The 114,476-nt window shown below is 71.3% G+C and carries 102 protein-coding genes, 2 tRNA genes and 2 riboswitches (2 of these 106 running past the window's edge); of the genes, 58 read left to right on the forward strand and 46 right to left on the reverse strand.

The genetic code is table 11. The features are described from left to right. Together SJY14_RS05700 and SJY14_RS05705 are read left to right on the forward strand one after the other, a co-directional pair. Positions 1–1,242, forward strand: the 3' portion of a protein-coding gene (locus SJY14_RS05700; protein WP_396600042.1) for a molybdopterin-dependent oxidoreductase. 117 nt of this gene lie to the left of the window's left edge; 1,242 of the gene's 1,359 nt are visible here — the last part of the coding sequence; its start codon lies beyond the left edge, outside the window; its stop codon occupies positions 1,240–1,242. Further along, complete coding sequence (locus SJY14_RS05705) at positions 1,239–1,745, forward strand: hypothetical protein (RefSeq protein ID WP_396600043.1); 507 nt, start codon at positions 1,239–1,241, stop codon at positions 1,743–1,745. Before SJY14_RS05700 ends, SJY14_RS05705 begins: the two co-directional genes overlap by 4 nt. Here SJY14_RS05705 and SJY14_RS05710 read toward each other — a convergent pair. The 5 genes from SJY14_RS05710 to SJY14_RS05730 form a co-directional block, all read right to left on the reverse strand. Beyond that, positions 1,694–2,398, reverse strand: coding sequence for a class I SAM-dependent methyltransferase (locus SJY14_RS05710; protein ID WP_396600044.1), 705 nt, complete (start codon positions 2,396–2,398; stop codon positions 1,694–1,696). The genes SJY14_RS05705 and SJY14_RS05710 overlap by 52 nt on opposite strands. Further along, a complete protein-coding gene (locus SJY14_RS05715; RefSeq protein ID WP_396600045.1) occupies positions 2,395–3,078 on the reverse strand; it encodes a DUF2064 domain-containing protein in 684 nt (227 codons plus the stop codon). Before SJY14_RS05715 ends, SJY14_RS05710 begins: the two co-directional genes overlap by 4 nt. Continuing rightward, positions 3,075–3,743: a glycosyltransferase family 2 protein gene (locus SJY14_RS05720; protein ID WP_071257006.1), complete on the reverse strand. Its 669-nt coding sequence runs from the start codon at positions 3,741–3,743 to the stop codon at positions 3,075–3,077. The genes SJY14_RS05715 and SJY14_RS05720 overlap by 4 nt, the downstream gene beginning before the upstream one ends. Before the next feature lie 84 nt (positions 3,744–3,827). Next, entirely contained in the window at positions 3,828–4,883 is a 1,056-nt protein-coding gene (locus SJY14_RS05725; RefSeq protein ID WP_396600250.1) for an NAD-dependent epimerase/dehydratase family protein, read from the reverse strand. Between the two features lie 56 nt (positions 4,884–4,939). Further along, the gene (locus SJY14_RS05730) at positions 4,940–5,854 is read right to left on the reverse strand and encodes an MTAP family purine nucleoside phosphorylase (RefSeq protein ID WP_396600046.1); all 915 of its coding nucleotides are present in this window, start codon (positions 5,852–5,854) and stop codon (positions 4,940–4,942) included. A gap of 38 nt (positions 5,855–5,892) precedes the next feature. Between SJY14_RS05730 and glp the strand changes: the two genes are divergently transcribed. Genes glp through SJY14_RS05755 form a run of 5 tightly spaced genes read left to right on the forward strand, consistent with a single transcriptional unit; the run spans position 5,893 to position 10,700 of the window. Next, positions 5,893–7,170, forward strand: coding sequence for a gephyrin-like molybdotransferase Glp (gene glp, locus SJY14_RS05735; protein WP_396600047.1), 1,278 nt, complete (start codon positions 5,893–5,895; stop codon positions 7,168–7,170). Further along, positions 7,167–7,730 carry a cyclic pyranopterin monophosphate synthase MoaC gene (gene moaC / locus SJY14_RS05740; RefSeq protein ID WP_083396484.1) on the forward strand — a complete coding sequence of 188 codons (564 nt, stop codon included), beginning with the start codon at positions 7,167–7,169 and terminating at the stop codon, positions 7,728–7,730. Before glp ends, moaC begins: the two co-directional genes overlap by 4 nt. Next, positions 7,727–8,302, forward strand: a complete 576-nt coding sequence (locus SJY14_RS05745) for a molybdenum cofactor biosynthesis protein B (RefSeq protein WP_083396485.1) — start codon at positions 7,727–7,729, stop codon at positions 8,300–8,302. The genes moaC and SJY14_RS05745 overlap by 4 nt, the downstream gene beginning before the upstream one ends. Continuing rightward, positions 8,299–8,829, forward strand: coding sequence for a molybdenum cofactor biosynthesis protein MoaE (locus SJY14_RS05750; RefSeq protein WP_083396486.1), 531 nt, complete (start codon positions 8,299–8,301; stop codon positions 8,827–8,829). The genes SJY14_RS05745 and SJY14_RS05750 overlap by 4 nt, the downstream gene beginning before the upstream one ends. A 56-nt stretch (positions 8,830–8,885) precedes the next feature. Then, entirely contained in the window at positions 8,886–10,700 is a 1,815-nt protein-coding gene (locus SJY14_RS05755) for an ABC-F family ATP-binding cassette domain-containing protein (protein WP_071257008.1), read from the forward strand. A gap of 26 nt (positions 10,701–10,726) precedes the next feature. Here SJY14_RS05755 and SJY14_RS05760 read toward each other — a convergent pair whose 3' ends face one another. Beyond that, positions 10,727–11,221, reverse strand: coding sequence for a MarR family winged helix-turn-helix transcriptional regulator (locus SJY14_RS05760; RefSeq protein WP_055974208.1), 495 nt, complete (start codon positions 11,219–11,221; stop codon positions 10,727–10,729). 127 nt (positions 11,222–11,348) lie between these two features. Here SJY14_RS05760 and SJY14_RS05765 point away from each other — a divergent pair. The 4 genes from SJY14_RS05765 to SJY14_RS05780 all read left to right on the forward strand — a co-directional run bounded on the left by SJY14_RS05765 (position 11,349) and on the right by SJY14_RS05780 (position 14,577). After that, a tRNA-Gln gene (locus tag SJY14_RS05765) sits at positions 11,349–11,420 on the forward strand. Between the two features lie 94 nt (positions 11,421–11,514). Further along, a complete protein-coding gene (locus tag SJY14_RS05770) occupies positions 11,515–12,003 on the forward strand; it encodes a DUF4126 family protein (RefSeq protein WP_071257009.1) in 489 nt (162 codons plus the stop codon). 121 nt (positions 12,004–12,124) lie between these two features. Beyond that, entirely contained in the window at positions 12,125–13,558 is a 1,434-nt protein-coding gene (glmU, locus tag SJY14_RS05775) for a bifunctional UDP-N-acetylglucosamine diphosphorylase/glucosamine-1-phosphate N-acetyltransferase GlmU (protein ID WP_071257010.1), read from the forward strand. A gap of 41 nt (positions 13,559–13,599) precedes the next feature. Then, on the forward strand, positions 13,600–14,577 hold the full coding sequence (locus SJY14_RS05780) for a ribose-phosphate diphosphokinase (protein WP_055974200.1): 978 nt from the start codon (positions 13,600–13,602) through the stop codon (positions 14,575–14,577). Between the two features lie 1,082 nt (positions 14,578–15,659). Here SJY14_RS05780 and gndA read toward each other — a convergent pair. Further along, a complete protein-coding gene (gene gndA / locus SJY14_RS05785) occupies positions 15,660–17,063 on the reverse strand; it encodes an NADP-dependent phosphogluconate dehydrogenase (RefSeq protein ID WP_071257047.1) in 1,404 nt (467 codons plus the stop codon). Between the two features lie 201 nt (positions 17,064–17,264). Here gndA and SJY14_RS05790 point away from each other — a divergent pair, with 201 nt between their 5' ends. The 13 genes from SJY14_RS05790 to SJY14_RS05850 all read left to right on the forward strand — a co-directional run bounded on the left by SJY14_RS05790 (position 17,265) and on the right by SJY14_RS05850 (position 31,985). Then, positions 17,265–17,807, forward strand: a complete 543-nt coding sequence (locus SJY14_RS05790; RefSeq protein WP_255364304.1) for a gluconokinase — start codon at positions 17,265–17,267, stop codon at positions 17,805–17,807. Between the two features lie 298 nt (positions 17,808–18,105). Beyond that, entirely contained in the window at positions 18,106–18,741 is a 636-nt protein-coding gene (locus SJY14_RS05795) for a 50S ribosomal protein L25/general stress protein Ctc (RefSeq protein ID WP_071257011.1), read from the forward strand. A gap of 60 nt (positions 18,742–18,801) precedes the next feature. Further along, on the forward strand, positions 18,802–19,392 hold the full coding sequence (gene pth / locus SJY14_RS05800) for an aminoacyl-tRNA hydrolase (RefSeq protein ID WP_043597796.1): 591 nt from the start codon (positions 18,802–18,804) through the stop codon (positions 19,390–19,392). Positions 19,393–19,489: 97 nt separating this feature from the next. Further along, entirely contained in the window at positions 19,490–23,101 is a 3,612-nt protein-coding gene (gene mfd / locus SJY14_RS05805; protein WP_071257049.1) for a transcription-repair coupling factor, read from the forward strand. A 2-nt stretch (positions 23,102–23,103) separates the two neighbouring features. Continuing rightward, positions 23,104–24,015, forward strand: a complete 912-nt coding sequence (locus tag SJY14_RS05810; protein WP_071257012.1) for a MazG nucleotide pyrophosphohydrolase domain-containing protein — start codon at positions 23,104–23,106, stop codon at positions 24,013–24,015. A gap of 307 nt (positions 24,016–24,322) precedes the next feature. Then, positions 24,323–24,904, forward strand: coding sequence for a TetR/AcrR family transcriptional regulator (locus SJY14_RS05815; RefSeq protein WP_396600048.1), 582 nt, complete (start codon positions 24,323–24,325; stop codon positions 24,902–24,904). Between the two features lie 253 nt (positions 24,905–25,157). Then, entirely contained in the window at positions 25,158–26,399 is a 1,242-nt protein-coding gene (gene hisS / locus SJY14_RS05820) for a histidine--tRNA ligase (RefSeq protein WP_071257014.1), read from the forward strand. 102 nt (positions 26,400–26,501) lie between these two features. Continuing rightward, the gene (gene eno / locus SJY14_RS05825; protein ID WP_055974185.1) at positions 26,502–27,782 is read left to right on the forward strand and encodes a phosphopyruvate hydratase; all 1,281 of its coding nucleotides are present in this window, start codon (positions 26,502–26,504) and stop codon (positions 27,780–27,782) included. Between the two features lie 85 nt (positions 27,783–27,867). Then, on the forward strand, positions 27,868–28,425 hold the full coding sequence (locus SJY14_RS05830; protein WP_071257015.1) for a septum formation initiator family protein: 558 nt from the start codon (positions 27,868–27,870) through the stop codon (positions 28,423–28,425). Then, complete coding sequence (locus tag SJY14_RS05835) at positions 28,422–28,979, forward strand: DUF501 domain-containing protein (protein WP_071257017.1); 558 nt, start codon at positions 28,422–28,424, stop codon at positions 28,977–28,979. The genes SJY14_RS05830 and SJY14_RS05835 overlap by 4 nt, the downstream gene beginning before the upstream one ends. A gap of 5 nt (positions 28,980–28,984) precedes the next feature. Continuing rightward, a complete protein-coding gene (locus SJY14_RS05840; protein ID WP_071257018.1) occupies positions 28,985–30,232 on the forward strand; it encodes a S8 family serine peptidase in 1,248 nt (415 codons plus the stop codon). A 39-nt stretch (positions 30,233–30,271) separates the two neighbouring features. Continuing rightward, positions 30,272–31,834, forward strand: a complete 1,563-nt coding sequence (locus SJY14_RS05845; protein WP_396600049.1) for an NAD(P)/FAD-dependent oxidoreductase — start codon at positions 30,272–30,274, stop codon at positions 31,832–31,834. A 77-nt stretch (positions 31,835–31,911) separates the two neighbouring features. Then, positions 31,912–31,985 (forward strand) — tRNA-Leu (locus SJY14_RS05850). Positions 31,986–32,587: 602 nt separating this feature from the next. On the opposite strand, the gene SJY14_RS05855 is transcribed toward SJY14_RS05850, so the two are convergent. Then, complete coding sequence (locus SJY14_RS05855; RefSeq protein WP_396600050.1) at positions 32,588–34,720, reverse strand: hypothetical protein; 2,133 nt, start codon at positions 34,718–34,720, stop codon at positions 32,588–32,590. A gap of 312 nt (positions 34,721–35,032) precedes the next feature. Here SJY14_RS05855 and SJY14_RS05860 point away from each other — a divergent pair, with 312 nt between their 5' ends. Together SJY14_RS05860 and SJY14_RS05865 are read left to right on the forward strand one after the other, a co-directional pair. Beyond that, entirely contained in the window at positions 35,033–35,614 is a 582-nt protein-coding gene (locus tag SJY14_RS05860) for a LemA family protein (RefSeq protein WP_071257020.1), read from the forward strand. Positions 35,615–35,639: 25 nt separating this feature from the next. Continuing rightward, positions 35,640–36,545 carry a M48 family metalloprotease gene (locus SJY14_RS05865; protein ID WP_396600051.1) on the forward strand — a complete coding sequence of 302 codons (906 nt, stop codon included), beginning with the start codon at positions 35,640–35,642 and terminating at the stop codon, positions 36,543–36,545. On the opposite strand, the gene SJY14_RS05870 is transcribed toward SJY14_RS05865, so the two are convergent. Next, on the reverse strand, positions 36,542–37,798 hold the full coding sequence (locus SJY14_RS05870) for a winged helix-turn-helix domain-containing protein (RefSeq protein WP_071257022.1): 1,257 nt from the start codon (positions 37,796–37,798) through the stop codon (positions 36,542–36,544). The two genes, SJY14_RS05865 and SJY14_RS05870, sit on opposite strands and share 4 nt — an antisense overlap. A 130-nt stretch (positions 37,799–37,928) precedes the next feature. On the opposite strand from SJY14_RS05870, the gene SJY14_RS05875 reads away from it, so the two are divergent. After that, a complete protein-coding gene (locus SJY14_RS05875; protein ID WP_396600052.1) occupies positions 37,929–39,104 on the forward strand; it encodes an AI-2E family transporter in 1,176 nt (391 codons plus the stop codon). Next, positions 39,097–40,335, forward strand: a complete 1,239-nt coding sequence (gene ilvA / locus SJY14_RS05880) for a threonine ammonia-lyase (protein WP_396600053.1) — start codon at positions 39,097–39,099, stop codon at positions 40,333–40,335. Before SJY14_RS05875 ends, ilvA begins: the two co-directional genes overlap by 8 nt. Positions 40,336–40,637: 302 nt before the next feature. Here the strand turns inward: ilvA and greA are convergent, their stop codons facing one another. Together greA and SJY14_RS05890 are read right to left on the reverse strand one after the other, a co-directional pair. Next, positions 40,638–41,129: a transcription elongation factor GreA gene (gene greA / locus SJY14_RS05885; protein ID WP_056048805.1), complete on the reverse strand. Its 492-nt coding sequence runs from the start codon at positions 41,127–41,129 to the stop codon at positions 40,638–40,640. A gap of 142 nt (positions 41,130–41,271) precedes the next feature. Further along, positions 41,272–41,694 (reverse strand): DUF4307 domain-containing protein, encoded by a 423-nt coding sequence (locus SJY14_RS05890; RefSeq protein ID WP_396600054.1) that lies wholly within the window; start codon positions 41,692–41,694, stop codon positions 41,272–41,274. A gap of 92 nt (positions 41,695–41,786) precedes the next feature. Between SJY14_RS05890 and mca the strand changes: the two genes are divergently transcribed. Both mca and SJY14_RS05900 read left to right on the forward strand, forming a co-directional pair. Continuing rightward, positions 41,787–42,677, forward strand: coding sequence for a mycothiol conjugate amidase Mca (mca, locus tag SJY14_RS05895; RefSeq protein WP_200925277.1), 891 nt, complete (start codon positions 41,787–41,789; stop codon positions 42,675–42,677). Next, positions 42,674–43,042, forward strand: coding sequence for a hypothetical protein (locus SJY14_RS05900; RefSeq protein ID WP_396600055.1), 369 nt, complete (start codon positions 42,674–42,676; stop codon positions 43,040–43,042). Before mca ends, SJY14_RS05900 begins: the two co-directional genes overlap by 4 nt. Positions 43,043–43,100: 58 nt before the next feature. Here the strand turns inward: SJY14_RS05900 and SJY14_RS05905 are convergent, their stop codons facing one another. After that, on the reverse strand, positions 43,101–43,859 hold the full coding sequence (locus tag SJY14_RS05905; RefSeq protein WP_396600056.1) for a hemolysin III family protein: 759 nt from the start codon (positions 43,857–43,859) through the stop codon (positions 43,101–43,103). Positions 43,860–43,943: 84 nt separating this feature from the next. Here SJY14_RS05905 and SJY14_RS05910 point away from each other — a divergent pair, with 84 nt between their 5' ends. The 3 genes from SJY14_RS05910 (at position 43,944) to SJY14_RS05920 (ending at position 47,986) form a co-directional block, all read left to right on the forward strand. Next, positions 43,944–44,732 (forward strand): isoprenyl transferase, encoded by a 789-nt coding sequence (locus SJY14_RS05910; protein ID WP_396600057.1) that lies wholly within the window; start codon positions 43,944–43,946, stop codon positions 44,730–44,732. Positions 44,733–45,199: 467 nt separating this feature from the next. Beyond that, a complete protein-coding gene (locus tag SJY14_RS05915) occupies positions 45,200–46,327 on the forward strand; it encodes an aminotransferase class V-fold PLP-dependent enzyme (protein ID WP_396600058.1) in 1,128 nt (375 codons plus the stop codon). Positions 46,328–46,642: 315 nt separating this feature from the next. Beyond that, a complete protein-coding gene (locus tag SJY14_RS05920) occupies positions 46,643–47,986 on the forward strand; it encodes a PhoH family protein (RefSeq protein ID WP_396600251.1) in 1,344 nt (447 codons plus the stop codon). A 994-nt stretch (positions 47,987–48,980) separates the two neighbouring features. On the opposite strand, the gene SJY14_RS05925 is transcribed toward SJY14_RS05920, so the two are convergent. Further along, on the reverse strand, positions 48,981–49,508 hold the full coding sequence (locus tag SJY14_RS05925; protein ID WP_396600059.1) for a hypothetical protein: 528 nt from the start codon (positions 49,506–49,508) through the stop codon (positions 48,981–48,983). 383 nt (positions 49,509–49,891) lie between these two features. Between SJY14_RS05925 and SJY14_RS05930 the strand changes: the two genes are divergently transcribed. Continuing rightward, on the forward strand, positions 49,892–50,494 hold the full coding sequence (locus tag SJY14_RS05930) for a prepilin peptidase (RefSeq protein ID WP_396600060.1): 603 nt from the start codon (positions 49,892–49,894) through the stop codon (positions 50,492–50,494). Positions 50,495–50,875: 381 nt separating this feature from the next. On the opposite strand, the gene SJY14_RS05935 is transcribed toward SJY14_RS05930, so the two are convergent. The 5 genes from SJY14_RS05935 to xseA all read right to left on the reverse strand — a co-directional run bounded on the left by SJY14_RS05935 (position 50,876) and on the right by xseA (position 55,301). Next, positions 50,876–52,276, reverse strand: a complete 1,401-nt coding sequence (locus tag SJY14_RS05935; RefSeq protein WP_255364296.1) for a class II fumarate hydratase — start codon at positions 52,274–52,276, stop codon at positions 50,876–50,878. Positions 52,277–52,361: 85 nt separating this feature from the next. Beyond that, positions 52,362–52,952, reverse strand: coding sequence for a carbonic anhydrase (locus SJY14_RS05940; protein ID WP_071256910.1), 591 nt, complete (start codon positions 52,950–52,952; stop codon positions 52,362–52,364). A 139-nt stretch (positions 52,953–53,091) separates the two neighbouring features. Beyond that, positions 53,092–53,775, reverse strand: a complete 684-nt coding sequence (locus SJY14_RS05945; protein ID WP_396600061.1) for a DUF4245 domain-containing protein — start codon at positions 53,773–53,775, stop codon at positions 53,092–53,094. After that, a complete protein-coding gene (locus tag SJY14_RS05950; RefSeq protein WP_043597840.1) occupies positions 53,772–54,002 on the reverse strand; it encodes an exodeoxyribonuclease VII small subunit in 231 nt (76 codons plus the stop codon). Before SJY14_RS05950 ends, SJY14_RS05945 begins: the two co-directional genes overlap by 4 nt. Positions 54,003–54,011: 9 nt before the next feature. Beyond that, on the reverse strand, positions 54,012–55,301 hold the full coding sequence (gene xseA / locus SJY14_RS05955; protein ID WP_396600062.1) for an exodeoxyribonuclease VII large subunit: 1,290 nt from the start codon (positions 55,299–55,301) through the stop codon (positions 54,012–54,014). Positions 55,302–55,418: 117 nt separating this feature from the next. On the opposite strand from xseA, the gene SJY14_RS05960 reads away from it, so the two are divergent. Together SJY14_RS05960 and SJY14_RS05965 are read left to right on the forward strand one after the other, a co-directional pair. Further along, positions 55,419–56,492 (forward strand): 4-hydroxy-3-methylbut-2-enyl diphosphate reductase, encoded by a 1,074-nt coding sequence (locus SJY14_RS05960; RefSeq protein WP_082454523.1) that lies wholly within the window; start codon positions 55,419–55,421, stop codon positions 56,490–56,492. After that, a complete protein-coding gene (locus SJY14_RS05965; protein ID WP_071256812.1) occupies positions 56,489–57,070 on the forward strand; it encodes a DUF6264 family protein in 582 nt (193 codons plus the stop codon). The genes SJY14_RS05960 and SJY14_RS05965 overlap by 4 nt, the downstream gene beginning before the upstream one ends. A gap of 76 nt (positions 57,071–57,146) precedes the next feature. Here SJY14_RS05965 and fbaA read toward each other — a convergent pair whose 3' ends face one another. Continuing rightward, entirely contained in the window at positions 57,147–58,175 is a 1,029-nt protein-coding gene (fbaA, locus tag SJY14_RS05970) for a class II fructose-bisphosphate aldolase (protein ID WP_071256811.1), read from the reverse strand. 170 nt (positions 58,176–58,345) lie between these two features. Further along, complete coding sequence (locus SJY14_RS05975) at positions 58,346–61,675, reverse strand: SdrD B-like domain-containing protein (RefSeq protein WP_396600063.1); 3,330 nt, start codon at positions 61,673–61,675, stop codon at positions 58,346–58,348. 121 nt (positions 61,676–61,796) lie between these two features. Here SJY14_RS05975 and glpX point away from each other — a divergent pair, with 121 nt between their 5' ends. After that, positions 61,797–62,795: a class II fructose-bisphosphatase gene (gene glpX, locus SJY14_RS05980; RefSeq protein ID WP_043597850.1), complete on the forward strand. Its 999-nt coding sequence runs from the start codon at positions 61,797–61,799 to the stop codon at positions 62,793–62,795. 63 nt (positions 62,796–62,858) lie between these two features. Here glpX and SJY14_RS05985 read toward each other — a convergent pair whose 3' ends face one another. Together SJY14_RS05985 and SJY14_RS05990 are read right to left on the reverse strand one after the other, a co-directional pair. After that, positions 62,859–64,127 carry a DNA recombination protein RmuC gene (locus SJY14_RS05985; RefSeq protein ID WP_396600064.1) on the reverse strand — a complete coding sequence of 423 codons (1,269 nt, stop codon included), beginning with the start codon at positions 64,125–64,127 and terminating at the stop codon, positions 62,859–62,861. A 105-nt stretch (positions 64,128–64,232) separates the two neighbouring features. After that, entirely contained in the window at positions 64,233–64,862 is a 630-nt protein-coding gene (locus SJY14_RS05990; protein ID WP_071256805.1) for an exonuclease domain-containing protein, read from the reverse strand. A gap of 119 nt (positions 64,863–64,981) precedes the next feature. On the opposite strand from SJY14_RS05990, the gene ychF reads away from it, so the two are divergent. Then, positions 64,982–66,055, forward strand: coding sequence for a redox-regulated ATPase YchF (ychF, locus tag SJY14_RS05995; RefSeq protein WP_396600065.1), 1,074 nt, complete (start codon positions 64,982–64,984; stop codon positions 66,053–66,055). A gap of 42 nt (positions 66,056–66,097) precedes the next feature. After that, the gene (locus SJY14_RS06000) at positions 66,098–67,285 is read left to right on the forward strand and encodes a N(5)-(carboxyethyl)ornithine synthase (protein ID WP_396600066.1); all 1,188 of its coding nucleotides are present in this window, start codon (positions 66,098–66,100) and stop codon (positions 67,283–67,285) included. A 31-nt stretch (positions 67,286–67,316) separates the two neighbouring features. Here SJY14_RS06000 and SJY14_RS06005 read toward each other — a convergent pair whose 3' ends face one another. Then, complete coding sequence (locus SJY14_RS06005; RefSeq protein ID WP_396600067.1) at positions 67,317–67,865, reverse strand: TetR/AcrR family transcriptional regulator; 549 nt, start codon at positions 67,863–67,865, stop codon at positions 67,317–67,319. Between the two features lie 53 nt (positions 67,866–67,918). Between SJY14_RS06005 and SJY14_RS06010 the strand changes: the two genes are divergently transcribed. Next, entirely contained in the window at positions 67,919–68,632 is a 714-nt protein-coding gene (locus tag SJY14_RS06010) for an MBL fold metallo-hydrolase (RefSeq protein WP_396600068.1), read from the forward strand. 15 nt (positions 68,633–68,647) lie between these two features. On the opposite strand, the gene SJY14_RS06015 is transcribed toward SJY14_RS06010, so the two are convergent. From SJY14_RS06015 to SJY14_RS06040, 6 genes are read right to left on the reverse strand one after another with little or no spacing between them, the layout of a single operon-like run. Beyond that, positions 68,648–70,960, reverse strand: coding sequence for an FdhF/YdeP family oxidoreductase (locus SJY14_RS06015; RefSeq protein WP_396600069.1), 2,313 nt, complete (start codon positions 70,958–70,960; stop codon positions 68,648–68,650). After that, positions 70,957–71,934, reverse strand: a complete 978-nt coding sequence (gene fdhD, locus SJY14_RS06020; protein WP_396600070.1) for a formate dehydrogenase accessory sulfurtransferase FdhD — start codon at positions 71,932–71,934, stop codon at positions 70,957–70,959. The genes SJY14_RS06015 and fdhD overlap by 4 nt, the downstream gene beginning before the upstream one ends. Before the next feature lie 53 nt (positions 71,935–71,987). Next, the gene (locus tag SJY14_RS06025) at positions 71,988–73,160 is read right to left on the reverse strand and encodes a molybdopterin molybdotransferase MoeA (protein WP_396600071.1); all 1,173 of its coding nucleotides are present in this window, start codon (positions 73,158–73,160) and stop codon (positions 71,988–71,990) included. Beyond that, on the reverse strand, positions 73,157–73,414 hold the full coding sequence (locus SJY14_RS06030; RefSeq protein ID WP_043596044.1) for a DUF6457 domain-containing protein: 258 nt from the start codon (positions 73,412–73,414) through the stop codon (positions 73,157–73,159). The genes SJY14_RS06025 and SJY14_RS06030 overlap by 4 nt, the downstream gene beginning before the upstream one ends. A gap of 9 nt (positions 73,415–73,423) precedes the next feature. After that, the gene (locus SJY14_RS06035) at positions 73,424–74,041 is read right to left on the reverse strand and encodes a molybdenum cofactor guanylyltransferase (protein ID WP_071256906.1); all 618 of its coding nucleotides are present in this window, start codon (positions 74,039–74,041) and stop codon (positions 73,424–73,426) included. 2 nt (positions 74,042–74,043) lie between these two features. Beyond that, complete coding sequence (locus SJY14_RS06040) at positions 74,044–74,418, reverse strand: DUF4180 domain-containing protein (RefSeq protein ID WP_396600072.1); 375 nt, start codon at positions 74,416–74,418, stop codon at positions 74,044–74,046. A gap of 175 nt (positions 74,419–74,593) precedes the next feature. On the opposite strand from SJY14_RS06040, the gene SJY14_RS06045 reads away from it, so the two are divergent. Next, complete coding sequence (locus SJY14_RS06045; RefSeq protein WP_143048704.1) at positions 74,594–75,325, forward strand: hypothetical protein; 732 nt, start codon at positions 74,594–74,596, stop codon at positions 75,323–75,325. Positions 75,326–75,396: 71 nt separating this feature from the next. Here SJY14_RS06045 and SJY14_RS06050 read toward each other — a convergent pair whose 3' ends face one another. Further along, positions 75,397–76,503, reverse strand: a complete 1,107-nt coding sequence (locus SJY14_RS06050) for a bifunctional methionine sulfoxide reductase B/A protein (protein ID WP_396600073.1) — start codon at positions 76,501–76,503, stop codon at positions 75,397–75,399. On the opposite strand from SJY14_RS06050, the gene SJY14_RS06055 reads away from it, so the two are divergent. After that, the gene (locus SJY14_RS06055; protein ID WP_396600074.1) at positions 76,502–78,118 is read left to right on the forward strand and encodes an ABC-F family ATP-binding cassette domain-containing protein; all 1,617 of its coding nucleotides are present in this window, start codon (positions 76,502–76,504) and stop codon (positions 78,116–78,118) included. The two genes, SJY14_RS06050 and SJY14_RS06055, sit on opposite strands and share 2 nt — an antisense overlap. A gap of 70 nt (positions 78,119–78,188) precedes the next feature. Here SJY14_RS06055 and SJY14_RS06060 read toward each other — a convergent pair whose 3' ends face one another. The 3 genes from SJY14_RS06060 to SJY14_RS06070 all read right to left on the reverse strand — a co-directional run bounded on the left by SJY14_RS06060 (position 78,189) and on the right by SJY14_RS06070 (position 83,025). Then, positions 78,189–79,115 carry a glycerophosphodiester phosphodiesterase family protein gene (locus tag SJY14_RS06060; protein WP_071256794.1) on the reverse strand — a complete coding sequence of 309 codons (927 nt, stop codon included), beginning with the start codon at positions 79,113–79,115 and terminating at the stop codon, positions 78,189–78,191. A 71-nt stretch (positions 79,116–79,186) separates the two neighbouring features. Beyond that, positions 79,187–80,848 carry an arabinogalactan endo-beta-1,4-galactanase gene (locus tag SJY14_RS06065; protein WP_396600075.1) on the reverse strand — a complete coding sequence of 554 codons (1,662 nt, stop codon included), beginning with the start codon at positions 80,846–80,848 and terminating at the stop codon, positions 79,187–79,189. Positions 80,849–80,985: 137 nt separating this feature from the next. Continuing rightward, positions 80,986–83,025: a beta-galactosidase gene (locus tag SJY14_RS06070; protein ID WP_396600076.1), complete on the reverse strand. Its 2,040-nt coding sequence runs from the start codon at positions 83,023–83,025 to the stop codon at positions 80,986–80,988. Positions 83,026–83,219: 194 nt separating this feature from the next. Between SJY14_RS06070 and SJY14_RS06075 the strand changes: the two genes are divergently transcribed. The 5 genes from SJY14_RS06075 to SJY14_RS06095 all read left to right on the forward strand — a co-directional run bounded on the left by SJY14_RS06075 (position 83,220) and on the right by SJY14_RS06095 (position 88,420). Next, positions 83,220–84,527 (forward strand): ABC transporter substrate-binding protein, encoded by a 1,308-nt coding sequence (locus tag SJY14_RS06075; RefSeq protein ID WP_396600077.1) that lies wholly within the window; start codon positions 83,220–83,222, stop codon positions 84,525–84,527. Between the two features lie 89 nt (positions 84,528–84,616). Beyond that, a complete protein-coding gene (locus SJY14_RS06080; protein WP_396600078.1) occupies positions 84,617–85,627 on the forward strand; it encodes a carbohydrate ABC transporter permease in 1,011 nt (336 codons plus the stop codon). A 2-nt stretch (positions 85,628–85,629) separates the two neighbouring features. Next, entirely contained in the window at positions 85,630–86,586 is a 957-nt protein-coding gene (locus SJY14_RS06085; protein ID WP_396600079.1) for a carbohydrate ABC transporter permease, read from the forward strand. A 41-nt stretch (positions 86,587–86,627) separates the two neighbouring features. Beyond that, positions 86,628–87,641 carry a LacI family DNA-binding transcriptional regulator gene (locus SJY14_RS06090; RefSeq protein ID WP_055977293.1) on the forward strand — a complete coding sequence of 338 codons (1,014 nt, stop codon included), beginning with the start codon at positions 86,628–86,630 and terminating at the stop codon, positions 87,639–87,641. An 83-nt stretch (positions 87,642–87,724) separates the two neighbouring features. Continuing rightward, a complete protein-coding gene (locus SJY14_RS06095) occupies positions 87,725–88,420 on the forward strand; it encodes an SDR family NAD(P)-dependent oxidoreductase (RefSeq protein WP_396600080.1) in 696 nt (231 codons plus the stop codon). Between the two features lie 21 nt (positions 88,421–88,441). Here SJY14_RS06095 and SJY14_RS06100 read toward each other — a convergent pair whose 3' ends face one another. The 7 genes from SJY14_RS06100 to SJY14_RS06130 all read right to left on the reverse strand — a co-directional run bounded on the left by SJY14_RS06100 (position 88,442) and on the right by SJY14_RS06130 (position 94,652). Continuing rightward, positions 88,442–88,933 (reverse strand): MarR family winged helix-turn-helix transcriptional regulator, encoded by a 492-nt coding sequence (locus SJY14_RS06100; protein ID WP_396600081.1) that lies wholly within the window; start codon positions 88,931–88,933, stop codon positions 88,442–88,444. 97 nt (positions 88,934–89,030) lie between these two features. Beyond that, entirely contained in the window at positions 89,031–90,614 is a 1,584-nt protein-coding gene (locus SJY14_RS06105) for a hypothetical protein (protein ID WP_396600082.1), read from the reverse strand. Positions 90,615–90,658: 44 nt separating this feature from the next. Beyond that, entirely contained in the window at positions 90,659–91,543 is an 885-nt protein-coding gene (locus tag SJY14_RS06110) for an ABC transporter permease (RefSeq protein WP_396600083.1), read from the reverse strand. Continuing rightward, a complete protein-coding gene (locus tag SJY14_RS06115; RefSeq protein ID WP_396600252.1) occupies positions 91,530–92,471 on the reverse strand; it encodes an ABC transporter ATP-binding protein in 942 nt (313 codons plus the stop codon). Before SJY14_RS06115 ends, SJY14_RS06110 begins: the two co-directional genes overlap by 14 nt. 91 nt (positions 92,472–92,562) lie before the next feature. Continuing rightward, a complete protein-coding gene (locus SJY14_RS06120) occupies positions 92,563–93,654 on the reverse strand; it encodes an outer membrane lipoprotein carrier protein LolA (RefSeq protein ID WP_396600084.1) in 1,092 nt (363 codons plus the stop codon). Positions 93,655–93,777: 123 nt separating this feature from the next. Beyond that, positions 93,778–94,089 carry an antibiotic biosynthesis monooxygenase gene (locus SJY14_RS06125; protein ID WP_054147586.1) on the reverse strand — a complete coding sequence of 104 codons (312 nt, stop codon included), beginning with the start codon at positions 94,087–94,089 and terminating at the stop codon, positions 93,778–93,780. 80 nt (positions 94,090–94,169) lie between these two features. Beyond that, positions 94,170–94,652, reverse strand: coding sequence for an FBP domain-containing protein (locus SJY14_RS06130; protein ID WP_055974070.1), 483 nt, complete (start codon positions 94,650–94,652; stop codon positions 94,170–94,172). A 62-nt stretch (positions 94,653–94,714) separates the two neighbouring features. Here SJY14_RS06130 and SJY14_RS06135 point away from each other — a divergent pair, with 62 nt between their 5' ends. Further along, positions 94,715–95,548, forward strand: coding sequence for a putative protein N(5)-glutamine methyltransferase (locus SJY14_RS06135; RefSeq protein ID WP_396600253.1), 834 nt, complete (start codon positions 94,715–94,717; stop codon positions 95,546–95,548). 13 nt (positions 95,549–95,561) lie between these two features. Here SJY14_RS06135 and SJY14_RS06140 read toward each other — a convergent pair whose 3' ends face one another. Further along, complete coding sequence (locus SJY14_RS06140) at positions 95,562–96,044, reverse strand: hypothetical protein (RefSeq protein WP_396600085.1); 483 nt, start codon at positions 96,042–96,044, stop codon at positions 95,562–95,564. Positions 96,045–96,162: 118 nt separating this feature from the next. Here SJY14_RS06140 and SJY14_RS06145 point away from each other — a divergent pair, with 118 nt between their 5' ends. The 4 genes from SJY14_RS06145 (at position 96,163) to gcvP (ending at position 101,700) form a co-directional block, all read left to right on the forward strand. After that, positions 96,163–96,615 (forward strand): SseB family protein, encoded by a 453-nt coding sequence (locus SJY14_RS06145; protein ID WP_054144917.1) that lies wholly within the window; start codon positions 96,163–96,165, stop codon positions 96,613–96,615. Between the two features lie 146 nt (positions 96,616–96,761). Next, a riboswitch (glycine riboswitch) is annotated at positions 96,762–96,865 on the forward strand. 1 nt (position 96,866) lies between these two features. Continuing rightward, a riboswitch (glycine riboswitch) is annotated at positions 96,867–96,978 on the forward strand. 262 nt (positions 96,979–97,240) lie between these two features. Beyond that, positions 97,241–98,371: a glycine cleavage system aminomethyltransferase GcvT gene (gene gcvT, locus SJY14_RS06150; protein ID WP_396600254.1), complete on the forward strand. Its 1,131-nt coding sequence runs from the start codon at positions 97,241–97,243 to the stop codon at positions 98,369–98,371. A gap of 27 nt (positions 98,372–98,398) precedes the next feature. After that, positions 98,399–98,776 (forward strand): glycine cleavage system protein GcvH, encoded by a 378-nt coding sequence (gene gcvH, locus SJY14_RS06155; RefSeq protein WP_396600086.1) that lies wholly within the window; start codon positions 98,399–98,401, stop codon positions 98,774–98,776. A gap of 104 nt (positions 98,777–98,880) precedes the next feature. Then, complete coding sequence (gcvP, locus tag SJY14_RS06160) at positions 98,881–101,700, forward strand: aminomethyl-transferring glycine dehydrogenase (protein WP_396600255.1); 2,820 nt, start codon at positions 98,881–98,883, stop codon at positions 101,698–101,700. A 267-nt stretch (positions 101,701–101,967) separates the two neighbouring features. Here the strand turns inward: gcvP and SJY14_RS06165 are convergent, their stop codons facing one another. Further along, positions 101,968–102,795 carry a CPBP family intramembrane glutamic endopeptidase gene (locus SJY14_RS06165; RefSeq protein WP_396600087.1) on the reverse strand — a complete coding sequence of 276 codons (828 nt, stop codon included), beginning with the start codon at positions 102,793–102,795 and terminating at the stop codon, positions 101,968–101,970. A gap of 287 nt (positions 102,796–103,082) precedes the next feature. Here SJY14_RS06165 and SJY14_RS06170 point away from each other — a divergent pair, with 287 nt between their 5' ends. From SJY14_RS06170 to SJY14_RS06185, 4 genes are all read left to right on the forward strand, one after another. After that, on the forward strand, positions 103,083–104,705 hold the full coding sequence (locus SJY14_RS06170; protein ID WP_071256781.1) for an ABC transporter substrate-binding protein: 1,623 nt from the start codon (positions 103,083–103,085) through the stop codon (positions 104,703–104,705). A gap of 149 nt (positions 104,706–104,854) precedes the next feature. Next, complete coding sequence (locus SJY14_RS06175; protein ID WP_043595472.1) at positions 104,855–105,784, forward strand: ABC transporter permease; 930 nt, start codon at positions 104,855–104,857, stop codon at positions 105,782–105,784. Then, the gene (locus tag SJY14_RS06180) at positions 105,774–106,727 is read left to right on the forward strand and encodes an ABC transporter permease (protein ID WP_043595470.1); all 954 of its coding nucleotides are present in this window, start codon (positions 105,774–105,776) and stop codon (positions 106,725–106,727) included. The genes SJY14_RS06175 and SJY14_RS06180 overlap by 11 nt, the downstream gene beginning before the upstream one ends. Continuing rightward, positions 106,724–108,481: an ABC transporter ATP-binding protein gene (locus SJY14_RS06185; RefSeq protein WP_055974057.1), complete on the forward strand. Its 1,758-nt coding sequence runs from the start codon at positions 106,724–106,726 to the stop codon at positions 108,479–108,481. The genes SJY14_RS06180 and SJY14_RS06185 overlap by 4 nt, the downstream gene beginning before the upstream one ends. Before the next feature lie 69 nt (positions 108,482–108,550). Here SJY14_RS06185 and SJY14_RS06190 read toward each other — a convergent pair whose 3' ends face one another. Beyond that, positions 108,551–108,778, reverse strand: coding sequence for a hypothetical protein (locus SJY14_RS06190; RefSeq protein ID WP_143048703.1), 228 nt, complete (start codon positions 108,776–108,778; stop codon positions 108,551–108,553). A gap of 211 nt (positions 108,779–108,989) precedes the next feature. Here SJY14_RS06190 and typA point away from each other — a divergent pair, with 211 nt between their 5' ends. Then, positions 108,990–110,900: a translational GTPase TypA gene (typA, locus tag SJY14_RS06195; RefSeq protein ID WP_055974054.1), complete on the forward strand. Its 1,911-nt coding sequence runs from the start codon at positions 108,990–108,992 to the stop codon at positions 110,898–110,900. 121 nt (positions 110,901–111,021) lie between these two features. Then, positions 111,022–111,537, forward strand: a complete 516-nt coding sequence (locus SJY14_RS06200; protein WP_396600088.1) for a hypothetical protein — start codon at positions 111,022–111,024, stop codon at positions 111,535–111,537. A gap of 54 nt (positions 111,538–111,591) precedes the next feature. On the opposite strand, the gene efeB is transcribed toward SJY14_RS06200, so the two are convergent. The 3 genes in view from efeB to efeU are tightly spaced (each overlapping or abutting the next) and all read right to left on the reverse strand, a layout consistent with a single transcriptional unit that may run on beyond the window. Continuing rightward, a complete protein-coding gene (gene efeB, locus SJY14_RS06205; RefSeq protein WP_396600256.1) occupies positions 111,592–112,881 on the reverse strand; it encodes an iron uptake transporter deferrochelatase/peroxidase subunit in 1,290 nt (429 codons plus the stop codon). Then, positions 112,878–114,074, reverse strand: coding sequence for an iron uptake system protein EfeO (efeO, locus tag SJY14_RS06210; RefSeq protein ID WP_396600089.1), 1,197 nt, complete (start codon positions 114,072–114,074; stop codon positions 112,878–112,880). The genes efeB and efeO overlap by 4 nt, the downstream gene beginning before the upstream one ends. After that, positions 114,071–114,476 carry the 3' end of an iron uptake transporter permease EfeU gene (efeU, locus tag SJY14_RS06215; protein WP_396600090.1) on the reverse strand. Its footprint extends 494 nt past the window's final position, so the window shows 406 of its 900 coding nt (coding positions 495–900); its start codon lies off the right edge, out of view; its stop codon occupies positions 114,071–114,073. The genes efeO and efeU overlap by 4 nt, the downstream gene beginning before the upstream one ends.

Genomic DNA, 114,476 nt, shown 5'->3' on the forward strand with positions numbered 1-114,476 from the left:
GGCCTCTACAGCCACTTCCTGCAGGAGCCCCTCGACGGGATGCGATTCCCGACGAGTCCCGTCTGGCTCTACCAGGTCAGCCAGGGCGTGCACATCACCGCCGGCATCGCCTGCATCCCGCTGCTGCTGGCGAAGCTGCACTCGGTGTTCCCGCAGCTCTTCCAGCACCCGCCGATCAAGCACCCGGTCGACGTGCTCGAGCGCGCCTCCATCGCCCTGTTCGTCGCGGCGACGATCCTGCAGCTCGTCACCGGCCTGCTCAACACGTACCAGTACTACCCGTGGCCGTTCCCGTTCAAGCAGGTGCACTTCGCCCTGTCGTTCGTCATCATCGGCTCGCTCGCGATCCACATCGCGGTGAAGCTGCCGCTGATCACCCGCTACTGGCGGGCGCGCGACAGCTACGACGACGACGGACGCTTCGTCGAGCCGTCGGCCGAGCTGGACGAGGCCCGCGCCGCGTTCGTGGCCGAGAGCGAGGCGACCGCCGAGCTCGCCCGCTTCCGTGCCGTGCGCGACGCCGACGCGACGCGACGCGACCGTGATCCGCACGCCGCGCCTCCTGCTCCCGCCCGGGGGCTGACCGGCCGGTTGACGCGCTGGATCGACACCGCGCACGAGGTCGACCGCGAACCGGGGCGGGCGCGCGTGTCGCGCCGCGGCTTCTTCACCGCCGCCGGCGTCGCCACCGGGGGAGTCGTCGCGCTCACGGCCGGGCAGTCCTTCGCCCCGTTCTCGCCGCTCAACGCCTTCGCGCCGCGGCAGCGCGGCCTCGGCCCGAACGACCTGCCGATCAACCGGACGGCCGCCGCGGCCCAGGTGCTCGAGACGGCCATGGACCCCGACTGGCGGCTCGACGTCGTGGTCGGCGGCGTCGCGACCTCGTTCACGCTCGACACGCTGCGCGGGTTCGACGGGGCGGACGAACGCCTGCCGATCGCCTGTGTCGAGGGGTGGAGCCAGACCGGCGCCTGGCGCGGGGTCCGCCTCGTCGACCTGCTGGCCGCCGCCGGAGCCCCGACCGACCACGGCCTGCGGCTCACCAGCCTCGAGAAGAAGGGGGGCTACCGCGTGACCGAGATGGGCCCCGAGTACGCCTCCGACCCGCGCACCCTCGTCGCCCTCGAGCTGAACGGCGAGCCGCTCAGCATCGACCACGGCTACCCGGCACGCATGATCGCCCCGGGACGTCCCGGCGTGCTGCAGACCAAGTGGCTCAGCTCGATCGAGGTGCTCTCGTGACCGCGCGCGTCCCCTCGGCCGCATCGAGCGCAGGAGGCGCGGGCACGTCGCGCACCGTCCGCGTCGTGCGCGGGGTGCTGATCGCCCTCGGCGTCGCCCTGATCGGCCTCGGCGGCTGGGTGCTCACCGACACCGTCAACCCGAACCGGTACGGCGGCCTGCTGCTCTGGCTCGCCGGCTCCGTCGTCGTGCACGACGCCGTGCTCGCCCCCGTGGTGGCCGTCGTCTCGCTGGTCGTGCGAGGGACCGGTCGTCGAGTCCGACCCGCGGTCCTCTGGATCGTGCAGGGCGCGGTCGTCGTCGGGGCGATCTTCTCGCTGATCGTGGTGCCCGAGATCGTCGCGAAGGCGAAGGGGCCGAAGAACGACACCGTGCTGCCGTTCGACTACGGTCTGCGCCTGACCGTGCTCTGGCTCGTGATAGCGGCCCTGACCGCCGGACTGGTGGCGCTCTACCTGGCGCGCAGGCGGCAGAAGGTGCGTCCGTCGACCGACCAGGTCTGAGCGATCCGCAGGCCGGACCGCTTCGCGTGGCGGTGCAGGGCCTCGCGGCCGACCTCGGCCCAGGGGAAGGTCGCGCTGGCGTGACCCTGGTCGTCGACCACGTGGGCCTCGTAGCTGTCGTCGAGCGACGCCTCGGGGGCGGTCTCGACGACGATTGAACCGGTGGTGGTGAGGATCTCGGCGCAGCGGGTCAGCAGTGCCGTCGGGTCGCCGCCGATGCCGACGTTGCCGTCGAGCAGCAGGGCGAGGTTCCACTGGCCCTCGCGGGGCAGCGGGTCGAAGACCGAACCACCGGCCACGGGCAGGCCGGCCTCGCGGGCCATCGCGACGGCCGTGGGCGAGACGTCCAGGCCGAGCACGGTCAGGCCGCGCTCGACGGCGGCACGCACCATGCGGGCGGGCCCGCAGCCGATGTCGAGCACCGGGCCGGTCTCGTCGTCGAGGGTCGTGAGGTCGGCGGCGTCGGCGTCGGCGCTCCAGCGCGCGACGTCGAACGCTTCGTCGGCGTCCCCGTCGGCCGGGGGCGACGCCGGGCGTCCGGCACCGCCGGTCGCGCGGACGAGTTGCAGGAGTCCCTCGTGACGCAGGGCGCGCGCGTACGGCTCCGCGCCTCCTGATCCGAAGGTGGCGGGTCGGTCGGGGGCGATGGTCACGAGGTGACCCCTTCTGTGGCGGGATCGGTCGTGCGGGCGACGCCGTTCGTGGTGGTGGGGGCAGTGGCCTCGGCGTGCCGCAGGGCGGCGGCGAACCTGCTGTCGGGTGCGGTGGCCGCGACGAGTCGGGCGTCGTCGATGGTGTCGACGTCGACGAGTTCGGGCAGCATGCGCACGGTCAGTCCGGCGTCGGCGAGTCGGCGGAGCTGGTGGGCACCCGTGTCGTCCCGCGACATCGGCACGCCGCGCAGCAGGTCGCCGGTCGGCCGGGCGAGGCCCAGGGCCCAGAAGCCGCCGTCGTTCGCCGGGCCGAACCAGGCGTCGACGTCGTCGGTCCACGCCTCGAAGACGGGAGCGAGGGCCTCGACCGTCACCTGGGGGGTGTCCATGCCGATCAGCACGGTCTTCCCGTCGACCTCGTCGAAGAGGGCGCCGAGGCGTGCGTCGAGGTCGCCACCGATCTGAGGGATCACATCGAAGTCTTCGGAGCCGACGGGCATGCGGTTGCCGTCGAAGAGCAACACGCGCCGCGTGGCCGGCAGTCGACGGGCCACGTCGAGGGTGTCCTGGATGGCGGCGGCGGCCACGTCGGCGGCCTGCTCGAGGCTGAGCGGGGGGTGCAGGCGCGTCTTGACCTTGCCCGGGATCGTCTCTTTCGCGATCACCACGAGGGTCGTCATCGGCCGACCTCCCGCAGCAGTCGGGACATGTCCTTGATCGCGACGGACGTGCCGCGGATGGTGCCGGTCACCTTGCTGCGGCCGACCCGGGGCGAGTACGGCGCGTCCTGTTCGACGATCCGCCAGCCGGCCTCGCTGGCGCGCAGCACCATCTCGAGCGGGTAGCCGCTGCGGCGGTCCTTCAGGTCGAGGTCGAGCAGTGCCCGGCGCCGGGCGACGCGCATCGGGCCGAGGTCGTGCAGGGCGACGCCGCTGGCCCTCCGCATCAGGTGCGAGAGGGCGAGGTTGGCGAGGCGGGCGTGCACCGGCCAGGCAGCCCGGGTGGTCGGGCGTCGACGGCCCAGGACGAGATCGGCCTCACCGGCCATCACGGGGGCGGCGAGGGCGACGAGGTCGGCGGGGTCCATCGAGGCGTCGGCGTCGCAGAACGCGACGTAGTCGGCCGTGGCGGCCTCGAGACCGGCGTGGGCGGCGCTGCCGAAGCCGCGCCGCGCCTCCTGCACCACCGTCGCGCCGTGCTCCGCGGCGACGCGGGCGGAGTCGTCGGTGGAGCCGTTGTCGACGACGATCGCGTGCCAGCCCTCGGGCAGGCGGCCGAGCACCCACGGCAACGCGCCTTCTTCGTCGAGACAGGGAAGCACGACGTCGACTCGGGGGCTGCTCATCCTCTCGACTGTACGGACGCGCTCCCATGAAGGTCATGGGAGCGGGCGGTGCGGGCCCCGAACGGGGGGAGTGGCCCTGCCCGCCTAGCGGACGACCGCGGCGCGCAGGGGGGCCGTGGCGAACTCGTGCATGCCCTGCTCGAAGGTCACGCTCGGTCGCCAGCCCAACTCGCCCTGCAACCGGGCCGACGACGCGGTGACGTGCCGCACGTCTCCTGCGCGGTACTCGCCGGTGACGACGGGCATCGGTCCGCCGGCCTCGCGAGCCAGGGCCTCGGCCATCTCGCCGATCGTGTGCACCGTGCCGCTGCCGACGTTGAACGCGCGGAACGTGTCGGCCGGTCGATCGGCGGTCCACTCGAGGGCCGCGAGGTTGGCGGAGGCGATGTCACGGACGTGGACGAAGTCGCGACGCTGGGCGCCGTCCTCGAACACGCGCGGTGCCTCGCCGCGTTGGAGCGCCGAGCGGAAGAGCGAGGCCACGCCGGCGTAGGGCGTGTTCTGCGGCATGCCCGGACCGTAGACGTTGTGGTATCGCAGGGCGGCGGCCCGACCGCCGGTGCTGCGCGCCCACGAGGTCGACAGGTGTTCTTGGGTGAGCTTCGTGATGGCGTAGACGTTGCGGGGGTCGAGCGGGGCCTCTTCGCTGATCAGCTGGGGCTCGAGCAGCTCGCCCGCCTCGTCACGCGGGTCGAAGACGCCGGCGTCGAGGTCGGCGATCCGGCGGGGTGCGGGGCGCTCGGTCGCGCCGGACGAGGTGCGGTAGCTGCCCTCGCCGTAGACGACCATCGACGAGGCGACGACGAGGCGGTCGACGCCGGCGCGGTCCATCGCCGCGAGCACGACGGCCGTGCCGAGCTCGTTCGACGAGACGTAGTCGGGGGCGTCCTGGAAGTCCACGCCGAGCCCGACCTTGGCCGCCTGGTGGCAGACCGCGTCGACGCCCGCGAGTGCCCGGTCGACGGTCTCGGCGTCACGCACGTCACCGTGCACGAAGTCGACGCGCGGATCGAGCGTCGGCTCGCCGCCGTGTACGTCTGGCCGAAGCGAGTCGAGCACGCGCACCCGCCAGCCGCGGTCGAGCGCGAGGTCGACGATCGCCGATCCGATGAAGCCGGCCCCGCCGGTGACGAGCAGCAGGCCCGCACCGTCGGTGGACGCAGCGGACGCGGCGGACGAGGAGGCGCGGGTGGCGTTCACAGCGCGGCCTTCCGACCCGAGACGGGCCGTGAGAGCACCTCGGCCACCGCGTCGGGTGGCATCAGCTCACGCGGGGAGTAGTCGTCGGGCATCGCGGCGACGATCGACTCGATGGCCGCGACGATGCGCGGCTGGGCGGCCGCCAGTCGTTCGAAGACGAGCGAGGCGCTCACGGCGTCGGCGTCGGGCGCGTCGCCCTCGGCCGGGGCCAGGCCGGCGTCGCTGTCGGTCACGTACGAGATGTTGACGGCTCCCATGCCGAGTTCGAGGGTGAGCGGGATCTCGGGGTACATCGTCATGTTGACCGTGTGCGCCCCCGCGGCCCGGAACCACAGCGACTCGGCCCGGGTCGAGAACCGCGGCCCCTGGATCACCACGCAGGTGCCGGTCGCGGCGAACGGCTCGCCCTGTGCCTCGAGGGCCTCGATCGCGGCGGCCCGCAGCACGGGGTCGAACGGGTCGGCGGCGATCAGGTGCTGCACGTGGCCCTCGACGTCGAAGAACGTGTCGCGTCGTCCCCAGGTGCGGTCGATGAACTGGTCGGTGACGACCATGGTGCCCGGGGCGACGTCGGGGCTGACCCCGCCGACCGCCGACGACGACACGACGGCCTTCGCCCCGAGCGACGCGAGCGCCCACACGTTCGCCCGGTAGTCGATCAGGTGCGGCGCGACCGCGTGGCCCGCGCCGTGCCGGGTGAGGAACGCCACGCGCCTGCCACCCAGCTCGCCGATCGTCACCTCGCTCGAGGTCGGGCCGTAGGGCGTCTCGACGACGTGCCGGGTCGCCTCGCCCTCGGCGAAGAGCGAGTACAGCCCCGATCCGCCGATGACGGCGACGTCGACGCGCGGCGGCCCCGAGGAGGCGCGGGTGGGCTGGGGGACGTCGGTCTCGGTCGCGGGGTCGGTCACCCCCGATACGCTACTGACCATCGCCCGAGAGGAACCGCGTGCGCACCATCGAGACCCACCTCGCCGAGGTCACGGCAGTCGTCGAGGCCGCCGTGCGGGCCCGGCCGGTCGACGCGCTCGTGGTCAGCCCCGAGGCGCTCGCCGCCCGCTCCGACCGATACCGCGACCGCGTGCTCGCCGCCGACGTCGTCGCCCCGATCGACCTGCCGCCTTTCGCCAACTCGCAGATGGACGGCTACGCCGTCTCGACCGCCGGGCTCGACCCGGCCGGTCCCACGACCCTGCAGGTCGCGGCGCGCATCCCCGCCGGGCGGGCCGCTCCCGACCTCGGCGCCGGCACCGCCGCCCCGATCATGACCGGTGCCGCCGTCCCCGCCGGCGCCGACGCGATCGTGCCCATCGAGAAGGTCTCGCCCGACGCGTTCCCTCCCGTCGGGGTCGACGCCGTCGTCGAGGTCCCGGCGGGTGTCACCGCCGGGGCCTTCGTCCGCGCCGCGGGCAGCGACGTCGCCGCGGGCTCCGTGCTCTTCGCGGCCGGGACGCGACTGACACCCGCCCGGTGGGGCGTGCTCGCCGCCTCCGGGATCGACGCGGTCGAGGTACGGAGCCGCCCGCGCCTCCTGCTGGTCTCGACCGGCGAAGAGCTCGCCGCACCCGGTGCCCCCCTCGGGCCCGGCCAGATCCACGACGCGAACGGCGTCGCCCTGGCCGCGGCGCTCGCCGAGGTCGGCGTGATCGTCACGACCGCCCGGGTGACCGACGACGCGGCGGCCCTCGTCGCCGTCGTCGCCCGCCACGCCGCCGAGGTCGACCTCGTGCTGACGAGCGGTGGGGTCAGCGCGGGGGCTTACGAGGTCGTCCGTGACGCGTTCGAGGAGTCGGGCGTCACCTTCGGCTCGGTCGCGATGCAGCCCGGCGGTCCGCAGGGCTGGGGCACCGTCCGCGTGCACGACCGCGAGCTGCCCGTCGTCTGCTTCCCCGGCAACCCCGTCAGCTCGCTCGTGTCGTTCGAGGCCTTCCTGCGCCCCGCCCTGCACGGCGTCACGGGCGTCGGACTGCCCCGACGGCGGTGGACCGTGCCCATGGCGCACCCCGTGGACTCTCCGGTCGGCAAGCACCAGCTGCGTCGCGGACGGGTCGACGTCGACGGCCGCGCCCACCTCGTCGGCGGGCCCAGCTCGCATCTGCTCGCCGCCCACGCCGAGGCCACCGTGCTCGTCTCGATCCCCGTCGGGGTCGACCGCGTCGACGAGGGCGACCGGGTCGAGGTCTGGGCGCTCGACGATCCCGCCCCCCACGAGAAGGCCGACCGATGACCGAGACCCCGCCGGCCGACGTGTCGCAGACCGACGTGTCGCAGACCGACGTGCCGCAGACCGACACCGCGCTGTCCGACACCGCGCTGTCCGACACCCCGCTCTCGCACGTCCGCGACGACGGCACCGCGCACATGGTCGACGTAACCGGCAAAGCCGAGACGAAGCGCATCGCGACCGCCCAGGCCGTGCTGACCACCCGGCCCGACGTGATCGCGCGACTGGTCGACGGCTCGCTGCCGAAGGGCGAGGCCCTCGGCACCGCCCGCATCGCCGGCATCCTGGCCGCCAAGCAGACGCCGACCCTCATCCCGCTCTGTCACCCCCTGCCGCTCGGCGCGATCACCGTCGACTTCGAGACCACCGAGGCGCAGGTCACCGTGATCGCACGCGTCTCGACCCGGGGCGTCACCGGGGTCGAGATGGAGGCCCTGACCGCCGCGTCGGTCGCGGCCCTGACGCTGTTCGACATGATCAAGGCGGTCGACGCGCTCGCCGTCATCGGCGAGATCAAGGTGCTCGACAAGCAGGGCGGCAAGTCGGGGGACTGGTCGCGATGAGCAACACCTTGGACGAGCCGGGCGACGTGCCTACGGCAGACGTAGCCACGGCCGACGGGACCGTTCGGCGTCGGGCGGTCGTCGTCGTCGCCTCCACCCGCGCGGCCGCCGGCACGGCCGACGACACGACCGGCCCCGTCATCCGCGACTGGTTCGTGGCGCGCGGCTGGCTGGTCGAGGGCCCCGTCGTCGTGGCCGACGGCGAACCGGTCGGGGCGGTGCTCGAGGCCGCCCTCGAGTGGGGCGTCGACGCCGTCGTCACCACCGGTGGCACGGGCGTCTCGCCGACCGACGCGACCCCCGAGATGACCCTGCCCCTGCTTGACCGCGAGCTGCCCGGCATCGCCGAAGCGCTCAGGAGGCGCGGCGCGGTCTCGACGCCGCTGGCCGTCCTCTCCCGTGGGCTCGCGGGCGTGGCCGGCGGCACCTTCGTCGTCAACCTGCCCGGTTCGCGCGGCGGGGTGCGCGACGGGCTCGCCGTGCTCGACGACGTCCTCGACCACGTGGTCGACCAGCTGCACGGGGTCGACCACGCCCAGAACCGCCATCCCAGTCCCGAGGGGGCCGCATGACCGCCGACGATCCGACCCTCCTGCCCGGCGGGGAGCCCGCCCGGGAGGCCGGTGCGGCCACGGGCTCCGGCGCGCCGATCGCACCCGCCGCAGCATCCGCCTCCGAGCGCGTGCTGCTCGCCCGCGTCGTCGACGTGACCGTGTCGGTGGCCGAGTGCTCCGCGCTCGTGACGAGCCGCGCCTCCGGGGCGGTCGTGACCTTCGAGGGGGTCGTCCGCGACCACGACGAGGGGCGCGGCGTCGAGGCCCTGCACTACGAGGCGCACCCGACCGCGACCGAGGTCATCCGCGAGGTCGCGCTGGCCGTGGCCGAGGCGCACCCCGAGGTCGCGATCGCGGTCGAGCACCGGTACGGCGACCTCGTCGTGGGCGACGTCGCCCTGGCCTGCGCCGTGGCGTCGGCCCACCGCGCCGAGGCGTTCGCGGCCTGCGCCGCCCTCGTCGACGAGGTCAAGGCCCGCACCCCGATCTGGAAGCGTCAGGAGTTCACCGACGGCTCGGACGAGTGGGTGGCGTCGCTGGGCTGACACCGGCGGCGCACCAACGAGTCGGCCGCCCGGCCCGGGCCGTCTACGCTTCTGTGGTGGCTCATCTACTCGGCGCAGAAAACCTCCGTCTCGAATTCCCGACCAAGGTCGTCCTCGACGGGGTGACCCTCGGCATCGACGAGGGCTCCCGCATCGGTGTCGTCGGCCGCAACGGCGACGGAAAGTCGACGCTCATGTCGGTGCTCGCCGGCCGGCTCGAACCGGACGACGGCCGCGTGACGACCCGCCGCGGCCTGACGATCGGCATGCTCGACCAGCGGGACGTGCTGCCCGAGGGCGCCACGGTCGGCAGCCTGATCGTCGGCGACCGCGACGAGCACGAATGGGCCGGCGACGCGCGCATCCGCGACGTCATCTCGGGGCTCGCCACCGACATCCCGTGGGAGGCGCGGGTCGAGGACCTCTCCGGCGGCCAGCGTCGCCGCGTGGCCCTCGCCACCCTGCTGGTCGGCGACTGGGACGTACTGTTCCTCGACGAGCCCACCAACCACCTCGACGTCGAGGGCGTCGCCTGGCTGGCGCAGCACCTCTCGCGCCGCTGGTCCCCGAACTCGGGTGCGCTCGTCGTCGTGACCCACGACCGGTGGTTCCTCGACGAGGTCTCGACCGACACGTGGGAGGTCCACGACGGCATCGTCGAACCCTTCGAGGGCGGCTACGCGGCCTACGTGCTGCAGCGTGTCGAGCGCGACCGCATGGCGTCGGCCTCCGAGTCCAAGCGCCAGAACCTGATGCGCAAAGAGCTCGCCTGGCTGCGTCGCGGCGCCCCGGCGCGGTCGACCAAGCCCAAGTTCCGCATCGACGCGGCCAACGAGCTGATCGCCGACGAGCCGCCCGTCCGCGACGCGGTCCAGCTGTCGCAGATGGCGACCGCGCGACTCGGCAAGGACGTCGTCGACCTGGTCGAGGTCGGTGTCTCGTTCGGCGACAAGCGCGTCCTGCAGGACGTCGAGTGGCGCATCGCTCCCGGCGAGCGCACCGGCGTGCTCGGCGTGAACGGCGCCGGCAAGTCGACGCTGCTCAAGGTCGTCACCGGGGCCATCACGCCCACCGAGGGGCGCGTCAAGCAGGGCAAGACGGTCAAGTTCGCGATCCTCGACCAGCAGCTCGCCGACCTGCACGAGGTCGCGCACGAGCGGGTCAACGACGTCATCGGGCGACAGCGCACCTCGTACGTCACCGGCGGCAAAGAGATGACGCCCGGGCAGCTGCTCGAGCGCCTCGGCTTCACCAGCGCCCAACTGCAGACGCCGATCAAGGACCTGTCCGGTGGCCAGAAGCGCCGCCTGCAGTTCCTGCTCATCCTGCTGAACGAGCCGAACGTGCTGATCCTCGACGAGCCCACCAACGACCTCGACACCGACATGCTCGCCGCGATGGAGGACCTGCTCGACGGCTGGCCCGGCACCCTGCTCGTCGTCTCGCACGACCGGTACCTGCTCGAGCGCGTCACCGACCAGCAGTACGCCGTGCTCGAGGGTCGCTTCCGGCACCTTCCCGGCGGCGTCGACCAGTACCTCCAGCTGCGTCGCGAGGCGACCCAGAACCAAGGAGGCGCGACCGACCGCCCGACGGCCGTCCAGGGGGCCTCGGCGTCGGTCGCGGCCTCGGCCGCCGCGTCGGGCCTGTCCGGCGCCGAGAAGCGCAACGCCGAGAAAGAGTTGGGCTCGATCGACCGCAAGCTGGCCAAGGCGTCGGGCGAGCGCGAGGCCCTGCTCGCGCAGTTCGCGTCGTTCGACCAGTCCGACTTCGACGGCCTGGCCGCGTTGCAGGCCAAGCTGACGGCGCTCGACCACAAGACGGGCGAGCTCGAGGTGCGCTGGCTCGAACTGAGCGAGCTGCTGGCGTAGGGCTTAGGGCGCGGGGCAGAAGCCGTTCAGCCGCCGAGCGTCAGGCTCAGCGTGCGCAACAGCTCGGTCAGCCGTCGACGGTCGTCGTCGCTGAGATCGCTGAGCAGGGCGTCCTCGGCCGTGACGAGTCGTTCGATAGCGGCGTCGACGGCGCGGCGCCCCTCGGTCGTCATCGTGACCAGGATGCCCCGGCCGTCGTTCGGGTCGGTGCGGCGTTCGACCAGGCCCCGCGCCACCAGCCGGTCGATGCGGTTGGTCATCGCGCCGCTCGAGACGAGGGTCTGCTGCAGCAGCGTCTTGGGGCTCAGCTGGTAGGGATCGCCGGCACGGCGCAGGGCCGAGAGCACGTCGAACTCCCACGACTCGAGGTCGCTGGCGTGGAAGGCCTCGCGTCGCGCCCGGTCGAGGTGCTTCGACAGACGACCCACGCGCGAGAGCACGTGGAGCGGCGCGAAGTCAAGGTCGGGTCGCTCGTGGCGCCACGCCTCGACGATCCGGTCGACCTCGTCCTGCTCGGGCATCCGCCCATCATGCCCGAGGCCGTCCTCGGACGCGGGAGGCGCGGGTGCGGCCCGGCGGGCACGTCACCCCTCGCGGTCACCTCGGTCGAGTCGCGGTCTGGCAGAATGGTCCGGCGCGCACGCGCGGTCCGCCATGGTGTAACGGCAGCACGACAGCCTTTGGAGCTGTTAGGTCTAGGTTCGAATCCTGGTGGCGGAGCCCCGAGCGTCGCAGGTCGCGGTCGGCTCGTCGGTCCCGTCCCGCTCCCGATCGTGGGCGCCCCGGCGTCCACCTGACGACGAGGACTCCCGTCATGTCGAAGACCAGCTCCGTGCCGCCCCTCCTCCGTGCCGCCCTGCTCGGCGTCCTCAGCGGGTCGCGCTCGGCGACGCCTCTCGCCGTCCTCGCCCTCAACCACGACGTCCAGGAGGCGCGGGGCCGGTGGCAGCGCTGGCGCCTGTTCCGCTCGCCCATCGGTCGCGGTGCCCTGGTGGCCGCCGGCGTCGGTGAACTGGTCGGTGACAAGCTCCCGGCCACGCCGAGTCGGGTCGGTGCCGGGCCGCTGTTCGGACGGGCGGTCTCCGGCGCCGTCGCGGGCATCGCGATGGCCGGCACCGGCCGCCCAGGCACCCCTGTGGCGGCAGCCCTCGCCGGGGCGTCCGGAGCCCTCGTCGGCAGCTGGCTCTTCTACCGGGCCCGGAAGGCCGTCGTCGAGAAGACCGGCGTGCCCGACGTCGTCGTCGCCCTCGTCGAGGACGCCGTCGCGATCTCGGGCTCGGTCGCCGTCGTCCGGTCGCGCTGACTCCTCCCCACCCCGTCGCGTCGACGGCCGCGTCCCCACGCCGGGCGGGTGACCCGCGGCCGCGTCGCCTCCCGTGGGAGGATCGGCGGTGATCACGCGCCACCCCTCACCAAGGAGCACCATGCCCGAACGCCAGCTCGCCGTCGTCGTCCTCGCCGCAGGGCAGGGCACGCGCATGAAGTCCTCGACCCCGAAGGTCCTGCACCGCCTGGCGGGGTTGCCGTTGATCCAGCACGTGCTCGAGAGTGCCGGCGCCCTCCAGCCCGACCACCTCGTCGCCGTGGTGCGGCACGAGCGCGACCTCGTCGTCGCGAGCGTGCTCGACACCGCCCCGCACGCCCTCGTGGTCGATCAAGACGACGTGCCCGGCACCGGTCGTGCCGTCGAACAAGCGGTGGAGGCGCTGCCCGCCGAGTTCACCGGCGACGTCGTGGTCGTCAGCGCCGACGTGCCCTTCCTCGACCACGCGACGCTCACGGCCCTGCTCGACCAGCACCGTGCCGCGTCCGCCTCGGCGACGCTGCTGAGCGCCGTGCTGCCCGACGCCACCGGCTACGGGCGGGTCGTCCGTCGCGACTCGGGCGACGTCGACCGCATCGTCGAGCACAAGGACGCCACCGTCGACGAGCGTGCCGTGCGCGAGATCAACTCGGGCACCTACGTCTTCACGGTCGACGCCCTGCGCACCCACCTGCCCCGCATCGGGTCGGCCAACGCGCAGAACGAGAAGTACGTCACCGACATGGTCGGCCTGCTCACCGGTGCCGGCGAGGTCGTCGCCGCCCGGGCGATCGACGAGACGTGGCGCCTCGAGGGCATCAACGACCGCGTGCAGCTCGCCGCCGCGGCCCGTCGCCTGAACGACCGCATCGTCGAGCACTGGCAGCGCGAGGGCGTCTCGATCGTCGACCCGCAGACCACCTGGATCGACCGCGACGTCTCCCTCAGCCCCGACGTCGAGCTGCTGCCCGGCACCCAGCTCCGCGGCGCGACGTACATCGCCCCGGGCGCGGTCGTCGGCCCCGACACGACCCTCGTCGACACCGAGGTGGGCGAGGGGGCGACGGTCAAGCGCACCGACGCGACCCTCGCGGTCATCGGTGCCCGCGCCTCCGTGGGTCCGTTCGCGTACCTGCGGCCCAACACCCTGCTGTCGGCCGACGGCAAGATCGGCACGTTCGTCGAGACCAAGAACGTGCAGATCGGCGCCGGGTCGAAGGTGCCGCACCTCAGCTACGTGGGCGACACCGAGGTGGGCGAGGGCTCGAACATCGGCGCCGGCACCATCACGGCCAACTACGACGGGGTGAACAAGCACCGCACCGAGGTCGGGTCGCACGTCCGCACCGGGTCGCACAACGTCTTCGTCGCCCCCGTTAGGATTGGCGACGGAGCGTACACAGGCGCCGGAACGATCGTCCGCAAAGACGTGCCGGCCGGTGCCCTGGCCTTGAGCATCGCTCCACAGCGCAATGCGAGCGGATGGGTCGAGGCGAACCGCCCCGGCTCGGCGGCTGCCGAGGCCGCCGCTCGTGCCGAACGAACGACCGACTGAACCCGGTCGGGTTGGCCCCTCGGGGCCGGAGAGCGAGTGACGTGTCCGGAATCAAGATCACCGGCGAGAACCGACTCGTTCTGATCTCGGGGCGTGCGCACCCCGAACTGGCCAACCAGATCGCCGCCGAGCTCGGCAGCGAGCTGATCCCGACCGACGCCCGCACCTTCGCCAACGGCGAGCTCTACGCCCGCTTCGACGAGAGCGTCCGCGGCTCGGACGCCTTCGTCATCCAGTCGCACTCGGCCCCGATCAACGAGTGGCTGATGGAACAGCTGATCATGGTCGACGCGCTGAAGCGGGCCTCGGCCAAGCGCATCACCGTCGTGGCACCGTTCTACCCGTACGCCCGGCAAGACAAGAAGGGCCGTGGTCGCGAGCCGATCTCGGCCCGGCTCGTCGCCGACCTCTTCAAGGCGGCCGGCGCGCACCGCATCATGAGCGTCGACCTGCACGCCCCGCAGATCCAGGGCTTCTTCGACGGCCCGGTCGACCACCTCTTCGCCATGCCCGTGCTGCTCGAGCACTTCCGCGCCAAGCTCGACAACACCACCCTGACCGTGGTCTCGCCCGACATGGGGCGCGTCCGCGTCGCCGACATCTGGAGCGAGAAGCTCGACGCCCCCCTCGCCATCATCCACAAGCGTCGTGACCCGCTGGTGCCGAACCAGGTCACCGTCCACGAGATCGTGGGCGACGTCTCGGGTCGTGTGTGCCTGCTTGTCGACGACCTGATCGACACCGGTCGCACCATCGTCAAGGCCGCCGAGGCGCTCAAGGCCGCCGGCGCGATCGGCGTCGTGGTCGCCGCGACCCACGCGGTCTTCAGCGACCCCGCCCCCGAGATCCTCAACAGCGAGTTCATCGATTCGGTCGTCGTCACCGACACCCTGCCGCTCACCGAGCACCAGAAGTTCGACAAGCTCGAGATCCTCCCCATCGCCCCGCTGATCGCGCGGGCCATCCACGAGGTCTTCGACAACGGCTCGGTCACCTCGATGTTCGACGGCGCCGCCTAGCCCCACCCCGCTGACGCTGGGCCGGTCGCCCCGCCGTCCGGCGCCGCCGCCCAGCCCTACCCCGCTGACGCTCGGCCGGCCGCCTCGCCGTCCGCCGCTCAGCCCCACCCCGCTGACGCTCGCCGGTCGCCTCGCCGCCGCCGCTCAGCCCCATCCCGCCCGTCGCTGTTCCGGCCGCCCCGCCGTCCGGTGCTGCCGCCTAGCCCCATCCTGCCCGCACTGTTCCGGCCGCCCCGATGTCCGGCGGCGCCGATTGACCGCGCCCGCTTCCGGCCGCTCCGCCCTGCCCGGTCTCCCACCCCAGTCACCCCCGCTCAGCCCGGCCCGGCCCGCTCGTCTGCGGTCGGCAACTCCGGAGTTCGGCTGCGCCGCGCCTCCTGCAGGCCGTTCCGGTGGTCGTTCGCCTGCGTTGTCGACGTGGGCGGGGTGGTGTGGGGGCTGCGTGGCGCGCCCGGTCTGTCCTATCGCAGTGGCGGCCCGGCTCGGCTCGGCTTGCGATGCCGCTTCGTCGTGATCGGCAACTCCGGAGTTCGGCTGCGCCGCGCCTCCTGCGGGTCGTTCCGGTGGTCGTTCGCCTGAGTTGCCGACCCGGGGGTGGGGTGGCGTGGAGCCGCGCGGTGCGCGAGCCGGGCCGGCCCATCGCAGTGGTGGCTCGGGTCGGCTCGGCTTGCGATGCCGCTTCGTCGTGGTCGGCAACTCCGGAGCTCGGCTGCGCCGCGCCTCCTGGGGGCCGTTCCGGTGGTCGTTCTCCTGAGTTGCCGACGCGGGCGGAGTGGTGTGGGGTCCTGCTGCGCGCGACGCGGAACGTCCCGTCGCCATGGCGGCCCGGCTCGGCTTGTGCTGCCGCTTCGTCGTGGTCGGCAACTCCGGAGTTCGGCTGCGCTGCGCCTCCTGCGGGCCGTTCCGGTGGTCGTTCTCCTGAGTTGTCGACGTGGGCGGGGTGGCGTGGGGGAGCCCCGAGGCCCGCTGCGGCGGGACGACGAGCGGGCGTGCCCGTCGACGCCGGCCGCCGCAGCGGCACCGCATCGACGGGCACGCCCGTCAGAACGCAGGAGGCGCGGTGAGCGCCCCCGGGGCATCCGTCAGTGGGTCGACGGCTCCGTCTCGATCTCGGACCGGTCGCCAGACCAGAGGGTGTGGAACGTGCCCTCTTCGTCGACGCGCTGGTAGGTGTGTGCCCCGAAGAAGTCGCGCTGCCCCTGGATGAGCGAGGCGGGCAGGCGTTCCGACGCGAGCGAGTCGTAGTACGACAGGGCCGACGCGAACCCGGGCACGGGGATGCCCGAGAGGGCGGCCTTGGCGACGATGCGGCGCCAGGCGTCCTCGCCGTCGCGGACGGCCGCGGCAAAATAGTCGTCCTCGAGCAGGGTCGCGATCGACGCGTCCTTCTCGTAGGCATCGACGATGCGGTTGAGGAACTGTGCGCGGATGATGCAGCCACCGCGCCAGATCTTGGCGATGGCGCCCTTGTCGATGTCCCAGTCGTACTCGTCGGCACCGGCGATGATCGCGTCGAAGCCCTGGGCATAGGCGACGATCTTCGAGGCGTAGAGCGCCTTCTGCACGTCGTCCTCGAAGCCGTCGCCGGCTTCCTGGATCGTGGGCCGTCCCTGCAGGGTCTTCTGCACGGCCGAGCGCTGGGCGGGTTTCGACGACACGGCCCGGGCGAAGACGGCCTCGGCGATTCCGCCGACCGGCACGCCCAACCCGACGCTGTTCTGCACGGTCCAGACGCCCGTGCCCTTCGAGCCGGCCTGGTCGACGATGGAGTCGACGAGCGGGCCGTCCGTCTTGGCGTCGGTCTGGCGGAGCACCTCGGCGGTGATCTCGATCAGGTACGACTCGAGTTCGCCCTTGTTCCACTCCTCGAAGACCGAGGCGATGGCGGCGGGCTCGTGGCCGCCGACCCGGCGCAGCAGGTCGTACGACTCGGCGATGAGCTGCATGTCGGCGTACTCGATGCCGTTGTGGATCATCTTGACGAAGTGGCCCGCGCCGTCGGCTCCGACGTGCGTGACGCAGGGTTCGCCCTCGGCCACGGCCGCGATCGACGCCAGGATCGGGCCGAGCGTCTCGTAGGCCTCCTTCGAGCCGCCGGGCATGATCGACGGACCCTTCAGGGCGCCTTCCTCGCCACCCGAGATGCCGGCGCCCACGAAGTTGAGTCCGCGCTCCTTGAGGGTGGCCTCCCGTCGGCGGGTGTCCTGGAAATTCGCGTTGCCGCCGTCGACGATGATGTCGCCCTCGTCGAACACGTCGGCGAGCTGGTCGATGACGGCGTCGGTGCCGCGACCGGCCTGCACCATGATGATCGCGGTGCGCGGCTTCTGCAGTGAGGCCGCGAAGTCCTCGATCGACTTCGAGGGGATGAACCCCGCGTCGCCGTGCTCGTCCATCAGGGTGTCGGTGCGCTCGGGGGAGCGGTTGTAGACGGCGACCGTGTTGCCCTCGCGGCTGGCGAGGTTGCGCGCCAGGTTCGAGCCCATGACGGCCAGGCCGACGACTCCGATGTTCGCCTGGGCGGTGGACTGCGATGCTGCTCCGTGTTCGGTCACGGTGCCTCCTTCTCGGTCGGTGGTGCCCGCAGACTATGCCTCGACGCCGAGCGTCCGACAGGCACCGTCCGTACCCCTCGGCGGCGGCTCACCTAGGGTTGACGCAACCGTTTCCCCGATCGAAGGCCGTCCGTGACCGACCACCCCCACCCCGCTCCCTTCCCGCCCGTCGTCGTGATGGGGGTCTCCGGATCGGGCAAGTCGACGGTGGGCGAGTTGCTGGCCGAGACCCTCGGCATCCCGTTCGTCGACGCCGACGACCTGCACCCCGAGGCCAACCGCCGCAAGATGGCCGAGGGGCACCCGCTCGACGACGACGACCGGTGGCCGTGGCTCCACATCGTCGCCGACCGCATCGCCGCGGCGGGCGACGACTCGGTGGTCGTGGCCTGCTCGTCGTTGAAGAAGGCGTACCGCGACGTCCTGCGCGAAGGCGACCCGCGCCTCCTGTTCGTCCACCTGACCGGCGTGCGCGACCTCGTCGCCCGTCGCCAGCGCGAGCGCAAGGGGCACTTCATGCCGCCCGGGCTGATGGAGTCGCAGTTCGCGACCCTCGAGCCGTTGGCCGACGACGAGGCCGGTTTCGAGGTCGACGTGCGTCCCGGCCCCGACGACGTCGTGGCGGCCGTCGTGGCCCACCTCGAGGCCGTGCGACGCGGCGAGCTTGAGCACTGACCGTGCGCCCTGGCGGGCGGACGAGGGCGCCCTCGCGGGCGGACGAACCGAGGAGGCGCGGGTTGGCGACACGCCCGGCCGACGTGTAGCCTAGGTAGCTGAACCTCGGCGAGGGGTGCTCCGGCACCCGTGATCGACGCGGTAGGCAGGCGCTCGGTGCTCAGGCACCACTCGTGCAGCGGTGATCGTCCCTCGGGCGGCGCCCCTCGGGTTGCGGGTCCTTCCTCACGCGATGCGCGTTCGAGTTGACACCGACCACACACCCCCGGGCCGTTCGCGGCCCCTGCAAGGAGACGACATGTCCGACCAGAACACCCTCAGCGCCCTCGTGCGCACCAGCTTCGGCAAGGGCGCGGCTCGCAAGATCCGTGCGAACGACCAGATCCCCGCGGTCATCTACGGCCACGGCACCGACCCTCAGCACGTCACGCTGCCCGGTCACGAGACCATGCTGATCACGCGTCGCGCCAACGCCGTCATCACGCTCGACATCGAGGGCACGAACCAGCTCGCCCTCGTCAAGGACATCCAGCGCGACCCGGTCAAGCAGACCATCGAGCACATCGACCTCATCGTCGTCCGCCAGGGCGAGAAGGTCACCGTCCAGGTCCCCGTGCACGTCGAGGGCGAGTCGGCTCCCGGCACGATCCACGTCGTCGAGCTCAACGTCGTCGAGCTCGAGGTCGAGGCCACCCACATCCCGCAGAACGTGGTCGTCTCGATCGAGGGCCTCGAAGAAGGCGCCCAGGTCTCGGCTGCCGACCTCGTGCTGCCCAAGGGCGCGACCCTGGTCAGCGAGCCCGAGACCCTCGTGCTCGCCGTCTCGGTGCCCCAGCTCGACCTGACGACCGACGCGGTCTCCGACGAGGACGGCGAGGCCGCCGAGGCCGAGGGCGACGTCGACTCCATCGAGGACGAAGAGCGCTCCGAGTAACACGGCACACCCCGAACACCCTGCCGGCGCAGACCCACTGAGAGAACGACGACCACGACGATGGCACTCGACGACCAGTGGCTCGTGGTCGGGCTCGGCAACCCCGGGCCCGGCTACGCCGGCAACAGGCACAACGTCGGGCAGATGGTGCTGGCCGAACTGGCCGACCGTCTGTCCGCCGGCTTCAAGAACCATCGCACGAACGCGACGGTCGCCGAGGGGCGCACCGCCCCCGGCGGCCCTCGCTTCGTGCTGGCCAAGCCCGCGACCTACATGAACGTCTCGGGCGGGCCTACGCAGGCCCTCCTGCGGTACTACGACCTCGACGTGTCGCGGCTGATCGTCGTCCACGACGAACTCGACATCGACTTCGACGTCGTCCGGCTGAAGCACGGTGGTGGCCACGGCGGCCACAACGGCATCCGCGACATTATCGCCGCCACCGGCTCGAACGAGTTCACCCGGGTGCGGGTCGGCATCGGCCGTCCCCCCGGCCGGCAACCCGCCGCCGACTTCGTCCTCAAGGACTTCTCGTCCACCGAGCGCAAAGAGCTGCCGTTCCTGATCGGTGACGCGGCCGACGCCGTCGAGATGATCGCGACCGACGGGCTCACGGCAGCCCAGCTGAAGTTCCACACCGCGAAGAGCTGACCGGCTCGCCGGATGCCGCCCGCCTCGGGCCCTGTCCCGGTGTCGCCGTCAGCGAACCCCGGCCGCGGTGTCGGTGGTGCCGCGTAACATCGTGCGGGTGATACTCGCGGGCTTGATCCAGGCGCTCTCGCGCGCCTCCACGTTCTCCGCGGCCCTCGACCGGGCCGCTCGCAGCACCGACTTCTCGGTCGTCGACGGCCTCCGCGTCCCGTTGCTCGCGGGCTTGCTCGACCGTCGCGAGGGTCCGCAGGCGATGCTGGTCGTCACCGCCACGGGCCGCGAGTCCGAGGCGGTCCGGGGGTCGCTCGACAGTTACCTGCCCGAGGCCGAGATCATCGAGTTCCCCGCGTGGGAGACCCTGCCGCACGAACGCCTCAGCCCCAGCGCCGAGACGGTCGGCAAGCGCATCCACGCCCTGCGACGCCTCGCCATCTGGCAGCGCGAGGCGGCCGAGGCGCCCGGCTCCGTGCGGCCGATCGTCGTCGTCGCCGGTGTGCGCGCGGCTCTCCAGCCGCTCAGCGACAACCTCGTCGAGCTCGACCCCGTGCGGCTCACCGTCGGAGAACGCGGGCACGACCTCTCGGGCATCGCCGTCCATCTCGTCGACCTGGCGTACGCCCGGGTCGACATGGTCACCCGCCGGGGCGAGTTCGCCGTCCGTGGCGGCATCCTCGACGTCTTCCCGCCCACGGCCGAGCACCCCGTCCGCGTCGACTTCTTCGGCGACGAGGTCGACCAGATCCGTCGCTTCTCGGTGGCCGACCAGCGCAGCCTCGACGGCGAGGTCTCGTCGGTCGAGCTGCCTCCGAGCCGCGAGATGCTGCTGACCGAGCCCGTCCGTCAACGCGCCCGCGAGATGCAGCACGAGTTCCCGAGCCTCTCCCAGATGCTCGCCAAGATCGCCGAGGGCATCCCGGTCGAGGGCATGGAGAGCCTGGCGCCCGCGCTCGTGCACCGGCTGGTGCCGGTGACGCACTACCTTCCGGCCGGCGCCTCCATCGTCGTCCTCTCGCCCGAGCGGGTGGTGTCGCGCGCGCAGAGTCTGGCCGACACCAACCGCGAGTTCCTGTCGGCCGCCTGGAACGCCGCGACCGCCGGTGCCGAGGCGCCGATCGACCTCGACTCGGGCGACTTCCTCAGCCTCCGCGACCTGCGGGAGGCGGCCGGCGACAGGTCGTGGTTCACGATGAGCGGCTTCGACTCGGGCGAGGTCCTGTCCGACGACGAGGCCGTCGCGTCGGCCGGTGACTACGTGCGGGTCGACGCCGCCGTCGTGCCGAGCTTCAGCGGCCACGCCGAGGGAGCCCTCGAGCACGTCGTCGAGCGCGTGCGTGACGGCTGGTCCGTCGTCGTCACGGCCCGCGGCACAGGCCTCGTCGAGCGTGCTCGCGACGTGCTCGCCGAGCGCGAGGTCGCCGCGCGCCTCGAAGAGAACCTGCCCGACACCCTCGAACCCGGTGTCGTCCACCTCGTGGCCGGTGGCGTCGAGGCCGGATTCGAGCTCTTCGAGTCCAAGATCGCCGTCCTCGGCGAGTCCGACTTCTACGGCCGTTCGGCGAACTACGACTCGCGTCAGGTGAAGAAGCTCGCGACCCGACGCAAGAACGTCGTCGACCCCCTGCAGCTCAAGCCGGGCGACGTCGTCGTGCACTCGACCCACGGCATCGGCAAGTTCCTCGAGCTCACCAGTCGCGAGGTGTCGAGCGGCGGGAAGAACGCGGTCAAGCACTCCCGCGAGTACCTCGTGCTCGAGTACGCACCCTCGAAGCGCGGTTATCCCGGCGACAAGCTGTACGTCCCGACCGACCAGCTCGACCTGCTCAGCCGCTACGTGGGGGGTGAGGCCCCGTCGCTCAGCAAGATGGGTGGCGGCGACTGGGCGGCCGCCAAGGGCAAGGCGCGCAAGGCCGTCCGCGACATCGCCGTCGAGCTCGTCAAGTTGTACTCGGCCCGCATGGCGAGCAAGGGCCACGCGTTCCCGCCCGACACCCCCTGGCAGCGCGAGCTCGAAGAGGCCTTCCCGTTCGCCGAGACCCCCGACCAGCTGACGACCATCGACGAGATCAAGGCCGACATGGAGCGCCCGATCCCGATGGACCGCCTGCTCTCGGGCGACGTCGGCTACGGCAAGACCGAGGTCGCCGTCCGCGCGGCGTTCAAGGCCATCCAAGACGGCAAGCAGGTCGTGATGCTCGTGCCGACGACCCTGCTCGTGAAGCAGCACTTCGACACGTTCAGCGACCGATTCGCCGGATTCCCCGTGCACCTCCGCAGCCTCAGCCGGTTCCAGACGGCCAAAGAGTCGAAAGAGACGATCGCCGGGCTCGGCGACGGCACGGTCGACATGGTCATCGGCACGCACCGGCTGCTCAGCGAGAGCATCTCGTACAAGGACGTGGGCCTCGTCATCATCGACGAAGAGCAACGTTTCGGCGTCGAGCACAAGGACGCCCTCAAGAAGCTCAAGACGAACGTCGACATCCTGGCCATGTCGGCGACCCCGATTCCGCGGTCGCTCGAGATGGCCGTGACGGGCATCCGCGAGATGTCGACCCTGGCCACCCCGCCCGAGGACCGCCACCCGATCCTGACCTTCGTCGGCCCCGAGAGCGACCGACAGAAAGCCGCGGCGATCCGGCGCGAGCTGCTCCGCGAGGGGCAGGTGTTCTACGTGCACAACCGCGTGTCGAGCATCAACCGCATCGCGGCCCAGATCGCCGAGCTGGTGCCCGAGGCCCGCGTCGCCGTCGCCCACGGTCAGATGGCCGAGTCGACGCTCGAGCAGGTCATGGTCGACTTCTGGGAGCGCAAGTTCGACGTCCTCGTCTCGACCACCATCATCGAGACCGGCCTCGACATCGCCAACGCCAACACGTTGATCATCGACCGGGCCGACAAGTACGGGCTCAGCCAGTTGCACCAGCTGCGCGGTCGGGTGGGTCGAGGCCGAGAGCGCGGCTACGCGTACTTCCTCTACGACGCCGACAAGCCGCTCAGCGAGACCGCCCAAGACCGGCTCGAGACGATCGCCGCCAACAACGAGCTCGGCGCGGGCATGCAGGTCGCCCTGAAAGACCTCGAGATCCGCGGGGCCGGCAACCTGCTCGGCGGCGAGCAGTCCGGGCACATCGCCGGTGTCGGCTTCGACCTGTACCTGCGCATGATCGGTGAGGCCGTCAGCTCGTTCCGCGGTGACGTCGCCGAGGGGCAGACCGAGCTGCGGCTCGAACTGCCGGTCGACGCCCACGTGCCCGAAGAGTACGTCGAGAGCGAGCGACTGCGCCTCGAGGCCTACCAGAAGCTCTCGACGGCCAGCTCGCCCACCTCGACCGACGACCAGATCGACTCGGTGCTCGACGAACTCACCGACCGCTACGGCGAGCCCCCGGCACCCGTGCTCGCCCTGATCGAGGTCTCGCGCCTGCGCCGCGCGGCCCAGAAGGCAGGCCTCAGCGAGGTGGTCGTCATGGGCAGCAACCTGCGTGTCGCCGGCATCGATCTGCCCGACAGCATGCAGGTCCGGCTGCAGCGCATGTACCCGGGTGCGCGGTGGTTCGCGCAGGCGAACGCCGTCAGCGTGCCCCTGCCGCGCGCTCACGGGCAGGCGCCGAGCGACGACGAGCTGATCGTCTGGGTCGAGCAGCTCCTGTCGGCGATCTACTCCGCCCCGGTCGCCCGTCCGGCGACCGACACGGCCGCGGCGAACTGACCGTGTCGACCCGGCGGGCGGGCGGCACCCCGGACGAGGAGGCGCGAGGCGGTCTCGAGCCCGGGGCAGGTGCCCGACTCGACGAGCTCGTCGGCGTGGTCGACGCCCTCCTTGCCGACGAGGGCGGGTGCGCCTGGAACAGGGCGCAGACCCCTCGATCCCTCGTGACCTACCTCGTCGAAGAGACCTACGAACTCGTCGAGGCGATCGAGGACGGCACCGTCGACGACCTCCGGGAAGAGCTCGGGGACGTGCTCTACCAGGTGGTCTTGCACAGCGCTCTGGCTGCGCGCGCCTCCTCGGGGTCGTTCGAGCTCGCCGACGTCGTCCACGACGTCGCCGAGAAGACCGTGCGGCGTCATCCTCACGTGTTCGGGGCCGACCGGGCCGACGGGGTCGACGACATCGTCCGTCTCTGGTCGGCGGCGAAGGCCGTCGAGAAGTCGCAGCGGACGAGTGCCTACGACGGTGTGCCGGTCGGGCAGCCGGCTCTCGCCCGGGCCCAGAAGCTCGACGCGCGTCGGGCGGCCGCGGGCGCGGCACGGCCTGCGGCGGATCATGTGCCGACCTCGACCTCGACCTCGACCTCGACGTCGGACTCGGACGACCCCGTCGCCCGAGCCGGGTCGAGCGAGCTCGCCTGGGGCAGGGCACTGCTCGCGCGGGTCGACGACGCCACCGACCGTGGCATCGACGCCGAGCGTGCCCTTCGGGCGGCCGTGCGCGAACGCGAGACGCTGCTTCGGCGAGATGAGGCGGGGCCGGCCCAGACTGGACCGGCCGAGGCGGGACCGGCCCAGACTGGACCGGCCCAGACTGGACCGGCCCAGGCGGGACCGGCAGAGCACGAATCGTCCGAACATGAGGCATCTGAGGACGCCCCGGACGAGCAGGTGCCCCCTCAACCCGAATGAGGGGGCACCTCGGCGTCGCCTGCTCAACCCGAATGAGCGGCGAGGCCGGCGCTCGTCCACCAGCGGATCGGCCCGAGGGGCAGCGACCCGGCGGAGACTGAGTGGTGTCATCAATGTAGAGGATGAGTCCTGACATGTCAAAAGACGACATGTCGGTCCGCCGATCGTCCGGGTTCGGGGCGTCCCGAGGGCGCTGAGGCTGTCGGTCGACCGACCGGTCGGCCACGGCAGACGTCTGTTATGGTCCACTACGACGACGGCGACCGCGCAGGGCGAGTACGACTCGTCGGCACGAAGGAGCGGCACCATGCCTCGCAAGCCTGATCCCACCCGCAAGCCCGAACTCCTCGGTCAGATCCTCGAGCACCTCCGGGGTCGTTCCCTCGCCACCGTGTCGTTCCGCACCTTGGCCGAGGCTCTCGGGGTCAGCACGTACGTCTTCGTCTACCACTTCGGCAACCGGGCAGAGCTCGTCGCCGAGATCGTCCGTGCCGTCGTCGCCCGCAACGACGCCCTGCTCACGGTTGCGGTCTCGGAGCTCGATCGCGAGGCGTTCAGCAAGCACCTGGCGAAGGTCTGGCACGACGTCTCCACCGAGCGGGGACGTGACCTGCATCGCCTCGAGCTTGAGGCGGCTCTGCTCGAGACCGTGGCGGGCGAGGCCGATGGCACCGCCCGCGGGGCGGTCGGTCGGTGGGTCGACCACGTCGCCGACTGGCTCTCGGCGAACGCGGTGCCGCCGGCGGAGGCCAAGGTCGCGGCGCGGGTCTTCGTCGATGCGCTCTTCGGTCTGCAGTACGACGCCATCGTCTCGGGTGACGGACGTCGAGCTTCCGCGGCGTACAAGCAGGCGGTTGAGATCCTGGTCTCGCGCGTCCCTCAGCGCTGACCTGGCTGGCTCGGGTCACGGAGGGGGAGGGGCCTGATGGTCTCGGCAGGGTGTCCGGTGAATCGGAGCCGGGCCGAGCGCATGGCGCCCGACCCGGCCCGGGCCCTCACCGCAGGGAAGGGAGGGCCTCGAGGTGTGACCGACACGCAACCCGATTCGCGCCGACCACCCGAAGAAACCCTAACGTAGAATGTGACATGCCTGCAAGTCGGTCCCGACGTCGGGGACTCGACGTCTCTGGGATGATGTCCTCATGCCGACCCCCGTCAACCCGCCGCGCGGCATGCGCGACCACCTGCCCGCCGACAAGAGGCGACGCGAGGGCGTCCTCTCGGTCATCCGGGGCGTCTACCGCTCCTACGGCTTCGACGAGATCGAGACGCCCGTCGTCGAAGAGAGCTCGCGCCTCCATTCGGGCCTGGGGGGCGACAACGAGAAGCAGGTCTTCGCCGTTCTCCGGCGGGGCCTCGACCTCGACGACCTGCGGTCGGCCGAGAGCGTGCTCGGACTCGCCGATCTGGGGCTCCGCTTCGACCTCACGGTGCCGCTCGCACGCTTCTACGCGTCGCACCGAGCCGAGCTGCCGACGGTCTTCCGCTCCGTGCAGATCGCCCCGGTGTGGCGGGCCGAGCGTCCGCAGAAGGGGCGCTACCGCCAGTTCGTCCAGTGCGACATCGACGTCCTGGGCGAGGCCGGGCCCCTGGCCGAGATCGAACTGATCCAGGCCACGACCGCCGTGCTCGACGCCCTCGGTCTCACCGGGACGACGATCCGCGTGAACGACCGCCGCATCCTGCTGGCGATGCTCGCGCACTGGGACGTGCCCGAAGCGCTCACCGACCAGGCGCTGATCGTCGTCGACAAGCTCGACAAGATCGGCGTCGACGGCGTCGTGGCCGAACTCGTCGACCTCGGAGTCACCACTCCCGGTCTCGGCGAGGCGCTCACCCAGCTCGCCGGGGCCTCCTGGGCCACCGGTGAGGCCGACGACGCGCCGTGGCTCGACCGCGCGGCGTTCGCCGACCTGGTCGCGCTGCGTGAGGCGTTGCCGGGATCGACCCTCCGGTTCGATCCGACCCTGGTCCGTGGCATGGGCTACTACACGGGCACGATCTTCGAGATCGCCCACCCCGACGTGCCCTACTCGCTCGGCGGCGGCGGTCGATACGACGGCATGATCGGTCGTTTCCTCGGCAGCGACGTGCCCGCGGCCGGTTTCTCGCTGGGGTTCGAACGCCTCGTCGACCTGGTGACCCTCGAGGCAGACGGCGACGAGGGTCTCGCGCTGCTCTACGACAAGAAGGTCGAACCGGTCGAGTTGCTCGCCCTGCAGCGAGCGCTGCTGGCGGGCGGCGAGCGACGCGTGCGCCTCGAGAAGAAGGCCAAGAACTTCACCAACCAGCTCGACGGCCTGGCGGCGGCGGGCTTCGGCCGGTTCGTGACCGTGCGAGGGGGCGAGTCGGTGGCCGACCTCGAGGTCCGTACGATCGGCTGATCGTCGCCGACGGCTCCTCACCACGAACCAGGGCAGGAGGCGCGGCTAAGCTGGGCCGCGGACCTCGCGTCCCCAGACGAACGACTACTAAGGAGCTCTCCAGTGGCAGCAATCGACGCCGTAGGCGCCCGCGAAATCCTCGACTCGCGGGGCAACCCCACCGTCGAGGTCGAGGTCTTGCTCGAGGACGGCACGGTGTCGCGTGCGGCCGTCCCCTCGGGTGCATCGACCGGGGCCTTCGAGGCCTACGAGCTGCGTGACGGCGACAAGAGCCGTTACCTCGGCAAGGGCGTGCTCAAGGCCGTCGCCGCCGTCATCGACGAGATCGGCCCCGAGGTCGAGGGTCTCGACGCCACCGACCAGCGCCTGATCGACCAGGCCATGATCGAGCTCGACGGCACCGACAACAAGAAGCGCCTCGGCGCGAACGCCATCCTCGGCGTCTCGCTGGCCGTGGCCCGCGCGGCGGCCGACTCGGCCGACCTGCCCCTGTTCCGCTACCTCGGTGGGCCGAACGCGCACACGCTGCCCGTCCCCATGCTCAACGTGATCAACGGCGGTTCGCACGCCGACAGCAACGTCGACATCCAGGAGTTCATGATCCTGCCGGTCGGCGCGTCCTCGTTCGCCGAGGCGTTGCAGTGGGGCGCCGAGACGTACCACGCCCTCAAGAGCGAGCTCAAGGCCAAGGGGCTCTCGACCGGTCTGGGCGACGAGGGTGGCTTCGCGCCGAACCTCGACAGCAACCGTGCCGCGCTCGACCTGCTCGTCGAGGCGATCACCAAGGCCGGCTTCACCCCCGGCAAAGACCTCGCCCTGGGCCTCGACGTGGCCTCGAGCGAGTTCTACGCCGACGGCAGCTACACCTTCGAGGGCGAGAAGCGCGACTCGGCCTTCCTCGCGAACTACTACGCCGACCTCGTCGCGTCGTACCCCCTCGTCACCATCGAGGACCCGCTCGACGAAGACGACTGGGAGGGCTGGGCCCACCTCACGAGCGAGATCGGCTCGAAGACGCAGATCGTCGGCGACGACCTGTTCGTCACGAACCCCGAGCGCCTCGCCAGGGGCATCAAGGCCGGCGCCGCCAACTCGATCCTCGTCAAGGTCAACCAGATCGGCACGCTGACCGAGTCGCTCGACGCCGTGGCGCTCGCCCAGCGCAGCGGCTACACGACCGTCCTCTCGCACCGTTCGGGTGAGACCGAGGACACCACGATCGCCGACCTCGCCGTCGCGACCGACGCGGGCCAGATCAAGACCGGCGCACCCGCCCGCAGCGAGCGCGTCGCGAAGTACAACCAGCTCCTCCGCATCGAAGAAGAACTCGGCGACGCCGCGGTCTACGCCGGGTACAGCGCGTTCCCGCGCTTCTCCGCCTGACGCGACCCGCGCCTCCTTGGGGCCCGTCCTGCTCGCGCGGGGCGGGCCTCCGTCGTTCCCCAGAGACGTCGTTTAGGCTCGTCGCATGCCCCGTGAGACCGCGAACCGCCGTGTGCCGGTGAACCTGCCGACCGGCGAGACGCCGACGGGCCACTGGCTGCGCTCCATCCGGTTCTCGGGATTCAGCGTGCTCATGCTGGTCATCCTCGTCATGTTCGTCGTCATCCTCGCCCCGTCGTTGCGCACCCTGATCCAGCAGCAGCAGCAGATCGCCGCCCTGCAGGACGACGTCCAGCAGCAGGAGCAGTCCGTCGACGAGTTGAAGGGGGACGTCGCGCGGTGGAGCGATCCGGCGTACATCGAGGCGCAGGCGCGCGACCGCCTGCTCTACGTCTACCCCGGCGAGTACAGCTACCTCGTCATGGGCGACGACGCGGCTCAGACCCCCGGCACGGCTCCGGGCACCGGCACGGCGATCAGCGATTCGCTGCAGACGCCCCAGGTCGACTGGGTGGCGGCCATGACGGCCTCGGTGCTCGACGCCGGCCTCAGCGACGAACCCGCGACCGAACTCGTCGCCCCCGACATCAGCGGCAGCCAGGTGCCCGCCCCGACCTCCGAGCAGACAGGTGGCACGCCGTGACCACGCCCCCCTTCGACCCCGTCACCGACCACGACGTCCGCGTCGTGACGGCCCAGCTCGGGCGCCCCGCGCGCGACGTGATCGGCATCGCCGCGCGCTGCGTCTGCGGTGCACCCACCGTCGTGGCGACGAGACCACGTCTCACCGACGGCACGCCCTTCCCGACGCTCTACTACCTGTGCCACCCCGGTGCGACGGCCGCCGTGTCGACCCTCGAGGCCACCGGGGTGATGGCCGAGTTCACCGACCTCCTCGAGTCCGACCCCGAGTTGCGAGGCCGGTACCAGGCCGCACACGAGGCGTACCTGGCCGACCGCGAGGGCATCGAACACGTCGACGAGATCGACCACGTGACGGCCGGCGGCATGCCCGAGCGGATCAAGTGCCTGCACGCCCTGGTCGGCCACTCGTTGGCCGCCGGGCCGGGCGTCAACCCGTTCGGCGACCTCGCCCTCGAGCGGGCGTCCTGGAGTCCCGATGTGTGCCGGTGCCCCGACTTCCTGGCCGACGACCAGCCGTCCGTCGCCGTTCCCGCGATCGGCGGGGGAGCCTGACGCGCGTGCGCCGATCCGGGGGGTTCGTGGTGGCGATCGTGCTGGGGGCCCTGGTCGCCGCCGTCGTGCCGGCGTCGGCCGCGTCGGCCGATCAGGTGCGCGACGCCGAGTACTGGCTCGCCGACTACGGCATCCAGAGGGCGTGGCAGACGACACGTGGTGCGGGGACGACCGTGGCCGTGATCGACACCGGCGTCGATTCGTCGGTGCGTGAACTCCAGGGCGCCGTCGTCGGCGGCACCGACGTCTCGGGGCTCGGCTCGCCCGACGGCCAGACGCCGGTGGGCGAGGACCCCAACCACGGCACTCTGGTCGGGTCGATGGTCGCGGGCCGCGGCACCGGGTCCGGCGACGGCGTGATCGGGGTCGCGCCCGAGGCCGACCTGCTCTCGGTGTCGGTGGGCTTCGGCTCGACGGCCGTGGACTCCGACGACCAGATCGCCCGAGCCGTGCGCTGGGCGGTCGACGCCGGGGCGGACGTCATCAACATGTCCCTGACCCGCAACACGCTCGACTGGCCGACCAGTTGGGACGACGCCTTCCTCTACGCCATGCAGCACGACGTCGTCGTCGTCGCCGCGGCCGGCAACCGCGGCAGCGGGACGACCGAGGTGGGTGCGCCGGCGACGATGCCGGGCGTCCTGACCGTCGCCGGGGTGGACCGACAGGGGACGGCGAGCTTCGACGCGTCGAGTCAGGGCATCACGATCGGCGTGGCCGCTCCCAGCGAAGACCTCGTGGGTGTCGGTCCCGGCGACGTCCACTACAGCTGGAGCGGCACGAGCGGGGCCACACCTCTCGTCGCGGGCATCGTCGCACTCGTGCGTAGTGCCCACCCCGAGCTGGACGCCGACGACGTCATCAATCGCGTCGTGGCGACGGCCACCCCGAAGGGGACCACGTCGCCCGATCCCCTGTACGGCTACGGGCTCGTCGACGCCGCGGCGGCCGTCGACGCCTCGGTGCCGACGGTCGCCGAGAACCCGATGGGCGACCTGGCCGAGTGGATCCGCCTGCACCGTCGGGCGGACGTGCCGGCGCCGTCGGCGCAGGCGACGAACCCGGCCGTCGAGGCGCCCGTGCCGACGCCGGTGACCGATCCGGGTCAGCCGTTGGCGGTCCTGCTGCCCACCGTCGAGACCATGAGGTCCACGGGCATCCCCTTGATCGTCTTCACGGTGTTCGGCGGAGCGGCCGTCCTCGTCGCCGTCGGCGCGGTCCGCCAGTTCAGGCGTGCGCGGCGGTCGGGGTAAGGTCGTCTGCGACACCCCCACCTCAAGGAGACATTCGCCGTGCCCAAAATCCTCATCGTCGGCGGCGGCTACGCCGGTTTCTACACCGCCTGGAAGCTCGAGAAGTGGCTGCGCGCGGGTGAGGCCGAGGTCACGATCGTCGACCCGCTGCCCTACATGACGTACCAGCCGTTCCTGCCCGAGGTGGCCGCCGGGTCGATCGAGCCCCGCCACGCGGTCGTCGCCCTCCGACGCCACCTCAAGAAGACCAACGTCGTCACGGCCAAGGTCACCGGCGTGGACCACGCCTCCAGGACCGCCACCATCACGCCCGAGGTGGGCGACGCCTGGACGATGCAGTACGACCAGATCGTCATGACGGCCGGTGCCGTGTCCCGCACCTTCCCGATCCCCGGCGTCGCCGACGAGGCCATCGGCCTCAAGACCATCGAAGAGGCCGCCGCGATCCGCGACAAGGTGCTCACGAACTTCCAGAAGGCGGCGAACCTGCCGGCCGGTCCCGAGCGCGACCGCCTGCTCACGGTCGTCGTCGTCGGCGGTGGCTTCGCCGGCATCGAGGTCTTCGCCGAACTGCGCAGCTTTGCCAGCGACCTGCTCAAGAACTACCCCGACCTCACCATCGACGACACGCACTTCCACCTCGTCGAGGCGATGGGCCGCATCATGCCCGAGGTCTCGCTCGAGACGAGCCACTGGGTGCTCAAGAACCTCGCCGAGCGCGCCGCCACGGTCCACCTCGACACGCAGCTGCAGTCGGCGGTCGGCGGCAAGATCGAACTGTCCACCGGTGAGTCGTTCGAGTCCGACCTCATCGTCTGGACGGCCGGCGTCATGGCCAACCCGATGGTCCGTGGCACCGACTTCCCGCTCGAGCAGCGCGGACGCATCACCGTCAAGGCCGACCTGCGCATCGTCGACGGCGAGACCGTCGTCCCCGACGCCTGGGCCTGTGGCGACGTAGCCGCCACCCCCGACCTCACCGGGAAGGGCGTGGGCGGGTTCTGCGTCCCGAACGCGCAGCACGCCGTCCGCATGGGCAAGCGCCTCGCGAAGAACATCGTCGCGTCGCTCCGCGGCGAGGGGCTCGTCGACTACAAGCACGAGAACCTCGGTGCCGTGGCCGGCCTCGGTCTGAACGTCGGAGTCTTCCAGAGCGGCAAGTTCGCCATGAAGGGCTTCCCGGCCTGGGCCGCCCACCGTGGCTACCACGGCATGGCCATGCCCTCGTTCGAGCGCAAGTTCCGCGTCGTGGGCGGCTGGTGGAACAACTTCTGGTTGGGGCGCGACATCGTCTCGCTCGACAACCGTGAGCGTCCCCGGGCAGCCTTCGAAGAGTTCGCCTCGCGTCCCAAGCCGGCCGTCGAGACGCCCGCCGAGGCAGCCGCGCCCGCATCCGTCGGTGCCGGTCAGCCCGCCGGTGAGGCCGGTCCCGCGTACGCGAACCCGGTCGAAGACGACGGCACGGCGAAGAAGGGCACGGCCGAAGGGGGCGAGGCCGCCGCGAAGGCTCCTCGCAAGGCTCCCGCCCGCAAGCCCGCCGCCAAGAAGACGGCCGCCGGCGAGACGACCGCTGCGACCGACGGGGTGCCCGCCTCCGAGTGACCCTCGAGCACGTCCGAGACGCCCGCCCGCTGCCTGCAGCGTGGCGGGCGTCCGCGTCTCGTAGGCTGGTCCCTCGGGCCCCCGTAGCCCAATCGGCAGAGGCAGGCGACTTAAAATCGCTTCAGTCAGGGTTCGAGTCCCTGCGGGGGCACCTGCGCCCAGTGGCGGAACGGGTGCACCTGCTCCGCCGCCGGACGGGCCCGCCCGTGCCTGCGACTACCTGCGGAACGCAGCCTCGTGTCGTCGACCTCGCCCGCGCCTCCTGATCGCGGCTGCGCCTGTCGCCCGCCCGCCACGCCCTACCCGCCGGCCCGGCCCGGCCCGGCGCGGCCCGGCCCGGTCCGTCGAGCCTCGTGCCGCCAGCGCCCTCGCGCGCGTCGGTAACTCAGGAGATCGGCGTGCTCGGGGGCGCGCAGCGCCCGCTGCGGTGTCGTTCTGCTGAGTTGCCGTCTTAGGGCGGGGCCTGGTCCGGAGGCCACTCCGCCTCGGCGTCCGCCGCGCCCCGTCCCGTCCCGCCGCGCCGCGCCCCGCCCCGCCCCGCCCCGTCTGCGCGTTGTCGGCAACTCAGCAGATCGGCGCATTCGCGGGCCCGGCGAGGGCGTTCGTGCGTCGTTTTCCTGAGTTGCCGACGGCGACGGTCGCAGGTTGCGCGGCGCGGCGCGACGCCGGACCGCAGTCAGCGGAGCCGCCGTCATCGGGCTGGCGGTCGGCCGGGCCCGCAGTGATCGCGTCCGACGGCAGGGGCGCGCCGGGTCAGGCGTCCTCGGTGCTGACCTCGACGAAGGACGTCCAGAGCCAGACCGCGACGCAGAGGCCTGCCGTGACGGCGGCGGCGACGACCGCCCCTCCGACCGGGAACGACGAGGGGCCGCCTGTGAGCACGGCGGCGGCAGCGGCCACGCCGACCACTGTGAGCCCCACGTGCAGCGGGCGCGACCAGGCCCAGATCCGACGACCCGGCAGGGAGGCCACCGGGACCAGCGCCAGCACGAGGGACCCGAGCCCGGTCAGGCACACCGTCGCACTCGTCTCGAGGGCCAGCTCGGTGACGAACCCGCCGGTGGCCGGCAGGGCCCCGTGGACGGCCCAGGCCGCGGCCGACACGGCCACCAGGGCGACGACCTGGACGAGCGCCAGCAGCCCCGCCTCGCGATCGTCCACCGCGTCGGTCCGGCCGTGGCGCGCCGGTGACCGGGGCGCTGCGGCGATGCTGCCGACGAGCACCACCCCGAGCACGAGGGGAGGGTCGAGGCCGAGCAGCCGGGTGACCGCACACGCGACGACGGCGACGAGAAGGAGGCGCGGTGACATGCGGACGCGTGCCTCGCGCTCCCGCGAGCGCGCCATCAGCCGAGTGGGGACGACGACGGCGAGCAGGTTGACCAGGGCGACCCCGATCACGATCCCGGCGAACAGACGCGCGTAGCGGACCTCGTCGTCGAGGCCGGCTGCCAGCCCGACCACGGCGGCCCCGGCGGCGACGGTCAGCCCGGCGGCGAGGCGAGGGTCGAGCGTGGCGGTCGAGAAGGACGTGGGGAGTTCACGGCGTCGGTTGCGGCCGGTGAGTCGCGGGCCACGAGGCGCCAGCCGACCTCGAAGTGCCGTGGCCAACAGGCGTGCCGGCGCGACGACGAGCAGGACGAACGCTGCCGCGAGGCCCAGAGCGAGCAACCATCCCGTACCGGTCATCGTCTGGCCGAGGGAGGGCAGGTCGCGGCCGAAGGTCGTCGCCGCCGCCCAGGAATCGGTCGTCGGCGTGGTCGCCTCGGGCAGGCCCCCGCCGTCGTCGCCCGGGTTGCCTCCCGAGCCGTCTCCGGGCGCCGGCCCCCCGGGCGTGCCGGGGGACGGCTCGGTCGGGACGGTCGGACCGCCCGACGCACCGGGCCCCGGTGCCGGTGCGGCCGAGGACGAAGGAGGCGCGGGTTGCGCGGTCGACGAGACCACCGTGATCGAGATACCCGCGCTGGGAGCCCCCACGTTCACCGCCGCGTCGATCTGAGCGGCCTGGACCACGTGCTTCCCGTCGGGGAGCGCCGCGTCGGACGACGTGCAGCGCCACGATCCACCGGTGACCGCGGCCTGGCAGACGGGGGTGCTGTCGACGTAGGCGGTCACGGTCGCACCGTCTTCTCCCGTTCCCGCGAACGCGAGCGGCTGCGTGGCGACTCGTTCGCCGGCTCGGGGCGCGGAGACGACGGGGGCGGCGGGCGCGTCGCGATCGATGGTGACGGCCACGCCGGTCGAGGTCGCCGACCGGGGCACGGCGGGAACGGAGTCCGAGGACTGTGACGCCGTGACCGTGTACCTGCCGGTCGGCCAGGTCGTGGACGGGAGCACGGCGGACCATGCCCCGGATCCGTCGGCCGTCACCGAGACCGGCGCCGCGCCTCCGTCGACGGTCACGCGGGCACCCGCGAAGGCGGTGCCTGCGACCTTGCCGCCGATGGCGGGTCCGCCCTGGACCGTCGGTGGGCCGAGCACCGAGAACGGAGCGCTGATCGCGTCGCCGACGACGGCCGAGTTCGTGACGTCGCGGACCGTGAGGGTCTGGTCGGCGCCGTCCTGGAGTGTCACCGTGCACGACCAGGGGACGCCGGTCGTGCCTCCGGTGGGCAGGGCGACCTCGCAGAGGGCTCGACTGGGGACGCGGGGGTCGAGCACCCTCACGGTGGCTCCGGGCGTGCCCGTGCCGCCGACCACGACGGAGTTCACGTCCTGGTCGCCGACGTCGCCGATGGTCGGTGCGACCGGTGCGGGATCGGGCTGGCCGGTCGACGGGGCGGGCGTGGGTGTGGGCGCGCCCGTAGGGCTGCCTGCGGCGTGGGCACCGACGCCGGCCCACAGGGTGAGCGAGAGACCGAGCACGACCGCCGCGAGGGTCGACACGACGCGTCGCCCGCGTCGCGGCACGACCAAGAGCCGTCCGTCGACCGAGGTCGGCGGACGCGTCGGATGCAGGGTCGGCGACTCGAACACTGTGACCCATTCAGCACGTTCTCGGGGTACAAGTCAATCCGTTGCGCGGGGGAGATGCCCGGACGAGCGCTCGTCGGGAGTCTGCTCCGAGATCTCTCGACGGGCAGGGAGCCCACATGCAGCGCATTTATAGTGTCCAACGGCCCCCGACGACCCGACCAAGGTCGCGGGCGACCATCCGGCGCCCGCCGTCATCGGTCCACCACCTAGGAGTGACACGTCATGCAACCGGCCACGATCGGCATCCTGGTAGCAGTAGGCATCATCGTCCTGCTCGCGGTCATCATCGGCATCTACCTCTGGGCCACCTACAACTCGTTGGTGACCCTCAAGGTGCGCGTCGACGAGGCGTGGAGCGACATCACGATCCAGCTCAAACGCCGGGCCGACCTGATCCCCAACATCATCGAGGCGGTCAAGGGATACGCCTCGCACGAATCGTCGGTGTTCCAGAACGTGACCGCGGCGCGTGCCGAGACCATCGGAGCCGGCACACCGGCCGAAGCGTCGGCTGCCGAGGGGCACATGCAGACCGCCCTGAAGAGCATCTTCGCCGTGGCCGAGGCCTACCCTCAGCTCCAGGCGAGCCAGAACTTCCTCCAGTTGCAGTCCGAACTTGTCGACACCGAGGACAAGATCCAGGCCGCCCGCCGCTTCTACAACGGCGGGGTGCGCGAGTTCAACACCAAGAACCGGGTCTTCCCCAATTCGCTCTTCGCGAAGCGTCTCGGCTTCAGCGAGCGGGACTTCTTCGAGGTCTCCGAGCCCTCGGCCATCGCCGAGCCGCCGCGCGTCCAGTTCTGACCCAGCCCGAGTCGTTCTCGACACCATGTACTCCGCGATCTCGCGCAACAAGCGCAACACCGTCTTCATCGTCCTGATCTTCCTCGTGATCATCGGAGCGCTGGGGTTCGCCGCGAGCGCCATCTGGAACAACGGGTCGATCGGTTTCCTGGTGCTCGGCGGTGCCGCGGTCTACGCGCTGATCCAGTACTTCGCCGCCAGCGGGCAGGCGCTCTCGATGAGCAACGCCCAGCAGGTCGACGGCGTGACGGCTCCGCGCCTCTACCGCACGGTCGAGAACCTCAGCATCACGATGGGCATGCCGATGCCCAAGGTCTACGTGGTGGTCGATCCGGCCCCCAACGCCTTCGCCACGGGGCGCGACCCCGACCACGCGGTCGTCGCCGCCACGACGGGCTTGCTCGAGATCATGGACGACTCCGAGCTGCAGGGTGTGATGGCTCACGAACTCGGTCATGTCAAGAACTACGACATCCGGGTGTCGACCATGGTGTTCGGCCTCGTCGTCGCCGTGGGTTTCCTCGCCGACGTCCTGTTGCGCATGTCGTTCTTCAGCGCCCTGTCCGGTGGCAACCGCAACTCCAACAACAACGGTGGTGGCGGCGGGAACCCCGTGTTCCTCGTGCTCGGTCTGGCGGCCATGATCATCGCCCCGCTGGCCGCGGCAGGCGTCCAGGCGGCCGTCTCGCGTCAGCGCGAGTACCTCGCCGACGCCACCGGGGCGTTGACGACGCGATACCCCGAGGGTCTCGCCCGAGCCCTCGAGAAGCTCGGCGCCTACGGTCGGCCCATGCAGCAGCAGAACACCTCGATGTCCCACCTCTGGATCAGCGATCCGATGAAGCCCGGCGTGATGGACCGGCTCTTCAGCACCCACCCTCCACTCGCCGACCGCGTCCAGCGGCTGCGGCAGAACGCCGGCACCTTCTAGTCGAGGTGGCGGATCGCCACGTCGGCGTCCGAATCGGCACGGCCCGCCAGCGTCGCGCGGAGGACGCCTGCCAGGTCTCCGCGGTCGGCGACCTCGACCGAGTCCAACCCCTGCCAGGCCGCTGCTCGGCGCAGCGTCGTCGCGAGCCGCTCGACGTCGATCGGGAGGTCGCGCTCGCGCCATGCCGACTGCACCCGCAAGACGCCCGCCTGACGATCGCTCTTGAGGTCCACCCGCCCCACGAGTCGGTCGTCTTGCAGGACGGGCAGCACGTAGTAGCCGTGCACTCGCTTCTCGCGGGGGGTGTAGATCTCGATCCGATAGTGGAAGTCGAAGAGTCGTTCGGCCCGGGGCCGGTGCCAGACCACGGGGTCGAACGGCGACAACACGGCGTCGGCCTCGAGTCGGCGGGGCACGCGGGCGTCTCGATGCAGCCACGCGGTCGCGCCCCAGCCCGGGACGACCACGGGCTCGACGACTCCTTCGTCGTGCAGCTCGCGCAGGGCAGGCGCGACGTCCGCGGCCTTGAGCCGGAAGTAGTCGGCGAGGTCGGAGGCCGTCGCCACCCCGGAGGCGCGGGCCGCGTGGGCGACGAGGCGACGGTGGGCGTCGTGGCGGTCGACGTCCACGGCCAGCACCTCGGCCGCGAGCACCTGTTCGGGTAGCGCGTACACGCGCTCGAACCGCCGACGCCCGGCGCTGACCAGGGCACCGGTGCGGAACAACGACTCGAGGCCGCGTTTGACGTCACCCCACCCCCACCACGGGCCGGTCCGGTCGGGCTGCGGGAAGACGGCGGCGTCGGCCTCGACCAGGCTCGCGGGCAACGGGCCCTTGTCGCGGATCTCGTCGAGCAGCCAGCGCTCCATGCGGGGGCTCGTCGACAACCACGACGAGGCGTCGCCCCGCCACTTGGCCTCGTAGTCGCGCATGCGCCAACGCAGCAAGGGCCATGTGGTCACCGGGACGATGGCCGCCTCGTGGGCCCAGTACTCGACGTACCGTCCGCGGGGAGCGAACGTGAGGCGGTCGAGGGTCGCCCGGTCGTAGGAGCCGAGGCGGGCGAACGCGGGCAGGTAGTGGCTGCGCTCGAACACGTTCACCGAGTCGATCTGCAGCAGGCCGAGGCGGTCGACGAGACCGTTCAGCTGGCGCGTTCCCGGGCGCACGGAGCCGTCGACGGGGCTGCCGAAGCCCTGGGCCGCCAGGACCACGCGTCGGGCCTGGGCGGGGGAGAGCTGCTGACGGGGCACGCGGACGACTGTAGCGACGGCCACCGACAGGCGCCGCGCCTCCTCGTGTCGTCTCGTCCCCGAGGACACATGCTCGCAACGGCATGTGGGCGGGTAGATGACCGGCCTCGCAGGGCCATAAACTGACGCGATGATCTGGCGGAACCGCCCCACGCGCGGCGACGAGACGCAGGGCGACGCGGTGAGCGGAAGCACGGCCGTCGCCGATCCGTCCGTGCCCCGGGGCATGGTCATCGCCGGGGCGTGGTCGTGGCGCATCCTGCTGCTCGTGGCGGTGGCCGGCGTCCTCGTCTGGCTGGTCACCCAGCTGAGGGTCATCGTCATCCCCTTCCTGGTGGCCCTGCTGATCTCCGCCCTGCTCGTTCCGCTGTCGGGGTGGTTGCAGCGGCACGGCTGGCCCAAGTGGCTGGCGGTCGTGTCGGTCCTGGTGGGGTTCTTCGTGTCGGTCTCCGGCCTGCTGCTGCTGGTCGTGCTCCAGATCGTCGACGGCTGGCCCTCGTTGCGTGATCGATCGATCGCCTCGTACGGCGACTTCAAGGACTTCCTGCTCACGTCGCCGTTGCACCTGACCGAGGCCCAGATCAACGGGTACGTGTCCGACGCCGTCGCCGCCATCCAACAAGACAGCCAGCCGCTCGTGCGGGGGGCCCTCTCGGTCGGGTCGACCGCGGGGCACGTGGGTGCGGGGCTCGTGCTCGGGCTCTTCGCGACGATCTTCCTGCTCATCGGCGGGGCCGAGATCTGGCGTTGGGTCGTCAGGCTCTTCCCCCGGGTCTCGCGTCCGGCGATCGACGGGGCGGGCCGTGCCGGGTGGCTCACCCTGACGAACTTTGTCAAGGTGCAGATCTTCGTCGCGTTCGTCGACGCCGTGGGCATCGGTCTGGGGGCGTTCTTCCTCGGCCTGCCCCTGGTGGCGCCGATCGCGATCGCGGTGTTCCTCGGGTCGTTCGTGCCCGTCGTGGGTGCGGTCGCGACCGGGGCGGTCGCCGTCGTCATCGCGCTCGTCTACAACGGCTGGGTCGTCGCCCTGCTCATGCTCGCCGTGGTCATCCTCGTGCAGCAGATCGAGGGGCACCTGCTGCAACCCTTCGTCATGGGCAGCGCCGTCAAGGTGCACCCGTTGGCCGTCGTCTTCGCCGTCGCGGCCGGTACCCTGGTCGCCGGAATCCCCGGCGCCCTCTTCGCGGTCCCGTTCGTGGCCGTGCTGAACGTCATGATCACCTACGTCGCTAGGGGCACGTGGCGGCAACAGCCACGACCCGTCGAACACGACGTCACGCAGCCCGGAGGCCTCACCGATGTCTGAACGCACCCTGGCCGGTCCCACCCTCGTCGAGATCGAGGAGGCGCGAGATCGCGTCTCGCAGGTCGTCCGAGTCACCCCGATGGAGACCTCGCAGTACCTCGCCGAGGTGCTCGGTTCGCGGGTGCACCTCAAGTGCGAGAACCTGCAGCGCACCGGGTCGTACAAGATCCGAGGCGCCTACAACCGCCTGACCCAGCTGACCGACGCCGAGAAGGCGCGCGGGGTCGTCGCGGCCTCGGCCGGCAACCACGCTCAGGGTGTCGCCCTGGCCGCCCGCGAGCTCGGCATCGCGGCCACGATCTTCATGCCCGTCGGCGTGGCCCTGCCCAAACTGCAGGCGACGCGACACTACGGCGCCGACGTCGTCCTCCGGGGGCACACGGTCGAGCAGTCGCTCCGGGCGGCGCAAGAGTTCTCCGACACGACCGGAGCCGTGTTCATCCCACCGTTCGACCACGCCGACGTCGTCGCCGGCCAGGGCACCCTGGGACTCGAGATCCTCGAGCAGGTGCCCGACGTCGACACCGTGATCGTGCCCGTCGGCGGGGGCGGGTTGGCGGCCGGCGTGGCGAGCGCCCTGAAGCAGAGAGCGGCACTCACCGGTCGTGACGTCCGGATCATCGGTGTGCAGGCGGCCAACGCCGCCCCCTATGCCGTCTCGATGAAGCTCGGCGTGCGGACCGACATCGACGCCCAGCCCACGATCGCGGACGGCATCGCCGTCGCGAAGCCCGGCGTGCTCAACTTCGAGATCATCCGCGACACGGTCGACGAGATCGTCACGGTCAGCGACGACGACACGGCCCGGGCGATGCTCGTGTTGCTCGAGCGCGCGAAGCTCGTCGTCGAAGCCGCGGGTGCCGTGGGCATCGCAGCCATCCTCACCGAGCAGGTGCGCGACCTCGGCACGACCGTGGTGATCCTCAGCGGCGGCAACATCGACCCGCTCATGATGGAGCGCGTGATCGGTCGCGGCCTCGCGGCCGCCGCCCGTTACGTCAAGCTGCGCATCGGCATGCCCGACCGTCCCGGCCAGCTGACCCGGGTGAGCGAGGTGCTCTCCGACGCCAACGCCAACGTGGTCGAGGTGCTGCACACCCGCCACGGTCGCGGTCTCCAGATCAGCGAGGTCGAGCTGGAGCTCAGCGTCGAGACGCGCGGCCCCGACCACGTCGAAGAGGTGCTGCAACGGCTTCGCGACGCCGGGTACGAGCCCAACGTCGACTTCTGAACCGCCTCTGCGAGACGCGACCCGCGCCTCCTGACGCGACGCGCGCCTCCTGACGCGACGCGCGCCTCCTGACGCGACGCGCGCCTCCTGACGCGACCCGCGCCTCCTGACCCGCGCCGCGCCTCCTACGGGCCTGTCTCCCTGTCGGCAACTCAGGAGAACGACGACACGCGGGCGCGGGACGGACGTTCCGGACGTCGTCCTCCGGAGTCGTCGACATCCGCGACGGCGATCGTCGCCACGGGTCCCGGGACGACGAAGGCCCCCGCTCCGGTCGAGCGGGGGCCTTCGAGTCGGGCGACCTACGGCTGGTAGGTCTCGACGTTCGTGATCGACACCGAGATGTCCTTGCCGTTCGGGGCGGTGTAGCTGGTCGTCGTTCCGACCTTCAGGCCGTTGATGGCCTGCCCGAGCGGGCTGGTCTCGCTGTAGACCGAGAGGTCGCTGCCGGCGGCGATGATCTCGCGGTTGCCGAGCAGGAACGTGCTCTCGTCGCCGGCGATCGTCGCCGTGACGACGGTGCCCGGTCCGACGATGCCGTCGGCGGCCGTCGAGTCGCCGACCGTCGCGTGCTTCAGCAGGTTGATCAGCGTGCGGATGCGCGCCTCCATCTTGCCCTGCTCGTCCTTGGCGGCGTGGTAGCCGCCGTTCTCCTTCAGGTCGCCCTCTTCGCGCGCGGCCTCGATGCGCGACGCGATCTCACGACGTCCCTCGCCGCTGAGGGTGTCGAGCTCGGCCTGCAGACGGTCGCGGGCGTCCGTCGTGAGCCAGGTGGTCTCGTTGTCAGTGCTCATGGTGTCTCCGTTTCGTGCGGCGGCCGAACCCGGTCGGGCGATCCGAGCCGAGGAGGCGCGGTGCCGGGAGCCGGGGCGAGGTCGCCCACCGAAAAAAGGAGACCGGCCGAGTGGCCGGTCTCGTCGTGCGATTCTGAGCAGTCTAGGGAAGCCAGCACCGGTAGATCAAGCCCGTGACCGCCCGTTCCGACGTCGCGAGCGAGGTCGTGTAGGTCACCGAGCGCTGCTCGGAGGCGGGCAGGTGCACGATCTTCCAGCCGACGACCGCGAAGCCGCTGTTCTGGGCCTCGACCGCACAATCGACCGCCTCGCCCGTGTCCGCGGTGACGGTGTACTGCACCTCGACGGCGCGGTCGGAGGTCACCTGGTACCCCACGTCGGCGGATTCGAGCTGGGACGAGGTGCCGTCGAACGCGGCGAAGACGACCCAGGCCGCGAAGACGACGACGAAGGCGACGGCCATCGAGAGCCCCACGACGAGGCGGCGGCGCCGACCCCGCGGGGAACGTCCGTACCGGGCGTCGAGGCGCGACGAGGGTGAGGTGACACGGGGCGTGGACGTCACGCGGATCTCCGTCCGATTAACACGCGGATCTCCGTCCGATTAAGCTGTCCCCAGGGTAGCAACGTCTGCCCGGCACACATTGCGAGGAAGAATTGACCCTGCGCCTGCTGGCGGTCCACGCCCACCCCGACGACGAGTCCAGCAAGGGCTCGGCGACCTACGCCTACTACCGCAGCTTCGGCGTCGACGTCCTGGTCGTGAGCTGCACAGGCGGCGAGCAGGGGTCGATCCTCAACGAGCAGCTCGAGGCCCGCGCTCACGCCGAGCGAGACATCGCGGGCCTGCGCGTGCACGAGATGGCGGCCGCCCAGGCGGCCATGGGCATCGACCACCTGTGGCTCGGCTACGCCGACTCGGGGCTTCCGGCCGAGGGTGAGTCGGTCGCGGTGAACTCGTTCTCGACCATCCCGCTCGAGATCAGCGCCGAGCCGCTCGTCGCGATCATCCGCCGGTTCAAGCCCCAGGTGCTGGTGACCTACGACGAGAACGGCGGCTACCCGCACCCCGACCACATCCGCACGCACGAGATCTCGATGGCCGCCTACCGTGACGCCTCCGACCCCGAGCGCTACCCGGCCACCGGCGACGCCTGGCAGATCGACAAGGTCTACTACGACCGCATGTTCAGTGCCGGACGCATCGGCGCGATGATCACGCACCTGCGCGAGAGCGACCCCGAGTCGCCCCTCATCGAGTCGCTGACCGAGATGCTGGCCCGCTTCAGCGACCGTCCCGACCTGGCCACGACCCGCGTGCCGGTCTCCGACTTCTTCCCCGTGCGCGATGCCGCCCTCCGGTCGCACGCCAGCCAGGTGCCGCTCGACAGCGCCTTCTTCTTCTGGCCCCACGACCTGCAGGTGGCCGCCTGGCCCACCGAGGACTTCCAACTCGTCGAGTCGAACGTCGAGTCCGACCTGCCCGAGGACGACCTGTTCGCGGGCGTCGTCGACCCCGAGACCGGCCTCGTCGGGGTGCAGCGATGAGCGCGCTCTCCGACTCGGTGCTCACGGTCACGACCCGTCTGCTCGCCCAGCCGCAGACGCCCGACCCGACCCTGCCGCCGTCGACCATCCCCGACGAGGCCGTCACGCCCGGCGTCTGGGGTTTCGTCGCCATCGCGTTCGTCGCGATCGCGACGGTGCTGATCGTCGTCGACATGACCCGACGGGTCCGCCGTACCCGTTACCGCGGCGAGGTGCGGGAGCGCATCCAGGCCGAGCGCGACGAAGCGACCCTGGCGGCTGCGGCGCTCGACGACGAAGAACTCCCCGGAGACGCCGATCGGCGGGCTCGCCCCGTCGAGGGCGACCTCGACGACGACCGCAGGAGGCGCGAGGGCGACTCGTGACCGACGCGACCGGTGCCGGGGCGGCCACCCGCGCCTCCTCGGCTCGGGTGACGTCGCCCTAGAAGGTCGGCGGGTCCAGGGCGACGAGCAGGATGCCCGTCCAGTGGCAGAGGTACGCCAGCACCGTCATGGTGTGGAACAGCTCGTGGAATCCGAAGTGCCCCGGTACGGGGTTCGGTCTCTTGATGCCGTAGAAGACGGCGCCCGCGATGTAGAGGGCACCGCCGACCAGCACGAGCACCATCATCGCGACGTTCGCATCGAGCAGGTCGACGATGAAGCCCAACGCGCCGACGCCCAGCAGGACGTAGAGCGGCACGTACAACCATCGTGGCGCGTTCAGGAAGAACACCCGGAAGAGGATGCCGAGCACGGCGCCCGTCCAGACGAGCACGAGCAGGGTGACGCCCTTCGACGGCGGCAGGGCGATGACGGCGATGGGCGTGTAGGTGCCGGCGATCAACAGGAAGATGTTGGCGTGGTCGAGGCGCTTGAGGAAGCGTTTCGCGTTCGGGCTCCACGGGAAGCGGTGGTAGGTCGCCGAGATGCCGAAGAGCAGGAGCGACGTCGTCATGAAGACGGCGCAGGCCCAGGTCGCCGCCACGCCCTGAGCGAGGACGACGAGAACGATGCCGGTCGCGATCGCCACCGGGAACGTGGCCGCGTGGATCCAGCCACGCCAGCTCGGTTTGCGCTCGATCCCGGGGTAAGCGAGGGCGTCGTCGAGCAACGGCAGGTTCGGGATGTCGGCCTCGTCGGCCCGGTCGGCCTCGTCGGCCCGGAAGCCCGCGCGATCTCCGTCGGTGTGGCTGCTCATGGGCCGAGCCTAGGGGAGCGTCCGAGGAGGCGGGCTGAGAATCGTCGGCTCTGTGGAGGGCCCGCCGTGGGCTACCGTAGCCCTGTGAAAAAGCGCCGTCCTTCTCCCCTCGCCAGGGGAGTCCTGTACGGCCTCTACCAGAACCGAATCCGCCGCAGCCTCGACGGTCAAGAGCTGCCGCACCACGTCGCGATGATCGTCGACGGCAACCGGCGATGGGCCAAGCAACGCATGCTCGAGACGGCCGCCCACGGGCACCGCGCGGGTGCGGCGAAGATCAGTGAGTTCCTCACCTGGTGTGACGACCTCGGCATCAAGGTGGTCACGCTCTACCTGCTCTCGGCCGACAACCTCGGCAACCGCCAGTCCGACGAGTTGACCGAGCTCTTCGGCATCATCGGCGACGTCGCCGACGAGCTCTCGCACCAGCGGGACTGGCGCGTGCAACACGTCGGCGCGACCGACGACCTGCCGCCGTCCCTCTGCTCGGCCCTCCGCGAGGCCCAGGCCCGCACCGCCGACAAGACGGGGCTCCACGTGAACCTGGCCGTCGGCTACGGCGGGCGGCGTGAGATCGCCGACGCCATGCGCAGCATCGTGCGGGCGCACGACGCCGCGGGGGGCACGCTCGACGCCCTCGCCGAGGTCCTCACCCCCGAGCTCATCGCCGACCACCTCTACACCGGCGGCCAACCCGACCCCGACCTGGTGATCCGCACGTCGGGCGAGCAACGGTTGAGCGACTTCATGCTCTGGCAGAGCGCCCACAGCGAGTTCTACTTCGTCGAGGCCTTCTACCCCGACCTGCGCGAGGTCGACTTCCTGCGGGCCGTGCGCGACTTCGCCCTCCGGCACCGCCGCTACGGCAGCTGACGCAGGCGCGCCTGCTGTCTCGGTGACGGGGCTGGTGTCGGCAACTCCGGAGTTCGGCCGCGCCGCGCCTCCTGCGGGGGTTTGGTCGTGCCGTTCCCCTGAGTTGCCGGCGGCCCGATTGTGGATCGCGGGCGCGAGTCAGCGGGAGTGGGCTGGTGCCGGCAACTCCGGAGTGGGGCTGCGCCGCGCCTCCTGGTGGGGTTTGGTTGTGCTGTTCCCCTGAGTTGCCGGCGGCCTGATCGTTGAGCGCGGGCGCGAGTCAGCGGGAGTGGGCTGGTGTTGGCAACTCCGGAATCGGGCTGCGCCGCGCCTCCCGAGGGGGTTTGGGCGTGCCGTTCTCCTGAGTTGTCGGCGGCCCACGCCACGGCCGCGCACGCGCCTGCGCCGACGACGGGACGAGGAGGCGCGGGTCGGCGGACCACGGACGGCACTACGGTGGACCAGTCACCCCCGCCTAGGAGAACACCGTGAAGACCATCGACGACCTCGCCTCGAGGTTCACCGACGAACCCGGATACTTCGACTTCGCGAAATGGGGACCCATCTCGAGCTCCGTCGCCGACGAGCAGCGCTCGTTGGTCGAGGTGCAGGCTCGGGCCCGCTTCGGCTCCGAGATCGCCCTGACCGAGCAAGCAGGCCGCGTCGGACGGGCGATCTCGTCACTCGTCGGCTTCGCCCCCGACCACGTCGTCTTCCAGCCGAACACGAGTGCGGGGCTCACGCACACGCTGTTCGGGCTGACCGGGCAGGTGCTGATGTCGCCTCGGGACTACCCGAGCATGCCCGTCGCGGCGACCCGGTCGGCGGAGGCGCTGCGCGTGCTCGAGCCGGTCTGGATGGACCTCGATCACGACGTCGTGACGCCGGCCGTGGTGCAGCGCCACCTCACCGACTCGGTCACCGCCGTCGCCGTCAGCCTGGTGGACTACCGCACGGGGTACCTCGTGGACCTCGAGGGCATCCGTCAGGTCATCGGCGATCGGTTGCTGGTCGTCGACGCGATCCAGGGGTTCGGCGTGGTCGACGCGCCCTACGCCGTGGCCGACGTCGTCGCGTCGGGCGGCCAGAAGTGGGTCCGGGCCGGATGGGGGACGGGCTTCCTGGCCTTGAGCGATCGGGCGCTCTCCGCCCTGACCCCGGTGTTCAGCGGTGTCGCCGGCAGTGATCTGGCCCTCGCCGGCTCGTACCACGAACGGCAGCCGACCCGTCCGGGTGCCGCGGCCTTCCAGCTGACGCATCCCGACCCCATCGCCCAGGCGCGGTTCGCCACGGCTCTCGAGGACCTCGCCGACGTGGGCGTCGCCGCCGTCTCGCGAGCCGTGGCCGAACGGGCCACCCGGGTGATCGACCTCGCCGACGAGTTCGCCGTGCCGGTGGTCTCGCCTCGCGACGAGGCGGAGCGGGCCGGCATCGTCGTGCTCGAGCCCGCCCTCGACCAGATGACGACGCTGACGGCGGCACTGATCAACCACGGGGTCACGGCGACCGTGCGCGACACGACCGTGCGGCTGAGCGTGCACGTGTCCACGGGCGACGACTCGTTCGAGATGCTGCGGGGCGCGTTCACCTCGTTCGGCACGAGCGTCTTCTACTAGGGCGGGTCCGGCGGGGCCGGACGAGGCCGGGCGGGCCGTGGGGGAGCGGGGTGGGCCCGGCAGGGCTGGGCGGGGTGGATCTCGACCGGCCGTCACCCTCGACCAGCACATGAGGGTCGTTCACCTGATCGTCACACGACACGGTCGCGTCGGTGATGCGGATGTCGGAGGCGCGTCGTAGGTTCGTCACATCGGGCAAGGAGCCCGGTCGAGACGGCCACGAAAGTTCGCCTCGAACTGCTTCGCGGCCGTCTCTGCAGAAGGTACCCGGGTGCCCAGCCGCCCGAGGACGGAGTGGTCGTGACCGCGTCGAACATCACCTCAACCGAACGCAACACCGCATCAGCCACGGGGGGTGACCAGGCGGTCGCCCAGCGCACCTACGTGCTCGACACGTCGGTGCTGCTGTCCGATCCACAGGCGCTCTTCCGCTTTGCCGAACACGACGTGGTGCTGCCCGTCGTCGTCGTCAGCGAACTTGAGGGCAAACGTCACGACCCCGAGCTGGGCTACTTCGCTCGTCAGGCCCTGCGCCTGCTCGACGACCTCCGCGTGAAGCACGACCGTCTCGACTTCCCCGTGGCCGTGGGCGACGGGGGCTCGCTGCGAGTCGAGCTGAACCACTCGAACATGTCGGTCCTGCCCTCGGGCCTGCAGCTGAACGACGCCGATTCGCGCATCCTCGCCGTCGCGTCGAACCTCGCCGCCGACGGGCTGGCCGTCACGGTGGTGTCGAAAGACCTGCCCCTGCGGGTGAAGGCCGCGTCGATCGGACTGGCCGCCGAAGAGTACCGGGCCGAGCAGGTCGTCGACAGCGGGTACACCGGGCAGGCCTCGATCGACGTCTCGAGCGAGCAGATGGCGTCGTTCTACGAGTCCGAGAAGATCTCCTCCCGTTCGCTCGCGGACGTCCCCGTGAACACCGGGGTGGTCGTGCACTCGGATCGTGGCTCGGCGCTGGGGCGGGTGTTCGCCCGCGGCGAGGCACGTCTCGTCCGCGGCGATCGCGACGTCTTCGGGCTGCACGGCCGCTCGGCCGAGCAGCGTCTGGCGATCGACCTGCTGCTCGATCCCGAGGTGGGCATCGTGTCGCTAGGCGGCAGCGCCGGTACGGGCAAATCAGCCCTCGCGCTCTGCGCCGGCCTTGAGGCCGTCCTCGAGAAGCAACAGCACAAGAAGATCATGGTGTTCCGACCGCTCTACGCGGTGGGCGGCCAAGACCTGGGGTTCCTCCCGGGCGATGCCGGCGAGAAGATGAACCCTTGGGCCCAGGCTGTCTTCGACACGCTCGGTGCGATCGTGTCCCAGAACGTCCTCGACGAGGTGGTCGAGCGGGGCATTCTCGAGGTGCTGCCCCTGACTCACATCCGGGGCCGGTCGTTGCACGACGCGTTCGTGATCGTCGACGAGGCCCAGTCCCTCGAGCGCAACGTGCTCTTGACCGTGCTCAGTCGCATCGGCCAGAACTCGCGGGTGGTGCTCACCCACGACGTGGCGCAGCGCGACAACCTGCGCGTCGGCCGTCACGACGGGGTCGCCTCGGTCATCGAGACACTCAAGGGCCACCCGCTGTTCGGTCACGTGACGCTGACCCGCTCCGAGCGGTCCGCGATCGCGGCCCTCGTCACCGAGATGCTCGAGTCGAACGACCTCACTTAGCAGGGGACGCAGGAGGCGCTGGTCACCCGACCCGCGCCTCCTGCGGCTCGGGCGGTGCCGCGTGCGCTCGGCGTCAGCCGGCCAGGGGGTGGCGACCGGCGCGCGGCGTCGGCAACTCAGGAGATCGGCGCGCTGACGGTGTCCGGTGCCGCACGTGGTCGTCGTTCTCCTGAGTTGGCCGCGGTGTGTTCGGGGTCGCGTCGTGCTCTGCCGTCCGCGACGGGCCCCGTCGCGGTGCGATCCGCGCGTCGCCCGGCCACCGCCTACTGGGTCGGTAACTCAGCATGTCGACACGGTTCGAGTGCGGATGGACGTCTGCACGCGGCATTCTCCTGACTTGCCAGCGAGTGTGGGGTGGGGCCGTTGACGGCAAGGGGCGTGGCCGAGGAGTGCGGGGCCGTGCAGGCCGGGTTGCCGACGTGCGCAGAGACTCGGGCGGGACGCGGGCGCGGGTGCGGCGCGGGCGCGGACGCGGCGGGGGTGCAGTGCGGGCGCGGCGCGGGCTCTTCGGCGTGGTGGGTGCCGGTGAGCCGTCGAGCCGGTGTGCGGAACGCCCCGGCCCCAGCTCGCGCGAAGCCGTCCTTCTCCACCGGGGGGCTCCTACGCACCGCCGAGGAGGCGCGGGTCGCGTCACCCTGTGGGCATGCAGCAGATCGCGACCCACGTCAGGAATGCCGGCGGCGTCCTCCACAAGCGGGATCTCGTCGCCCTCGGAGCCACCGACCGGATGCTCACCGCAGCCGTGCGCTTCGGGCACGTGCATCGGGCCCGTCGAGGTTGGTACACGACCTTCCCGCCGGGTGATGCGAGGTACGAGGCCGTGCGCATCGGGGGCAGGTTGACCGGGGCGTCGCTCTTGGCCCTATTTGGGGCGTGGATGTGGACGGCCGCTCCCACCCTCAGCGTCGTGGTGCCGCCTGGAGCGTCACGACTCCGGCCACGGCGTGGCGCGACGGTCCGGTGGCGTGCCGACGGGCGGGTGCCCTCTCGTCCGTCACCCGGAACGGCGTCCCGTCACCCCGACGGGGACGAACACGCGGTGGACGACGCACGCCGGGCGGCCTGGGCCGTACCCCTTCGAACCGCTCTGGTGGACGCCGTCGTGGCCGCACCTCTCGACGAGGCGGTCGCCCTGCTGGACTGGGCGCTGTCCAGCGGTCACTTCTCGGTCGTCGGACTGCACGAGGCCTTCGCGGGGGCACCGGCCGACGTGAGGGGCATCGTCGACTGGGCCGACGCCCGAAGCGAGAGCTTCATCGAGAGCGTCATGAGGGTGACCTTCGTCTGTCTGGGACACCGGGTCGAGTCGCAGACCCGGGTCGGCCCGGGGGATCGTCGTCGCATCGACGTCGTCGTCGACGGTGTCGTCGCCCTCGAACTCGACGGCCGCAGCTGGCACGGCGACACGTTCGACGCAGATCGGCTGAAGGACCTGGCCATCACGATCCAGGGTCGGACCGCCCTTCGAGCCAGTTACGAGATGGTGCGCGACCATCGACCGCTCGTCGTCGAGGCCGTCCACACGGTGCTCGGGGATGCCCGACGGCCTCGACGCCGTCTCGTCGAGCCCCGCGGACGTGCCCGCCGTCCTGGTGTCCGGCGGACACGGGGGCGACGCCCGTGGCATCTGGTTCGGCCGGCTCGAGCACGCGCCTCGCCCCCGGGTCCGCCTGGACCGGGGACGGCTTCGACATCGGGAGCGTCATGACCTCGTCGGACGGTCTCCAGGACGGGACGATGTTGCCGGACGGGACGCGCTCGGTGGACGGGGGCGGCTCGCCGGACGGGACGCGCTCGGTGGACGGGAACGGCTCGCCGGACGGGATGCGCTCGTCGGACCGGGGAGCAGCTCGACGCGGTGGTGGGCCGCTGTCCGAGCGCACGCAGGCCCGCGAAGCAGTCGCCGTGGCTGCACTGTCGGCGGTCGCGGTCGCGGTCGCGGCCGTCACGCCTCACGCCGCCCCGCTCGCGGGCGCGAACGCGGGGGCGGTGACGCTCGTCGGGTTTCTCGGAGTCGCGGCCGTGACACCGGCTCTGGTCCGGATTGACCTCGCCGAACGTCGACTACCGAACGTCCTGGTCGGAGTGGCCGCGGGTGCGTGGGCTGTGTCGACGGCTCTGCGCGTCGCCGGGGGTGACCCCGCCCAGGCGGTGACGAGCCTGGCCCTCGCCTTGGCCGCCGCTGTGTTCGGTCTGCTGGCCGCCCTCGCGGGCGGCATGGGCATGGGGGACGTCAAGCTCGGGGCCGTGTTGACCGGTCTCCTGTCGACGGGCGACGTGACGGCTCTGCTGGCCTTCTGGGGTCTTGCCGGAACGCTGGCCATCGGCATCGCCGGCGTTCAGAGGTTCGGCACGAGGTCGCGACGGTCACGGTCGCGTCCAGCGGCAGATTCGGCACCGCCGGGTCGGGGCGTCCCCTTCGGGCCGTGCCTGCTCGCGGCGTTCTGGTGTGTCGTTGCCGGCCGTTCGGCCGACGTCAGCATCGATGCCGTCGTGACGCTGCTGTGACGTTCGCGCTGCGGTTCGACTGCGGCCACAGGACGAGGAAGAGCAAGAGGAGAAACCGAGACGTCGAGGAGGCGCGGGTCCGTCACCGACGGACGCGCGCCCCCTCGACGTGCTGCGGGCGCGACGCCGATCGGCGACGTCCCGGTCGGAGACGCCCGATGGGCTGCTGGTCCTGCCGCGGCGGCGACCCGGACAGAGCGGCGACCCTGACGGGGCGACCCGGACGAAGCGCCGCGCGGGCAGGGTGCCGAACCGGGCTGGGTGCCGCGCGGGCTGGGCGCCGCGCTTTGGGCTCAGCCCGTCAGGGCAGAGCTGGGCGCGCCGCGCGTCAGGCTCAGCCCGGCAGGGCAGGGCAGAGCAGGGCGCCCTGCCGGGCGGGGCTCAGCCCGGGTGGGTCATGCTGAGCACGTCGAGTGCGGTGTCGAGCTGCTGCTCGGTGACCTCGCCCCGCTCGACGAACCCGAGGTCGACGACGGCCTCGCGGACGGTGAGTTTCTGGGCGACCGCGTGCTTGGCCACCTTCGCCGCCGCCTCGTAGCCGATGACCCGGTTGAGCGGCGTCACGATCGAGGGAGAGGACTCGGCGAGGGCACGGGCGTGCTCGACGTTGGCCTCGAGCCCGTCGACGGTCTTGTCGGCCAGGGCGCGGGTGGCGTTCGAGAGCAGGCGGATCGACTCGAGCAGGGCCGTGCCCATCACGGGGATCGCCACGTTGAGCTCGAAGGCTCCGGACGCGCCGGCCCAGGCGATCGTCGCATCGTTGCCGATCACCCGTGCCGAGACCATGAGCACGGCCTCGGGGATGACCGGGTTGACCTTGCCGGGCATGATCGACGAGCCGGGCTGCAGATCGGGGATGTGCAGCTCGCCGAGGCCTGCGTTGGGCCCCGAACCCATCCATCGGATGTCGTTGTTGATCTTCGTGAGGCTCACGGCGAGCACTCGCAAGGCACCGGAGGCCTCGACGAGCGCGTCGCGCGCGCCCTGCGCCTCGAAGTGGTCGAGCGCTTCGGTGACGGGCAGTCCGCTGTCGTCCGCGAGGGCGGCGATGACCCGTTGAGGGAAGCCCTGGGGAGTGTTGATGCCGGTCCCCGTGGCCGTTCCGCCCAGGGGGACCTCGGCCACGCGGGGGAGGGCGCTCTGCACCCGGTCGATCGCGAGACGGATCTGCCGTGCGTAGCCGCCGAACTCTTGGCCGAGGGTGACCGGCGTGGCGTCCATCAGGTGGGTGCGGCCTGCCTTCACCACGTCGGACCAGGCCGAGGCCTTCTTCTCGAGGGCGATGGCCAGGTGGTCCAGGGCGGGGATCAGGTCGTGCAGCAGCGCACCCGTGACGGCGACGTGGACGGAGGTCGGGAAGACGTCGTTCGACGACTGCGACGCGTTGACGTGGTCGTTGGGGTGGACGGCGACGCCGTCGACCGTGCCGGCGAGGGTGGCGAGCACCTCGTTCATGTTCATGTTCGACGAGGTGCCGCTGCCCGTCTGGTAGACGTCGACCGGGAACTGGTCGTGGTGGCTGCCGGCGATGATCTGGTCGGCGGCCGACACGATCGCGTCGGCGACGGGCCGGTCGATGATGCCCATCTCGCCGTTCACCAGGGCGGCCGCCCGCTTGATGCGAGCCAGCGCCACGATCTGCGCGGGCTCGAGGCCGGCCCCGCTGATGGGGAAGTTCTCGACGGCACGCTGTGTCTGGGCACGGTAGAGAGCCGATGCAGGAACGCGCACCTCGCCCATCGTGTCGTGCTCGATGCGGTACTCGGTCTCGGATGTGGTCACGACGTCGTGGTCCTTTCCTCGGGCCCTGCCGGGCTGCTGCGCCCGTCGAGGGCGCGGGGCGTCGGAGCGTTCGCCCCGACTCGGTTCAGAGTCGGCCGACGACGACCGAAGGGTCGACCCGCCCGTTGGCGAGGTCGTAGTTCGCGCCGACCACGGCCAACTTACCGTCCGCGACGGCGGACGCGATGAGGGCGGACCGGTCGACGAGCGTGCGGACGGACGCCTCGATGTGCAACTGGCCGACCGTGCGGGGGTCGAGGTCGGCACCGTTCTCGAGATCGAGCTGGGCACGCTCGACCGACGGCATGATCATGTCGATCAGCCCGCCCAGGAACGCCGACCCGGGGGCGGCGTCGGAACCGATCGAGTCGATGGCCGAGGCGACGGCACCGCAGCTGTCGTGGCCGAGCACCACGATGAGGGGGACGTGCAGCACCGAGACGGCGAATTCGAGCGAGGCGATGACCGTGTCGCCGACCACCTGGCCGGCGTTGCGCACGACGAAGAGGTCACCGAGGCCGACGTCGAAGATGATCTCGGCGGCGAGTCGCGAGTCGGCACAGCCGAAGAGGGCGGCGACGGGTTCTTGCCCGGCGGCGAGCGACGACCGCCGGTCGCTGTCCTGATGAGGATGGCGCGGCGCCCCCTCGACGAAGCGGTGGTTGCCGTCGACCATGCGGCTCCACGCCGTCCCCGGCTCGGACCGGGTCGCCGTCGCGGGTGCGGGGACGTCCGTGGGTCGGGGCGTCGCCGCCGTGTTCTCGGAGGGGGAAGGGGCAGCGGGCACACCTGCGGCGGGGTCGTGTCGGGTCACGTCATTCGCTTTCTTGGCTGGAGATCTGTTCGGCCAGGGAGGTGGCCAGGACGTCGAACTCGGAGTCGTCGGCCGTGCCATACAGCACGTACGAGCTACGGTCGACCGTGGTGGTCAGGGCGTAGGCGTAGTTGCCCGGGTCGTCGGCGTCACGCCGGTCGTAGACGTCCCAGGTGAGACCGCCGATCGACCGGGTCGACGTCGCCGCGGCGTTCTGCACCTGCAGGCTGACCCAGGTCGGGTTGGCGTCGATGCCCTGTTCGAGGCCGATGAACTGCTGGTCGGGGGTGATGAGCCCGACGTACCAGGTCGGCACGTCGTCGCGGGTGGACGACCGGACCTCGGCCGCGTTCGACGACCACCCGTCGGGCAGCGGAGGCGCGGCGAGGGGAGCGTCGACGCTCGCCTGGGCCTGTGCCGCGACCTGCACGTAGTCGATCTCTTGACGATTCACGGTGCCGCTCGGGCGGACCACGACGAGCACGAGGAAGAGCACGATGCCGAGCGAGGCGACGATCGACAAGGTCAGGTTGATCGCCGTCTGGTTCGCATAGTGCTTGCGGGTGTTCTCGGCCTTGCGCGCCGCGGTCTCGTCAGGGGTCTCGGGTCGGCCGAGTTCGGCGACGACGCGGGGCTCACGAGGACGTCGCGGGCCCCGGCGGCCGCCGTCGGAAGGGGAGGTCATTCGGCGGACACCTGGCGGCGGGCCGCTTCGAGGCGCTCTCGCGCCCCCATCAACCACTCTTCGCAGCGCCGGGCGAGTGCCTCGCCGCGTTCCCAGAGGGCGAGCGAGCGTTCGAGGGTCGAGGCGCCCTGCTCGAGTTCGTTCACGACGGACACGAGCTCGTCGCGGGCCTGCTCGTAGCTGAGCGAGGAGACGTCGGGCGGGGTGCTGGTCGGGGTGGTGTCCACGGGACGATCCTAACGAGGGGTGCTGACGGAGGACGCGGCAGACGCCACGGGTGAGGAGTCGCCCGCCGCGTCGGAGCCTGGGGAGGAGGCGCCGGTGCTGACGGCGCCCACCGCGCCTCCGTCGGTGGTCACGAGGAGGCGCGTCTCGGCGGGGGCCTCGTCGGGGGAGCGCAGCACGCCGCCCGACGGAAGCTGCACGATCGCGTAGCCGCGGCGCAGCGTGCCCTGCGGCGACAGGGCGCGCAGTTGCGCCGTGAGCTCGGAGACCCGGGTGTGCGCCCTCTCGACGGCCCGCCCGACGAGTTCTTCACCCCGTGCGACCGCCCGGACGACCTCGTCGGCCCGGACGTCGACGAGGGTCTGGGGTGAGGCGAGCACGGGCCTGCTGCGGATCTGTTCGAGTCGGTCGATCTCGGTGGCGACCAGCGAGGTCAGACGCATGCCGATGCGGGTGCGCGCCTGTTGCACGCGCGACAGTTCTTCGGTCACGTCGGGGACGACCCGTTTGGCGGCGTCGGTGGGTGTGGACGCACGCAGGTCGGCGACGTCATCGAGCAGCGGCCGGTCGGCCTCGTGCCCGATCGCACTGACGACCGGTGTCGTGCATGCCGAGACGGCGCGGACGAGTCCCTCGTCGCTGAAGCCGAGCAGGTTCTGGAAGTCGCCCCCGCCTCGGGCGACGATGATGACGTCGACCTCGTCGTCGGCGTCGAGACGCTGGATCGCCGCCGTGACCTCGCCGACCATGCGGTCGCCCTGCACCGCCGCGTGAACCACCCGGAACGAGACCGAGGGCCACCGCAGCTGGGCGTTGCGCAGGACGTCTTTCTCGGCGTCGCTGTCTTTGCCGGTGACCAGGCCGATGCACCCGGGCAGGAACGGCAGGGCCCGCTTGCGCTCGGGGGAGAAGAGCCCCTCTGCCGTGAGCTGGCGGCGGAGGCGTTCGAGTCGCTCGAGGAGGTCGCCGAGCCCGACGTGACGCATGTCGAACACCTGCATCGTGAGGCTGCCGCCCTTGACCCAGTAGTTCGGCTTGACGGCGGCGATGACGCGGTCGCCCTGCTTGAGGTCGGCGGGCACCCGCGACTTCACGCTGGACCAGATGGAGAACGACACGGTGGCGTCTTGTTCGAGGTCGCGGAGCTTGCCGTAGACGTTGCCCCCGGAGACGTTCCACTGGGTGATCTCGCCCTCGACCCAGGCCGTGCCGAGACGATCGATCCAGTCGCGCACCTTGCTCGCGAGGAGCCCGACGGGCCACGGGGACTCGGCCGTGGGAGGAGGGGGAACGATCGTCATGGAGCTCCGTTCGAGGGGGTGGTCGACACCGGCAGGACGAGCGACGGCCCGGGGCGATCGACCGTTCGTGCGGTCGCTCCCAGTACGTGACCAGTCCGGCACACCTAGACTCGTCGGGTGAGCCACATCTCCAACGGCGCCCTCGCCATCGACCTGCCGACACCGCGTGTTCCTGCGGTGCGGAACAGGCTAAAGGATACCCCCGTCAACGGACGCAAGCGGGTGCTGCTCGCGGCACCTCGCGGGTACTGCGCCGGCGTCGACCGAGCCGTCATCGCGGTCGAGAAGGCGCTCGAGCACTACGGTGCTCCCGTCTACGTCCGCAAGCAGATCGTCCACAACGTCCACGTCGTGGCGACCCTCGAGAGCCAGGGAGCGATCTTCGTCGACGAGGTCGACGAGGTCCCCCAGGGGTCGCACATCGTCTTCAGCGCGCACGGCGTCTCGCCGGCCGTCGTGAAGGGTGCGGCCGATCGCGAGTTGCAGGCCATCGACGCGACCTGCCCGCTCGTCACGAAGGTGCACCGCGAGGCCGTCCGCTTCGGCAACCAGGGCCGTCACATCATCCTCATCGGCCATGCCGGGCACGAAGAGGTCGAGGGCACGATGGGTCACGCGGCGGACCGTACGACCCTCGTGCAGAACCCGGGCGAGGTCGACGACCTCGTCGTCGCCGATCCCGACAACCTCGTCTGGCTGTCGCAGACCACCCTCAGCGTCGACGAGACGATGGAGACCGTGCGTCGTCTGCGCGAGCGCTTCCCGAGCATTCAGAACCCGCCGAGCGACGACATCTGCTACGCCACGCAGAACCGCCAGGTCGCGATCAAGAAGGTCGCCCAGGGCGCCGATCTCGTCATCGTCGTCGGCTCGGCGAACAGCTCGAACAGCGTGCGTCTCGTCGAGGTCGCCCTCGAGCACGGGGCCAAGGCCGCCTACCGCGTCGACTACACGAACGAGATCAAGCAGGAGTGGCTCGACGGCGTCGAGACGGTGGGGGTCACCTCCGGCGCGTCGGTGCCCGAGGTCCTCGTCGACGAGGTGCTGGCCGACCTGTCCGACGCCGGCTACGTCGACGTCCAAGAAGTCGTCACGGCCGAAGAGGACTTGATGTTCTCGCTCCCGAAGGAACTCCGGAAAGACGCGACGGGCCAGGTCGACGCGCGCGGCCTCGGCGGTCGCACCCGATGACCGACGACCGTCCGAAGCCGCGCTACGGCGAGTACGCCCCCGAGGGTTGGGTGAATCCGGTCACGGCCGAGGCCGACAGCGCCGAGGAGGCGCGGGTCGCCGACCAGGACGCGCGGCCCGCGGTCTCGACCGACGTCCGCCCCGGTGACGAGACCCGCACGGCGCCTCCTGCGCTCACGACCGGGCGCCGCATCGACCGGGTGGCGACGTTCGCCCTGATCGGGCTGGGGGCCTTCGGAGCGATCCAGGCCGTCGCCCGCGTGCCCGGCTATGCGACGACGCAGCTCGCCCAGTTCGAGACGTTCGGGCTCGATCTCTCGGGGTTCGGCTCGTCGGCCGCGCTGCAGACCTTCGGTGTCGTCATGGCCGTTCTGGCCGTGGCGCTCTTCGCCGTCTCGACCTGGTGGACCCTCCGGCGGCTGCGCGCCGGGCGTCTCGGATTCGTCGTGCCCCTCGTCGCCGGTGTCGTCTTCGGTCTCGTGCAGGGGTTCGGAGCGGCGGCCATCCTGATGGGCGATCCAGCCTTCGCCGAAGCGATGCAGAGCTTCACGAACGACTACTTCTCGGGGTCGAACTGATCCTCGCCGCACGTCTCGACGACGAAGCCCCCGAGCACTCGCTCGGGGGCTTCGTCGTGCGACCAGGAGGCGCGGGTCAGCTCGCCGACTGACCGTACGACCCGAGCTGCTTCGTCGCCTCGACGACGCGGGCGGCCATGGCGGTCTCGGCGACCTTGCCCCAGGCGCGGGGGTCGTACTGCTTCTTGTTGCCGACCTCGCCGTCGACCTTGAGGAAGCCGTCGTAGTTCTTCAGCACGGTGTCGGCGATGGATCGGCTGAAGGCGTACTGCGTGTCGGTGTCGAGGTTCATCTTCACGACACCGTTCGAGACGGCCTCGGCGATCTCGGCGTCGGACGATCCCGAGCCACCGTGGAAGACGAGTTCGAGGGGCTTGTCGGCCGTGCCGAATTTCTCCTGGATGCCCTGCTGGATCTCGCCGAGCAGCTCGGGTCGCAGTTTGACGTTGCCCGGCTTGTACACGCCGTGCACGTTGCCGAAGGTGAGTGCAGCGATGTAGCGGCCGTGCTCGCCGAGGCCGAGCGCCTCGACCACGCGGGTGACGTCGCCCACCGTGGTGTAGAGCGCGTCGTTGGTGCCCTCGTGCTGGACACCGTCTTCTTCGCCGCCGACGACGCCGATCTCGACCTCGAGGATGGCGTTGATCGCCTTGGTGCGCTTCAGCATGTCCTGGGCGATCGAGATGTTCTCGTCGAGCGGGACGGCCGAACCGTCCCACATGTGCGACTGGAACAGCGGGTTGCGACCGGCCCGGACCTCTTCTTCGGAGGCGGCGATCAGCGGCAGCACGAAGCCGTCGAGAGCGTCCTTCGGGCAGTGGTCGGTGTGCAGGGCGACGGTCACGGGGTAGTTCTTCGCGACCTCGGTCGCGAACTTCGCGAAGGCGATGGCCCCCGCAGCACGGTTCTTGACGGTGTGGCCGGCGAAGTAGTCGGCGCCGCCGGTGGTGACCTGGATGATGCCGTCGCTGCCCGCCTCGGTGAGGCCCTGCAGCACGGAGTTGATCGTCTGCGACGAGGACACGTTGATGGCGGGGTAGGCGAAGCCCTTGTTCTTCGCCTTGTCGAGCATCTCGGCGTACTGCTCGGGGGTTGCGACGGGCATGGAATCTCCTTCGATCGGTGACCGTGGTCTGGTTCGGGCTGCGTCATCAGCCTACCGACGGGTGCTGTGCCTCGTGCCCCGTGCCGAGGAGCCCCGGGGACCACCGCATGGCCCGTTCGGACCACCGCGGGGCCGGGTGCTTCGTGTGTCGCACCCGACCCCGCGTCGCATCACCTCTCGAGTCGGCGTCGGCGGACCGTCAGGACCCCGAGGGCGAGCAGAGCGATGCCCAGGGTGAGACCGCCCGCGAGGAGGGCTGCCGACGTGCCGGTGAAGGCGAGCCGAGCAGGGGGCGGACCTGATCCCGAGTCGGAGGCGTCCACCGGCCCAGCGCCTCCGGGCGTCGTGGTGTCGCCGGAATCACCCTGGTCTTCGTCGCCCGGAGGCTCGGTGACCGGGGGGTCGATCACGGGCAGGTCGGGGATCAGGCCGGCGTCGACGTCCGACGTGGACGTGACGCTCACCAGGTCGCCGTCGGAATCCTCGACCCGGTCGATGCGGACCGTGGCCCGGCCCTTCTCGTCGACGTCCGAGTCTCGCCGGGGATCGTCGCCCTGATGTGCTGAGGTCCAGACACGGCTCGCGGCACCGGCGTCGAGGACGTACGTGCCGGGCCGGAGCGCGTCGAACTCGTACCGACCTTCAGCATCCGTCGTCGTCTCGCGGTCGACGTCGTCGCCCCGATCGTCCACTCCGGTCAGGACGAGGTGCAGATCGGCCACTCCCGGTTCGTCGCCCTGGAGTCCGTCGCCGTCGACGTCGGCCCACACCTGGTCGCCGATCGAGCCCGACACGAACGTCGTCGAGACCACCTGGGACGCCAGAGCGGTCGAGATGTCGGGCGTGCGAAGAGTGAAGTCGGAGGCCAGGACGGCGTCTCGAGCACCACTCTCGGCCACCCGGACCACCAGGTCGTGCCGGACGATCTGTGACGGTGCCACGGCGTCGTCGGTGTCGATGCGCACGGCCGTCACCTCGGCCCACGACGACGGACAGCCGACCGACCCGAACAGGTCGACGGTGCACCAGGTGGGTCCGTCGTCACCGGGGTCGCTCGGGACGCTCGACGCGGCGGCCGCCGTGTATCGCACCTCCTCGCCGCTCGATGCTGCAGCGACGGGCCCGACCAGTTCGACGTGTGTTCCGACGGCGGTTCCGCGACCGTCGGCATCGTGGGGCAGGACGGCCACCAGGGCGGACGAGCTCATGTCGGTCGGCGCCAGGTTCTGGTAGCGCAGGGTGAACGTCACCTCGTCTCCGAGGACGTGTCGTTCCGCGTCGACGGTCTCGCCGACGTTGAAGCCCGCCCCAGCCAGGACATGGAGCCCCCGGGTCGCCTGTTTGCGGGGGTCGTCAGACACGTCACGGTCCCACACCACGGAGGCGGTCGAGACGACGGGGCCGACGGCCGCCCCGAGGACGACGTCGAAGGTCACGGCCGGCAGGACGTCGTTGGGGCGGACGTCCGGGAAGCGCCAGGTGATGCGCTGCTGGAGGACACCGTCGGCACCCGTCTCGTCGACGACGGACTCCGGCCGACGGGAGGCGCTGCCCTCGACGTAGGACGCACCCGGTGGCAGCAGGTCGGTGACCAGGAGGTCGCCCGGCAGACCGTTCCCGGTGGCGTTCGTGACCGTCGGGTAGACGGCGAACGTCACGGTCTCGCCTGCGCGCGCGAAACGGGTCGCGTCGGGGGTGTCGTCCGCATCGTGCCCCGGGTCGACGACCTTCGTGGTGACCCGGGCCAGGTCTGCGGTCATCGTGAGGAAGTCCGCCCAGCCGCCGTTGGCCTCGTCCGCCGGGTTGCGGTCGTGCACCCACGGTCCGTCGGTCACCCGCTGCACGCTCGTGAAGGATCGGACGCGCTGCAGATCGGGGAGGTCGTCGTGCAGCGAGACGAAGACGTTGAAGCCGATGGTCGCGTCTCCGGGGTGGTCGAACGACCAGACCACCTTGCCGACGGCCTCCGGGCCACCGGGGACGTCGGTCGGGTTGTCGTACCAGTCGTCGCCGGAGCCGCACTCGGCGTCCCGCAGGTCAGAAGGATCGTCGGCACCGAACGCGGCGAAGGCGGGGCGACCGGTCGTGGCGCGGTCCGAGGAGACGGCCCAGTTCGCTCCGACCTGCCGGAGGGACTGGACGTCCCGGTCGAAGACGGTGCAGAGCTTCGTGCCCGACCAGGTCGTCGTGCCGGCGTTGCGCAAGGTGCCCCGGATGACGAGGTCCTGGCCGGGGGTGACGTAGGGCTGGTCGTACTTGCCCGAGGCGTTCCAGGTCGTGGCCGTGCCCTGCTCGGCTCCGAAGTACCGCTGCGAGCCCTGGAGGCCGGTGAACTCGCCGATGTTCCGGTCGACCACGTTGTTGTTCGAGGGCTCCGAGCCGTCGAGGTAGTTGGACTGCCCCGAGACGGAGGACGCCACGAGATCCCTGTACACGTTGCGGGCCGTGAAGGAGTCGCCCGCCGCGGGTCGCGGCACCCACAGGCTCACGTAGCCGGAGACGACGTACGGCTTGACGCCGCCGGTGATGGGCGTGCCCGAGACGGACCGAGACGGGACGGAGGCCAGGGACGAATCGATGCCGGCGATGCTCACCGTGACGGGTTCACCCGGACCGGATTGCGTGCACGTGAACTCGCCGGAGTCGACCACGGCGTCCGTCCCACCGCCTCGACCGCCCGGTGCCCCGGCCACCTGACCGGTGTTGACCCCGCAGGCGGGTGCGTCGTCGAGGGGTGACAGGACAGCCGGACTGCTGTTCGAGCCGTACATCCTCGAGACGTCGTCGACGAACGAGATGCCGCCCCCGAGGGACTCGAGCCCGAGGGTGCCTTGTTCGGGCTGCAGCCCGTCGCCGTGCAGCAGCACCGGATAGACGATGCGGAACCCCGGCGTGACGCCGTCGGGCCCGACCGTCTCGGAGAAGTCCGGCACGACCGTCGACGCCGCGAGGTCCCATCGGGGGGCGGCACTGACGACGACGTCGTCGGACGTCGCGGGGACGGGGACGGAATCCGCCGCGGCCAGCTGCCCGGCGACGGCGGCGATCGAATTCGCCGGAGCGGTCTGGGGCACCCAGGTCACGATCGGGATGGCGAGGAGTCCTCGCTCGAGAGACCCGATGCGGCAGGTGAGGTGCTCGGGGGTGACCCGGGAACCCGCGCCGCACTGGTCGGGCAGGTCGGAGAAGACGGAACCCGAGACGGCGTCGAGCTCGAGCACGACGTCGTCGGCTCGGCCCGAACGGGCCCCGAGCAGAACCGACCACGTGACGGCGTCCGCCGTCCGGACGCGTCCGTTGTTCGCGGAGGAGTCCGCCCCCGGGGTGTCGTCCCCCGGGGTGAACGGACCGTGGCCGTCCTCGGAGGACTCGATCGTGAGGGTGAGATCGGCGTCGGAGACCGACGGGGCGGCCGACGCGGAGACGGCACCGGAGGCGAGCGCGGTCGACACCACGGCGAGGGCCGTGACTCGGCGTCGCCACGGGAAGGAGGGGGGCATGAACAGCCTTTCGACGAGAGTCGACGAGATGAGGTACGCGGAATGTCGCGCTGAAGGTTGCCATCCAGAATGTCATTAAAACGCGCCTCATGTAAGCCCTGATCCGAGTAAGGTCGTCGACATGGCTGACACGGATTCCGGAACCCTTTATTCGCACCCCGATCGCAACCTGGGCATGGAACTGGTCCGGGCCACCGAGGCGGCCGCGATCCGTTCCGCTCCGTTCATCGGCAAGGGCGACAAGAACGCCGCCGACAAGGCCGCGGTCGATGCCATGCGCAAGTTCTTGGGTACCGTCGCGTTCGACGGCGTCGTCGTGATCGGCGAGGGCGAGAAGGACGAAGCCCCGATGCTGTTCAACGGTGAACACGTCGGCAACGGTTTCGGTCCGGCCTGCGACATCGCCGTCGACCCGATCGACGGCACGAGCCTCACCGCGGCCGGCCGCATGAACGCCCTGTCGGTCATCGCCGTCAGCGACCGCGGCAGCATGTACGACCCCAGCGCCGTCTTCTACATGGACAAGATCGTGACCGGTCCCGAGGGCCGCGGCATCATCGACCTCGACCGTCCGATCGGTGAGAACATCACCGCCCTGGCCGCGGCCAAGGGCATCGCGGTCGAGGACATGCAGATCGCCGTCCTCGACCGCCCGCGTCACGCCGACCTGATCGCCGAGATCCGGGCCGTGGGCGCCTCGACCCGGCTGCTGCTCGACGGGGACGTCGCCGGCGGCATCAACGCAGCCCGTCCCGACTCGCGCATCGACATGTGCGTCGGCGTCGGCGGCACCCCCGAGGGCATCATCACGGCGTGCGCGGTCAAGGCCCTCGACGGTCTGATCCTCGCTCGTCTCGCTCCGAAGGACGACGCCGAGCGCCAGAAGGCGATCGACGCCGGTCACGACCTCGACCGCGTGCTCGACCAGGACGACCTCGTCACGGGCGACAACGCGTACTTCGTCGCCACCGGGGTCACCGACGGCGCCCTCGTCGCCGGAGTCACGCGCAAGCAGGGCATGATCCGCACGTCGAGCATCGTGCTGCGCTCGCACTCGGGCACAATCCGTCGCGTCGAGGCCGACCACCTCGTCTCGAAGTGGTACGGCGAAAAGGCCTGACCTCCACGCCGCCTCACGACATGACGAACGCCCGGCCGCGGTCGGGCGTTCGTCGTGTCGGGCTCAGTCGCGGTCGGTGCTGCTCTCGTCGAGTGCCGACGCCAGTTCGGGTGCGGTGAGCTCGCGCGGTGACTCCTCGACGGTCGTCGGGGTCGCGAGGACCTTGGACTCGTCGAGCATGCTGAGCCGACGGGCCGACGGGAGGACCGTCCGTTCGAGCGACCCGACGAACCGGTTGTAGTCGGTGACGCCGGCGCGCAACGACCGGCCGAGCTTGTCGACGTGACCTGCCATGGTCGATAGTCGCCCGTAGAGCTCGCGGCTGAGGTCGAACAGCTCTTTCGCCTCGGCGGTGACGACGTCCTGCTGCCAGCTGAACGCGACGGTCTTGAGCACCGACCAGAGGGTCACGGGCGATGCCAGGGCGACGCGCTTCTGGAACGCGTAGTCCATCAGGGCCGGGTCGGCCTCGAGGGCGGACGACACGAGCGACTCGCTCGGGATGAACGCGATGACGAGTTCGGGTGAGGAGTCGAGCCCGGCCCAGTAGGTCTTGCCCGCCAGGGCGTCGACATGGGCGCGCAGTGCCTTGACGTGCTGCCGCACGAGTCGGTCGCGTCGGGCGCCCTCGTCGCCCGTGGCGGAGGCGGGGATGGCGCTGGCCTCGAGGTAGGCCGAGAACGGCACCTTGGCGTCGACCGCGATGTTCTTGCCCCCGGGGAGGTGCACCACCATGTCGGGCCGACCGGAGCCTGCGTCGGACGAGATCGACGTCTGCACGTCGAAGTCCACGCGCTCGACGAGGCCCGCGGCTTGCACGACGTTGCGCAACTGGGTCTCGCCCCAGACGCCGCGCGTGCTGTTCGACTTCAGCGCCGAGGCGAGCGACTCGGCCGTCCCGCGGAGCCGCTCGCCCGATTCGGCCGCGGTGCGCAGCTGCTCGCTGATGGCGCCGTACTGGAGGGTGCGTTCGGCCTCGAGCTCGGCCACCTTCTGTTGAACGGCCTGCAGGCTCTCGGCCACCGGGCTGAGCGCGACGAGCACCTGACCGTCGGCGCGTGCCCTCTCGGCCTCGGCGATGCGGACGTCGCGGAGGCGGTCCTGGAACTCGCGGAGGCGGTCTTCTTGCTGCGCGATCTGGCGTCGGTACTGGTCGTCCTGACCCTCGAGGCGCTCGCGTGAGGCGTCGGCCAGGGCCCGCGCTGCGGCGAGGTCGGACGACAGGCGTGCCGTCGCCTCGGCCGCGCGTGTTCGGGCGACGAGCATCCCGACGGCGACGCCGAGCACGAGGCCGAGCAGCAGGGTGAGGAACAGGGCGAGCGGGAGGGGCATGACGGCAGTGTGGCAGCGGCCACCGACACCGGTCGGTGGTCGCCACGGACGGAGCAGGAGAGGTCGGCGCGCCGCGGGGGCGTCGACGTGGAGGAGCGGAGGGGCTCAGCCGAAGGCCATGGGGCGCCGGTCGGCGCGAGGGACGGCGGATGCCGTCGGTGCCCCGGCCGGCTGCAGCACCTTGACCTTGACCGACGCGGTGGCCGCGAGCTCGCCGAGGTCGGAGGCGCCGTGGAACAGCGCCGCGTGGGCGACGATGGCCGCGCAAGCCTCGGCGTCGGCGAGGGCGTCGTGGTGTGAGAAGGCGTCGAAGCCGGCGGCCGTCGCGGCGACCGGAAGCCGGTACGAGTCGAGCGAGTAGGTCTTGCGGGCGACCTGCAGGCTGCAGAGGTACGACCACGGGGGAGGGGTGAGCCCGGTGGCGGCGCAGGCCGCCTTGATGACGCCCATGTCGAAGCCGGCGTTGTGGGCGACGAAGACGTCGTCGCCGGCGAAGTCGGCGAGCAGCTCGAACTGCTCGGCCCAGCCGAACGCGCCGATCACGTCGCTCGCGACGATGCCGTGGATGCGGGTGTTCCACTCGGAGAACTCGTCGTGCCCGGCCGGTGGCTGGATCAACCAGCCGACCTTGTCGACGACGACCCCGTCGCGGACCTTGACGAGGCCGACGGAGCAGGCGCTGGCGCTGCTCGAGTTCGCGGTCTCGAAGTCGATCGCGGTGAAGTCGATGGGCATTGACTCATGCTCTCACGCGCCTCCGACACCGCCTCCCCAGGCACGGTCGGATGCCGTTCCGTCCCCAGCCGGCTCGACGCCGACGGCACGGCTCGACAGGGCCGGTACGCTTGACCCTCGTGGCTCTCACTATCGCGATCGTCGGACTGCCCAACGTCGGCAAGTCCACCCTGTTCAACGCCCTGACCAAGAACCAGGTGCTGGCGGCGAACTATCCGTTCGCGACCATCGAGCCCAACGTGGGCATCGTCAACCTGCCCGACCCGCGCCTCCAGGTGTTGGCCGGCCTCTTCGGCAGCGAGAAGATCCTGCCCGCGCCGGTGTCGTTCGTCGACATCGCCGGCATCGTCAAGGGGGCGAGCGAGGGCGAGGGGCTCGGCAACAAGTTCCTGGCGAACATCCGCGAGGCCGACGCCATCGCCGAGGTCGTGCGCGGCTTCGACGACCCCGACGTCGTGCACGTCGACGGCAAGGTCGACCCCGAGAGCGACATGGGCACGATCAACACCGAGCTGATCCTCGCTGACCTCGAGACGGTCGAGAAGGCGCTGGTCCGATACGAGAAAGAGCTGCGGCTCAAACGCGTCGAGCCGATCGTGCACGAGACGGCCGTCACCGCCCGCGATGCCCTGCAGCGCGGCGAGGCGCTCTCGGCCACGAGCATCGACCTCGAGCCGATCCGCGAGCTGGGGCTGCTCACCGCGAAGCCCTTCATCTACGTCTTCAACGTCGACGAGGCCGTCCTCACCGACGAGGCGCGCAAGGCCGAGCTGCAGGCGCTGGTCTCGCCGGCCGAGGCGATCTTCCTGGACGCGCAGGTCGAGTCCGAGCTGATCGGCCTCGACGACGAGGACGCCGCCGAGCTGCTCGCGTCGCTCGGGCAGGACGAGTCCGGTCTCGACCAGCTCGCCCGCATCGGGTTCGAGACGTTGGGCCTGCAGACCTACCTGACGGCGGGCCCGAAAGAGACCCGCGCGTGGACGATCGGCAAGGGCTGGAAGGCCCCGCAGGCCGCCGGAGTCATCCACACCGACTTCGAGAAGGGCTTCATCAAGGCCGAGGTCATCTCGTTCGACGACCTGGTCGAGACCGGCTCCATCGCGGAGGCGCGCTCAGCGGGCAAGGCCCGCATCGAGGGCAAAGAGTACGTCATGCAAGACGGCGACGTGGTGGAGTTCCGCTTCAACAACTGACCCTCCGGCTCGGGGGCGAGCGCCACTCATCTACTCTCAAGCATGAGCCAAACGGATTTCACGCCCACCGGCACCACCTCCGGCACCCCCGCACTGCTGCGCCTCGGCGTCCTGGCCACCTCGCGCAAGCCCGACGAGCGGCGCCTGCCGATCCACCCCGCCCACCTCGACCGCATCGACGCCGATCTGCGGGCAAACATGACCCTCGAGCGCGGCTACGGCCTGCGCTTCGGCATCCCCGACGCCGACCTCGAACCCCTCGTCGCCCTGGCCGACCGTGAACAGATCGTCGCCGACAACGACATCGTCCTGCTGCCCAAGCCGCAGGACGCCGACCTCGAGGGCCTCCGCGACGGCCAGACCCTCTGGGGCTGGCCGCACTGCGTCCAGGACCGCGAGATCACCCAGCTCGCCATCGACAAACGCCTCACCCTGATCGCATGGGAGGCCATGAACCACTGGCAGCCCGACGGCGGCTACGGCCTGCACGTCTTCCACAAGAACAACGAACTCGCCGGCTACTGCTCGGTGCTGCACGCCCTCCAGCTCTGCGGCTCGACCGGCGACTACGGCCGTCGCCTCAGCGCCGTCGTCATCGGCTTCGGCGCCACCGCTCGCGGCGCGGTCACGGCCCTCAACGCCCACGGCATCCACGACGTCCGCGTGCTGACGAACCGCAACATCGCCGCCGTCGGCTCACCGATCCCGTCGGTCGACATCTTCCAGTTCGAGCACGACGCCGAGACGCCCGGTGCCAGCACCGTGAACACCCCCGACGGGTCGGTCGCCCTCGCTCCGTTCCTCGCCGCCGCCGACATCGTCGTCAACTGCACCCTCCAGGACCCGAACGCCCCGCTCACCTACCTGCGAGAGACCGATCTCGACGCCTTCCGCCCCGGCAGCCTGATCGTCGACGTCTCGGTGGACGAGGGCATGGGCTTCGACTGGGCCCGGGCCACGACCTTCGCCGAGCCGCTCGTCACCGTCGGCGCGACCACGAACTACTACGCCGTCGACCACAGCCCCTCCCTGCTGTGGAACTCCACGACGTGGGAGATCAGCGAGGCCCTCCTGCCGTTCCTGCGCAGCGTCATGGAGGGGCCGACCTCGTGGGCGTCGTCCGACACCATCCGCCGGGCCATCGAGATCGCGGAGGGGCGGGTCGAGAACGAGGCGATCCTCGAGTTCCAGCACCGCGCCTCCTCGTACCCGCACGCGGCGCTCGGCTGAGCGGAGCGGCAGTCGGGGCGGTCGAGCCGGACTAGACCGCAGGAGGTGCGGCGAGGGCCGCCAGGACGCGCCCGGCCCCGAAGTCCCAGGCCTCGTCGACGTCGCCGCCCAGCTGGAAGCCGCCGTTGAGTTCCATGATGACGAAGCCCGCCACCCACGCCGTGAGTGTGCGGGCGGCGTCGAGGGCATGCGCGGGCCCGACGAGCTGCTCGCCGACCCGGAGGGCGGCGGCGCTCGCCGCGGCGCCGAACTCGCGTCGCGCGGTGGGGACGCCGGGCCCGGGCGTCATGACCAGCTGGAACGCGGCCGGGCGTTCGTGACCGAAGGCCCGGAAGGTGTCGAGCACCTCGCGGGCCGACCCCGCCCCGTCGAGCCGCGCGGCCAGGTCGGTGAGGGTGGCCTCCGCGACCGACCGCAGCAGCGCCTCCCGGTTCTCGACGCGCTTGTAGAGCGAGGGAGCGCGCACACCGACCCGCGCCGCGACCGCGGCCATCGTCAGGCCGGCGGGGCCGTCGGCCTCGAGCAGCTCGCGGGCGGCGAGGAGGATGGCGTCGAGCGAGGTGCGGTCCGGTGTGGGCATCCGTCGAGTATAGCTATTGACAATAGCCATGATGGCTAACTACCGTAGCCATCATGGAACTCGCACCCTCCCTCCGCCGCATCGGCAACGACATCGTCGCCGCCTACCTCGTCGTCACGCCCGAGGGCGTGACCGTGATCGACGCCGGCCTGCCCGGCCTCTGGTCCGAACTCGTCACCGAACTCGCCGCCGTCGGACGCACCCTGGCCGACGTGAAGGGCGTCGTCCTCACCCACGGCGACTCCGACCACGTCGGCTTCGCCGAACGGCTGCGACGCGACCACGGGGTGCCCGTGTACGTCCACGCGGCCGACGCGTCCCGGGCGAAAGGCGGACCGAAGCCGAAGAACGGCATGCCTCCGATGAAGCTCGGCCCCCTGCTGGGCTTCGCCGGTTACAGCCTGCGCAAGGGCGGGGCGAAGACCGCCTGGCTCACCGAGGTCGTCGAGGTGCACGGCGGAGAGACCCTCGACCTGCCGGGCTCGCCTCGGGTCATCCCGATGCCCGGGCACTCCGAGGGCAGCATCGCCGTCTTCGTCCCGAGCGTCGACGCCGTCTTCGTGGGCGACGCCCTGACCACGCGCCACGTGACGACCGGTCACGTCGGGCCCGCACCGGCTCCGTTCACCGACGAGCCCGAGCAGGCCCTGGCGTCGCTCGACGCCCTGCTCGAGACCGGTGCGACCTGGGTGCTGCCGGGACACGGCGCCCCCTGGGACGGCGGAGTCGTCGCCGCGGTGAGCGCCGTCCGAGCCGCCGCGCGCTGACCCGGCGGCCCCGTCTCAGACCCCGACCGGCACCGCCGCCGGCGTCACGCGCACCAGCACCGCCTTCGACACGGGCGTGTTGCTGCCGATCGCCGCGCTGTCGAGCGGCACGAGCACGTTCGCCTCGGGGAAGTACGCCGCGGCGCACCCTCGGGCCGTCGGGTAGGCGACGATGCGGTAGTCGCGCAGCACCCGCTCGACGTCGTCGGTCCAGACCGTCGCCACGTCGACCTTCTGGCCGTCGACGAGACCGAGGTCGTCCAGGTCGAGCGGGTTGACGAACACCACGTGCCGACCCTTCTTGATGCCGCGGTAGCGGTCGTTGAGGCTGTAGATCGTGGTGTTGTACTGGTCGTGCGAGCGCAGGGTCTGCAGCAGCAGCGTGCCCTCGGGGCGTTCGACGCGCTCGAGGTCGTTGACCGTGATGATCGCCTTGCCGGCCTTCGTCGCGAACGTCCGCGAGTCGCGCGGCCCGTTCGGCAGGACGAACCCGTCACGGCTGCGCACCCGCTCGCTGTAGCGCTCGAAGCCCGGCACGACGCGGCTGATGTGGTCGCGCAGCGTGTCGTAGTCGTCCTCGAAGCCCTGCCAGTCGATCTCGAGGTCGGCCCGGTCGCCGAGCGTCGCCTGCGCCAGACGGCTGACGATGGCGACCTCGCTGAGCAGGTCGGGCGCGACGGGCGGCACCTGGCCGTGGCTGCCGTGCACCGAGCAGACGGTGTCCTCGACCGAGACGAACTGCGGCCCGGCCTTCTGCACGTCGATCTCGGTGCGGCCGAGCGTCGGCAGGATGAGCGCCTCGGCTCCGACGACGGCGTGCGATCGGTTGAGCTTCGTGGACACCTGCACGGTCATGTCGGTGCCGCGCATCGCGGCCTCGGCGAGCTGGGTGTCCGAGATCGCGGCCACGAGGTTGCCGCCCATGCCCATCCAGAACTTGATCCGCCCCTCCTGCATGGCCTTGATGCCCTTGAGGGCGTCGACGCCGTGCTCGCGCGGCGGGTCGAAGCGGAACTCCTTCTGCAGGGCGTCGAGGAACTCGTCCGAGACCTGCTCCCAGATGCCCATCGTGCGGTCGCCCTGCACGTTGCTGTGCCCGCGGATCGGCGACGCCCCGGCACCCGGCTTGCCGATGTTGCCGCGGAGCAGCAGCAGGTTGACGATCTCCTTGATGGTGTCGACGGCCTTGCGGTGCTGCGTGATGCCCATCGCCCAGGTGATGATCACGCGGTCCGAGGACAGGTAGCGGTCGGCGAGCTCGTCGATCTCGGCGCGGTCGAGACCGGTCGCCAGCAGCACCTCGTCGTCGTCGACCTGCGCGATGTGCTCGCGGAAGGCCTCGAGGCCGACGGTGTGCTCGGCCAGGAACTCGTGGTCGAGCACCGTGCCGGGCGCGGCGTCCTCGGCCTCGAGGACGCGCTTGGCGACGGCCTGCAGCAGGGCCATGTCGCCGCCGAGCCGGATCTGCAGGAACTGGTCGGCGATCTCGGTGCCGCGACCCGCGACGCCGCGCGGCAGCTGCGGGTTCTTGTAGCGACGTAGGCCTGCCTCGGGCAGCGGGTTGACCGCGACGATCTTCGCCCCCTTGAGCTTGGCGTCCTCGAGCGCCGTCAGCATGCGCGGGTGGTTCGTGCCCGGGTTCTGCCCCAGGATGACGATCAGGTCGGCCTGCTCGAAGTCGTCGTACGCGATCGTCGACTTGCCGATGCCGACCACCTCGGCCATGGCGAGGCTCGTCGACTCGTGGCACATGTTCGAGCAGTCGGGCAGGTTGTTCGTGCCGAAGGCGCGCACGAACAGTTGGTAGGCGAAGGCGGCCTCGTTCGAGGTGCGGCCGGACGTGTAGAACGACGCCTCGTCCGGGCTGGCGAGCGACTTCAGCTTGTCGCCGATCAGGCGGAACGCCTCGTCCCACGACACCTCGCGGTAGTGGTCGCTGCCGGCCGGCTTGTGCACGGGCTTGGTGAGGCGGCCCTGCATGCCGAGCCAGTACTCGGTCTTGTCGAGCAGGTCGGTCACCGAGTGCTCGGCCCAGAACGTATCGGGCACGAGCACCGGGTTGGCCTCCCAGGTGACCGCCTTGGCGCCGTTCTCGCAGAACTCGGCCACCTTGCGATGGTTCGGGTCGGGCCAGGCGCAGCTCATGCAGTCGAAGCCGTCCTTCTGGTTCAGCGACGTCATGAGCTTGACGGTGCGGGCCAGCCCGAGCTGCTTGATGGCCGGGTCCATCGAGTGCAGCACGCCGGGTACGCCGGCGGCCCACTCGCGCGGGGGGCCGACCTCGATGTCGGCGTCGGTCACGTCGGAGACGGGTGGTTTCTCGGTCACGGTCTGGTTCCGATCGTCAGGGGCACGGGCGAGGAGGCGCGCGTCGCGCCACCGGGGGAGTCGGGGGAGGACGAGGAGGCGCGGGCCGCCTCGCCGGGGATGCTCGCGTCGGCCGCGGGCTCGGTCCCGTCGGGCTCGCCGAGCCGGTCGGGCCGTGAGTACACGACCATGGACCGACCGCGGAGGAACCCCACGATCGTGACGCCGAGCTCGGTTGCGAGGTCGACGGCGAGCGACGACGGCGCCGACACGGCGGCGAGCACCGGGATGCCGGCCATCGAGGCCTTCTGCGTGAGCTCGAACGAGGCGCGACCCGAGACCATCAGGACGGTCCCGGTCAACGGCAGCCGCGCCTCCTTGACGGCCCAGCCGACGACCTTGTCGACGGCGTTGTGCCGACCGACGTCCTCGCGCAGGACGAGCAGCTCGCCGGTGCGACCGTCGAAGAGGGCCGCGGCGTGCAGCCCGCCGGTCTTCTCGAAGACGTCCTGGCCCTCGCGGAGGCGGTCGGGGAAGGTCGCGAGCAGAGCCGGGTCGACGACGAGGGGGTCGTGCAGCACCTCGTGCTGCGACGTCGTCCGTACCGCGTCGATGGAGGCCTTGCCGCAGAGTCCGCACGAGCTCGTCGTGTAGAACGCCCGCTCGAGGCTCGGGTCGGGTGCGGGTACCCCGGGCGCGAGCGTGACGTCGAGCACGTTGTAGGTGTTGAGGCCCTCGGCCGTGGCCCCGGCGCAGTATCGGGCCGCGAAGAACTCGTCACCGGTCGAGATGACGGCCTCGGACACGAGGAACCCGGCGGCGAGATCGAAGTCGTGCCCGGGTGTGCGCATGGTGATGGCGAGCGACGTGCCGCCGACGCGGATCTCGAGCGGCTCCTCGACGGCGAGGGTGTCCATGGTCTTGCGGACGCCCGCCGTGCCGTCGTCGCCGACCGTGATGCGGGTCACCGGCTTGCGGGACGTGATGCGTGCCATGGGTCAGGTCTACCCCTCGAACCCCGGATCCGAAAGCCGACGAGGCGCGCGTCTCACCACGGCAGGCCGAGCGACGGGACGACGTCGCCCGCCCGCGCCCCGCCCTCGGGCACGATCAACAGCCCGTCGGCGTCGGCCAGGCCGCGCAGCATCGCGGACGACTGGCGCTCGGTCGGCACGGCACCGTCCGGCGTCAGCCGGTACGCCTGCACGAGCGCTCCGGCTCGGGGGTGGGCGACGTCGACGGCGAGCGTGACGGACCCGGGAGGCGCGGGTCGCCTGCCGAGGAGGCCGTCCACCACCGCGGTCCCCACGACCACGAGCCCCACGTAGGCGGCCATCGGGTTGCCCGGCAGGCACAGGTACAGCGTCTCGCCCCGCCGCGCGACGACCAGGGGCTGCCCCGGACGCATGGCGAGGCCGTCGACCACCAGCTCGGCGCCCAGCCGGTCGAGGGCTGCGCGGACGTGGTCGGTCGGGCCGTGCGCGGTGCCTCCCGTCGTCACCACGAGGCGACGGTCCGGACGGTCGAGCGCGGCGATCGTCGCGTCGAGGTCGTCCGGCACGCGCGTCGTGGTCGCGGGAGCGGCACCGAGGGAGTCGAGGAGGCGCGGCACCGGCACCGAGAACACGTCGCGGACCGTCCCGGGTCCGGGCACGCCCTCGGCCACGACCTCGTCGCCGAGCACGGCCAGGGCGACCGCCGGGCGCACGACGACGGACACGGCGTCGTGCCCGCCGAGGGCCAGCACGGCGACGCGCGGCGGGGTGAGGAGGGTGCCGGCGGCGATCAGGGCGTCGCCTCGATCGATCTCCTCCCCGGCCCGACGGACGTGCGACGGGCGGCGCGGATCGTCGTCGGCCGTGAGGACGTCGTCGGCCACGTGCCCGGACTCCGAGCGCAGCACACGGTCCGTCCCGGTCGGCACGACGGCCCCCGTGGTCACCGGCCGGGCGATCCCGGGGGGCAGGGGATCGGCACCGTCGGCGACTCGGCCCGCCACGATGGAGGGGCCGAGGCGCCACGGCCCCTCGCCCGTGACCGCCCAGCCGTCCATGGCCGAGACGTCGGAGCCGGGCACGCGCGCGAGGCTGGTCACGTCGTGGGCCAGCGTCCGGCCGGCGGACTCGGCCAGCGGGACGGTCTCGAGCGCCCGGGGCAGGGCCCGGGCGGCGGCGGCCGCCTCGGCGCGGGCGACCCGCCAGTCGGCCCGCCGGACCGTCACGCCGGGTCGGCCGTGGCGAGCGCGGTGGCGGTCGCGACCGCGCGGTCGAGCTCGGCCCGCGAGCCGCCGGCGAGTCCTGCGGCGTAACCGACCAGGAACGTCGTCAGCGGTGCGGCCGGGCGGGCGACGCCGTGCGCCGCGTCGCGGGCGAGGTCGAGCACCTCGGGGATGTCGACCACGAAGTCGTCGGGCAGGCCGAGCGCCCGGACGAGTCGTGCGGCCCAGGCGTCGAGTTCGGCAGGTGTGTCGGTCATGGTCGACACTCAACCAGTCGCGTCGGACTCGCGCCGGACGACACCCAGGCGGTCGGCGTCGTCCGCGGTGTCGACGTCGGCGCAGAGCTCGTCGGGCACGGGCACCTCGAGCAGGTCGAGCCCGTCGAGCAGACGGCGCAGCGAGAGGTCGGCGAGGGGGCCGTCGGCTCGCAGCGCCGCGAGTCGGGTCTCGAGAGCGCCGGTCCGGTAGAGCCCGAGCAGCGGCTGACGTCGCCCGCCCGAGTCGACCGCCAGCAGGCCGTCGCGGCGCTCGCCGTCGCCGTCGCCGTCGCCGGCGAGCAGGGCCTGCACCGCCTCGGGTGCCCGCGGCACGTCGCAGGCCAGTACGAGGGTCCACGGCGCCGCGTCCTCGACGACGTCGAGACCGGCCGCGAGGGCTGCCACCGGCCCGGACCGGGCGGGTTCCTCGCGGGTCAGCAGTGCCCCGGCGGGCGGCACCCGGCCGTCGCGCAGGCCGACCACGACGAGGGTGCGGGCGCCGACCGAGGCCTCGACGGCCCGGTCGAGCAATGTCGCGTCGCCGCTGGTGAACCCGGTCTTGTCGGCGCCCTGGACCCGGGAGGCGCGACCCCCCGCGAGCAGGACCGCGTCGAACTCGCGGCTCACGATCACCCGCGCGGTCCGGTCGCGGCGAGCCGGGCGGCCAGCGTGCCCTCGTCGGGGACGAACCAGACGTGCCGCCCGCGGTTGGACTCGCGCACCCAGTCACGGAACGCCGCGCTCGCCGCCTCGTGGCGTCCGACGTCGCCCAGCACCACCAACTGCAGGCGGTAGTTCACGAGCTTCTGGGCGAACTCGCCCGCCCGGCGGGTGCTCAGGTCGAAGAAGGCCGGGTCGAGACGGGAGACCGGCACGACGAGGACCGACGCGTCCGCCCCGAACGCCTCGCCCACGAGGTCGACGGCGTCCGTCTCGGTGGACAGTCGCGGCCCGGCCGAGTCGACGTGCAGGACGCGATGGGGGCCGTGGTCGTCGATGCGCATGCCCCAGGGTAGGCCGTCGAGGTGCGACGGCTCCTCGGTCGTCCGACCGGACATGATCCTGAGGTATTCTCGGAGTCATCCGCTCGACCGACGTGCCCTGGCGGCTGCGCGCCTAGCCTCGTCCTGCGGGCCACGGAGGCCCGGGCTCACGAAGGGGCCGACGAAGGGGTGGACGATGACGAGACCTGACGGCAGGACGACGGTCCTGGCGTGCCTGGCCACCGCGGGTGCGGTCGCGGCCTTGCTGGTCGGCTGCACGTCGACGACCGGTCCGGCGGACGCGACGAAGGACCCGGCATCCCGGCCCACCGCCACGGACACCGCCACGACGACCCCGGACCCCGCGGCCCCGTCGACGCCCACTCCGACGCCTGCTCCCACCTCGACGCCCGAGGCCCGCCCGGTGTCGATCCCGACGGACTGCACCGACATCGTCGACGCCGCGACCTACGCCGCCACCATGCGGGACGCCCCGCTGAACGATCCGGCCTATTTCGGAGGTCCGATGGGTTCGGTCACCCCCACCGCGCCTCCGGCCGACGCCGATCTCCGAGACGTCGTGGCCGCCGGCGACCGGCTGCGCTGTGGCTGGGCCGACGTGCGGGCCGACATCACGGGTCTGTTCGCGAACGTCGGCACGGTCGACGCCGAGACGGCCGCGGCCTATCCTGCCTGGCTCGCCGAGAAACGCGAACCCACCTCGGTGTTCTGGCTCGACGGTGTCGTCTACGACTGCTCCGAGGCGTACGGCGGCACGCTCTGCCAGTACGTCACCACCCACCCGATGTACGGCGTCGACATGGCCGACACCGTCCTGGTGCGCGACGACGTCGTCGTCACGGTCACCCAGCGCAACGTCCCGACGGACGACCTCATGGGCTCGATCGTCACGCGCCTCTGGGGCTGAGCGGCGACCCGACGCAGGAGGCGCGGTGCCGGTGGGTACCGGCACCGCGCCTCCTGAGGGCCTGACGGGCGTCAGCCCGCGGCGACCTGCTGGTCGCGCTTCGGCAGCACCCAGCCCGGGCGGACGAAGTGGCAGGTGTAGCCGAAGGGGTCCTTCTCGAGGTAGTCCTGGTGCTCTTCCTCGGCCTCCCAGAAGTCGCCCGCGGCGGTGACCTCGGTGACGACCTTGCCCGGCCAGATGCCCGACGCGTCGACGTCGGCGATGGTGTCGAGGGCCGTGGCACGCTGCTCGTCGTTCGTGTAGAAGATCGCCGAGCGGTAGCTGTCGCCGACGTCGTTGCCCTGGCGGTCCTTCGTCGACGGGTCGTGGATCTGGAAGAAGAACTCCAGGATCTCGCGGTACGAGGTCAGGCCCGGGTCGAAGACGATCTCGACGGCCTCGGCGTGACCGCGGTGGTTGCGGTAGGTCGCGTTCGGCACGCTGCCGCCCGAGTAGCCGACACGGGTCGAGACGATGCCCGGTCGGCGGCGCAGCAGCTGCTGGGCGCCCCAGAAGCAACCGCCGGCGAGGATCGCGGTCTCGGTCGTGCCGCTGGGGGCGGGGGTGGATTCGGGGGAGAAGAGCGTCATGTAGGCACCGTATCCTTCGGTTTCGAGTGAGGCGTAGGGGACGAAGCGGAGAGCCGCCGAGTTGATGCAGTAGCGCAGCCCGCCGGTGGCGGTGGGGCCGTCCCGGAAGACGTGGCCGAGGTGGCTGTCCCCGGCGGTGGAGCGCACCTCGGTGCGCTTGAAGAACAACCCCTCGCGCTTCTCGACGACGTGCTCGGCGTCGATGGGGCGCGTGAAGCTCGGCCAGCCGGTGCGGCTGTCGAACTTGTCGACCGAGGCGAACAGGGGCTCGCCCGAGACGACGTCGACGTAGATGCCCGCGTCCTTCGAGTCCCAGAACTCGTTGCGGAACGCGGGTTCGGTGCCGCCGCCCTGGGTCACGCGGCGCTGGGTCGAGGTGAGGCGGGCGACCGCCTCGGGGTCTTTCCGGTACTGGTTCGACATGATGCCTCCTGTTCGTCGACGTCGGTGCGATCGGATGGGGTCGGGTGCCCGCGGTCGCGTCGATGCCTCCGACGACAACAACCGGGCGGCGCCGGGTGTTCCGTCGGCCTGCGAGGATCGACGCATGAGCCTGATCCGACTGAACGACGTGACCGTGCGCTTCGACGGCACCCCGGTGGTGCGCGAGGCCTTCTTCCGCCTCGACGAGAAGGAGCGCGTGGGGATCGTCGGTCGCAACGGCAGCGGCAAGTCCACGCTGCTCAAGCTGATGCTCGACCAGGTGCAGCCCGACGAGGGCACGGTCACCCTCGAGCAGGGCGTGCGGGTGGGGTACTTCTCGCAGTTCTCCGAGCTCGACGGCACACAGACGATCGTCGAGGTGCTGACCGGACTCTTCGCCCACGAGCGGACGATCGAGGCCGACCTGGCGCAGATCGACGCCGACATCGCCGTGGTCGCGATGGACCCCGACGGCGGGGACGCCCTCGACCAGCTGATCCACCGGCAGTCCGAGCTGTTCGCCGAGATGGACCGGGTCGACGGCTGGGAGTACCCGCGCCGCATCGACACCGCCCTGAGCGTGCTCGGGTTCAGCGACGCGCACCGCACCAGCCCGATCGACGACCTCAGCGGTGGCTGGCGCAACCGGGCGGCCCTGGCGAAGATCGTCCTCGAGGACCCCGACGTGCTGCTGCTCGACGAGCCGACGAACTTCCTCGACGTGGCGGGAGTCGAGTGGCTCGAGTCCTGGTTCCGCGACTTCCACGGCGCGGCCGTCGTCGTGTCGCACGACCGCAGCTTCCTCGACGCGGTCGTCACCCGCATCGTCGAGGTCGAGAACTTCCACCTGCACGACTACCCGGGCGACTTCGCCGAGTACGTCGTGCAGAAGCAGTTCCGGTTGAAGAGCCTCGAGCAGCAGTTCGTGCACGAGTCCGAGCTGCTCGCGTTCGAGGCCGAGGGCATCTCGGACCGCCGCGACGCCGCGAAGGCCGCCAAGCGCCAGGACGGCGGCGACCTGCTCAAGCAGCTGGCCAAGGTGAAAAAGTCGCGGGCACCTCGCCCCGTCGACCAGATCATCACCGAGATCTACTCGGGGCTGCACGTCAAGGACGTCCTCTGCCGGGTCGACGGCCTCGGCAAGGCCCGCGACGACCGCACGCTCTTCGACGACCTCACCTTCGAGCTGCGCCGCGGCGACCGCCTGGTGATCACGGGGGCGAACGGCAGCGGGAAGAGCACGCTGCTGCGGGTGCTGACCGGCGAGGAACGCGCGGACGCCGGTCGGGCCGCCTGGGCGGGCGGGGTCAAGGTGGTCTCGTACGACCAGGTGTTGGCCGAACTCGACGACGACGACACCGTCACGCACTCGGTCAACGCGATGCCCGACAGCCTCGCCCTGACCGCGACGCGCAAGTCGGTCGGGCGGTTCCTCGCGATGTTCCAGTTCAGCGAGGCCGACCTCAAGAAGCGCATCGGCGCGCTCTCCGGTGGTCAGCGGGCCCGCGTCGCGATGGCGCAGTGCCTGCTCTCGGGTGCCTCGGTGCTGCTGCTCGACGAGCCCACCAACCACCTCGACGTGCCGAGCGCCCAGGTGATGGAGCGGGCGCTGCAGCACTTCCCCGGGGCGGTCGTCGTGGTCAGCCACGACCGGTTCTTCGCCGACAAGGTCGCCACCCGGCGTCTGGTGTTCGGGGCGGACGCCGAACGGCCCGAACGTGTGGCGGTAACCGCGGCCTGAGCCGCGGGACGCGGGGCGCGCGGACGACAGACGCGGGGCGCGGCGCGCGAGCCGCGGCGTGCGTCGGGGCTCAGCCCTCGGTCGTGAGCGGCCCGACGACCTCGGTGACGCCCGAGACGACGAGCCCGTCGGCGCCGTGGTCGAGGGCGGTGTGCGCCGCGTCGAGGTCGGGCACGATGTGGCCGTACACGGGCTTGCCGGTCGCCGCGAGGGTCGACCAGGTGGCGGCCGGGGCGGCCCAGTCGAGGCCGAGCAGGCTCCAGGAGCCGGAGGTGCGGGTCAGCAGCTCGGGATCGCCCGCCAGCTCGTCGGCGTAGTAGTACCCCCAGGTCTCGCATCCCCGCGCGGTGGCGAGGTCGCCCCACTCGGTCTGCGTGCAGTAGCCCTTGCCGACCAGGGTCTGCGTGAGGTCGGCCGTGCCGAGCTGGGTCCGCGCGATCTCGAACAGCTCGGGGTAGAAGTCGGCCCCGACGTACTTCGGGTCGACGAACAGGGCGTGGTCGCGGCCGAACTCGCGCACGATCTCGTCGAAGCGCGCGTAGGGCTGGTCCGACTGCCCGGGGTCGCTCGTCCCGGCCGCCGAGATGCGGTACCGCTGCACCTCGCTCCAGGTGTGCTCGGCGGCGACGAAGCCGGACGTGCCCGAGGTGCGGTCGAGGGTCTCGTCGTGCAGGCCGAACCACACTCCGTCCGAGGTGCGGGAGAGCGACATCTCGAGCGCGTCGACCCCGGCCGCGACCGACTGCCGGTAGGCGAACAGCGACATCTCGGGCCAGTCGCGTGATCCGCCGCGGTGCGCGACGGTGGCGGGACGCGCGGCCCGCAGGGCGTCGACCGGCCGAGGAGGCGCGGTCGGCGTGACCTGCGCCTCCCCGGTCACGCGCGCGGTCCGCAGGGCCACGCCCGCTCCCACGGCACCGAGGACGGCCACGCCGCCCACACCGAGCAACACGGTGCGTCGGTCGACGCGGGCTCGCGGACGCGGGGAGGAGGGCATGAGCCCATCTTGGGGGTCCCCGATCGCGGTCCGTGACGTGGCCGGCCGGGATCACCCGGCGTTCGCCCGGGTCAGTCGGCCGCGTACTCGTCGAGGGCGGGCAGGGGGCGTCCGTCGAAGTCCCACATGGCCTGGTTCTCCCACGCGTTCCCCGAGGTCGGGTCGTCCGGGTCCCAGCCGGCCCCGTCGACCGCCGTCCACGCGGGTTCCCAGGCGACGACGCCGATGCCGCGGCCACCGGGGGCCGACGCCACGACGTCCTGGATCGCCCGGAAGTTCGCGGCCTGGCCCTCGGGCGTCGCCGGGTAGCCGGCGACCAGCTGTGACGGGTCGACGACGACGTTCTCCCAGGTGTGGTCGGGATCGTCCTGGAGCGTCCACGGGTACGAGGTCTCGACGATCAGCACGTCGCGGTCGTAGCGTGCGGACAGCGTCGTGACCGCCTGCTGCATGCCCGACAGCCCGCCGTGCCAGTAGCCGTAGTACGAAAGGCCGATCAGGTCGAACGGCACACCGCGTGAGGTGGCCTCGTCGAACCACCAGGTCAGGCCGTCGATCCCGTTGTTGATGTTCGTCAGGTGCAGTACCACCCGGGTCGTCGGCGAGACCTCCTTCACCGCCGTCGCACCGGCCGTGAGGAACATCGCCAGGTTGTCCCATTGCGCGCCGCTGACGCCGTCGCTCGGGTCGACGTCCCAGGTCTGGCCCAGCGGCCAGACCATGCCGGGGTTGATCTCGTTGCCGACCTGCACGGCGTCCGCGGTGATGCCCTCGGTGGCCAGGGCGTCGAGCACGCTGCGGGTGTGGTCGTGGATCTTCGTGGCGACCTCGGGGGCGCTCAGCCCGAGCCACGCCTTCGGCATGGTCTGGGCGCCCGGGTCGGTCCAGCGGTCGCTGTAGTGGAAGTCCACCAGCAGCTGCATGCCCGCCGCCTTCACCCGGGCCGCCATGGCGACGACGTCGTCCTGGTCGTTGTAGCCGTCGGTCGGGTCGACCCAGACCTTCAGCCGCACCATGTTCGCCCCGTGGTCGGCGAGTTGCGTCACGGGGTCGGTGGGCCGTCCGGCGGCGTCGAGGTAGACGGCTCCGCGGTCCTCGTTGCGGGGCAGGCCCGAGAGGTCGGCGCCCCGCACGTCGCGGGTGGCACGACCGGGCGTGAAGGTCACGTCGTCCATGCTCGCCCAGGCCCCCGCGGCGCCCGACGTGGTGAGCGTCGGCGTGCACTGGCTGTGCGTCACCTCGGCCGAGACCGACAGGTGCAGCCAGCCGTCGTCGGACTCGGTCGAGGGGACGACCGTCGTGCCCGCGGCGTCCGTGCTCGAGCCGGTGCCGCACCCGGTCAACGAGAGCGTGCTCGTGGCCAGGCCGCCACCGCTCTTGACCCAGGCCGAGAAGGTCCACCACCCGGGCGTGACCTTCTTGAGCTTCTGGCTGGTCGTGGCCGTGCCGGCCGTCGACAGCACGTGCGTCAGGCGCGTGGCCGAGTCGTGCCCACCCGCCTCGAGCGTCGTGGTGCCCTTCCCCTTCGAGACCCAGCCCGCCGCGCCCTGCTCGAAGCCGGGGTCCTGCACGACGACCGGGCGGGAGGCCGGGCCGCCGGGGGCCGCGGTCGCGGGGGCGCCCGACAGCAGGCCGGCTCCCAAGGCTGCCGTGGCGAGGGCGGCGCCGACGACGAGACCGCGCCGGCCCCTCCGGTCGATGCGGGTCCGGGGTGTGGTGGTGGGTCGTGTCATCGCGTCGTCCTCCTTGACGATCGGTGTGGCGGGGTGCTGCGGGTGCGGGATGGGGCTCTCGACGGGTGGGGTGCAGGAGGCGCGGTGACGGTCCCGACGCCGGCACCGCGCCTCCTCGGGTCGCCTCGCGTCGCGGCTCAGCCGCGCGGGCGGCTCACGACGCGGACCGCCCCGGCGGGCACGGCGACGCGGCCGTCGACGGCGTCGCCGGTGATCAGCTCGGTGCCCCGACCGACCGCGACGTCGGTCGCGGCCTCGGCGTGGTTGACCAGGAAGGTGAAGTCGACGTCGTCCCCGCGGCGCACGACGACCTCGAGCCCGTCGGGCTGCTCGACCGGCAGCGGCACGCCGGCGTCGTCCAGCACCGACCGGACGAGCCCCTCGAGGTCGGCCCCCGTCGTGCGCGTCGAGACGTACCAGGCCGAACCGTCGCCGTGGGCGTGGCGGGTGACCGCCGGACCTCCCGCCGCCGGGCCGTCGACGTAGCTCGCGACCGCCTCGGCGCCTTCGAGCACGATGTCGTCGGACCAGCCGGTGCCGGTCGTGCCGTCGTCGAGCGTGACGACCTGGTCGGCGTACAGGGGCAGGAACTCGGGCACCGAGAGTCCGAGCACCTCGCGCAGGGCACCCGGTGCTCCGCCGGCGTGGACGGTGTCGTTCTCGTCGACCACGCCCGAGAAGTACGACGCGACGAAGGTGCCGCCCCCGTGGACGAACGCGCCGAGGGCGTCGGTGGTGTGCCGGTCGGCCAGGTACAGCGAGGGGGCGAGCACGAGGTCGTAACCCGACAGGTCGTCGTGCGGGTGACGGAAGTCCACCGTCACGCCGAGGTGCCAGAGGGCCGAGTACCAGGCGACGACGCGCTCGCGGTGCTGCAGCTCGACCGACGGGCGCCACTCGAGGTCGTGGGCCCAGAACGACTCGACGTCCCAGAGGATCGCGACCCGCGCCTCCACCCGGCTGCCGCGGACGGCCGCGAGGCGACCCAGGTCGGCGCCGAAGTCGACGACCTCGCGCCAGGTTCGGGTCGCGGTGCCGGCGTGCGGCAGCATCGCGGAGTGGAACTTCTCGGCGCCGTACCGTGACGCCCGGAACTGGAAGAACAGGATCGCGTCGGCGCCCCGGGCCAGGTGGCTCGCGGCGTTGCGGGCGAGTTCGCCCGGGCGCTTGGCGATGTTGCGGGGCTGCCAGTTGACGGCTGAGGTCGAGTGCTCCATGAGCATCCACGGCGCACCGCCGGCGAGCGACCGGGTGAGGTCGGCGTCCATGGCGAGCAGCACGTGGTTGTCGCGGCGCTCGGCCACGAGGTAGTGGTCGTTCGCGACGACGTCGACCTCGCGGGCCCATTTCCAGTAGTCGATCGAGGGGCAGTTGGTGGCCATGAAGTTCGTCGTGACCGGGAGGTGCGGTGCGTGTCGCTTGATCGCGTCGCGTTCGGCGGTGAAGCAGGCCAGCAGGGCGTCCGAGGTGAACCGGGCGAAGTCGAGCCGCGAGGTCTGGTTGACGACCGTGGCGGAGGTGCGCGGCACGTCGATCTCGTCCCACTCGCCGTAGGTCTGGCCCCAGAACCGGGTGCCCCAGGCCTCGTTGAGCGCGTCGAGGGTGACGTACTTCTCCTCGAGCCAGGTGCGGAAGGCGAGCACCGAGTGGGGGCCGTAGTCCTCGCTGATCGGGGCGCCGTACTCGTTGTGGACGTGCCAGAGCACGACCGCGGGGTGGTTCGCGTAGCGCTCGGCCAGCCGCTCGGTGATCGCGAGGGCCGCGCGACGGTAGTCGGGGCTGCTCGGGCTGACCATGCCGCGGGAGCCGCGGCCGAGGGTGACGCCGTCACGCGTGACCGGGTGGGAGTCGGGATAGGCCTTCCAGAACCAGGCCGGGGGGACGGTCGTCGGGGTGGCCAGGTCGACGTCGATGTCGGCGTCGTGCAGCAGGCCGAGGATGTCGTCGAGGAAGCCGAAGTCGTACTCGCCCTCGCGGGGCTCGAGGAGCGCCCACGAGAAGATGCCGACGCTGACCAGGTTGACGCCCGCCTGCTTCATCAAGGCGATGTCCTCGAGCCAGACCTCGCGCGGCCACTGCTCGGGGTTGTAGTCCCCGCCGTAGCGCAGGTCGGCGCGGCCGGGCAGCCAGGTCGTGGTGGCCTGGGGCGTGGGCCGGGCGTCGAGCTCGAGTGACATGCGGTGATCTCCTTTGACTGTGTGCGCTCCCAGTTGTAACACACCGGTATCGACTGTCGAAAGGGTCGGTATCGGTGTTGACAAGCCAAAAGGGCTGTGCGTAACTGTAACCGCTCACAGGCACAGCGACGTGGTTCTCCGAAGCCCGCGCTGTCCCGCCCCACCACAGCTCTTGCTTTCCTCAAGGAGGACGAATGCGCAGCTCATTCCGCCGTCTCGGTGTCGCCACGGTCGCGACCGCCGCCCTACTGCTCAGCGCCGGGTGCTCCGGCGCCGGGGGAGGCGCGGCCGACGACGGCCCCGTCGAGCTCAGCTACTGGGCCTGGGCCCCGAACCTCGACAAGGTCGTCGACCTCTGGAACCAGGACAACCCCGACATCCAGGTCACCGTCAACAAGCAGGACGGTGGCGACCCCGCCATCACCAAGCTGCTCACGGCCATCAAGGCCGGCAGCGGTGCTCCGGACCTGATCCAGGCCGAGTACCAGAAGATCCCGACGCTCGTGTCCTCGGACGCGCTCGCCGACATCTCGGACCAGGGTGCCGCCGACCTCGAGGGCGACTTCTCGGAGGGCACCTGGTCGTCGGTGACCCTCGGGGGCGACGGCGTCTACGCCATCCCGCAGGACTCTGGCCCGATGATGGCCTACTACCGCACCGACATCCTCGACCAGTACGGCCTGAGCGTCCCGACCACCTGGGACGAGTACGCCGACGTGGCCACGAAGCTCCACGCCGCCGACCCGTCGAAGTACCTCGGCACCTTCTCGGCCAACGACGCCGGCTGGTTCGCCGGGCTCACGCAGCAGGCCGGCGCCTCGTGGTGGTCGATCGACGGCGACAGCTGGGGCGTCGACATCGAGGGCGGCCCGACGGAGAAGGTCGCCTCGTACTGGGGCGGGCTCGTCGAGAGCGGCGCCATCGACAACAAGCCGATGTACACGCCCGAGTGGAACGCCGGTCTGAACGACGGCAGCCAGGTCGGCTGGATCAGCTCGGTCTGGGCCCCCGGCGTGCTGGGCGGCAACGCCCCCGACACCGCCGGCAAGTGGACCGCGGCGCCGCTGCCGCAGTGGGACGCCTCGAAGCCGGCGGACGGCAACTGGGGTGGCTCGACCACGGCCGTCACGACGCAGTCCGAGCACAAGGAGGCGGCGGTCGAGTTCGCGACCTGGCTCAACACCGACCCCACGGCCGTGGCGGCACTCGCCGACATCGCCGGCGTCTACCCGGCGGCGACCGACGCGGCGGCCGACGCCCTGACGACGAGCCCCGAGTTCTTCAGCCAGCAGGACGACTTCTACGACATCGCGGCCGAGGCCTCGGAGTCCGTGACGCCGTTCACGTACGGCCCCAACGTCAACGTGGCCTTCAGCGCCTACAACGACGAGTTCGCCAAGGCGGCCGACGCGAAGACGCAGGCGGCGTTCGAGGACGCCGTCGAGGCCATGCAGAAGATCACCGTCGACGACCTGACCAAGAGCGGCTTCTCGGTCAAGTAGCGACACCGGGTGGGGCGGCGAAAACCGCCCCACCCGCCGTCGTCACACCCGTCTTCCCCGTCACACCCGTCTCGACCCAAGGACCCGGCATGGCCGACACCCTCACCCCCCTCAGTCCCCGCACCGACGGTGCCGGCCCTCCGCCGTCGTCGACCGGTCGCGAGGCGCCCCGGCCCGCGACGCGCAAGGGCAACGGCAGCTTCCGCACGCGGGTGCTGACCCCCTACGCCATGCTCGCCCCCGGCATCGTGCTCTTCGTGCTGTTCATGGCGGCGCCGATCGTCTACACGCTGTTCCTCAGCTTCCAGAAGAAGCAGGTCGTCGGCCTCGGGCTCGGCTCGGGCGGCGAGACCCAGGTCTTCGCCGGTCTCGAGAACTACGTCGGTTCGCTCACCGACCCCGAGTTCGCCGCCAGTGTCGGGCGCGTCCTGCTCTACGGCGTCGTGCTGATCCCGTGCATGCTCGGCCTCGCGCTGCTCTTCGCCCTGCTGCTCGACTCGAAGCGCACCCGCGCCACGGCCTTCTCGCGCGTGTCGATCTTCATGCCCTACGCGGTGCCCGCCGTGATCAGTTCGCTGCTCTGGGGCTTCCTGTACCTGCCCGCCGTGAGCCCGTTCTACTACGTGTTCGACCGGCTGGGCTGGGACGTCGACGGCGTGCTCGGCTCGGGCACCGTGCTGTTCGCGATCGCCAACATCGCCCTGTGGGGCGGCGTCGGCTTCAACATGATCGTCATCTACACCTCGCTCAAGGCCGTGCCGACCGACGTCTACGAGGCCGCCCGCCTCGACGGCGCCAGCGAGGTGCAGATCGCCCTGCGCATCAAGATCCCGATGGTGGCTCCCGCGCTCGTCATGACCGCGCTCTTCTCGATGGTGGCCACCCTGCAGGTGTTCGCCGAGCCGACCACCCTGCGCCCGCTCACGAACAGCCTGTCGACCAGCTGGTCGCCGCTCATGCTCGTCTACCGCGACGCGTTCACCCGCGACGACATCTACTCGGCGGCGGCGACCTCGGTCGTCATCGCGCTCGCCACCTTCATCGTCAGCTTCTTCTTCCTCCGGGTCGTCCAGAAGCGCGCGTTCGGCCAGGAGGACTGACCATGACCACGATCGACCTCGACGGCTCCCGCGACGCGGCGGCACCGGTGCCCGACCCGACCCGCGCCTCCTCGACGGGCCGCCGAGCCTCGGGCAAGGTGCCGCGCGACCCGGCCGCCCCGCGCCTGCACGCCGAACGGCCGAGCATCGTCTCGACGGTGCTGCTGCTGATCGGTGCCGTCTACTGCCTGTTCCCGGTGCTCTGGGTCGTCATGGCCTCGACCAAGGACGGCGGCGAGCTCTTCTCGACCTTCACCCTGGCGCCGAGCGGTCACCTGCTCGACAACGTCGTCGCCCTCACGCAGTACCGCGACGGCCTGTTCTGGCGCTGGATGCTCAACACGGCCCTCTACGCCGGCATCGGCGCGATCGCGTCGACCTTCGTCTCGGCGCTCTCGGGCTACGTGCTCGCGAAGTTCGAGTTCCCGGGCAAGAAGGTCGTCTTCAACGTGCTGCTGATGGGCGTGCTCGTGCCCGGCGTCATCCTGGCGATCCCGCAGTACTTCCTGCTGGCGAACGTCGGCCTGACCAACACGTTCTGGGGCGTGCTGCTGCCGCAGATCATCAGCCCGTACGGCATCTACCTCGCCCGCATCTACGCCGCGGCCGCCGTGCCGACCGACGTGATCGAGGCCGCCCGCACCGAGGGAGCCCGTGAGATGGGCATCTTCGGTCGCATCGCGGTCCCGATGCTGCTGCCGGGGCTCGTGACGATCTTCCTGTTCCAGTTCGTCGCCATCTGGAACAACTTCATGCTGCCGTACATCATGCTGGGCGACGACTCGCTGTTCCCGTTGACGGTCGGCCTCAACGGCCTGCTCAACCAGGGGGCGTCGGCGCCGGCGCTCTACACGCTCGTCATCACCGGGGCGCTGCTGTCGGTCATCCCGCTGATCGCCATCTTCCTGGTCCTTCAGCGCTTCTGGAAGGTCGACCTCGCCGCCGGCGCGGTCAAGTAGTGCCGGCGGGCCCGGCGCCGGCGGCACCCTATGCTGGCCGCGTGAGCAGCGCGACGGGTCGGGGACGACCGACCATCGACGACGTCGCGACGGCGGCGGGCGTCTCGCGGGGCACCGTCTCGCGGGCGCTCAACGGCGGTCGCTGGGTCAGCCCCGAGGCGAAGACCGCCGTCGAGGCGGCCATCAAGGCCACCGGGTACCGCGTCAACCCGCATGCGCGCAGCCTCGCGACGAACCGCACCGGCTCGGTCGCCTTCCTGCTCACCGAGGACCACCAGCAGCTCTTCGAGGACCCCAACTTCTCGATCCTGCTGCGCGGGGCCGCCGCGGCCCTCGCCGACCGCGACGTCTCGCTCGTGCTGATCATGGCCGGGTCGCCGGCCGAGCAGCAGCGGGCGCTGGCGTACATCGGAGCCGGCCACGTCGACGGCGTCCTGCTCGTCTCGGCACACAGCGGCGGCCGCCTGCTGACCGACGTCGTCGAGTCGGGCGTGCCGGCGATCGCCTGTGGCATCCCGCTCGGACACGAGAAGAAGATGGGCTGGGTCGCCGCCGACGACCGTGAGGGTGCCCGCGAAATGGTGGCCTACCTCCGCGGTCTCGGGCGTCGCCGCATCGCCACGATCACCGGCCCCGCCGACACCCCCGGCGGCATCACCCGGCTCGAGGGCTACCGCGCCGAGCTGGGCGACGACCTCGACGAGTCGCTCGTGCGCCACGGAGACTACGGCCGTGAGAGCGGTCGCGTCGCGATGGCCTCGCTGCTCGCCGACCATCCCGACGTCGACGCCGTGTTCGCGGGCAACGACCGCATGGCCGCCGGGGCGATCGACGCCCTGCGGGCCGCCGGTCGTCGGGTGCCCGAGGACGTCGCCGTGGCCGGGTTCGACGACTCCCGCGTCGCGACCGAGACGACACCGGCGCTGACGACCATGCGTCAGCCGTTCGACCGCATCAGCAACGAGATGGTGCGCCTGCTGCTGCAGGTGATCGACGGCGAGAAGCCCGCCGCGATGACGCTGCCGACCGAGCTGGTGGTGCGCGCGTCCGCCTGACGCGACCCGCGCCTCCTGCGGTGCCCTCTCCTCCCGGCGACCTCACGCGCGACGTCACGGCCGGCGCGCGTAGGGTCGGCGACATGACCGATCTCGACGGAGCCGTGGTGCTCGTGGCCGGCGCGTCCGGCGGACTCGGCGTGCGCGTCGCCGCGATGCTCGAGGACGAGGGGGCCGTCGTCGTGCGCGCGGCGCGACGCCCGGACTCGCTGTCGGGGCCCGGCGCCTACCTCGCCGACCTGCGCGACCCCTCAGGAGGCGCGGCGCTGGTCCGTTCGGCCCTCGACGAACACGGACGCCTCGACGGCGTCGTGGTCGCCGCGGGCGTCGTCGCCTTCGGAGCGGCGAAGGACCTCGACGACGACACGCTCGACGAACTCGTCGCGACCAACGCACTCGGGCCGATCCGGTTGCTGCGTGATGCCCACGCGGCGCTCGCGCAGTCCGCCGTTGCCGGCCGGAAGCCGTTCGTCGTGACCATCAGTGGGGTCGTGTCCGAGGCGCCGACCGTCGGGATGGCCGCGTATTCGGCGTCGAAGGCGGCCCTGGCGGCCCTGGCGGCCTTCGTGTCGGCCGCCGGACGGGAGTACCGGCGCGACGGCATCCGCGTGCTCGACGCGCGCCCGGGGCACACGGACACCGGGCTCGCGACCCGGGCCGTGGCGGGGCAGGCCCCGTCGTTCGGCGCCGCCCTCGACCCGGACACGGTGGCCGAGCGCATCGTGCGTGCAATCGTCGACGGCGAGAAGGACCTGCCCGGCTCGGCCTTCTCGAGCTGAGTTCCGGGCGGCTCGACGCGGCTAGCTGAACTCGTCGCCGACCAGGCGCAACAGGTCGGCGAGCTGCGCCTGCTGGGCCGGCGAGAGGGAGTGCAACCTGGCGCTCTCGGCATCGACCAGGCTCAGCATGGCGGCATCGACCCGCGAGATGCCGTCGTCGGTCACGCGGACGAGCACGCCTCGGCCGTCGCTCGGGTCGCCGCGACGCTCGACCAGGCCGCGCTCGACCAGACGGTCGAGACGGTTGGTCATCGTGCCGCTCGTGACCATGGTCGCCGTGACCAGGTGCTTCGGGCTGAGCTGGAAGGGGTCACCGGCCCGACGCAAGGCCGAGAGCACGTCGAACTCCCAGATCTCGAGGCCCGCGTGGGCGAACGCCTCGCTGCGGATGCGGTCGAGGCGTCGCGACAGGCGGCGGAGGCGCGAGAAGACGTCGAGGGGTGCGAAGTCGATGTCGGGGCGCTCGCGAGCCCAGGCGTCGATGATCAGGTCGACTTCGTCGTTCGTGGCCACGGTGCTGCGTTCCCATCGGTCGGTTTCGGACTCCTCATCTTCGTCCACCTGCCGGTGAATCGTCCGCACGGGTCGCCGGGGCCACCTCGACGACGCGCTACTGGTAGGTCACGAGGTCGGGTGTGGGCGACACGTCCGCCATCGTCTGCTCGGGCGAGAGCATCGGGGCGTCCTCGTCGGAGAAGTTCTTCCAGCCCCAGGCGACCCCGGCCGGGGCCCCGTCGTGCAGCGTGCGCCAGGTGGCCTGCTTGTCGGGCTGCGAGCCCTGGCCGTCGGCGTGGATCAGCGTCGCCAGCTCGGGCCGGGTCGTGTCGATCGATGCCCGATCGCGCAGCATGTCGAGGCGGAACTGGTGCAGGACGAACATCTTCGGCGGCAGACCCTTCGACGCCACGAGGTCGGCCAGCCAGGTCGACACGGCGTTCACCTCGCCCGCCTCGACCCCGCCGATCTGCCGCAGCGGCACCTGGTCGGCCTCGAGGCGCCATTCGGGGTCGAGGGCCAACCCGACGTTCGGCCGCGACAGCAGCGACTCGTAGCGTTTCGCCTGGCTCAGGAAGTCGGCTCGCCCGGGCTGCAGGTCGATCACCACGTACTGGCCGGCGGCGGCGGCCGCGTCGACGTAGGGCTCGATGCTCTCGACCGACAGCTCGTTCGAGTAGTCGCCGTCGTCCCCGGCGGCACCGGCGGCGACGGTCGCGATGACCTCGAGCATCGGCACGACGGGCCGGTCGCTCGCCGCGTCGTAGCTCGCCGCGACGTCGGCGGCCCGCTGCACGGTCGCGGCGACGTCCTGCTCGCCGAGCACCCCGAGCGTCCCCGTGCCCGGCGCCCCGTAGAGCGCCACGAACCGCCGATCGGGGAAGAACCGCTGCCCGCCGCCGGGCAGCTGGGCACCGGATCGGGCCGCGGCGACCGACCACCCGGGGTCGCGCACGGTCGAGAACGAGGAGCCGATCAAGACCGTGTCGGTCGTCGTCGAGGCGTGCAGTGCGTCGATCGCCTCGCCGGACGCCTGCAGGTCGACGACCCCGTCGGGCAGCGCCTGCACCTCGGCACCCGCGGCTCGCGCGGTGGCCGTGGCCGCGACGTCGTCGGCCCCCGCCACGACGGCGAGGACGTCGTCGAGGGGCGTCGCCGCGTCGGGCACGTCGACCGAGGTGGCGCTGGTCGCCACCTCGACGCGCGCCCCGTCGACGGCCCCCACGTCGCCCACCGCCAGCACGGTCTCGACGCCGAGCCGATCGAGCTCGGCCGCCAGGACGGACGGCCCGGTCGACGAGTCGCCGTTCGACGTGCCGTCGGTCGACGTGTCGTCGGTCGGGGACCTGGTCGACGTTGCGGCCGGGGCGAGCAGCATCGGCACGCCGAGTCGCTCCGCCTCGTCGGCCGCCTCCGCCTGGCCTGCCTCGTCCCCGTCCGGCGCGACGACCGCCACCGGACTCGAGGCGAACATCGCCCGGCTGGCCTCGACGGCCCTCTCGGGGGCGGTGGCGGCGCCGACCACGGTGACCCGCGCCTCCTGCTCGTGGGTGACGAGGGCCGTGCGCCCGTCGGCGTCGTCGACCGACGTGGACGTGCAGCCGGCCGCGGTGAGCATGGCCATCGTGGCGAGCGACGCCGCCACGGTCAGGCGGACCGGTCGAGAGGTGACAGGGGAGCGGCGGGTACGGGAAAACACCGATCCACGGTAACCGTGACCGCCGACAGCGGCGCGCCGACGGGTCAGCTCAGGACGTCCTTGGTGGTGAACCGGCCGAGCGCCAGGGCACCGAAGACCACGACGTAGCCGGCCTGCAGCAGGGCGTTGGCACCGAACGAGTCCCACGAGACCGGGTCGCGCATCAGGTCGGCGAAGCCCAGCCAGTGGTGCGTGAACAGCCAGGGGTCCAGGACGTCCAGCTGCGGCAGCGCATCGACGATCTGCGCGACGGTCGAGAGCACGATCGTGGCGGCCATGGCACCCACCGGCACGCTCGTCAGCGTCGAGGCGAAGACGCCGATCGCCGTGAGCCCGAGCAGCGACATGGTCACGTAGAGCGCCATCAGCAGCAGCCTCAGCGCATAGTCGCCCAGGCCGATCGTCTGCCCCGAGAGCAGGGTGACCGGCCCGACCGGGAACAACGCGGCACCGGCGATCGCCCCGAAGACGACCACGACGAGCGTTGCGGCGAGGCAGAACGCCGCCGCGGCCGCGTACTTGACGAGCAGGAGGCGCACCCGGCCCACCGGGGTCACCAGCAGGTACCGCAGGGTGCCCAGGCTCGCTTCGCCCGCGATCGTGTCGCCGGCGACGACCCCCACGGTCAGCGGCAGGAAGAGCGGGATCGCCACCGTCAGGGCGGTGAGCGAGACGAAGAGGCCGTTCTGCGTGATGTCGCCGAGGAAGGCCGGTCCGCGAGAACCGTCGCCGTCGGACGACGTGACCCGGACGGCGACGGCGAGCAGCACCGGGATCAGGGCCAGCGCGGCGAGCAGCGCGATCGTCCGGACGCGGCGGAAGAGCACCGCCAGTTCGCTTCCCAGCAGGGCGAGACCCAGCCCGCCCCGCGTGCGGTCGGCGGGGAGGACGGCGTCGGGACGGGTGTCCCGGGAGTCAGCCGGCGACATCGAAGCCCTCCCCGGTCAGGTCGACGAAGCGGTCCTCGAGGCTGGCTCCGGCCACCTCGAACCCGCGCACGCGCACGTCCGCGGCGACGAGGGCGACCACGATCGACTCGGGCGAGAGCCCCTCGACGGCGAGTTCGGCCTCCACGCTCACCGAACCGCCTGCGGTCGCGGGCGTCGCGTCCGGCCGGGCCCGCGCCTCCGGGGCGAGTCCCAGGCGGACGAGGACGTCGCGGGCGGCGTCCGGGTCGGGCGTGAGCAGGCGGACCCGGTGCGTGCCGAGTGCGCGGAGGTCGTCGAGCGTGCCCTGGGTCAGCAGGCGGCCGGCGCTCATCACGCCGATGTGCGTGCACATCTGCTCGACCTCGCTGAGCAGGTGGCTCGAGACGAAGACGGTCGTGCCCTCGTCGGCGAGGGAGCGGATGAGGGTGCGGACCTCGCGCGTCCCCTGCGGGTCGAGGCCGTTGCTGGGCTCGTCGAGCACCAGTAGGTCTCGCGGCATCAGCAGGGCGTTCGCGATGCCGAGGCGCTGCTTCATGCCGAGGGAGTACGCGTGGGCCTTCTTCGAGGCCGCGTGACCGAGGCCGACGCGGTCGAGGGCGGCGTCGACACGGGCACGGCGCGTGGCGGCCGGGGCCGAGCGGTCGCCCGAGTCGAGGCGGTGCAGGTTCGCCCGGCCCGACAGGAACGGGTAGAACGCCGGACCCTCCACCAGGGCGCCGACCCGAGGCAGCACGCGACGCAGGTCGTCGGGCATGGACCCGCCGAGCACCCGGATGTCGCCGCTCGACGCCGAGGTGAGTCCCAGCAGCATGCGGATCGTGCTGGTCTTGCCCGAGCCGTTCGGGCCGAGGAACCCGTAGACGCTGCCGTGCGGCACCGCGAGGTCGACACCGTCGACGGCCCGCTGGCGGCCGAACTGCTTCGTCAGGCCGGTCGTCTCGACGGCGAACGCCCCTCGGGACGCGTCGTCGAGGGTCGACGCCGGGACGGCGGCGGTGTCGTGGCTCACCGGCCGGAGGTCACTGACCGGCCACGGCGGCCTGCAGCGTCGAGGCGTCGACCGCCCCGGCGAAGACCCGTCCGTCGTCGGTGAGCAGGACCGAGACCAGCGAGGTCTCGAGCACGCGGCCGCCGTCGACCTTCGTGGTCAGCTGGTCGAGTAGACCCGTGGTGTCGGCGTCGGTCGACGAGGTGCCGTCGGTCGACCCCGCCGCCGGGGTGACCCCGACGATCGTGCTCCAGCCGGAGCCGATGACGGTCTTCTCGGCGTGCGCCGCGTCGCCTTCCGACCGTCCGGAGGCGCCGGTCGGCACGGTCACGTCGGTCACGGTCGCGTCCGCCGGGGGAGTGAACGCAAAGACGGACGCCGCGGGGGCACCGAAGTCGACCGAGGTGAACCCGGCCGACAGGGCCGGGTCGCTCTGCCCCTTCGCGGCGACGACGACCTTGAGCGGGACGCCGGTCTCGGCGTCGACGGTGAGGGTCGCGCTCGCGACGAGCGTCGAGGAGTCCTTCGGGGTCAGGACGACCTGGTACGCGTCGCGTCCGGCCACCCTGACGTCGGAGTCGGCCGTGACGGTCGTCGTGGGCTCGACCGACGACAGGACGAGGTCGGCCAGTTCGGCCGGGGTCTGCGGCACGGCGGTGCCGTCGGGCAGGGCGCTCGGCTTCTCGACGGCCCCCTGGTCGGGCAGCGTCGCGTGGGTCGCTTCCTTCGTCTTCGAGTCGTAGGCCCACACGCTCGATCCGTCACGGATGACGTTGCGCTCGGCGAGGTCGTCGATCACCTGCACCCTCTGCTTCGTGGCACCGTCGGCGTACACCTTGGCGGTGTGGCTGCCGGTCAGCAGTTCGAGGGCGCCGGCGGCGTCGGACGACCCGCCGCCCGTGGCCCGGGCCGACACGTCGGGCAGCCCGAGGTCAGACGTCTGCTCGATCGTGCCCGAGTAGGACGCCCCCGAGCTCGAGGCGGCGAGGGCCAGCACCTGTTGCGGGGTCTTGTCGGGCAGGTCGACGTCGGCCGTGGCCGAGACGGCGGGGACCACGATGCTCGCGGCGATGACGGCCACGGGGACGGCGGCGGCGGTGGCCCAGCGGGTGGACTTCTTCATGACGATCGCGACCTCTCACGCCGGGCCCCGAGCGGGACGGCGATTGGGCAGGAGACTACGCGTGAAGCCTGGAGATCGCTGTCACTGCGACCGACATCGGCTCGACGTCGAGCGATGTGGGCATCAGAGCTCGACGACCTCGAACTCGAGCAGGTCGGCACCGGTCGCGACGGGGCCGCGAGGGGCCTCGCCCGACCCGGCGGGGCGGGCGTGGGCGGCCTTCGCGCCGTCGGCCGACCAGGCCGCGAAGTCCTCTTCGCTGCGCCAGGTCGTCACCACGAAGTAGCGGTCGTCGCCCTTGACGGGACGCAGCAGCTGGAATCCCTCGAACCCCTCCGCCCCGTCGACCGAGTGCTTGCGCGCGGCGAAGCGTTTCTCGAGCTCGGCGCCCGAGCCTTCGGGGACGTGGATGGCGTTGATCTTGACGACGGACACGACGGTGCCTTTCGGTGGGGGGACTGGGGACGGGAGGGGTCGGCAGGAGGTGCGGTGAGGGTGTGCGGCGCGGCCGCGCGTCAGGCGGTCTTCATGACGTTGGCCGTGAAGCCCTGCACCCGCTCGGCGAGGCCGGCCGAGCGTCGCGCGATCTGCTCGGGCGGGTTGAGGTGCGGGGGAGCGACCCGGATCAGCAGCGAGCAGGCGAGGTCCTCGCAGATGTAGGTGCCGAGCGTGTTGCCGTTCAGCCCGGCCTCGCCGGCCTTGGGGGCGGTGAAGAGGCGCACCTGCGTGGCCGGCTGGGGCGAGTGGCAGAGCGAGCACATGGCGGCGATGCCGGGGCGCAGCGAACTGCTCGACGACCGGACGACGAGACCGACGGGCCGGTCGTCCATCCAGTGGACGATGTAGCCCCGGTGGTGAGCCTGGGGGTCGCGCCAGCCCAGGAACTCGCGGTCCTCCCAGAGCATCTCGTGCAGTCCGGGGATCGGCAGGCGGTCGAGGTCGCCCGGCAGGGCGTTGACGAACGACTCGCGGATGTCGTTCTCGGTCAGCGGCTTCATGTTCTCCCTCGTGCCGTCGGGTCTCGTCAGCCTACGCGTCGGTCTAGCGTGGTCGCGTGACGATCCCCGAGCCCGACCGTGAGCAGGTCGTCACCCGTCGCCTGCGGGCCGCGGGCTGCGTCTTCGCCGAGGACGAGGCGCGGTTGCTGCTCGACGAGGCCGCCGACGGCGACGCGCTCGAGTCGATGGTCGCCGATCGCGTCGCGGGACGACCCCTCGAGCAGGTCCTCGGCTGGGCGGCCTTCGCCGGGCGACGGATCGTCGTCGAGCCGGGTGTCTTCGTGCCGCGCCGCCGGACCGAGCTGGTCATGCGGCAAGCCGAGGCGGCGCTCGCCGAGGCGGCGCTCGCCGAGGCGGGTGCCGCGCGGGGTCTCGCGACCCGTCCCCTCGCCGTGCTCGAGCTCTGCTGCGGCGCCGCAGCCGTCGCGACCGTGCTCGCCGCCGAGCAGCCCGGTCTCGACCTCTGGGCCACCGACCTCGACCCGGCGGCCGTCCACTGCGCCCGTCGCAACCTCGACGAGCGGGGGACGGTCGTCCGAGGAGACCTGTTCGACGGCCTGCCGGTGTCGTTGCGCGGTCGGTTCCGGGTGATCGCGGCGAACGCGCCGTACGTGCCGACCGACGCGATCCCGTCCCTGCCTCCCGAGGCGCGCCTCCACGAGTCGCCGCTCGCCCTCGACGGCGGGGCCGACGGGCTCGACCTCCACCGGCGGATCGCCGCCGAGGTCGGCGTCTGGCTGGCGCCCGGCGGCACCCTCGTCCTCGAGACGAGCGAGCGTCAGGCCGCCGACACGCAGGAGGCGCTGGTCGCCGCGGGCCTCCGGGCCCGGGTCGTCCGCGACGACGAGATCGACGGCACGGTCGTCGTCGCCGTCGCGCCCCAGCCGGACCGGTGACCGCGACCGCGGCTCAGACGTCGGCCGGCGAGACCGAGTCGACGACGGGCGAATCGGGGGTGCCCGAGATCTGGCAGGTCCACTCGGTGGCGGGGCGACCGTCGGCGAGGTGACCCATCGTGACGGTGGCGATCGCGCCGACGTCGCTGTCGCGGACGTCGTCGGCCTCGTACGCCCAGACGTCGCTTAGGTACGGGAGGTCGGGATACTGCTGGCCGATCGCCGTGACGCACGCGTGCCACGCGGGGGGCGCCTCCTGGGCCTGGGCCGTGGAAGGAGCGGGCGGCTCGGTCGTCGGCAGCGCGGTGGCGTCGGGCAGGGCCGTCGCGTCGTCCGAGGCGGTGGGCGTGGGCGTCACCGACGCGGTGCTGGTCGGGCTCGGCGACGAGGCCGGCTCACCGCCGGCGCACCCGGACACGAGCAGCACGAGGGCCAGGCCCGCGACGGCCAGGGCCGGCGCGGCGGTTCGGTGGGACGGGCGGGGGCTGCGGGGCACGAGGGCTCCTCGAGGTGGGTGCGACACGGCGGGGTGCTGCACAGGGTAGCGATCAGCGGGGCCGCGCACCACGCGGGACGCTGAGCCGACACGGAGGTTCGCCCGGCAGGCTGGACGGATGACCGACACGGACAACCGCGAAAAGACCGCACTCGAGCAGGCCATCAGCAAGGGCCAGGCGGGTGAGGGCGACATGAACAGCGTGCTCGCCGAGTTCGTCAACGCCCAGGTCGTCGTCGCCACGGCCACCGACGCGCAGGAGTCGCTGAACGACCTGCAGCCCGTGCTCTTCGACCGCGAGGGCGTGCCGATGCTCGCCGCCTTCACCCACGTCGACATGATCGGCGAGCAGGTCAAGGGCGTGGCCGAGTTCTCGGCGACCCTCCCGGCGGCCGAACTCGTGCAGGCCATCCCGGCCGAGACCGGCCTCGTCGTCAACCCGGGCAACCGTGAAGGCTTCGAGATGCTGCCCGAGGGCGTCGCCCAGCTGGCGGACGACGTCCGCAAGCTCGTCGCCGAGCACGAGGCCGCCGGATCGCCCGAGCCGGGGCAGCCCTCGCGCGCCGTCTGACACCACCCACGACGACCCCATGACGCCCCGACCGAACCCGGTCGGGGCGTCGTTCGTCGTCCGGGCGACAGGAATCGCGTGCACACCCGAAACCTGCGCGTCACACGACGACGCTAGGCTGACGCCACAATCGAACATCGGGCCACGAACACGTCGCGGGAGAGCTCCGGTGCGCAGAGACTGCGCCGACCGGGCACCGAAGGAGCAAGCTCCCCGCCAATCTCTCAGGTACGCGTACCGCGACGGACTGGCCACTCTGAAAAGCAGGAGGCGCGAGGCGGTCGACAGACCCCTCGCCGGTCCTCGCCCACGGTGAAAACCGGCCCCGGCCGGTGAAGCTCTCAGGCCCATGACAGAGGGGGAGCCCCGAACGGCGGACCGCCGGACAGGGCTGCCCCGTCGTGCCCCATCCGCACGGCACCGTTCCCGGCCGAGACACCTGGCGGCCGGTCCGTCCCTCTCAGGAGCACCGATGTCCGACGCAGCCTCGAACCTTCCCGCCGCCCCCGGGCCCGACGACGACGACCTCCGCGGTGCCGAGGCGTCCGCCGCGCTCGACGGCGACGTCGTCCTCTCCGACGACGGCACCGAGGGCATCGCCACGGGGCCGGGCGACGCCCACGACCTGACGGGTTCCGACGAACCCGACGAGCCCGACGAGCGCTACAGCCCGTTGCACGGGGTCCACGTCGCCGCCGGCGCCGTCTTCACCGACTTCGCGGGGTGGCAGATGCCGGTCCGGTACGACTCCGACCTCGCCGAGCACCACGCCGTCCGAACCGCCGCCGGGCTCTTCGACCTCTCGCACATGGCCGAGATCGCCGTCGTCGGGCCCGAGGCGGGGGCCTTCCTCGACCACGCCCTGGCCGGCACCCTCTCGACCATCGCCGTCGGGCGGGCGAAGTACTCGCTCCTGCTCGCCGCCGAGGGCGGGATCGTCGACGACCTCGTCGTCTACCGCCTCGACGAACACGACTACCTCGTGGTGGCCAACGCGGGAAACCGCGAGGCGGCGTTCGCGGCCCTCGCGACCCGCGCCTCCGGATTCGACGTCACGGTCGACGACGAGAGCGACGACACCGCGCTGATCGCGGTCCAGGGGCCCGAGAGCGAGGGCGTGCTCGACGAACTCGTCACGGCCGACCGCCTCCAGCCCGACGCTCCGCTGTCGACGCTGCGGTACTACCGCGTGCTGCAGGCCACCTTCGACGACGCCCCCGTGCTGATCGCGCGCACCGGGTACACCGGCGAGGACGGCTTCGAGCTCTACGTCGACCCCGAGACCGCCCCGTCGCTGTGGGCCGCGATCGCCGAGGCCGGCGGACCCAGGGGACTCGTCCCCGCTGGGCTGGCCAGCCGCGACACGCTCCGTCTCGAGGCGGGCATGCCGCTCTACGGCCACGAGCTCGGCCTCGACGTGCGTCCCGACCAGGCAGGGCTCGGCCGGGTCGTCGACACCGCGAAGGACTTCGTCGGGCGCTCCAACGTCGAGCCCGCCGCCGGCGCCCGCGTCCTCGTCGGACTGACGCTCACCGGGCGTCGGGCCGCGCGGGCGGGGTACCCCGTCGTCACGGACGACGGCACCGTCGTCGGCGAGGTCACGAGCGGCGCGCTGTCGCCCACCCTCGGCCACCCGGTGGCCATGGCCTACGTCGACCCCGACGTCGTCGACCGCGGTCCCGCGCTGGCCGTCGACGTCCGCGGCACCGCCGTCGCCGCCACCGTCGTCCCGCTGCCCTTCTACAAGCGCTCCTAGGCACCCCCTCCCTCGAAAGGACCGGCCATGACCGATCTCACCACACTGAAGTACACCGCCGAGCACGAGTGGCTCCTGATCGACGGCGACACCGCCACCGTGGGCATCACCGACTACGCCGCCGACAAGCTGGGCGACGTCGTCTACGTCGACCTGCCCGCCGAGGGGACCGAGGTCGAGACCGGCACGGTCGTCGGCGAGATCGAGTCGACCAAGTCGGTCGGCGAGCTGTTCGCCCCCGCGCTCGGCACGGTGCTCGAGGCAAACCAGGCCGTCGTCGACAGCCCCGACCTCGTCAACAGCGACCCGTTCGGCGAGGGCTGGCTCATCAAGATCACCCTGTCGTCGACCGACGGCCAGGGCCTGCTCTCGCGCGACGAGTACGTCGCGCTGACCGCCGAATGAGCGCCGAGCAGACGGGCGGCTCCGTCTTCGGCGGCTGGTCCGACCAGGTCGCCACCGGTTTCGTCGACCGCCACGTCGGCACCACGCCGGGCGACCAGGCGACCATGCTCGCCGCCGTGGGGCACGACAGCGTCGAGTCGCTCGTCGCGGCCGCCGTGCCCGACGCGATCCACGCCGCGGCCGTCGAGGGCAGCGTGCTGCCCGAGCCGATCGGCGAAGAAGAGGCGCTCGCCGAGCTGCGGGCCCTCGCGGGGCGCAACCGCGTCTCGCGCAGCCTCCTCGGTCTCGGGTACTACGACACCGTCACCCCGGCCGTCATCCAGCGCAACGTGCTCGAGAACCCCAGCTGGTACACCGCGTACACGCCGTACCAGCCCGAGATCTCGCAGGGTCGACTCGAGGCCCTCATCAACTTCCAGACGATGGTGGCCGAGCTGACCGGGCTCACGACCGCGAACGCGTCGATGCTCGACGAGGGCACGGCCGTCGTCGAGGGCATGTTGCTGGCCCGTCGCGCGTCGAAGGTGAAGACCGACGTCTTCGTCGTCGACAGCGACACCTTCCCGCAGACCAAGGCCCTGCTCGCCGGCCGCGCCGAGGCCGTCGGCATCGAGCTCGTCGAGCTCGACCTCTCGGTGCTCGACCCCGCCGAGCTGCCCGAGTCGTTCGGCGTCTTCGTGCAGTACCCCTCGGCGTCGGGCTCCGTCTGGAGCCCCCGCGCCGTCGTCGAGGCGGCCCACGCCCACGGCGGCCTGGCCGTCGTCGCCGCCGACCTGCTCGCGCTCACGCTGATCGAGGCACCCGGCGAGTTCGGGGCCGACGTCGCCGTCGGCACGAGCCAGCGCTTCGGCGTGCCGATGGGCTTCGGCGGTCCGCACGCGGGCTACATGGCCGTCCGCACCGGGCTCGAGCGTCAGCTGCCCGGTCGCCTGGTGGGGGTCTCGCAGGACGCCGTCGGCCAGCCCGCCTACCGCCTCAGCCTGCAGACCCGCGAGCAGCACATCCGTCGCGAGAAGGCCACGTCGAACATCTGCACCGCTCAGGTGCTGCTCGCGGTCATGGCGTCGATGTACGCGGTGTACCACGGCCCCTGGGGTCTGCGGCACATCGCGACGCGCGTGCACGGCCACGCCTCCGACCTGGCGGCCGCGATCGGGGCGAGCGAGCTCGAGCTCGAGAGCGACTCGTTCTTCGACACCCTCCAGGTCTTCGTCCCGGGCCGGGCGGCCGAGATCGTCGCCGCGGCACACGACCGGGGCTACCTGCTGCACGCCGTCGACGGCGACTGCGTCCGCCTCTCGTTCGACGAGACCTCCACCCGTGACGACGTCCGCGTCGTCGCCGAGGTGCTCGGCGTCGACCTGCTCGCCGATGCCGTCCCCTCGGGCCTGCAGGAGGCGCTGCTGCGGACGAGCGACTACCTCACGCACCCGGTCTTCCGCACCCACCGCAGCGAGACCAGCATGATGCGCTACCTCAAGCACCTCGCCGACAAGGACTACGCGCTCGACCGCGGCATGATCCCGCTCGGCAGCTGCACGATGAAGCTCAACGCGGCGACCGAGATGGCCGCGGTCACCTGGCCCGAGTTCGCCGGCGTGCACCCGTTCGCCCCGGCCGACGACGTGGCGGGGTACCTCGACCTCATCGGTCAGCTCGAAGGGTGGCTGGCCGAGGTCACGGGCTACGACACCGTCTCGCTGCAGCCCAACGCCGGCAGCCAGGGCGAGCTGGCCGGTCTGCTCGCGATCCGCGGTTACCACCTGTCGAACGGCGACGTCGAGCGCACGGTCTGCCTGATCCCGCAGAGCGCACACGGCACCAACGCGGCCAGCGCGGTCCTCGCGGGCATGCGCGTCGTCGTGGTCGCCTGCGACGAGGGCGGCAACGTCGACCTGGACGACCTGCGGGCCAAGGTCGAGCAGCACGCGGCCCAGCTCGCGGCGTTGATGATCACCTACCCGTCGACGCACGGTGTGTACGAGCACGACATCGTCGCCCTCACCGACGCCGTGCACGCGGCCGGCGGTCAGGTCTACGTGGACGGGGCGAACCTCAACGCCCTGCTCGGGGTCGCGCGCTTCGGCGACTTCGGCGGCGACGTCTCGCACCTCAACCTGCACAAGACCTTCTGCATCCCGCACGGCGGCGGCGGTCCGGGCGTGGGGCCGGTGGCGGCCAAGGCCCACCTCGCACCCTTCCTGCCCGGCCACCCGATGGCCCAGCAGGCCGACCGACGCACGGGGGCGGCCCTCGCGGCCGACGGCGACCGCCTCGCCCACGCCGGCGTGCCGGTCTCGAGCGCTCCGTACGGGTCCCCGAGCATCCTGCCGATCAGCTGGGCCTACGTGCGCATGATGGGCACCGAGGGCCTCACCCGGGCGACCGGGGCGGCCGTCCTGGCGGCCAACTACGTCGCCGCCCGCCTGCGTGAGCACTTCCCCGTGCTGTACGCGGGCGAGAACGGCCTCGTGGCGCACGAGTGCATCCTCGACCTGCGACCGTTGCGCGACGCGACCGGGGTCACCGTCGACGACGTGGCCAAGCGCCTCATCGACTACGGCTTCCACGCCCCGACCATGTCGTTCCCCGTGGCGGGCACCCTCATGGTCGAGCCGACCGAGAGCGAGGACCTCGCCGAGATCGACCGCTTCGTCGATGCGATGATCGCGATCAAGCGCGAGGCCGACGAGGTGGCCTCCGGTCGGTACACCGCCGAGTCGAGCCCGTTGCGCGGTGCGCCGCACACGGCCGAGTCGGTCGTCGTCGGCGAGTGGACAGCCGAGTACGGGCGCGAAGAGGCCGTGTACCCGGTCCGCTCGCTCGTGCGCGGCAAGTACTGGCCGCCGGTGCGCCGCATCGACCAGGCCTACGGTGACCGCAACCTGTTCTGCAACTGCCCGCCGGCCGAGGCGTTCGCCTAGGCCACCGCCCGCTCCACGGACGGGAAACCGTCACCGCCCGATCCCGTCGGGCGGTGGCGGTTTCCTCTTGGTCCCTCGGACGTCGGCCGCCGAGTGTCGCGGAGGGCGTTCACGTAGCGGCGACCGTCCCGATCGACGCCCGGGGGACAGCTCACGCTGTGTGGCCGGCTCGGATCGCTGCGACCCGTGCGTACATCAGACTCGCCCCCCGGACGGGTGTCAAGACCCAGTTCCGGCCGTGACGGTCCGGGGCGCCCGCCCGGGGCGTCAGGAGGGAAGTCCGAAGAGGGTCGGGAAGGTGGTGGCGGCCCAGGGATAGCCCACGAAGACGGCCGCGTCCATCAGGACGTGCGCGACGACGAGCGGCAGCACCCGGCCGAAGCGCACGTACAGCCAGCCGAACGCGACGCCCATGACGACGTTGCCGACGAATGCGCCGAACCCTTGGTAGAGGTGGTAGCTGCCCCGAAGCAGGGCCGCCGTCACGATGATCGGCCACGTCCGCCAGCCGAGGTCGCGGAGGCGCGCGAACAGGTACGCGACGACGATCACCTCCTCGGTCACCCCGGCCCGCAGGGCCGAGAGCAGCAGCACGGGGACGGTCCACCAGTGCTCGCCGAGGTTCGTCGGCACCACCGTGACGGTGAGGTCGAGGGCCTTGCCCACGAGGTAGAGGCCGATGCCGGGGATGCCGATCGCGAGGGCCAGGCCGACGCCACCGAGGGTGTCCCGGCCCGCGCGCGAGAAGTCGACGCCGAGTCGGCCCAGGTGGGGCCGCTCCTCGCGCCACAGCAGGAAGGCCACGAGCAGCACCGGCACGAGGTCGACCGCCACGCCGAGCACCTGGTACGCGAGGTCGAAGAACTCGCGGCTGCTCAGCGGCGAGTTCAGCGTGGCCGTCTGCTGCGAGAGCGCGGTCTGCTGGGTGAGCCGGTTCACGATCGAGAGCACCGAGTACACCGCCGACGCGCCGAGCGAGAGGCCGAGGACGATCGCGATCTCGACCCGGAGGCGCGCGCGCGTCGTGGGGGCCGGGTACGGTGCGGGGGCCACGGGCGGCGTCGCGGGGGAGGCGGGGTCGTGGGGGCGGTTCACGGGGTGATCGTACGGGACCGGCGTGAGGGGGCCGACCCGCGCCTCCCGGGGTGGCGGAGAACAATACCTGCCAGGTGGCGGATTTCTCGCAGCCGATTCATGCGAACTTCAGGCCCAACGCGCAACGAACTGCGCGCCGACGCAACGATCCCGCGAGTTGGTTTCCGTCGTGTAACCGTTGTCGTCGGGGTTTGGTGATGCCCGAAGGGGATGCCTAGGCTCACACCATCCAACGCGGCACGGCCCCTGGGCACAGTGCTGCGTCCTTTCCCGCATCAGGAGGAACATTGAAGAAGACGCGCATGGGCCTGTCGGCCGTCGCCGTCGTGGGGACGGCAGCACTCGTCCTCACCGGTTGCGCCAGCGGCAGCGGGGACGACAGCTCGTCGTCCGGTGACGCTTCCGCGATCATCAAGACGAACGGCACCGAGCCCGAGAACCCGCTCGTCCCGTCGAACACCACCGAGACCGGTGGTGGCCGCATCGTCACCTCGATCTTCGCCGGTCTGGTCAGCTACAACGCCGACGGCACCACCAAGAACGAGGTCGCCGAGAGCATCGAGAGCGACGACGCCACCGTGTGGACCGTCACGCTCAAGGACGGCTGGAAGTTCACCGACGGCACCGACGTCACGAGCGAGTCGTTCACGAAGGCCTGGAACTGGGCGGCGAGCTTCGACAACGTCGCGAACTCGTCCGGCAGCTCGTTCTTCGAGAACTTCAAGGGCTACAGCGACACCGCGCAGAGCGACCTCGACCTCACCGTCGAGAGCCCGACCGAGTTCACGGTTACGCTCAACACCCCCGAGGCCGACTTCCCCCTGCGCCTCGGCTACTCGGCCTACTCGCCGCTGCCGGAGTCGTTCTACGCCGACCCCGCCGCGTTCGGTGAGAACCCGGTCGGCAACGGCCCTTACATGCTCGACGGTGAGGGCGCCTGGACGCACAACCAGGGCATCAAGCTCAAGACGAACCCCGACTACGACGGCAACCGCAAGCCGAAGAACGGCGGGCTCGACATCAACTTCTACACCTCGCTCGACTCGGCCTACGCCGACGTGCAGGGTGGCAACCTCGACGTGCTCGACCAGATCGGCCCGGCGGCGTTCCAGACGTACCAGAGCGACTTCCCCGACACGAACGTTAACCAGCCCGCCGCGGTGTTCCAGGGCATGACGATCCCGCAGTACCTCGCGCACTTCGGTGACGACGAAGAGGGCAACCTGCGTCGTCAGGCCATCTCGATGTCCATCAACCGCGACGACGTCACGAAGGTCATCTTCCAGGGCACGCGGACGCCGGCCAAGGACTTCACCTCGCCCGTCATCCCCGGTTACACCGACAAGCTCGAGGGCGAGAGCGTCCTCTCGTTCGACGCCGACAAGGCCAAGGACCTCTGGGACCAGGCCGACGCGATCTCGCCCTACGGCGACACCACGTTCACCATCGGCTACAACTCCGACGGTGGACACCAGGAGTGGGTGGACGCGGTCACCGCGAACATCTCGAAGACGCTGGGCATCAAGGCCGAAGGCAAGCCCTACCCGACCTTCGCCGAGTTCCGCACCGACGCCTCGGGTGGCGCCATGACCGGTGCCTTCCGTTCGGGCTGGCAGGCCGACTACCCGTCGCTGTACAACTTCCTGTACCCGACGATGGCCACCGACGGCAGCTCGAACGACGGCAAGTACTCGAACCCCGAGTTCGACTCGCTGCTCGCCGAGGGCAGCGCCGCGAGCGACGTCGACGACGCCAACGCCTCGTACCAGAAGGCGCAGGAGGTCCTGCTCAAGGACCTGCCGATCATCCCGCTGTGGTACGCGAACGTCAACGGCGTCTGGGCCGACACGGTGAGCAACGTCGAGTACGGCTGGGACTCCGTGCCGATCTACGAGAACATCACCAAGTAACCAAGTAGGGTCGTCGCTCACGCGCTCGACCGACGCTCGACGGGGTCCGGGCAGTGTTCGCACTGTCCGGGCCCCTTCGGCGGGCCCACCCACCCCTCCCTTCACACGATTGCGATAACGATGCACGCGCAGACGTCTGAGGAAGCCTGATGCTCTGGTACACCGGACGCCGGCTCCTCCAACTGATCCCCGTCTTCTTCGGGGCGACGTTCCTCATCTACTTCATGGTCTTCGCGCTGCCCGGTGACCCCGTGGCAGCGCTGTTCGGTGACAAGACCCCGTCGCCGGCCGTCATCGAGGCCATCCGCGCCGAGTACAACCTCGACCAGCCGTTCATCGTGCAGTACCTGCTGTACATCGGCGGCCTGTTCACCGGCGACCTCGGCACGACCTTCTCCGGTCGTCCCGTCGTCGACGAGCTGATCCGCGCGTTCCCCATCACCTTCCGACTCGCGATGCTCGCCCTGCTCTTCGAGGCCGTCGCCGGCATCGTCGTCGGTCTGATCGCGGGCCTCCGCAAGGGCAAGCTCTTCGACACGAGCGCCCTCGTCGTCAGCCTGCTGCTCATCTCGGTGCCGACGTTCGTCATCGGCTTCCTGCTGCAGTACGTCTTCGGCATCCAGCTCGGCCTGTTCCGCACGACGGTCAGCTCGCAGGCGCCGTGGGACGAACTTGTGCTGCCGGCCATCGTGCTCGCCTCGGTGTCGTTCGCGTACATCGTCCGGCTGACCCGCGCCTCCGTGTCCGAGAACTCGAGCGCCGACTTCGTGCGCACCGCGTCGGCCAAGGGGCTCACCCGTGGCCGCGTCGTCACCGTGCACATCCTGCGCAACTCGCTCGTCCCCGTGGTCACCTACCTCGGCGTCGACATCGGTTCGCTGATGGTCGGTGCCATCGTGACCGAGGGAATCTTCAACATCCAGGGCGTCGGCGGCACCGTCTACCGGGCGATCACGCTCGGCGAGGGCCCCACCGTCGTCTCGTTCGTCGCCGTGATGGTGATCATCTTCATGATCGCCAACCTCCTCGTCGACCTGCTGTACGCCCTTCTCGACCCGAGGATCCGCTATGCCAAGTAACGACTCGTCGGCGTTGTCCGCCGACCACTTCGTCGCCGATCTCGACGAGACGCCCGTCAAGGCCGTCGACGCGATCGACGAGTCCGAGAAACCCCGCAGCAGCTGGAACGACGCGTGGGACGCCATGAAGCGTCGCCCGACGTTCTGGATCGCGGCGTTCCTCATCGTCGTCGTCATCGTGGTGGCGCTCTTCCCCGGTCTGTTCACGAGCGTCTCGCCGACGGCTGCCGACCTGCCCCGGAGCAACGAGGGCCCGTCGGCCGGCCACCTGCTCGGTTTCACGTTCCAGGGCACCGACGTGTTCGCCCGCATCGTCTGGGGCACCCGTGCGTCGCTCACCGTCGGTCTGATCGCGACGATCATCGTCACGGTCGTCGGCATCGTGATCGGCTCGCTGGCCGGCTTCTACGGTGGATGGCTCGACGCGGTCGTCTCGCGCATCGGCGACATCTTCTTCGCGATCCCCACCGTCCTCGGTGCCATCGTGCTGATGTCGATCCTGCCGACGCGGACGCCCCTCACCGTGGCCCTCGTGCTGTCGGTCTTCGCCTGGCCCCAGATCGCCCGCGTCATGCGCGGTTCGGTTCTCAGTGCCCGGGCCGCCGACTACGTCACGGCCTCGGCCGCGCTCGGGGTGTCCCGCTTCCGCATCCTGGTCCGGCACGTCGTGCCGAACGCCATCACCCCGGTCATCGTCGTGGCGACCGTCTCGCTCGGCACGTTCATCGTGGCCGAGGCGACGCTGTCGTTCCTCGGCATCGGGCTGCCGCCGAGCACCATGTCCTGGGGCAACGACATCAACGCGGCGCGCAACTCGCTCCGTGTCGCGCCGATGCCCCTCTTCTGGCCCGCTGCGGCGCTGTCCGTGACGGTGCTGTCGTTCCTCCTCATGGGCGACGTCGTGCGCGACGCCCTCGACCCGAAGGCGAGGGCACGTCGATGACCGACACCTCCACCCGCCCCGAGACGGCAGGCACCGCTTCGTCGTCGACGCCCCTGCTCGAGATCAAGGGCCTGAAGATCGGCTTCAAGACGCAGGCCGGGTACGTCGACGCCGTGCGCGGGGTCGACCTCACGATCCGTCAGGGCGAGAGTCTCGCGATCGTGGGCGAGTCCGGCTCGGGCAAGTCGACGACTGCCACGTCGATCATCGACCTCCTGCCCGGCACCGGCGAGGTCACGGGCGGCCAGATCCTCTTCGAGGGCAAGGACCTCACGAAGGTCAGCGCAGCCGAGATGCAGGCCATCCGCGGTCGTGACATCGGCTACGTCCCGCAAGACCCCATGTCGAACCTCAACCCCGTGTGGAGCATCGGCTTCCAGGTCGAGGAGGCGATCCGGGCGAACGGTGTCGCGACGGGCAAGACCGCGGTCCGCCAGCGCGCGGTCGACGTCCTGAAAGAGGCCGGACTCAACGACGCGGGCGACCGCCTCAAGCAGTTCCCGCACCAGTTCTCGGGCGGCATGCGTCAGCGTGTGCTGATCGGCATCGGCCTGTCGTCGCGGCCCAAGCTCCTGATCGCCGACGAGCCCACCTCGGCTCTCGACGTCACGGTCCAGCGCCGCATCCTCGACCACCTCGAGACCCTGACCCGCGACTACGGCACCTCGGTGCTCTTCATCACGCACGACCTCGGCCTCGCCGCCGAGCGCGCCGAGAAGCTCGTCGTGATGTACAAGGGTCGCGTCGTCGAGTCGGGACCGTCGAAAGAGATCCTCGCCAACCCGCAGCACCCGTACACGCAGCGGCTGGTCGCGGCCGCGCCGTCGCTCGCCAGCCAGCGCATCCAGTCGAGCATCGCGCCCACGCACTCCCACGGGCTCGAGATCTCCGACGAGGGTGCCGACGATGCCGAGCTCATCGCCCGCGCCCGTCAGCGCGAGGAGGCCGGGAAGAAGGACTCCGAGTACATCTCGGTGACGAACCTGTCGAAGGTCTACAAGATCCGCCAGGGTGGCTTCAAGACGACCGACCTGCGGGCCGTCGACGACGTGTCGTTCTCGATCCCGCGGGGCACGACGATGGCGCTCGTGGGTGAGTCCGGCTCGGGCAAATCGACCGTCGCCAAGCTCGTGCTCCAGCTCGAGTCGATCACCTCGGGCACCGTGTCGGTCGGCGGCCAGAGCGTCGGAGCACTGAAGGGCCGAGACCTCTTCGACTTCCGTCGTCGGGTCCAGCCGGTCTTCCAGGACCCCTACGGTTCGCTCGACCCGATGTACAGCGTGGGCAACACGATCGCCGAGCCGCTCGTCACGCACGGCATCGGCGACCGCTCCAGTCGTCAGGCCCGCGTCCGCGAGTTGCTCGATCAGGTGTCCTTGCCCGCGTCGACGGTCAACCGGTACCCGAACGAGCTCTCCGGTGGTCAGCGTCAGCGCATCGCCGTGGCCCGAGCCCTCGCGCTCAAGCCCGACGTCATCGTCCTCGACGAGGCGGTCTCGGCCCTGGACGTCCTCGTCCAGGGGCAGATCCTCGACCTGTTGACCGACCTGCAGACCGAACTCGGGCTGACCTACCTCTTCATCACGCACGACCTCGCCGTCGTCCGCCTCATCGCGGACAACGTGAGCGTCATGCAGAAGGGTCGCGTCGTCGAGGCGGGCACGACCGACGACATCTTCGCGAACCCGGCCCAGCAGTACACGCGCGAGCTGCTCGAAGCGATCCCCGGCGCGAACTTCGAGTTCGGCCGCTGAGCCGTTCCGCGACCACGAAGGGCCCCGCCGTCCGGCGGGGCCCTTCGCGGTCGCGGATGTCGGTCGGCGTCAGGCGCTGTAGGTGAAGTTCCAGGTCTTGGAGCCCGAGTAGTACGTGCAGGCCGACGTGATGGTGAGTCCGGTCTGGCGGTACGTCTTTGCCCCGGCGTTGCAGGCGTTCAACGACGAGTAACCGGGCGAGGTGCTGGCGACCGCCGCTTGGGCGGCCGCGGGAGCAGCGATGGCGCCGGCGACCAGGCCGACCCCCAACAATACGGATGCGATGCGCTTCTTCATGGTGTCCTCCGTTCGGCGGGCGGTTCGCCCAGAACTCGACGCTCCCACCGGGGCGAAAAGGTGACAAGAGGTCATGTGGGGGACCTGAAGCGTCCCCCTCGCCTCCGGGGAAACCTCGGCGGAGGGGCCTCTTTACCATGTGCCGTAGACTGTCTTCGCCGGGCTCTGACCCGACCACTTCCCCCTCTCTCTTCTCGTAAGGAACACATCCATGGCGACTGCCATCCGCAGCGACCTGCGCAACGTGGCGATCGTGGCCCACGTCGACCACGGCAAGACGACCCTCGTCGACGCCATGCTCAAGCAGACCAACTCCTTCGACGCGCACTTCGACACCGAAGACCGCATGATGGACTCGAACGAGCTCGAGCGCGAAAAGGGCATCACGATCCTCGCGAAGAACACCGCGGTGCTCTACAACGGCGAGCACGCGACCGACGGCCCGATCACCATCAACGTGATCGACACCCCCGGCCACGCCGACTTCGGTGGCGAGGTCGAGCGCGGCCTGTCCATGGTCGACGGCGTCGTGCTGCTCGTCGACGCGTCCGAAGGCCCCCTGCCCCAGACGCGCTTCGTGCTGCGCAAGGCCCTCGCGGCCAAGCTGCCCGTCATCCTGCTGGTCAACAAGACCGACCGCCCCGACGCGCGCATCGACGAGGTCGTCGCCGAGTCGCAGGACCTGCTCCTCGGCCTCGCGAGCGACCTGAGCGAAGAAGTCGACGACCTCGACCTCGACGCCATCCTCAACGTCCCCGTGGTCTACGCCTCGGGCCGCAACGGCGCCGCGTCGACCAACAAGCCCGCCGACGGCTCGCTGCCCGACAACGCCGACCTCGAGCCGCTGTTCGACGCCATCCTCACGCACGTGCCCGCGCCGACCTACGACGACGAGCACCCCCTCCAGGCGCACGTCACCAACCTCGACGCCTCGCCGTTCCTCGGTCGCCTCGCCCTGCTGCGCGTCTTCCACGGCACGCTGAAGAAGGGCCAGACCGTGGCCTGGGTCAAGGCCGACGGTTCGGTCGTCAACGCCCGAATCACCGAGCTGCTGATCACCAAGGCTCTCGACCGCTACCCGGCCGAGAGCGCGGGCCCCGGTGACATCGTCGCCGTCGCCGGCTTCGACACCATCACCATCGGCGAGACGCTGTCCGACCCCGACGACGTGCGCCCGCTGCCGACCATCACGGTCGACGACCCCGCCATCTCGATGACCATCGGCACGAACACCTCGCCGCTCATCGGCAAGGTCAAGGGCCACAAGCTCACCGCCCGCATGGTCAAGGACCGCCTCGACCGCGAGCTGATCGGTAACGTCAGCCTCAAGGTCGTCGACATCGGACGCCCCGACGCGTGGGAGGTCCAGGGTCGTGGCGAGCTCGCCCTGGCCATCCTCGTCGAGCAGATGCGCCGCGAAGGCTTCGAGCTCACCGTCGGCAAGCCCCAGGTCGTCACCCGTCGCGACGAGAACGGCAAGCTCCAGGAGCCCTTCGAGCACATGACGATCGACGTGCCCGACGAGTACCTCGGAGCCATCACGCAGCTGATGGCCGCCCGCAAGGGCCGCATGGAGAACATGGCGAACCACGGCTCGGGCTGGGTGCGCATGGAGTTCATCGTCCCCTCGCGCGGCCTGATCGGCTTCCGGACGCAGTTCCTCACCGACACGCGCGGCACCGGCATCGCCAACGGCATCAGCCACGGCTACGGCCCCTGGGCCGGCGAGATCTCGACCCGCACCAACGGCTCGATCATCGCCGACCGCTCGGGCGTCGTCACGCCCTTTGCGATCATCAACCTGCAAGAGCGCATGTCGTTCTTCGTGCAGCCGACCGAAGAGGTCTACGAGGGCATGGTCGTGGGCGAGAACTCGCGCGCCGACGACATGGACGTCAACATCACCAAAGAGAAGAAGCTGACCAACATGCGTCAGTCGACGGCCGACAACTTCGAGTCGATGACGCCCTCCAAGGTGCTGTCGCTCGAAGAGTCCCTCGAGTTCGCCGGTGACGACGAGTGCGTCGAGGTCACCCCCGACGCGATCCGCATCCGCAAGGTCGAGCTCGACGCGTCGGCCCGCCAGCGCAGCACCGCTCGCCTCAAGAAGCAGAACGCGTAAGCACCACCGCTCCACAGCACCACCCGCCGAGGAGGCGGTCCGCACCACTGCGGGCCGCCTCCTTCGTGCATCGTCGGCACGTTCTGCGCCCGCCCCCAGCGACCACGGTTAACCTCACGGGGTGCTGATCCAGAAGACGACCCTCGCCCGCTCCGCCGCCACGCTCGCGCTGGCGGCCGGCCTCGTGTCCGGTCTCACCGCCTGCGGTGAGGGTTCGCCCGTCGACAACATCGTGGGTGGCGCGATCGACAGCGGCATCGAGGGCCTCAAGAGCAACGCGCAGAAGGCCGTCGAGGACGCCGCCGGCGAGGCGCTGAACGGTGCCGGCATCACGACCGACGGCACCCTGCCCGCGAGCTTCCCGGCCGAGGTGCCGCTCGTCCCAGGGACGACCCGTGGTGGGGGAGCAGGCCCCGACGGCACCGGATGGGTCGCCCAGATCACCGTCTCGGGCGCCGACCAGTTCGCCGTCGCCCAGCAGCAGCTCGAGGCCGCCGGCTACACGGCCTCGGGGGTCGACACCGACGCCGAGAGCGGCTTCGGCACCTTCACCGGCGCCGCGTACCGCGTCGTGCTCACCGTCTCGACCGACAGCGAGGGCCAGGCGATCGCCACGTACGTCGTCACGGCCGTCTGACGACCTGCGGTGAGTCCCGCGGCCTCGGCGGGTCCCGAGTCGTCGGGAGCCGCGTCAGCCGAAGAGCGTCTCGCCGACCCAGCCGTCCCGCGACGCCCCCGGCGGCACGGCGTAGATCGCTGACCCGACGTGCTTGACGTACTCGTTCATCCGGTCGTTCCGCGAAAGCGCCTGCTGGATCGGCACGTACTGCCGCCGCGGGTCACGGTTGAACGCGATGAAGAACAGCCCGGCGTTCAGGCGGCCGAGTTCGTCGTTGCCGTCGACGAAGTTGTAGCCCCGACGCAGCAGCGTGGCCCCGTCGTTGTTCTGCGGGTGCGCCAGGGCGACGTGCGAATCGGGGGCGATGGCCGGACCGCCACCGGTCGAGGCGGCGGCGGCGAAGTCGGGTGCCGTGAACTCGGTCCCGCCCGAGAGCGGGGCCCCCTCGCCCTTGTCGCGGCCCACGACCGTCTGCTGCTCGGCCAGAGAGGCGTGGTCCCAGGTCTCGATCGTCATGCGGATCTTCCGCGCGACGAGGTACGAGCCGCCGTCCATCCACCCCGCGCCGTCGGACGCGGTCGCCCAGACGCCGTCGTCCACCGCGTCGACGTCCTCGGCCTTCACGTTGGCCGTGCCGTCCTTGAAGCCGAAGAGGTTGCGGGGCGTCGTCTGGCCGCGGGTCGTCGACGAGGTGCGGCCGAAGCCCAGCTGGGACCACCGCAAGGAGGCGCGGCCGAAGGCGATCCGCGAGAGGTTGCGGATCGCGTGCACCGCGACCTGGGGGTCGTCGCTGCACGCCTGGATGCAGAGGTCGCCGCCGCTCGCGGCCGCCACGAGCTGGTCGCCCGAGAAGTGCGGCAGGTCGACGAGGGCCGGAGGCCGCTTCGAGGCGATTCCGAAGCGGTCGGTGCCGTCGGCGGTGGTGAACAGGGTCGGCCCGAAGCCGATCGTGACCGTGAGTCCGGCGGCGGGCAGACCCGTGGCCTCGCCCGTGTCGTCCGGCGGTGCCAGGAGGCTGCCGCCCGTGGCACCCGTCGGGCTGACGTCGAGGCCTGCCGTGAGTCTCGACGCCGCGTGGCTCCAGTCCTTCAGCAGCTCGACGAGGTCGGCGCGGGAGACGCCGTCCGCGACGTCGAACGAGGCGAAGTGCAGGCGGTCCTGCGCGGCGGTGACGATGCCCGACTGGTGTCGACCGAAGAACGGGTACGACGCCGAGGCGCCGGACGACCCGTCGGCGTGCGCCTGGACGGCTCGGTCGGTGCCGATCCCGACCCCGAGGCCCAGGACGCCGGCTCCGACGCCCGTGCCGACGAGTCCCAGCAGACCGCGGCGCGAGAGGCCGCTTCCGTCCGTCACCGTCAGGCGACCAGTGCCGAGGTCAGCTCGCTGAGCGGCTCGCTGAGCGCGTTGACGGCGTCCGACAGCTTCTTCTTGTCGGCGTCGGTCAGGTCGGTGTACGAGGGGTAGCCCGCGTCGAGGCTGCCGTAGCCCGCGAGCAGCGTCTCGACCTTCGTCAGCTGCGCGTCGATCGAGGTCGCCAGCTCGGGGTCCTTCTGGTCGACGATGTCACGCACTCCGTCGAACGCCACCCGGGCGCCCTCGAGGTTGCCCTGGAAGTCGTAGAGGTCGGTGTGCGACCAGATCTCCTCCTCGCCGGTGATCTTGCCGGTGGCCACCTCGTCCATCAGGCCGACCGCGCCGTTGGCGATCGTGTCGATCCCGACCGTGAAGTCGCTCGCCGTGACCTCGTCGTAGAGGTCCTTCGTGTCGCTCGTCAGCAGGTCGGCGTAGTGCGTGCGTTCGTCGGCCGTCAGGGGGACGTACGCCGCGCCTCCGTCGTCTGCCGCCGAAGGCTGCCAGAGGTCCTTCTCGATGCGGTGCCAGCCGGTCCACTCGGTGCCGGGCTCGACGTCGGCCTCACGGAAGTCGATCTTGGGGTCGAGGTCGCCGAAGGACTCGGCCACGGGCTCGATGCGCTCGTAGTGCGCCCGCGCGGAGGGGTAGAGCGAGCGCGCCTTCTCGTCGTCGCCGGCGGTGTACGCGGCGAGGAACTCGTCGGTGGCCGTGACGAGCTGCCCGGTCTGGTCCTTGACGTAGCCGACGTAGGCCGTCGCCGCGGCGTCGATCTGCTGCTTCTCGCTGCCCGTGGCCTCGACGGCCGCGCCAGAGTCGGTCACCGTGAAGGAGGCGCGCACACCTTCTCCGACGAGCCCCGGGACGCAGGCGGTGAAGTAGTCGCCGGCCGGCACCGAGACCGTCATCGAGCCCGTGGTGCCGGGGCCGATGTTCTCCTTCTCGCTGATGATGCGGAGGCCGTCCTCGGCGAGCAGCTCGAACTCGCTGTTGTCGCTGCCGGTGTTCGTCATGGTGAACGTGACGGGGCCGCTCGGTACCGACGTGGTCGAGAGCGAGCACGTGTCGTCGGAGCCGTCGACGGTCACGGCGGTGGCCGCGGAGGAGCCGGCGGGGGAGTTCGCGACGCACCCGCTCAGGGCCAGTGCGAGCGCGGCGACGCCCGAGGCGACGGCGAGGGGGCGGAGGGGGCTGGCGGTCATCGGGATGCTCCTGCGGTGCGGGGGGACGGGGTGGTCGGGGAGGCGGACGTGCCGCGGGTCGTGGACGAGCCGGACGTGCTCGGGGTGCCGGGGCGACGCCGGCGGGTCGCGCGCACGAAGAAGGGGATGACGACGGCGAGGTAGGCGAGCCAGACGACCACCTGCAGCCAGCTCGGCGTCGGCGTGAAGTTGACGAGCCCCTGCAGGAGGGTGCCGTACCAGCTGGTCGGCGGCACGGCCGCGCTCACGTCGAAAGCCAGGGAGGCGCGGCCCGGCAGCACGGACGCCTCCTGCAGGTCGCCCACCCCGTAGGCGAGGACGCCCGCCGCGACGACGACGAGGAAGTAGCCGGTCACCCGGAAGAACCGGGCGACGTCGAGGCGGACCACGCCGCGGTAGATG

This window comes from Frigoribacterium sp. R86507 (genome assembly GCF_044597695.1).
GTDB lineage: Bacteria > Actinomycetota > Actinomycetes > Actinomycetales > Microbacteriaceae > Frigoribacterium.

What these genes read in the sequence shown, in the direction of transcription:
- SJY14_RS05715 (WP_396600045.1), bottom strand. Translation starts at nt 3,078, where the DNA reads ATGACGACCCTCGTGGTGATCGCGAAAGAGACGATCCCGGGCAAGGTC.
- SJY14_RS05720 (WP_071257006.1), bottom strand. Translation starts at nt 3,743, where the DNA reads ATGAGCAGCCCCCGAGTCGACGTCGTGCTTCCCTGTCTCGACGAAGAA.
- moaC (WP_083396484.1), top strand. Translation starts at nt 7,167, where the DNA reads ATGACCGAGACCCCGCCGGCCGACGTGTCGCAGACCGACGTGTCGCAG.
- SJY14_RS05745 (WP_083396485.1), top strand. Translation starts at nt 7,727, where the DNA reads ATGAGCAACACCTTGGACGAGCCGGGCGACGTGCCTACGGCAGACGTA.
- SJY14_RS05750 (WP_083396486.1), top strand. Translation starts at nt 8,299, where the DNA reads ATGACCGCCGACGATCCGACCCTCCTGCCCGGCGGGGAGCCCGCCCGG.
- SJY14_RS05760 (WP_055974208.1), bottom strand. Translation starts at nt 11,221, where the DNA reads ATGCCCGAGCAGGACGAGGTCGACCGGATCGTCGAGGCGTGGCGCCAC.
- SJY14_RS05770 (WP_071257009.1), top strand. Translation starts at nt 11,515, where the DNA reads ATGTCGAAGACCAGCTCCGTGCCGCCCCTCCTCCGTGCCGCCCTGCTC.
- glmU (WP_071257010.1), top strand. Translation starts at nt 12,125, where the DNA reads ATGCCCGAACGCCAGCTCGCCGTCGTCGTCCTCGCCGCAGGGCAGGGC.
- gndA (WP_071257047.1), bottom strand. Translation starts at nt 17,063, where the DNA reads ATGGGCTCGAACCTGGCGCGCAACCTCGCCAGCCGCGAGGGCAACACG.
- SJY14_RS05795 (WP_071257011.1), top strand. Translation starts at nt 18,106, where the DNA reads ATGTCCGACCAGAACACCCTCAGCGCCCTCGTGCGCACCAGCTTCGGC.
- pth (WP_043597796.1), top strand. Translation starts at nt 18,802, where the DNA reads ATGGCACTCGACGACCAGTGGCTCGTGGTCGGGCTCGGCAACCCCGGG.
- SJY14_RS05815 (WP_396600048.1), top strand. Translation starts at nt 24,323, where the DNA reads ATGCCTCGCAAGCCTGATCCCACCCGCAAGCCCGAACTCCTCGGTCAG.
- hisS (WP_071257014.1), top strand. Translation starts at nt 25,158, where the DNA reads ATGCCGACCCCCGTCAACCCGCCGCGCGGCATGCGCGACCACCTGCCC.
- SJY14_RS05830 (WP_071257015.1), top strand. Translation starts at nt 27,868, where the DNA reads ATGCCCCGTGAGACCGCGAACCGCCGTGTGCCGGTGAACCTGCCGACC.
- SJY14_RS05860 (WP_071257020.1), top strand. Translation starts at nt 35,033, where the DNA reads ATGCAACCGGCCACGATCGGCATCCTGGTAGCAGTAGGCATCATCGTC.
- SJY14_RS05865 (WP_396600051.1), top strand. Translation starts at nt 35,640, where the DNA reads ATGTACTCCGCGATCTCGCGCAACAAGCGCAACACCGTCTTCATCGTC.
- SJY14_RS05875 (WP_396600052.1), top strand. Translation starts at nt 37,929, where the DNA reads ATGATCTGGCGGAACCGCCCCACGCGCGGCGACGAGACGCAGGGCGAC.
- ilvA (WP_396600053.1), top strand. Translation starts at nt 39,097, where the DNA reads ATGTCTGAACGCACCCTGGCCGGTCCCACCCTCGTCGAGATCGAGGAG.
- greA (WP_056048805.1), bottom strand. Translation starts at nt 41,129, where the DNA reads ATGAGCACTGACAACGAGACCACCTGGCTCACGACGGACGCCCGCGAC.
- SJY14_RS05900 (WP_396600055.1), top strand. Translation starts at nt 42,674, where the DNA reads ATGAGCGCGCTCTCCGACTCGGTGCTCACGGTCACGACCCGTCTGCTC.
- SJY14_RS05905 (WP_396600056.1), bottom strand. Translation starts at nt 43,859, where the DNA reads ATGAGCAGCCACACCGACGGAGATCGCGCGGGCTTCCGGGCCGACGAG.
- SJY14_RS05940 (WP_071256910.1), bottom strand. Translation starts at nt 52,952, where the DNA reads ATGGTCGACGGCAACCACCGCTTCGTCGAGGGGGCGCCGCGCCATCCT.
- SJY14_RS05945 (WP_396600061.1), bottom strand. Translation starts at nt 53,775, where the DNA reads ATGACCTCCCCTTCCGACGGCGGCCGCCGGGGCCCGCGACGTCCTCGT.
- xseA (WP_396600062.1), bottom strand. Translation starts at nt 55,301, where the DNA reads ATGACGATCGTTCCCCCTCCTCCCACGGCCGAGTCCCCGTGGCCCGTC.
- SJY14_RS05965 (WP_071256812.1), top strand. Translation starts at nt 56,489, where the DNA reads ATGACCGACGACCGTCCGAAGCCGCGCTACGGCGAGTACGCCCCCGAG.
- fbaA (WP_071256811.1), bottom strand. Translation starts at nt 58,175, where the DNA reads ATGCCCGTCGCAACCCCCGAGCAGTACGCCGAGATGCTCGACAAGGCG.
- SJY14_RS05975 (WP_396600063.1), bottom strand. Translation starts at nt 61,675, where the DNA reads ATGCCCCCCTCCTTCCCGTGGCGACGCCGAGTCACGGCCCTCGCCGTG.
- glpX (WP_043597850.1), top strand. Translation starts at nt 61,797, where the DNA reads ATGGCTGACACGGATTCCGGAACCCTTTATTCGCACCCCGATCGCAAC.
- SJY14_RS05985 (WP_396600064.1), bottom strand. Translation starts at nt 64,127, where the DNA reads ATGCCCCTCCCGCTCGCCCTGTTCCTCACCCTGCTGCTCGGCCTCGTG.
- SJY14_RS05990 (WP_071256805.1), bottom strand. Translation starts at nt 64,862, where the DNA reads ATGCCCATCGACTTCACCGCGATCGACTTCGAGACCGCGAACTCGAGC.
- SJY14_RS06000 (WP_396600066.1), top strand. Translation starts at nt 66,098, where the DNA reads ATGAGCCAAACGGATTTCACGCCCACCGGCACCACCTCCGGCACCCCC.
- SJY14_RS06005 (WP_396600067.1), bottom strand. Translation starts at nt 67,865, where the DNA reads ATGCCCACACCGGACCGCACCTCGCTCGACGCCATCCTCCTCGCCGCC.
- SJY14_RS06010 (WP_396600068.1), top strand. Translation starts at nt 67,919, where the DNA reads ATGGAACTCGCACCCTCCCTCCGCCGCATCGGCAACGACATCGTCGCC.
- fdhD (WP_396600070.1), bottom strand. Translation starts at nt 71,934, where the DNA reads ATGGCACGCATCACGTCCCGCAAGCCGGTGACCCGCATCACGGTCGGC.
- SJY14_RS06030 (WP_043596044.1), bottom strand. Translation starts at nt 73,414, where the DNA reads ATGACCGACACACCTGCCGAACTCGACGCCTGGGCCGCACGACTCGTC.
- SJY14_RS06040 (WP_396600072.1), bottom strand. Translation starts at nt 74,418, where the DNA reads ATGCGCATCGACGACCACGGCCCCCATCGCGTCCTGCACGTCGACTCG.
- SJY14_RS06045 (WP_143048704.1), top strand. Translation starts at nt 74,594, where the DNA reads ATGACGAGACCTGACGGCAGGACGACGGTCCTGGCGTGCCTGGCCACC.
- SJY14_RS06055 (WP_396600074.1), top strand. Translation starts at nt 76,502, where the DNA reads ATGAGCCTGATCCGACTGAACGACGTGACCGTGCGCTTCGACGGCACC.
- SJY14_RS06050 (WP_396600073.1), bottom strand. Translation starts at nt 76,503, where the DNA reads ATGCGTCGATCCTCGCAGGCCGACGGAACACCCGGCGCCGCCCGGTTG.
- SJY14_RS06060 (WP_071256794.1), bottom strand. Translation starts at nt 79,115, where the DNA reads ATGCCCTCCTCCCCGCGTCCGCGAGCCCGCGTCGACCGACGCACCGTG.
- SJY14_RS06065 (WP_396600075.1), bottom strand. Translation starts at nt 80,848, where the DNA reads ATGACACGACCCACCACCACACCCCGGACCCGCATCGACCGGAGGGGC.
- SJY14_RS06070 (WP_396600076.1), bottom strand. Translation starts at nt 83,025, where the DNA reads ATGTCACTCGAGCTCGACGCCCGGCCCACGCCCCAGGCCACCACGACC.
- SJY14_RS06075 (WP_396600077.1), top strand. Translation starts at nt 83,220, where the DNA reads ATGCGCAGCTCATTCCGCCGTCTCGGTGTCGCCACGGTCGCGACCGCC.
- SJY14_RS06080 (WP_396600078.1), top strand. Translation starts at nt 84,617, where the DNA reads ATGGCCGACACCCTCACCCCCCTCAGTCCCCGCACCGACGGTGCCGGC.
- SJY14_RS06085 (WP_396600079.1), top strand. Translation starts at nt 85,630, where the DNA reads ATGACCACGATCGACCTCGACGGCTCCCGCGACGCGGCGGCACCGGTG.
- SJY14_RS06095 (WP_396600080.1), top strand. Translation starts at nt 87,725, where the DNA reads ATGACCGATCTCGACGGAGCCGTGGTGCTCGTGGCCGGCGCGTCCGGC.
- SJY14_RS06110 (WP_396600083.1), bottom strand. Translation starts at nt 91,543, where the DNA reads ATGTCGCCGGCTGACTCCCGGGACACCCGTCCCGACGCCGTCCTCCCC.
- SJY14_RS06120 (WP_396600084.1), bottom strand. Translation starts at nt 93,654, where the DNA reads ATGAAGAAGTCCACCCGCTGGGCCACCGCCGCCGCCGTCCCCGTGGCC.
- SJY14_RS06130 (WP_055974070.1), bottom strand. Translation starts at nt 94,652, where the DNA reads ATGAAGCCGCTGACCGAGAACGACATCCGCGAGTCGTTCGTCAACGCC.
- SJY14_RS06145 (WP_054144917.1), top strand. Translation starts at nt 96,163, where the DNA reads ATGACCGACACGGACAACCGCGAAAAGACCGCACTCGAGCAGGCCATC.
- gcvH (WP_396600086.1), top strand. Translation starts at nt 98,399, where the DNA reads ATGACCGATCTCACCACACTGAAGTACACCGCCGAGCACGAGTGGCTC.
- gcvP (WP_396600255.1), top strand. Translation starts at nt 98,881, where the DNA reads ATGCTCGCCGCCGTGGGGCACGACAGCGTCGAGTCGCTCGTCGCGGCC.
- SJY14_RS06175 (WP_043595472.1), top strand. Translation starts at nt 104,855, where the DNA reads ATGCTCTGGTACACCGGACGCCGGCTCCTCCAACTGATCCCCGTCTTC.
- SJY14_RS06180 (WP_043595470.1), top strand. Translation starts at nt 105,774, where the DNA reads ATGCCAAGTAACGACTCGTCGGCGTTGTCCGCCGACCACTTCGTCGCC.
- SJY14_RS06185 (WP_055974057.1), top strand. Translation starts at nt 106,724, where the DNA reads ATGACCGACACCTCCACCCGCCCCGAGACGGCAGGCACCGCTTCGTCG.
- SJY14_RS06190 (WP_143048703.1), bottom strand. Translation starts at nt 108,778, where the DNA reads ATGAAGAAGCGCATCGCATCCGTATTGTTGGGGGTCGGCCTGGTCGCC.
- typA (WP_055974054.1), top strand. Translation starts at nt 108,990, where the DNA reads ATGGCGACTGCCATCCGCAGCGACCTGCGCAACGTGGCGATCGTGGCC.
- efeO (WP_396600089.1), bottom strand. Translation starts at nt 114,074, where the DNA reads ATGACCGCCAGCCCCCTCCGCCCCCTCGCCGTCGCCTCGGGCGTCGCC.